118 protein-coding genes (2 of these 118 only partly in view) are annotated in these 110,758 nt (G+C 66.9%); 42 read left to right on the top strand and 76 right to left on the bottom strand.

Annotation, left to right across the window (positions count from 1 at the left end):
* Positions 1-539: the 3' end of a PAS domain-containing sensor histidine kinase gene (locus G342_RS0115950; RefSeq protein ID WP_245557288.1), read on the top strand. The gene continues 1,786 nt to the left of window position 1, outside the view; only the last 539 of its 2,325 coding nucleotides appear in the window; its start codon lies off the left edge, out of view; the stop codon is at positions 537-539.
* Between the two features lie 42 nt (positions 540-581).
* Here the strand turns inward: G342_RS0115950 and G342_RS0115945 are convergent, their stop codons facing one another.
* From G342_RS0115945 to G342_RS0115855, 19 genes are all read right to left on the bottom strand, one after another.
* Positions 582-3,572, bottom strand: coding sequence for a bifunctional [glutamine synthetase] adenylyltransferase/[glutamine synthetase]-adenylyl-L-tyrosine phosphorylase (locus G342_RS0115945; RefSeq protein ID WP_018184163.1), 2,991 nt, complete (start codon positions 3,570-3,572; stop codon positions 582-584).
* 17 nt (positions 3,573-3,589) lie between these two features.
* A complete protein-coding gene (locus tag G342_RS0115940) occupies positions 3,590-4,984 on the bottom strand; it encodes a sensor histidine kinase (protein ID WP_018184162.1) in 1,395 nt (464 codons plus the stop codon).
* On the bottom strand, positions 4,968-5,648 hold the full coding sequence (locus tag G342_RS0115935) for a response regulator transcription factor (protein WP_018184161.1): 681 nt from the start codon (positions 5,646-5,648) through the stop codon (positions 4,968-4,970). Before G342_RS0115935 ends, G342_RS0115940 begins: the two co-directional genes overlap by 17 nt.
* A 143-nt stretch (positions 5,649-5,791) precedes the next feature.
* Positions 5,792-7,318, bottom strand: a complete 1,527-nt coding sequence (locus tag G342_RS0115930) for a Do family serine endopeptidase (RefSeq protein ID WP_018184160.1) — start codon at positions 7,316-7,318, stop codon at positions 5,792-5,794.
* Positions 7,319-7,447: 129 nt separating this feature from the next.
* Complete coding sequence (locus tag G342_RS0115925; RefSeq protein ID WP_018184159.1) at positions 7,448-7,903, bottom strand: cytochrome c-type biogenesis protein; 456 nt, start codon at positions 7,901-7,903, stop codon at positions 7,448-7,450.
* A 4-nt stretch (positions 7,904-7,907) separates the two neighbouring features.
* Positions 7,908-9,887 carry a heme lyase CcmF/NrfE family subunit gene (locus G342_RS0115920; protein ID WP_018184158.1) on the bottom strand — a complete coding sequence of 660 codons (1,980 nt, stop codon included), beginning with the start codon at positions 9,885-9,887 and terminating at the stop codon, positions 7,908-7,910.
* Entirely contained in the window at positions 9,884-10,351 is a 468-nt protein-coding gene (ccmE, locus tag G342_RS0115915; protein WP_018184157.1) for a cytochrome c maturation protein CcmE, read from the bottom strand. Before ccmE ends, G342_RS0115920 begins: the two co-directional genes overlap by 4 nt.
* Positions 10,352-10,360: 9 nt before the next feature.
* Positions 10,361-11,500, bottom strand: a complete 1,140-nt coding sequence (gene ccmI / locus G342_RS0115910) for a c-type cytochrome biogenesis protein CcmI (protein WP_018184156.1) — start codon at positions 11,498-11,500, stop codon at positions 10,361-10,363.
* Between the two features lie 128 nt (positions 11,501-11,628).
* Positions 11,629-12,096: a glycine zipper 2TM domain-containing protein gene (locus G342_RS0115905; RefSeq protein WP_026304503.1), complete on the bottom strand. Its 468-nt coding sequence runs from the start codon at positions 12,094-12,096 to the stop codon at positions 11,629-11,631.
* Between the two features lie 102 nt (positions 12,097-12,198).
* The gene (locus tag G342_RS0115900) at positions 12,199-13,560 is read right to left on the bottom strand and encodes an ATP-binding protein (RefSeq protein WP_018184154.1); all 1,362 of its coding nucleotides are present in this window, start codon (positions 13,558-13,560) and stop codon (positions 12,199-12,201) included.
* Positions 13,560-14,246, bottom strand: coding sequence for a response regulator transcription factor (locus tag G342_RS0115895; protein ID WP_018184153.1), 687 nt, complete (start codon positions 14,244-14,246; stop codon positions 13,560-13,562). Before G342_RS0115895 ends, G342_RS0115900 begins: the two co-directional genes overlap by 1 nt.
* Positions 14,247-14,250: 4 nt before the next feature.
* Positions 14,251-14,568: a PepSY domain-containing protein gene (locus G342_RS0115890; RefSeq protein ID WP_018184152.1), complete on the bottom strand. Its 318-nt coding sequence runs from the start codon at positions 14,566-14,568 to the stop codon at positions 14,251-14,253.
* Between the two features lie 63 nt (positions 14,569-14,631).
* The gene (locus G342_RS0115885) at positions 14,632-15,006 is read right to left on the bottom strand and encodes a hypothetical protein (protein ID WP_040879029.1); all 375 of its coding nucleotides are present in this window, start codon (positions 15,004-15,006) and stop codon (positions 14,632-14,634) included.
* A gap of 2 nt (positions 15,007-15,008) precedes the next feature.
* Complete coding sequence (locus tag G342_RS0115880) at positions 15,009-15,869, bottom strand: glycoside hydrolase family protein (RefSeq protein ID WP_018184150.1); 861 nt, start codon at positions 15,867-15,869, stop codon at positions 15,009-15,011.
* Positions 15,870-16,053: 184 nt separating this feature from the next.
* Positions 16,054-17,412, bottom strand: a complete 1,359-nt coding sequence (locus tag G342_RS0115875; protein ID WP_018184149.1) for a hypothetical protein — start codon at positions 17,410-17,412, stop codon at positions 16,054-16,056.
* Positions 17,412-17,669 carry a spike base protein, RCAP_Rcc01079 family gene (locus G342_RS0115870; protein ID WP_018184148.1) on the bottom strand — a complete coding sequence of 86 codons (258 nt, stop codon included), beginning with the start codon at positions 17,667-17,669 and terminating at the stop codon, positions 17,412-17,414. Before G342_RS0115870 ends, G342_RS0115875 begins: the two co-directional genes overlap by 1 nt.
* A gap of 226 nt (positions 17,670-17,895) precedes the next feature.
* Complete coding sequence (locus G342_RS0115865) at positions 17,896-18,234, bottom strand: DUF2793 domain-containing protein (protein ID WP_018184147.1); 339 nt, start codon at positions 18,232-18,234, stop codon at positions 17,896-17,898.
* The gene (locus G342_RS0115860; RefSeq protein WP_018184146.1) at positions 18,227-22,096 is read right to left on the bottom strand and encodes a baseplate multidomain protein megatron; all 3,870 of its coding nucleotides are present in this window, start codon (positions 22,094-22,096) and stop codon (positions 18,227-18,229) included. Before G342_RS0115860 ends, G342_RS0115865 begins: the two co-directional genes overlap by 8 nt.
* A complete protein-coding gene (locus G342_RS0115855; RefSeq protein WP_018184145.1) occupies positions 22,096-22,539 on the bottom strand; it encodes a DUF6950 family protein in 444 nt (147 codons plus the stop codon). The genes G342_RS0115860 and G342_RS0115855 overlap by 1 nt, the downstream gene beginning before the upstream one ends.
* A 108-nt stretch (positions 22,540-22,647) precedes the next feature.
* On the opposite strand from G342_RS0115855, the gene G342_RS0115850 reads away from it, so the two are divergent.
* Entirely contained in the window at positions 22,648-22,959 is a 312-nt protein-coding gene (locus tag G342_RS0115850) for a hypothetical protein (RefSeq protein WP_018184144.1), read from the top strand.
* Between the two features lie 196 nt (positions 22,960-23,155).
* Here the strand turns inward: G342_RS0115850 and G342_RS0115845 are convergent, their stop codons facing one another.
* The 14 genes from G342_RS0115845 to G342_RS0115775 all read right to left on the bottom strand — a co-directional run bounded on the left by G342_RS0115845 (position 23,156) and on the right by G342_RS0115775 (position 32,082).
* Entirely contained in the window at positions 23,156-24,043 is an 888-nt protein-coding gene (locus G342_RS0115845; RefSeq protein WP_018184143.1) for a DUF2163 domain-containing protein, read from the bottom strand.
* The gene (locus G342_RS0115840; protein ID WP_018184142.1) at positions 24,040-24,681 is read right to left on the bottom strand and encodes a phage distal tail protein, Rcc01695 family; all 642 of its coding nucleotides are present in this window, start codon (positions 24,679-24,681) and stop codon (positions 24,040-24,042) included. The genes G342_RS0115845 and G342_RS0115840 overlap by 4 nt, the downstream gene beginning before the upstream one ends.
* The gene (locus tag G342_RS0115835; protein WP_018184141.1) at positions 24,681-25,235 is read right to left on the bottom strand and encodes a phage tail tape measure protein; all 555 of its coding nucleotides are present in this window, start codon (positions 25,233-25,235) and stop codon (positions 24,681-24,683) included. Before G342_RS0115835 ends, G342_RS0115840 begins: the two co-directional genes overlap by 1 nt.
* A gap of 50 nt (positions 25,236-25,285) precedes the next feature.
* Positions 25,286-25,507: a rcc01693 family protein gene (locus tag G342_RS0115830; RefSeq protein ID WP_018184140.1), complete on the bottom strand. Its 222-nt coding sequence runs from the start codon at positions 25,505-25,507 to the stop codon at positions 25,286-25,288.
* 5 nt (positions 25,508-25,512) lie between these two features.
* Entirely contained in the window at positions 25,513-25,830 is a 318-nt protein-coding gene (locus tag G342_RS0115825) for a gene transfer agent family protein (RefSeq protein ID WP_026304498.1), read from the bottom strand.
* Positions 25,830-26,246, bottom strand: coding sequence for a phage major tail protein, TP901-1 family (locus G342_RS0115820; RefSeq protein ID WP_018184138.1), 417 nt, complete (start codon positions 26,244-26,246; stop codon positions 25,830-25,832). Before G342_RS0115820 ends, G342_RS0115825 begins: the two co-directional genes overlap by 1 nt.
* A gap of 60 nt (positions 26,247-26,306) precedes the next feature.
* Positions 26,307-26,705: a DUF3168 domain-containing protein gene (locus G342_RS0115815; protein ID WP_018184137.1), complete on the bottom strand. Its 399-nt coding sequence runs from the start codon at positions 26,703-26,705 to the stop codon at positions 26,307-26,309.
* Complete coding sequence (locus G342_RS0115810; protein ID WP_018184136.1) at positions 26,702-27,127, bottom strand: hypothetical protein; 426 nt, start codon at positions 27,125-27,127, stop codon at positions 26,702-26,704. The genes G342_RS0115815 and G342_RS0115810 overlap by 4 nt, the downstream gene beginning before the upstream one ends.
* Entirely contained in the window at positions 27,124-27,453 is a 330-nt protein-coding gene (locus G342_RS0115805; RefSeq protein WP_018184135.1) for a phage head closure protein, read from the bottom strand. Before G342_RS0115805 ends, G342_RS0115810 begins: the two co-directional genes overlap by 4 nt.
* The gene (locus G342_RS0115800) at positions 27,450-28,019 is read right to left on the bottom strand and encodes a head-tail connector protein (protein WP_018184134.1); all 570 of its coding nucleotides are present in this window, start codon (positions 28,017-28,019) and stop codon (positions 27,450-27,452) included. The genes G342_RS0115805 and G342_RS0115800 overlap by 4 nt, the downstream gene beginning before the upstream one ends.
* A gap of 314 nt (positions 28,020-28,333) precedes the next feature.
* Positions 28,334-29,563, bottom strand: a complete 1,230-nt coding sequence (locus tag G342_RS0115795) for a phage major capsid protein (protein ID WP_018184133.1) — start codon at positions 29,561-29,563, stop codon at positions 28,334-28,336.
* Positions 29,560-30,147, bottom strand: a complete 588-nt coding sequence (locus tag G342_RS0115790; protein ID WP_018184132.1) for an HK97 family phage prohead protease — start codon at positions 30,145-30,147, stop codon at positions 29,560-29,562. Before G342_RS0115790 ends, G342_RS0115795 begins: the two co-directional genes overlap by 4 nt.
* Positions 30,148-30,697: 550 nt before the next feature.
* On the bottom strand, positions 30,698-30,886 hold the full coding sequence (locus G342_RS0115780) for a hypothetical protein (RefSeq protein WP_018184130.1): 189 nt from the start codon (positions 30,884-30,886) through the stop codon (positions 30,698-30,700).
* Positions 30,874-32,082: a phage portal protein gene (locus tag G342_RS0115775; RefSeq protein WP_040879069.1), complete on the bottom strand. Its 1,209-nt coding sequence runs from the start codon at positions 32,080-32,082 to the stop codon at positions 30,874-30,876. Before G342_RS0115775 ends, G342_RS0115780 begins: the two co-directional genes overlap by 13 nt.
* A gap of 291 nt (positions 32,083-32,373) precedes the next feature.
* Here G342_RS0115775 and G342_RS24365 point away from each other — a divergent pair, with 291 nt between their 5' ends.
* Positions 32,374-33,567, top strand: coding sequence for a GGDEF domain-containing protein (locus tag G342_RS24365; RefSeq protein WP_018184128.1), 1,194 nt, complete (start codon positions 32,374-32,376; stop codon positions 33,565-33,567).
* A gap of 27 nt (positions 33,568-33,594) precedes the next feature.
* Here the strand turns inward: G342_RS24365 and G342_RS0115765 are convergent, their stop codons facing one another.
* The 3 genes from G342_RS0115765 to G342_RS0115755 form a co-directional block, all read right to left on the bottom strand.
* On the bottom strand, positions 33,595-34,368 hold the full coding sequence (locus tag G342_RS0115765) for a bestrophin-like domain (RefSeq protein WP_156830978.1): 774 nt from the start codon (positions 34,366-34,368) through the stop codon (positions 33,595-33,597).
* A 123-nt stretch (positions 34,369-34,491) separates the two neighbouring features.
* Complete coding sequence (locus G342_RS0115760) at positions 34,492-35,772, bottom strand: DNA-packaging protein (RefSeq protein WP_018184126.1); 1,281 nt, start codon at positions 35,770-35,772, stop codon at positions 34,492-34,494.
* On the bottom strand, positions 35,732-36,211 hold the full coding sequence (locus G342_RS0115755; protein WP_018184125.1) for a hypothetical protein: 480 nt from the start codon (positions 36,209-36,211) through the stop codon (positions 35,732-35,734). Before G342_RS0115755 ends, G342_RS0115760 begins: the two co-directional genes overlap by 41 nt.
* 481 nt (positions 36,212-36,692) lie before the next feature.
* Between G342_RS0115755 and G342_RS0115750 the strand changes: the two genes are divergently transcribed.
* The gene (locus G342_RS0115750) at positions 36,693-37,463 is read left to right on the top strand and encodes an SDR family NAD(P)-dependent oxidoreductase (RefSeq protein ID WP_018184124.1); all 771 of its coding nucleotides are present in this window, start codon (positions 36,693-36,695) and stop codon (positions 37,461-37,463) included.
* 24 nt (positions 37,464-37,487) lie between these two features.
* On the opposite strand, the gene G342_RS0115745 is transcribed toward G342_RS0115750, so the two are convergent.
* Positions 37,488-38,276, bottom strand: a complete 789-nt coding sequence (locus G342_RS0115745) for a bestrophin-like domain (protein WP_018184123.1) — start codon at positions 38,274-38,276, stop codon at positions 37,488-37,490.
* Positions 38,277-38,386: 110 nt separating this feature from the next.
* Positions 38,387-38,602, bottom strand: a complete 216-nt coding sequence (locus G342_RS0115740; RefSeq protein ID WP_018184122.1) for a hypothetical protein — start codon at positions 38,600-38,602, stop codon at positions 38,387-38,389.
* Between the two features lie 264 nt (positions 38,603-38,866).
* On the opposite strand from G342_RS0115740, the gene G342_RS0115735 reads away from it, so the two are divergent.
* Positions 38,867-40,111 (top strand): alpha/beta hydrolase family protein, encoded by a 1,245-nt coding sequence (locus G342_RS0115735; RefSeq protein WP_018184121.1) that lies wholly within the window; start codon positions 38,867-38,869, stop codon positions 40,109-40,111.
* 9 nt (positions 40,112-40,120) lie between these two features.
* Here the strand turns inward: G342_RS0115735 and G342_RS0115730 are convergent, their stop codons facing one another.
* Positions 40,121-41,101, bottom strand: coding sequence for an aldo/keto reductase (locus G342_RS0115730; RefSeq protein ID WP_018184120.1), 981 nt, complete (start codon positions 41,099-41,101; stop codon positions 40,121-40,123).
* Between the two features lie 181 nt (positions 41,102-41,282).
* Between G342_RS0115730 and G342_RS0115725 the strand changes: the two genes are divergently transcribed.
* Positions 41,283-41,468 carry a hypothetical protein gene (locus G342_RS0115725; protein WP_156830977.1) on the top strand — a complete coding sequence of 62 codons (186 nt, stop codon included), beginning with the start codon at positions 41,283-41,285 and terminating at the stop codon, positions 41,466-41,468.
* A gap of 246 nt (positions 41,469-41,714) precedes the next feature.
* On the opposite strand, the gene G342_RS0115720 is transcribed toward G342_RS0115725, so the two are convergent.
* A complete protein-coding gene (locus G342_RS0115720; RefSeq protein ID WP_026304496.1) occupies positions 41,715-42,587 on the bottom strand; it encodes an aldo/keto reductase in 873 nt (290 codons plus the stop codon).
* Between the two features lie 227 nt (positions 42,588-42,814).
* A complete protein-coding gene (locus G342_RS0115715; RefSeq protein ID WP_026304495.1) occupies positions 42,815-43,549 on the bottom strand; it encodes an SDR family oxidoreductase in 735 nt (244 codons plus the stop codon).
* A gap of 127 nt (positions 43,550-43,676) precedes the next feature.
* On the opposite strand from G342_RS0115715, the gene G342_RS0115710 reads away from it, so the two are divergent.
* The gene (locus G342_RS0115710; protein WP_245557287.1) at positions 43,677-44,582 is read left to right on the top strand and encodes an AraC family transcriptional regulator; all 906 of its coding nucleotides are present in this window, start codon (positions 43,677-43,679) and stop codon (positions 44,580-44,582) included.
* Positions 44,583-44,649: 67 nt separating this feature from the next.
* Here the strand turns inward: G342_RS0115710 and G342_RS0115705 are convergent, their stop codons facing one another.
* Complete coding sequence (locus G342_RS0115705; RefSeq protein WP_018184115.1) at positions 44,650-45,606, bottom strand: phytanoyl-CoA dioxygenase family protein; 957 nt, start codon at positions 45,604-45,606, stop codon at positions 44,650-44,652.
* Positions 45,607-45,739: 133 nt separating this feature from the next.
* Here G342_RS0115705 and G342_RS0115700 point away from each other — a divergent pair, with 133 nt between their 5' ends.
* Positions 45,740-46,612: a helix-turn-helix domain-containing protein gene (locus G342_RS0115700; protein ID WP_018184114.1), complete on the top strand. Its 873-nt coding sequence runs from the start codon at positions 45,740-45,742 to the stop codon at positions 46,610-46,612.
* Between the two features lie 46 nt (positions 46,613-46,658).
* On the opposite strand, the gene G342_RS0115695 is transcribed toward G342_RS0115700, so the two are convergent.
* Positions 46,659-47,225 carry a YcgN family cysteine cluster protein gene (locus G342_RS0115695; RefSeq protein WP_018184113.1) on the bottom strand — a complete coding sequence of 189 codons (567 nt, stop codon included), beginning with the start codon at positions 47,223-47,225 and terminating at the stop codon, positions 46,659-46,661.
* 146 nt (positions 47,226-47,371) lie between these two features.
* Here G342_RS0115695 and G342_RS0115690 point away from each other — a divergent pair, with 146 nt between their 5' ends.
* From G342_RS0115690 to G342_RS0115665, 6 genes are all read left to right on the top strand, one after another.
* On the top strand, positions 47,372-49,597 hold the full coding sequence (locus tag G342_RS0115690) for a transglycosylase domain-containing protein (protein WP_018184112.1): 2,226 nt from the start codon (positions 47,372-47,374) through the stop codon (positions 49,595-49,597).
* Between the two features lie 222 nt (positions 49,598-49,819).
* Positions 49,820-50,521, top strand: coding sequence for an outer membrane protein (locus G342_RS0115685; protein ID WP_245557286.1), 702 nt, complete (start codon positions 49,820-49,822; stop codon positions 50,519-50,521).
* 216 nt (positions 50,522-50,737) lie between these two features.
* The gene (locus G342_RS0115680) at positions 50,738-51,460 is read left to right on the top strand and encodes an outer membrane protein (protein ID WP_018184110.1); all 723 of its coding nucleotides are present in this window, start codon (positions 50,738-50,740) and stop codon (positions 51,458-51,460) included.
* 178 nt (positions 51,461-51,638) lie between these two features.
* The gene (locus G342_RS0115675) at positions 51,639-52,343 is read left to right on the top strand and encodes an outer membrane protein (protein ID WP_018184109.1); all 705 of its coding nucleotides are present in this window, start codon (positions 51,639-51,641) and stop codon (positions 52,341-52,343) included.
* A gap of 166 nt (positions 52,344-52,509) precedes the next feature.
* Complete coding sequence (locus G342_RS0115670) at positions 52,510-53,265, top strand: outer membrane protein (RefSeq protein WP_018184108.1); 756 nt, start codon at positions 52,510-52,512, stop codon at positions 53,263-53,265.
* A gap of 155 nt (positions 53,266-53,420) precedes the next feature.
* The gene (locus G342_RS0115665; RefSeq protein ID WP_018184107.1) at positions 53,421-54,557 is read left to right on the top strand and encodes a serine hydrolase domain-containing protein; all 1,137 of its coding nucleotides are present in this window, start codon (positions 53,421-53,423) and stop codon (positions 54,555-54,557) included.
* A 110-nt stretch (positions 54,558-54,667) separates the two neighbouring features.
* Here the strand turns inward: G342_RS0115665 and G342_RS0115660 are convergent, their stop codons facing one another.
* Entirely contained in the window at positions 54,668-55,117 is a 450-nt protein-coding gene (locus tag G342_RS0115660; RefSeq protein ID WP_026304490.1) for a PACE efflux transporter, read from the bottom strand.
* A 111-nt stretch (positions 55,118-55,228) separates the two neighbouring features.
* On the opposite strand from G342_RS0115660, the gene G342_RS0115655 reads away from it, so the two are divergent.
* Together G342_RS0115655 and G342_RS0115650 are read left to right on the top strand one after the other, a co-directional pair.
* On the top strand, positions 55,229-56,110 hold the full coding sequence (locus G342_RS0115655; RefSeq protein ID WP_018184105.1) for a LysR family transcriptional regulator: 882 nt from the start codon (positions 55,229-55,231) through the stop codon (positions 56,108-56,110).
* Positions 56,111-56,405: 295 nt separating this feature from the next.
* Complete coding sequence (locus G342_RS0115650; protein WP_018184104.1) at positions 56,406-57,542, top strand: GGDEF domain-containing protein; 1,137 nt, start codon at positions 56,406-56,408, stop codon at positions 57,540-57,542.
* A 325-nt stretch (positions 57,543-57,867) separates the two neighbouring features.
* On the opposite strand, the gene G342_RS0115645 is transcribed toward G342_RS0115650, so the two are convergent.
* On the bottom strand, positions 57,868-58,770 hold the full coding sequence (locus G342_RS0115645; RefSeq protein ID WP_018184103.1) for a LysR substrate-binding domain-containing protein: 903 nt from the start codon (positions 58,768-58,770) through the stop codon (positions 57,868-57,870).
* A gap of 141 nt (positions 58,771-58,911) precedes the next feature.
* Here G342_RS0115645 and G342_RS0115640 point away from each other — a divergent pair, with 141 nt between their 5' ends.
* The 3 genes from G342_RS0115640 (at position 58,912) to G342_RS0115630 (ending at position 60,955) form a co-directional block, all read left to right on the top strand.
* Positions 58,912-59,244, top strand: a complete 333-nt coding sequence (locus G342_RS0115640; RefSeq protein WP_018184102.1) for a nuclear transport factor 2 family protein — start codon at positions 58,912-58,914, stop codon at positions 59,242-59,244.
* A complete protein-coding gene (locus tag G342_RS0115635) occupies positions 59,241-60,020 on the top strand; it encodes an SDR family oxidoreductase (RefSeq protein WP_018184101.1) in 780 nt (259 codons plus the stop codon). Before G342_RS0115640 ends, G342_RS0115635 begins: the two co-directional genes overlap by 4 nt.
* Before the next feature lie 491 nt (positions 60,021-60,511).
* On the top strand, positions 60,512-60,955 hold the full coding sequence (locus tag G342_RS0115630) for a lipid-binding SYLF domain-containing protein (RefSeq protein ID WP_018184100.1): 444 nt from the start codon (positions 60,512-60,514) through the stop codon (positions 60,953-60,955).
* A 166-nt stretch (positions 60,956-61,121) separates the two neighbouring features.
* Here G342_RS0115630 and G342_RS0115625 read toward each other — a convergent pair whose 3' ends face one another.
* Positions 61,122-62,060, bottom strand: coding sequence for a DMT family transporter (locus G342_RS0115625; protein ID WP_018184099.1), 939 nt, complete (start codon positions 62,058-62,060; stop codon positions 61,122-61,124).
* 181 nt (positions 62,061-62,241) lie between these two features.
* On the opposite strand from G342_RS0115625, the gene G342_RS0115620 reads away from it, so the two are divergent.
* Entirely contained in the window at positions 62,242-62,817 is a 576-nt protein-coding gene (locus G342_RS0115620) for a DUF1214 domain-containing protein (protein WP_018184098.1), read from the top strand.
* On the top strand, positions 62,814-63,404 hold the full coding sequence (locus G342_RS24360; protein WP_018184097.1) for a DUF1254 domain-containing protein: 591 nt from the start codon (positions 62,814-62,816) through the stop codon (positions 63,402-63,404). The genes G342_RS0115620 and G342_RS24360 overlap by 4 nt, the downstream gene beginning before the upstream one ends.
* A gap of 6 nt (positions 63,405-63,410) precedes the next feature.
* Here G342_RS24360 and G342_RS26070 read toward each other — a convergent pair whose 3' ends face one another.
* Positions 63,411-63,593, bottom strand: a complete 183-nt coding sequence (locus G342_RS26070; protein ID WP_156830976.1) for a hypothetical protein — start codon at positions 63,591-63,593, stop codon at positions 63,411-63,413.
* A gap of 233 nt (positions 63,594-63,826) precedes the next feature.
* Between G342_RS26070 and G342_RS0115610 the strand changes: the two genes are divergently transcribed.
* Positions 63,827-65,344: a hypothetical protein gene (locus G342_RS0115610; RefSeq protein ID WP_018184096.1), complete on the top strand. Its 1,518-nt coding sequence runs from the start codon at positions 63,827-63,829 to the stop codon at positions 65,342-65,344.
* Positions 65,345-65,348: 4 nt separating this feature from the next.
* Here the strand turns inward: G342_RS0115610 and G342_RS0115605 are convergent, their stop codons facing one another.
* From G342_RS0115605 to G342_RS24350, 4 genes are all read right to left on the bottom strand, one after another.
* The gene (locus G342_RS0115605; RefSeq protein ID WP_018184095.1) at positions 65,349-65,690 is read right to left on the bottom strand and encodes a DUF1491 family protein; all 342 of its coding nucleotides are present in this window, start codon (positions 65,688-65,690) and stop codon (positions 65,349-65,351) included.
* A 16-nt stretch (positions 65,691-65,706) separates the two neighbouring features.
* Positions 65,707-66,516 carry a peptidoglycan-binding domain-containing protein gene (locus tag G342_RS0115600; RefSeq protein ID WP_018184094.1) on the bottom strand — a complete coding sequence of 270 codons (810 nt, stop codon included), beginning with the start codon at positions 66,514-66,516 and terminating at the stop codon, positions 65,707-65,709.
* On the bottom strand, positions 66,509-68,269 hold the full coding sequence (locus tag G342_RS24355) for a PAS domain-containing sensor histidine kinase (protein ID WP_018184093.1): 1,761 nt from the start codon (positions 68,267-68,269) through the stop codon (positions 66,509-66,511). Before G342_RS24355 ends, G342_RS0115600 begins: the two co-directional genes overlap by 8 nt.
* Before the next feature lie 190 nt (positions 68,270-68,459).
* Entirely contained in the window at positions 68,460-70,748 is a 2,289-nt protein-coding gene (locus tag G342_RS24350; protein WP_018184092.1) for an alginate lyase family protein, read from the bottom strand.
* Positions 70,749-70,950: 202 nt separating this feature from the next.
* Here G342_RS24350 and G342_RS25375 point away from each other — a divergent pair, with 202 nt between their 5' ends.
* Together G342_RS25375 and G342_RS0115580 are read left to right on the top strand one after the other, a co-directional pair.
* Entirely contained in the window at positions 70,951-71,310 is a 360-nt protein-coding gene (locus tag G342_RS25375) for a DUF5330 domain-containing protein (protein ID WP_018184091.1), read from the top strand.
* Between the two features lie 82 nt (positions 71,311-71,392).
* Positions 71,393-71,836 carry a SufE family protein gene (locus G342_RS0115580; protein ID WP_026304488.1) on the top strand — a complete coding sequence of 148 codons (444 nt, stop codon included), beginning with the start codon at positions 71,393-71,395 and terminating at the stop codon, positions 71,834-71,836.
* On the opposite strand, the gene G342_RS24340 is transcribed toward G342_RS0115580, so the two are convergent.
* Together G342_RS24340 and G342_RS24335 are read right to left on the bottom strand one after the other, a co-directional pair.
* Entirely contained in the window at positions 71,837-72,637 is an 801-nt protein-coding gene (locus G342_RS24340) for a DUF6456 domain-containing protein (RefSeq protein ID WP_018184089.1), read from the bottom strand. It lies immediately after the preceding gene.
* Positions 72,637-73,017, bottom strand: coding sequence for a helix-turn-helix domain-containing protein (locus G342_RS24335; RefSeq protein ID WP_018184088.1), 381 nt, complete (start codon positions 73,015-73,017; stop codon positions 72,637-72,639). Before G342_RS24335 ends, G342_RS24340 begins: the two co-directional genes overlap by 1 nt.
* Before the next feature lie 197 nt (positions 73,018-73,214).
* Between G342_RS24335 and G342_RS26480 the strand changes: the two genes are divergently transcribed.
* Positions 73,215-73,565, top strand: coding sequence for a hypothetical protein (locus tag G342_RS26480; RefSeq protein WP_245557284.1), 351 nt, complete (start codon positions 73,215-73,217; stop codon positions 73,563-73,565).
* A gap of 62 nt (positions 73,566-73,627) precedes the next feature.
* Here the strand turns inward: G342_RS26480 and G342_RS0115560 are convergent, their stop codons facing one another.
* From G342_RS0115560 to G342_RS0115510, 11 genes are all read right to left on the bottom strand, one after another.
* Positions 73,628-74,041 (bottom strand): Ros/MucR family transcriptional regulator, encoded by a 414-nt coding sequence (locus G342_RS0115560; protein WP_018184086.1) that lies wholly within the window; start codon positions 74,039-74,041, stop codon positions 73,628-73,630.
* 269 nt (positions 74,042-74,310) lie between these two features.
* Positions 74,311-75,990 carry a proton-conducting transporter transmembrane domain-containing protein gene (locus tag G342_RS24330; protein ID WP_018184085.1) on the bottom strand — a complete coding sequence of 560 codons (1,680 nt, stop codon included), beginning with the start codon at positions 75,988-75,990 and terminating at the stop codon, positions 74,311-74,313.
* A complete protein-coding gene (locus G342_RS0115550; RefSeq protein WP_018184084.1) occupies positions 75,983-76,201 on the bottom strand; it encodes a hypothetical protein in 219 nt (72 codons plus the stop codon). The genes G342_RS24330 and G342_RS0115550 overlap by 8 nt, the downstream gene beginning before the upstream one ends.
* A gap of 1 nt (position 76,202) precedes the next feature.
* A complete protein-coding gene (locus G342_RS0115545) occupies positions 76,203-77,666 on the bottom strand; it encodes a proton-conducting transporter transmembrane domain-containing protein (RefSeq protein WP_026304486.1) in 1,464 nt (487 codons plus the stop codon).
* The gene (locus tag G342_RS0115540; RefSeq protein ID WP_018184082.1) at positions 77,663-79,144 is read right to left on the bottom strand and encodes a monovalent cation/H+ antiporter subunit D family protein; all 1,482 of its coding nucleotides are present in this window, start codon (positions 79,142-79,144) and stop codon (positions 77,663-77,665) included. The genes G342_RS0115545 and G342_RS0115540 overlap by 4 nt, the downstream gene beginning before the upstream one ends.
* Positions 79,141-79,524 (bottom strand): cation:proton antiporter subunit C, encoded by a 384-nt coding sequence (locus tag G342_RS24325; RefSeq protein ID WP_018184081.1) that lies wholly within the window; start codon positions 79,522-79,524, stop codon positions 79,141-79,143. Before G342_RS24325 ends, G342_RS0115540 begins: the two co-directional genes overlap by 4 nt.
* Complete coding sequence (locus G342_RS0115530; protein WP_018184080.1) at positions 79,521-79,940, bottom strand: Na(+)/H(+) antiporter subunit B; 420 nt, start codon at positions 79,938-79,940, stop codon at positions 79,521-79,523. The genes G342_RS24325 and G342_RS0115530 overlap by 4 nt, the downstream gene beginning before the upstream one ends.
* Positions 79,940-80,476, bottom strand: coding sequence for a DUF4040 domain-containing protein (locus G342_RS0115525; RefSeq protein WP_018184079.1), 537 nt, complete (start codon positions 80,474-80,476; stop codon positions 79,940-79,942). Before G342_RS0115525 ends, G342_RS0115530 begins: the two co-directional genes overlap by 1 nt.
* Entirely contained in the window at positions 80,473-80,898 is a 426-nt protein-coding gene (mnhG, locus tag G342_RS24320) for a monovalent cation/H(+) antiporter subunit G (protein ID WP_018184078.1), read from the bottom strand. Before mnhG ends, G342_RS0115525 begins: the two co-directional genes overlap by 4 nt.
* Positions 80,895-81,170 (bottom strand): MrpF/PhaF family protein, encoded by a 276-nt coding sequence (locus tag G342_RS0115515; RefSeq protein WP_018184077.1) that lies wholly within the window; start codon positions 81,168-81,170, stop codon positions 80,895-80,897. The genes mnhG and G342_RS0115515 overlap by 4 nt, the downstream gene beginning before the upstream one ends.
* Complete coding sequence (locus tag G342_RS0115510; RefSeq protein ID WP_018184076.1) at positions 81,167-81,652, bottom strand: Na+/H+ antiporter subunit E; 486 nt, start codon at positions 81,650-81,652, stop codon at positions 81,167-81,169. The genes G342_RS0115515 and G342_RS0115510 overlap by 4 nt, the downstream gene beginning before the upstream one ends.
* Before the next feature lie 244 nt (positions 81,653-81,896).
* On the opposite strand from G342_RS0115510, the gene msrB reads away from it, so the two are divergent.
* The 3 genes from msrB (at position 81,897) to G342_RS0115495 (ending at position 85,023) form a co-directional block, all read left to right on the top strand.
* Positions 81,897-82,331 (top strand): peptide-methionine (R)-S-oxide reductase MsrB, encoded by a 435-nt coding sequence (gene msrB / locus G342_RS0115505; protein ID WP_018184075.1) that lies wholly within the window; start codon positions 81,897-81,899, stop codon positions 82,329-82,331.
* 125 nt (positions 82,332-82,456) lie between these two features.
* Complete coding sequence (locus G342_RS0115500) at positions 82,457-84,592, top strand: S9 family peptidase (RefSeq protein ID WP_051094268.1); 2,136 nt, start codon at positions 82,457-82,459, stop codon at positions 84,590-84,592.
* A gap of 83 nt (positions 84,593-84,675) precedes the next feature.
* A complete protein-coding gene (locus G342_RS0115495) occupies positions 84,676-85,023 on the top strand; it encodes a hypothetical protein (protein ID WP_156830975.1) in 348 nt (115 codons plus the stop codon).
* Between the two features lie 67 nt (positions 85,024-85,090).
* On the opposite strand, the gene G342_RS0115490 is transcribed toward G342_RS0115495, so the two are convergent.
* Entirely contained in the window at positions 85,091-85,693 is a 603-nt protein-coding gene (locus tag G342_RS0115490) for a superoxide dismutase (protein ID WP_018184072.1), read from the bottom strand.
* Between the two features lie 296 nt (positions 85,694-85,989).
* Between G342_RS0115490 and G342_RS0115485 the strand changes: the two genes are divergently transcribed.
* The 4 genes from G342_RS0115485 (at position 85,990) to G342_RS0115470 (ending at position 89,067) form a co-directional block, all read left to right on the top strand.
* Entirely contained in the window at positions 85,990-86,430 is a 441-nt protein-coding gene (locus tag G342_RS0115485; RefSeq protein ID WP_018184071.1) for a c-type cytochrome, read from the top strand.
* A 3-nt stretch (positions 86,431-86,433) separates the two neighbouring features.
* A complete protein-coding gene (locus G342_RS0115480; protein WP_018184070.1) occupies positions 86,434-87,357 on the top strand; it encodes a cytochrome c in 924 nt (307 codons plus the stop codon).
* A 95-nt stretch (positions 87,358-87,452) separates the two neighbouring features.
* On the top strand, positions 87,453-87,806 hold the full coding sequence (locus G342_RS0115475) for a YciI family protein (protein WP_018184069.1): 354 nt from the start codon (positions 87,453-87,455) through the stop codon (positions 87,804-87,806).
* Between the two features lie 28 nt (positions 87,807-87,834).
* Positions 87,835-89,067, top strand: a complete 1,233-nt coding sequence (locus G342_RS0115470; RefSeq protein WP_018184068.1) for an RNA polymerase sigma factor — start codon at positions 87,835-87,837, stop codon at positions 89,065-89,067.
* A gap of 5 nt (positions 89,068-89,072) precedes the next feature.
* On the opposite strand, the gene G342_RS0115465 is transcribed toward G342_RS0115470, so the two are convergent.
* Both G342_RS0115465 and G342_RS0115460 read right to left on the bottom strand, forming a co-directional pair.
* A complete protein-coding gene (locus G342_RS0115465; protein ID WP_018184067.1) occupies positions 89,073-89,651 on the bottom strand; it encodes an LOG family protein in 579 nt (192 codons plus the stop codon).
* Complete coding sequence (locus G342_RS0115460) at positions 89,648-91,045, bottom strand: M20/M25/M40 family metallo-hydrolase (RefSeq protein ID WP_018184066.1); 1,398 nt, start codon at positions 91,043-91,045, stop codon at positions 89,648-89,650. The genes G342_RS0115465 and G342_RS0115460 overlap by 4 nt, the downstream gene beginning before the upstream one ends.
* 194 nt (positions 91,046-91,239) lie before the next feature.
* Here G342_RS0115460 and gstA point away from each other — a divergent pair, with 194 nt between their 5' ends.
* Positions 91,240-91,848, top strand: coding sequence for a glutathione transferase GstA (gene gstA / locus G342_RS0115455; RefSeq protein ID WP_018184065.1), 609 nt, complete (start codon positions 91,240-91,242; stop codon positions 91,846-91,848).
* An 84-nt stretch (positions 91,849-91,932) separates the two neighbouring features.
* Here the strand turns inward: gstA and G342_RS0115450 are convergent, their stop codons facing one another.
* A complete protein-coding gene (locus G342_RS0115450; RefSeq protein WP_018184064.1) occupies positions 91,933-93,501 on the bottom strand; it encodes a helicase HerA-like C-terminal domain-containing protein in 1,569 nt (522 codons plus the stop codon).
* Positions 93,502-93,690: 189 nt separating this feature from the next.
* Between G342_RS0115450 and G342_RS0115445 the strand changes: the two genes are divergently transcribed.
* Complete coding sequence (locus G342_RS0115445; RefSeq protein ID WP_018184063.1) at positions 93,691-94,098, top strand: DUF4332 domain-containing protein; 408 nt, start codon at positions 93,691-93,693, stop codon at positions 94,096-94,098.
* A gap of 355 nt (positions 94,099-94,453) precedes the next feature.
* Here G342_RS0115445 and G342_RS0115440 read toward each other — a convergent pair whose 3' ends face one another.
* Positions 94,454-95,023, bottom strand: coding sequence for a fasciclin domain-containing protein (locus tag G342_RS0115440; protein WP_018184062.1), 570 nt, complete (start codon positions 95,021-95,023; stop codon positions 94,454-94,456).
* Between the two features lie 375 nt (positions 95,024-95,398).
* Here G342_RS0115440 and G342_RS0115435 point away from each other — a divergent pair, with 375 nt between their 5' ends.
* On the top strand, positions 95,399-96,577 hold the full coding sequence (locus tag G342_RS0115435) for an aminotransferase (RefSeq protein ID WP_018184061.1): 1,179 nt from the start codon (positions 95,399-95,401) through the stop codon (positions 96,575-96,577).
* Positions 96,578-96,614: 37 nt separating this feature from the next.
* Here the strand turns inward: G342_RS0115435 and G342_RS0115430 are convergent, their stop codons facing one another.
* Both G342_RS0115430 and G342_RS0115425 read right to left on the bottom strand, forming a co-directional pair.
* Entirely contained in the window at positions 96,615-97,307 is a 693-nt protein-coding gene (locus tag G342_RS0115430) for an anti-sigma factor (protein ID WP_026304483.1), read from the bottom strand.
* Entirely contained in the window at positions 97,297-97,863 is a 567-nt protein-coding gene (locus G342_RS0115425) for a sigma-70 family RNA polymerase sigma factor (protein ID WP_245557294.1), read from the bottom strand. Before G342_RS0115425 ends, G342_RS0115430 begins: the two co-directional genes overlap by 11 nt.
* A 120-nt stretch (positions 97,864-97,983) precedes the next feature.
* On the opposite strand from G342_RS0115425, the gene G342_RS0115420 reads away from it, so the two are divergent.
* Entirely contained in the window at positions 97,984-99,789 is a 1,806-nt protein-coding gene (locus tag G342_RS0115420; protein WP_026304482.1) for an ATP-binding cassette domain-containing protein, read from the top strand.
* A 22-nt stretch (positions 99,790-99,811) separates the two neighbouring features.
* Here the strand turns inward: G342_RS0115420 and G342_RS0115415 are convergent, their stop codons facing one another.
* Positions 99,812-100,873 (bottom strand): LacI family DNA-binding transcriptional regulator, encoded by a 1,062-nt coding sequence (locus tag G342_RS0115415; RefSeq protein WP_018184057.1) that lies wholly within the window; start codon positions 100,871-100,873, stop codon positions 99,812-99,814.
* 188 nt (positions 100,874-101,061) lie between these two features.
* Here G342_RS0115415 and G342_RS0115410 point away from each other — a divergent pair, with 188 nt between their 5' ends.
* The 6 genes from G342_RS0115410 to G342_RS0115385 all read left to right on the top strand — a co-directional run bounded on the left by G342_RS0115410 (position 101,062) and on the right by G342_RS0115385 (position 107,277).
* The gene (locus G342_RS0115410) at positions 101,062-102,306 is read left to right on the top strand and encodes an ABC transporter substrate-binding protein (RefSeq protein WP_026304480.1); all 1,245 of its coding nucleotides are present in this window, start codon (positions 101,062-101,064) and stop codon (positions 102,304-102,306) included.
* Between the two features lie 93 nt (positions 102,307-102,399).
* Positions 102,400-103,290 (top strand): carbohydrate ABC transporter permease, encoded by an 891-nt coding sequence (locus tag G342_RS0115405; protein ID WP_018184055.1) that lies wholly within the window; start codon positions 102,400-102,402, stop codon positions 103,288-103,290.
* Positions 103,290-104,204 carry a carbohydrate ABC transporter permease gene (locus tag G342_RS0115400; protein WP_018184054.1) on the top strand — a complete coding sequence of 305 codons (915 nt, stop codon included), beginning with the start codon at positions 103,290-103,292 and terminating at the stop codon, positions 104,202-104,204. Before G342_RS0115405 ends, G342_RS0115400 begins: the two co-directional genes overlap by 1 nt.
* A gap of 3 nt (positions 104,205-104,207) precedes the next feature.
* Entirely contained in the window at positions 104,208-105,296 is a 1,089-nt protein-coding gene (locus G342_RS0115395) for an ABC transporter ATP-binding protein (protein WP_018184053.1), read from the top strand.
* Positions 105,297-105,367: 71 nt separating this feature from the next.
* On the top strand, positions 105,368-106,123 hold the full coding sequence (locus G342_RS0115390; RefSeq protein ID WP_018184052.1) for a sugar phosphate isomerase/epimerase family protein: 756 nt from the start codon (positions 105,368-105,370) through the stop codon (positions 106,121-106,123).
* A 14-nt stretch (positions 106,124-106,137) separates the two neighbouring features.
* Positions 106,138-107,277, top strand: coding sequence for a Gfo/Idh/MocA family protein (locus G342_RS0115385; protein ID WP_018184051.1), 1,140 nt, complete (start codon positions 106,138-106,140; stop codon positions 107,275-107,277).
* Between the two features lie 48 nt (positions 107,278-107,325).
* Here the strand turns inward: G342_RS0115385 and G342_RS0115380 are convergent, their stop codons facing one another.
* The 4 genes in view from G342_RS0115380 to G342_RS24315 are tightly spaced (at most 12 nt apart) and all read right to left on the bottom strand, a layout consistent with a single transcriptional unit that may run on beyond the window.
* The gene (locus tag G342_RS0115380; protein ID WP_018184050.1) at positions 107,326-107,784 is read right to left on the bottom strand and encodes a periplasmic heavy metal sensor; all 459 of its coding nucleotides are present in this window, start codon (positions 107,782-107,784) and stop codon (positions 107,326-107,328) included.
* Positions 107,784-108,242, bottom strand: coding sequence for a hypothetical protein (locus G342_RS0115375; RefSeq protein ID WP_018184049.1), 459 nt, complete (start codon positions 108,240-108,242; stop codon positions 107,784-107,786). Before G342_RS0115375 ends, G342_RS0115380 begins: the two co-directional genes overlap by 1 nt.
* Complete coding sequence (locus G342_RS0115370; RefSeq protein ID WP_083931242.1) at positions 108,239-108,994, bottom strand: RNA polymerase sigma factor; 756 nt, start codon at positions 108,992-108,994, stop codon at positions 108,239-108,241. The genes G342_RS0115375 and G342_RS0115370 overlap by 4 nt, the downstream gene beginning before the upstream one ends.
* 12 nt (positions 108,995-109,006) lie before the next feature.
* Positions 109,007-110,758, bottom strand: partial view of an efflux RND transporter permease subunit gene (locus tag G342_RS24315; protein WP_156831000.1) — the 3' portion only. The gene runs 1,437 nt beyond the window's last position; 1,752 of the gene's 3,189 nt are visible here — the last part of the coding sequence; its start codon lies beyond the right edge, outside the window; its stop codon occupies positions 109,007-109,009.

Genomic DNA, 110,758 nt, shown 5'->3' with positions numbered 1-110,758 from the left:
ACATGGAGCCGCTCATGCTGGACCAGATCGTCGACGAGGCCGCCCGCGTGATGACGCCGGAAGCGGCGGCGCGCAAGGTGACGATCGAAGCCGATCTCGAGGATACGCTGTCGCTCCACGCCGACCGCCGCGCGGTCAAGCAGATGGTGCTCAACCTTCTGTCGAATGCCGTCAAGTTCACGCCGGAGAACGGCCATATCAGCGTCCGCGCGCGCAAGATCGGCAGCGCCGTGACCCTGACCATCGAGGACAATGGCATCGGCATTCCGAAGGAAGCGCTGAAGAAGCTCGGCAAGCCTTTCGAGCAGGTGCAGAACCAGTTCACCAAGAGCCACAAGGGCTCGGGCCTCGGCCTCGCCATCACCCGCTCGCTGGCGGAGCTGCATGGCGGCGCGATGCGCATCCGCAGCCAGGAGGGCAAGGGCACGATCGTCTCGATCCGCTTGCCGCTGATGCAGACGGCGCAGCAGGAGCCGCCGACCGGCGCCTCGGCCGGCGTGGCCCTGCGGCTCGGCGCCTCCGCCGAACCGTCCCGCTAGCCAACGGCCCGGGACGGAAAGCCGCCTGCCTGGGACGTGTGGCTAGGCCTTCTTGCTCTTTCGCACCTTGCCGATGATGCGCTCGAAGGCGGCGCGGACATCCTTCTGCGTCGCCTGGACATGGGCGTCGAGGGTAGCGAAGTCGGGCAGTTCGCCGGCCCGCGACAACAGGCCGAGCAGGCCGCGCGGCGCTTCCGCCGGATTGAACGGGCCGTCGACGCTGAGGCGCAGGATCAGCACCAGCTTCTGGTAGAGCCGGAGCGCCGGCAGCAGGATCTCCGCCTCGGTCGCCGGCAACAGGCCGGCCCTGGACGCCGCCGCCAGCGATACTTCGGTCTCGACGTCGAGGATGTCTGGATGCTCGGCGCCATGCACGAGCTGCAGATATTGGGTGATGAATTCGATGTCGATCTGCCCGCCGGGCACCTGCTTCAGATCCCACGGCCCTTCGGCCGACTTCTCGACCTCGAGCAGCGCCCGCATCTCCAGCACGTCGCGCAGCACCTTCTTCGGGTCATGCGGCGTCGACAGGATGGCGCGGATGTTGTCGACCGATTCCGCGATCAGGGATGCATCGCCGCCGATCGGCCGCGCGCGCGTCAGCGCCATGTGCTCCCACGTCCAGGCCTCCTTGGTCTGGTACTCGACAAAGGAGCGGATGTGGGTGGCGAGTGGCCCAGAATTGCCGGAGGGGCGCAGGCGGAAATCGACCTCGTACAGCGAACCTTCCGCCGTCGGAGCGGAGATCGCCGCGATCAGGCGCTGCGTCAGCCGCGCGAAGTACTGGCTGCCGGAGAGCGGCCGCGCACCGTTCGAGCCCGTCTCGCTATCGGGGAAATCGTAGAGCAGGATGAGGTCGAGATCCGACGACGCCGTCATCTCGCGGCCGCCGAACTTGCCCATCGCCAGCAGCGCGATCCGGCTCTGCGGGATCGTGCCGTGCTGCGCCTCCAGCGCCTTGCGGACATGCTCCAGCAGGGTCGAGACGAGCAGGTCGGCGAGATCCGCATAGGCGAAGCCGGCCGCGCGGGTGCCGACCGAACCGGCGACCACGCGCACGCCGATCAGGAAGCCCTGTTCCTTGCCGAAGATGCGCGCGCGATCGAGCACGTCCTCCAGCGACTCGGCCTCGGCCAGCGAGGTGTCGAGCCGCGCGGCGAGCGTCTCCTTGTCGGGCAGGCGCCCGAAGAAGGCGGGATCGAGCACCGCGTCGAGCACATGCGGGCGCGCCGTGACGATCTCCGCCAGGCGCGGCGCCGTGCCCATGATGGTGGTGAGCAGGTTCAGCAGGCCGGGATTGGAGCCGAGCAACGCGAAGAGCTGCACTCCGGCCGGCAGGCGGGCGAGGAACCGGTCGAAGGCATTGAAGGCGGCGTCGGCATTGTCGGTCGACGACAGCGCCTCGAGCAGGGCCGGCGTGATTTCCGTCAACCGTTCGCGCGCGGCGGCCGAACGCATCGCCGCGTAGCGTCCGAAATGCCAGCCGCGGATGGTCCGGCTCACCTCGCGCGGATTGCGGTAGCCGAGGCTTGCCAGCGTCGCCACCGTCTCCGGATCCTCGTCGTCGCCGGTGAAAACGAGGCTGCCGAGCGAGGAGGAAAGCGGCGGGGCCGCCTCAAACAGCTGGATATAGTGATCACGCACCTTCTCCAGCGTCGCGACCAGGTCCTTGGAGAAGGCCTTCACCGTCCGGTAGCCCATCAGCCGGGCGATGACCTCCAGCCCATCCTCCGTCTCGGGAAGCGTATGGGTCTGCTCGTCGGCGATCATCTGCAGGCGGTGCTCGATGGCGCGCAGGAAGCGGTAGCAGCGCGCCAGTTCCTCCGCCGTCTCCGGCGCGATCCAGCCCTTGGCGGCGAGGATATCCAGCATGTCGAGCGTGCGCCGCCCCCGCAATTCGCGGTCGCGGCCGCCTGCAATCAGCTGCTGCGTCTGGACGAAGAACTCGATCTCGCGGATGCCGCCGCGGCCGAGCTTGATGTTGTGCCCGGCGACGGCGACCTGTTCATGGCCGCGATGATCATGGATCTGGCGCTTGATCGAGTGGATGTCGGCAATCGCCGCGAAATCGAGATATTTGCGCCAGATGAATGGCGCCAGCTCGGCCAGGAAGGACACGCCCGCCTCGATGTCGCCGGCGAAAGGGCGCGCCTTGATCATGGCCGCGCGTTCCCAGTTCTGGCCGCTCGCCTCGTAATAGAGGAAGGCCGCGGGCGTCGAGATGGCGACCTGGGTCGAGCCCGGATCGGGCCGCAGCCGCAAATCCGTGCGGAAGACGTAGCCGTCGCTGGTCCGCTCCTGCAGGATCTTGACCAGTCGGCGGGTCATCCGCACGAACAGCGCGCCGATCTCGTCGCGATCGGTCGGGCGGGCGCGTTCCGGATCGAACAGCACGATCAGGTCGATGTCGCTCGAATAGTTCAGCTCGCGGGCGCCGCACTTGCCCATGCCGAGCAGGATCCATCCGGAATCGCGCGACGGCGTTTCCGGATGCGGCAGGACGAGCTTGCCGGCCGCATGCGCATCGGCGAGCAGGAAATCGACCGTGGCGGCGACGGCCGTCTCGGCAAAGGTCGTCAGCGCGCCGGTGACGCGGTCGACGGTCCAGATGCCGCCGAGATCGGCGAGCCCGACCAGCAGCGCCGCCTCGGCCCGAGCCTGACGCAGTCTCGTCATCAGGCTCGCTTCGTCCGTGTCACGCCAGGCCCCTGATACGTCCGCCATCAGGCGGGCGAAACGGGTCTCCGGGTCCTCCCGGAGGATGCCGATGAATCGGGAGGGATCGTCGAGCGCAATCTGGCGCAGGAAGGGCGAGGCATCGAAGACGGCGGCCAGGAACGGGCCCAGCCCTGCCTGCCCCTGCAGCAGTTCGGCCAGCGCCGGTCCGGCATCCGCTTCCTTCGCCGCCGACTGCAGATCGCCGAGGATGGCGCGGACGCGCGCCGCCTTGGGCGGCCGGAGCTCAGCGCTGATGGCGGCGGCAAGCGGTCGACCGGCCGGCTCCGCCGTCGATCGTGATATGCGTGCAGCCATCGCCCGGTCCTTCCGCGTCAGGTCTGGACGGGGAAGCGCAGTGTCACGACAAGCCCCGGTCCGGCATCGCTCATGGCGACCGTACCATGGTGAAGCCTCGCAACCGCGTCGACAAGGCTGAGGCCGAGGCCGCTGCCCGGCTGTGAACGACTCTTTTCCAGCCGGACGAAGCGCTGCAGGACGCGCGTTCGCTCCTGGGCGGGGATGCCGGGACCATTGTCGGCGACCGATACGACGATCTCCTCGCCAACGCGGCGCGCCTCGACAGCGACGGTCGGGGCGGCCGGCGGGTGATCGCCGCTCTTCACATATTTGATCGCGTTGTCGAGCAGGTTGGCGAGCGCCTGGCTGATCAGTTCGCGGCTGCCTTCCATCGGCAGGGCCGCGTCCTGGGTCAGGGTCAGCGCGACACCGGCCTCCTCGGCGACCGGCTCGTAGAACTCGACCACCTCGGCCGTGATGTCGGAAATGTCGATCGGCCCGATGGCGCCGTCCGGCGAGCCGGCCTCGACGCGGGCGATCATCAGTAGCGCATTGAAGGTACGGATGAGCTGGTCGGATTCCTCGATCGTCGCCTCAAGCGCGGCGCGGTAGGTCTCGGTACGCTCCGGCCCCGCCAGCGTGGTCTCGACCCGCGTCCGAAGCCGCGTCAGCGGTGTCTTCAGATCATGGGCGATGTTGTCGGAGACGTCCTTGAGGCCGTGCATCAGATGCTCGATGCGATCGAGCATGGTGTTCAGGTTTTCCGCCAGCCGGTCGAATTCGTCGCCGGCCGGCGTCACCTCGAGCCGACCCGACAGATCGCCGGCCATGATCCGCCGGCTCGTCGCCGTGACGGAATCAATCCGCTTCAGGACGCGGCGGCTGACGAAGAACCACGAGATCAGGGCCAAGAGGATCAGCAGTCCGACGGCGCCGATCGTCGCCCTGCCGACGACATCGCGGATGCGCTCGATCTCGCTGATGTCGCGACCGACCAGCATGCGGAAATTGTTCGGCAGCGGCAGCACCTGCACCATGGCGATGTGGTGCGCCGCCTCGCCTTCGAGCCGTTTGTAGGGAACCGTGACCGGATCGAGGCCGCTCATCTTCAGAAGCGCCGGCGGCACCTCGGTGACGTTGCCGGCGACGACGCGGCCCTTGGAATCGGTGACGACATAGAGGCTGGCGCCGGGAATGCGGCTGCGCTGCTCGATGGCGGCGACGATGCCGGTCAGGCCGCTGCGTAGCCCCTCATCGGCCAGAACGCCGATCTCCGCCTCGATCGTGTCGCGCACCTGCTGCGTCAGGAAGCTGTCGGTCTCGCGCGTGATCCAGCCGACGAAAACGACGGCGAACATCGTGAAGACGAAAAAATAGACGGCCGACAGCTTGAAGGCGGTGGTGCGGACGACTTTACCGAACGCCGTCACGGACCATGTATCCCGCGCCGCGAACCGTATGCAGGAGCGGTTCGGCAAATCCCTTGTCGATCTTCGAGCGCAGCCGCGAGATGTGGACGTCGATGACGTTGGTCTGCGGGTCGAAGTGATAGTCCCAGACATTCTCGAGCAGCATGGTGCGGGTCACGACCTGGCCGGCATGCTTCATGAGATATTCGAGCAGGCGGAACTCGCGCGGCTGCAGGGGAATGTTGACGTCGCCGCGGCGAACCAGATGGCTCAGGCGATCGAGCTCCAGATCGCCGACCTTGAGCACGGTCTCTGCCTCGCCGGGCTTGCGGCGGCGGGCGAGCACTTCGATGCGGGCGAGCAGTTCGGAGAAGGCGTAGGGCTTGGCGAGATAGTCGTCGCCGCCGGCACGCAGTCCGGTGACGCGATCATCGACCTGGCCGAGCGCCGAGAGAATGAGGACGGGCGTATCGTTGCCCTTGCGCCGGGTTTCCTCGACCAGGGTCAGGCCGTCCTTCTTGGGCAGCATGCGGTCGACGACGATGACGTCGTATTTGTTGGAATCGACCAGAAAGCCGCCCTCCTCGCCGTCGGCGGCATGGTCAGGCACATGGCCGGCCTCGCGCAATGCCTTGATGAGGTAGCTGGCCGTCTCACGATCATCTTCTACGAGCAGGATTCGCATGGCGGCACGTTAGACGCTTTTGGGAATGGGTGCAGGAGCCTATCGCTACGAAAAGAGGCAGGCGGGATCGATGATCCCGCCTGCCAGGCCGAAACGAGGGTACTGGGGGCTCGCTCAGAACCCTCGCCGGCCATTGGCCGTTTTTAGGCCTTGCCGAACGGCAGGGCCACGAAGCGGGTCTGCTCCCCAGACTTGACCCGCATCAGCACGGCCTTCATGCCCTGCTTCTTGGCATCGACGACTTCACGCTCGACATCGCCGGGACGCGTAACCTCACTGCCGCCGACGGCGAGAATGATGTCGCCAGCCTGGATGCCCTGCTCCGCGGCCGAACCGCTCGCCTCGACGTCGGAGACGACCACGCCCTTGCCGTCCGGCGAAGCCGTCAGCGAGAGACCGAGATCCGCGACGGAAGCCGTCTTGGACTCGCCAGACTGGAGGCTCGCCAGCTTCTCCGAACCCGGCAGCTTGCCGAGCTTGACGTTGACGTCCTCGGCCTTGCCGCCGCGCCAGATGCCGAGCTTGACCGTCGTGTCCGGCGAGTAGCCGGCGATGATCTGGGCCAGGTTGCGGGCGTCCTCGACGGGCTTGCCGTCGACGGTCAGGATGGCGTCACCGGACTTGATGCCGGCCGTCTCGGCCGGGCTCTCGTCCTGCGGCTCGCTGACCAGCGCGCCCTTGGCTTCCTTCAGGTTCAGACTGTCGGCAATGTCCTTGGTGATCGGCTGGATCTGGACGCCGAGCCAGCCGCGGACGACCTCGCCGTGATCCTTAAGGTCCTTGATGACGCGTTCGGCGGTCGCCGCCGGAATATCGAAGGCGATGCCGACGCTGCCGCCCGACGGCGAGTAGATGGCGGTGTTGATGCCGATCACTTCACCCGAGAGGTTGAAGGTCGGGCCACCGGAATTGCCCTTGTTGACCGAGGCGTCGATCTGGATGAAGTCGTCATACGGGCCGGCGCCGATCTCGCGGCCGAGTGCCGAGACGATACCCGCCGTCACCGTGCCGCCGAGGCCGAACGGATTGCCGACCGCCACGACCCAGTCGCCAACGCGGGCCTGGCCCTTGGCGAACTCGACATAGGTGAACTTCTCCTTGTCGTCGACCTTCAGCAGTGCCAGGTCCGTCTTCTCGTCGGCGCCGATCAGGCGGGCGCTGTATTCCTTGCCGTCGGCATTGCTGACGGTGAATTCGGTGGCGCCATCAATGACGTGGTTGTTGGTGACGACATAGCCGTCCTCGGAGATGAAGAAGCCCGAGCCGAGCGCGACAGCCTGACGGGCCTTCGGACGCTGCATGCGGTTCTGGCCCTGCTGGCCCTGCTGGTCCTGGAACTGGCGGAAGAAGCGCTCCATCGGCGAGCCGGGCGGGAACTGGTCGGCATTCGGGAAGCCGAAGCTGTCGGGACCGCCTGAGACGGTCTCGGGAGCCGTCGACTTGACGCGGACGCTGACGACGGCCGGCTTCACATTGTCGACCAGGTCGGCAAAGCTCGGCAGGGTCTGCGGCTGGACGCGAACGGCCTCGGCATAGGCCGGGGTGTGGGAGCTGACCACGGCCTGACCCGCGAGCCCGCCAACGATGACGGCGGCAAGCGCCGTCCCGAGCAGGGCGCGGCTGCGGAACCGGGTCTGGGTGGACTTCGGAGCGGGATTCTGTTCGGTCATGATTGTCTCCGTCGATAAACTGTAAGGCGAACAGCGCGGGAGGCCGCTGCTCAATACCGACGAAGATGGAGCAGGCAACCTTACAGCCGCCTGACGCCATCATGAAAGTTTCGTAATGTCTGGAAGAACTTAGTCGTCGCGCGCCAGAAGCGCCTCGACACGCGCCTCTTCATCCCGCGTCAGGCCGGTCGCCGGCGCCGAACGACGGCGGCGGAACAGGCCGAAAGCGAGGCCGCCGCCCAGGATCAGCAGCGCCGGCGGTGCGCCCCACAGAAGCGCCGTATGCCAGGTGAAGCGCGGCTTCAGCAGCACATACTCGCCATAGCGATCGACGAGGAAGGCCTTGACCTGCTCGTCGGTATCGCCAGCCTCGAGCCGCTCGCGCACCAGGATGCGCAGATCGCGCGCGATCGTGGCGTCCGAATCGTCGATCGACTGGCTCTGGCAGACCAGGCAGCGCAGCTCGATCGACAGCGCGCGGGCGCGCGCCTCCAGGGCGGGGTCCTTGAGGATTTCGTCCGGCTGCACGGCAAAAGCCGGCAAGGCGGAGACGATCAGCGCGCAGGCGAGCAGAAGGCGGCGCATCGCCCTACTCCGCCGGTACGGCGACGGAGCGCCGGGACGGCTTCGGCGCGCCGACGCGCAGCCGTCGATCGGATAGCGACAGCACGCCGCCGGCCGTCATGACCAGCGTCCCGAGCCAGATCAGCGTGACGAGCGTCTTCCAGTAGACCCGGACCACCGTCGCGCCATCGGCGGAGACGTCGCCGAGCGAGACATAGAGCTGCGAGAAGCCGAAGGTCTTGATCGCGGCTTCGGTCGTCGGCGTGTTCGGCACTGTGTAGAGCCGCTTCTCCGGCTCCATGGTGGCAACGACATTGCCGCCCTCGCGCACGGTGAAGCGGACGCCGGTGCCGGTATAGTTCGAGGCGCTCAGCGGCACGAAGCCGTCCATCGTCAGCGTGCGGTCGCCGATCGACATCACCTCGCCCGGCTTCAGCGTGACGATGGTCTCGCTGTTCCAGGCGGTCGCGGCGACCACGCCGAGCACGGTGACGCCGAGGCCGAAATGCGCCACGGCGGTGCCCCAGGCCGAACGCGGCAGGCCGGCGCCACGCCGCCAGCTCTCGCCGAGGCTGGCGCGCCCGAGCTTGATGCGGAAGGCGATCTCCGACAGCGAGCCGACCATCAGCCAGATTGCCAGCGCGACGCCGAACAAGGCGAGCGCCGCCGGCGTTCCCATCAAGGCGAGGCCTATGATGACGGCCGCCATCGCGGCGCCGAAGGCAAACAGCAGGCGTTGCCCGGCGGCGACGATGTCGCCCCGCTTCCAGGCGAGGAACGGCCCGAACGGCACGGCAATGATCAGCGGCACCATCATCGGGCCGAAGGTCATGTCGAAGAACGGCGCGCCGACCGAGATCTTCTCGCCGGTCAGCGCTTCGAGCGCCAGCGGATAGAGCGTGCCGACGAGGACGGTCGCGCAGGCGGCCGTCAGCAGCAGATTGTTGAGGACCAGCGCGCCCTCTCGACTGATCGGCGCGAACAGTCCGCCCTGGCTGAGCGTGCCGGCGCGGGTTGCGAACAGCGCGAACGCCCCGCCGACGAAGACGCACAGGATGATGAGGATGAAGATGCCCCGCGTCGGATCGGTCGCGAAGGCGTGCACCGAGGTCAGGACGCCGGAGCGCACGAGGAAGGTACCGAGCAGCGACAGCGAGAAGGTCAGGATGGCAAGCAGGATCGTCCAGATCTTCAGCGCCTCGCGCTTCTCCATGACGATCGCCGAATGCAGCAGCGCGGTGGCGGCGAGCCACGGCATGAAGCTCGAATTCTCGACCGGGTCCCAGAACCACCAGCCGCCCCAGCCGAGCTCGTAATAGGCCCAGTACGAGCCCATCGAGATGCCGAGCGTCAGGAAGCACCAGGCCGTCAGCGTCCACGGCCGCACCCAGCGCGCCCAGGCCGCGTCGATGCGACCGTCGATCAGGGCGGCGATGGCGAAGGCGAAGGAGATCGAGCAGCCGACATAGCCGAGATAGAGTAGCGGCGGATGGATGGCGAGGCCGATATCCTGCAGCAGCGGATTGAGATCGCGCCCCTCGAACGGCGCCGGATCGAGCCGCAGGAACGGATTGGACGAAACCAGGATGAATAGCAGGAAGGCAACGCCGATCCAGGCCTGGACCGAGAGCACCAGCGCCTTCAGCTTCAGCGGCAGGTTCTCGCTGAACAGCGCCACCAGAGCGCCAAAAAGCGCCAGGATCAGCACCCAGAGCAGCATCGAGCCTTCATGGTTTCCCCAGACGCCGGTCACCTTGTAGAGCAGCGGTTTCAGGGAATGCGAGTTCTCGGCGACGTTCTGGACCGAGAAATCGGAGGCGACATAGGCGTAGGTCAGCGCGGCGAAGCTCAGCGCCAGGAACACGAATTGCGCGACGGCCGTGGTGGACGCCACCGACATCAGCCGTTCGTCGCCGCGCAGCGCGCCGAAGAATGGAACCGTGCCGCCCACCAGCGCCAAGACCAGGGCCAGAACGAGGGCGTAGTGGCCAAGCTCGACGATCATTGCGTCACCGCCTGCGAGGCCTGACCGGCGTCTTCCGGCCGCCATTCACCGCTCTGCTTCAGGGCCTCGACGACTTCCTTCGGCATATAGGTCTCGTCGTGCTTGGCCAGCACCGTATCGGCTTCGAACAGGCCGCTCGCATCGACCTTGCCTTCGGCGACGACGCCCTGCCCCTCGCGGAACAGATCCGGCAGGATGCCGACGAAGCGGGCCGGCACGGTTGCCTTGCCATCGGTGACGGCGAAGCGGACGACGCCGTCCGCCTCCTTGACGATCGACCCCTGCTCGACGAGGCCGCCAAGGCGAACGCGCTGCTCCGGCGCTGGCGGCTTGGCCAGCACGTCGGAAGGCGAGGTGAAGAAGGTGATCCCGTCCGAGAGCGCGAAGAGCACTAGCCCGACGGCGCTGGCCAGCACGACACCGGCAAGGCTGATGAGGGTCAGGCGGCGCTGCTTACGCGTCATGTCGAACGATCAATCCTTGCCAATACCGATGTCTTTCGCGGCCTTCTCGACCACGGCGAGGCGCTCGGGCTGCTCGACGAGCTTAGCCCGGGCGCGCTCGAGCGCCGCTTCTGCATCGGCGGGCCGGCCGAGAACCGTATAGGCGCGCAACAGGCGCTCCCAACCCTCGACGTCGGTCGGCTCTGTCTCGAGCCTCGCCGCCAGGCCGGCCACCATGCCTTCGATCATTTCCTGACGCTCGGCCGGGGTCTGGCCGACAGCGGCGGCGACATCCGCAGCCGTCGGACCTGGGGCGACGGTCGCCGGCGTTTCGGGAACGGTCGCCGTCGGCTTGAGCTGTGCCAGTTCGGCCTCCGCGGCCGACAGCCATTGCGCATCCGCCGGAGCCGAGGCGATCAGGGCGGTCCAGGCGGCAATGGCCTCGTCCTTGCGACCGGACTGGCCGAGCGAGAGGGCCAGATAGAAGCGGGCGCGAGCTTCCTGCGGATCGAATTTCAGAGCTTTCTCGAAGGCAGAGCGCGCGTCCTCGGTCACAACATTGCCGCTCGCCCGGGTGAGAGCCTCGCCATAGAGCGATTCCCGCTCGGCGGTGGAGCCGAGCAGCCGCTTGGTATTGCCCATTGCCCGGACGGCATCGTCGAAGCGTCCAAGCCGCATGTAGATCGGCGAGAGGATCTCCCAGCCGCGCCCGTCTTCCGGGTTGGCGGCGAGATGCGCCTCGACCCTGGCGATGAGTTCATCGATATCGCCCATGGCCGTCGGCTCGGTCTGGCGGGCCGCGGTGGCCGCGCGATCGGCGAATTGAGGCGATCCGACATAGAGATAGGCGGCGATGGCGATCAGCGGGATGGCGATGACGGCTGCGAGTCGCTCAAGGCGATAGGCCGGCTGCGGCCGGGCCCTCGTGTCGCCGTCGGGAGCTTCGCTGTTGAGCAACCGTCGGGAGATCTCGATGCGTGCGGCCTCGGCCTCGCCCTCGCCGATCAGACCGCGCTCCTTGTCGCGCGCCAGCTCGGACAACTGATCCCGATAGATCGACCGGGCGGCGCCGGCATGAGCGGGCTGGACACGGGCCGGCCTGCCCAGCGGAATGAGCACGGTCAGCGAGGCGGCGGCCGTCAGCACGGCCATGGCGATCCAAAGAAGCATGGTCTGTTCCTGGACCCGTTCTAGCCTTTCGCCCGCGACGGCGCACGTCGCATTCTGTCGCGGGCGGCAGGTTCCACCCGCAACCCATGGCCGCAGGGTCAGCCAAAGGCTGACGAGGGCCTTCCGGCTCAGTTAATCGGACGCCAGGTGCCGTCTTCCTGGCGGCAGGCCGTGCCGCGCGCCACCTCGGGCTCGCCATTGATCCAGATGCGGTGCGTATAGTCGCGGCAATCATAGGCGTTGACGCGATAACGCGGTCCGGGAGTGACCTCGCCGCGATAGCCGGCACGATCGCCGCGCCAGTCGATCGGCGAGCCGGGGCGGCCATATTCGAGAGCCTGGAACTCGGCCTCCCGCGCGCGCTGCTGCTCCCGGTCGTCGAGGCTGCGGCCGACGGACTGGCCGACGAGACCGCCGATCAAGGCGCCCGCCGCTGTCGCGGCGACACGGCCGGAACCACTGCCGAACTGATTGCCGATGACGCCGCCGACCAGAGCGCCGCCGACGGTGCCGAGGCCTTCATTCGGGCCGGCGCTGGCACAGCCAGCCAACGTCGCTGCGACCACACCCACGACACACCAGGAACCCAACCGCATGACATCCCACCTCTTTTTGCCCGCGCGCCAAACCGGATTCGCGCGCTGCCCGGCAGAACCGCATTCCGATAACAGCATGGCGGAATTGCGAACCGATGCCAATCAAGCTGCCGGCAAGCGCACTTCGGCGCGAAGTCCGCCGAGCGGCGACCGATCCAGCTCGAAGGCGCCGTCGTAAAGCGCGACGAGATCCGTCACGATAGAGAGGCCGAGGCCGGAGCCGGGCTTGCTCTCGTCCAGGCGCTTGCCGCGCCGCGTCGCCTCAAGCCTTTCGGCCTCCGTCAGGCCGGGCCCGTCATCGTCGACGCGGATGATCAGCGATCCGTCCATGTCCTCGGCCGCGGGAATCACGCTGACCTCGATTGCCACCCTGGCAGCGGCCCATTTGCAGGCATTGTCGACGAGGTTGCCGACCATCTCCTCGAGGTCCTGCTGCTCGCCGCGAAAGCGCGCCTCCGGCGTGGCATGCAGGCTGACCTCGAGCCCGCGATCCTCATGGATCCGCCGCATGGCCCGGACCAGGCGCAGCAGGACCGGCTCGACCTCCGTCACCGCGCCAATCACCTGCGAACGGGCTGCGATGCGGGCGCGGTCCAGGTGATGATTGATCTGCATGCGCATCAGCTCGGCCTGCTCGCCGACCTTCGCCGCCAGCTTGCCGTCGTCGGAACGCGCCTCGTTGGTGATGACGCTGAGCGGCGTCTTCAGCGCATGCGCCAGATTGCCGACATGGGTGCGGGCGCGCTCGATGATCTGCTGGTTCGAGTGCATCAACGCGTTGAGTTCCTTGGCGAGCGGCTCGATTTCGGCCGGGAACGGTCCCTCGAAACTCTGCTCCTTGCCACTTCGGAGCGCGGCAAGCGCGCGCCGGACCTGGTCGAGCGGGCGCAATCCCCACCGGATCTGGAACGCCGTCGAGGCGACGAGGCCGATGCCGAACACGGCCAGCGTCAGGGCAACGCTGGTGCGAAAATCGGCGATATCCTCCTGCAGTTCGGAGGCATTGCCAGCGACCAGAACGTCGTAGCGGTGATCGACATCGAAAGTGATCGTGCGTTGCAGGACGCGGAGCTGCTGCTTGTCCGGCCCGACCATCGTCGCCTGCTCGACGCCGTCGATCGAGCTGCGCGAGGTCGCGTTGGCCAGATCGAGCGTATCGGTGGAAAGCGAGCGCGAGGCGAGCAGGACGGGTCCGTTCACCTGCCGGATCTGCCAGTACCAGCCGGAATAGATCAGCTCGAAACGTTGTTCGCCGAGATTGCCGGGATCGCCCAGCTGGCCTGGCGACTGGGTGGCAAGATTGCCGACCAGCGTCTTCAGATAGACCGACAGCCGTTCGTCGAAGGCACGCTCCACCGTATCGCGATAGAGCGACGTCAGGATCAGCCCGGCGACGACGAGCGCGATGGCGCTCCAGATCGACGCGCCGGCGATCAGCCGAAACGCGAGCGAGTTGACGCGCATCAGTCGGCGCCGCTGGGCGTGGCCGTCCCCGGCGTCACGATACGGTAGCCGAGGCCGCGCACCGTCTCGATGAGATCGGCGGAGACCTTCTTGCGCAGGCGTCCAACGAACACCTCGATCGTATTGGAATCACGATCGAAATCCTGGTCGTAGAGATGCTCGATCAGCTCGGTGCGCGACACGACGCGGTTGCGATGGTGCATCAGATATTCGAGCACCTTGTATTCGTGCGCCGTCAGCTTGACCGGATTGCCGTCGACCGTGACGCGGCCGGATTTGGTGTCGATGCGGACAGGGCCGCATTCGATCTCGTTGGTCGCATGGCCGGCGGCACGACGCACCAGCGCACGGATGCGGGCCAGCACTTCCTCGATGTGGAAGGGCTTGGCGACGTAGTCGTCGGCGCCAGCATCGATGCCCTGCACCTTGTCGCTCCAGCGGTCGCGGGCGGTGAGGATAAGAACCGGCATGTTGCGGCCGGCGCGGCGCCAAGCCTCGAGCACGCTGATGCCGTCCATGCGCGGCAGGCCGATATCGAGCACGACCGCGTCATAGGGCTCGGTATCACCGAGAAAATGGCCGTCCTCGCCATCCCGTGCGGAATCGACGACATAGCCTGCCGTTTTCAGCGCGTCGGAGAGCTGGCGGTTGAGATCGGGATCATCCTCGACGACGAGAATCCGCATGGTTCTAGCGTCCCACGATAGAGCCGTCGCGCGCATCGAGGCGCACGCGCTTCACCTGGCCGCCATCGCCCAGCACATTGACGATATAGACGAGGCGATTGCCGGCCTTGCAGAGCTGTGCCGAAACCACCTCGCCGCCGTCGCCGGCCAGCGAGCCGCGAATCGCGCTGAGCGAAATCGCGTCGCCGCGCTGGACGGCCTGGCGGGCTTCTCCCTGCGACAGGCAGGACTCGCCATAGGCCGCTTTCGGCCCGGAAGCATCGGAACCGAACCAGACAAACAGGGCAGCCAGCAGGATGATGGTGATGAGGTGCTTCGACATGCCCCCCTCGTAGCCGGCCTCATATGAACATGATCTGAATGCCGACAACTTTTGCGCGAAGGCTCACCTGAGGCGAAGTGGCGTCCGGGCACGCCAACGACCGTAGAGCGCCAGTCCCGCCCCCGTCAATGAGCCAACCGCAACCGCGATCTCGACCAGCGACGCCTGGTCCCCCGGCGACGGAGCATGGCCGAGACCGAGGCCGAGAACCGGCGCCGTCGCCCCGATGATCGCGCCCCAGGTGACGCGCGACTGGTACCAGGGCTCGGCATTCGCGGCGTGGCGCACGGCGGGGTCTGCGGCGATCTCCTCGACGATCGCGCGCGTGATCGTCGGCGCCATCTCCGCCGTCAGCGGATTGTCGGGCCGGCCGACCATCCGTGCGACGGCGCCACCGACGGCGCCGAGCAGAATGTCGAAGGGATTGAGGGTCGGCATGATCAATGTCTCCTCTTCAGCGTGAGAATGGCGCGGATCTCGTCGCGGTAGCGCCAGGCGAGAACCCCCAGCGCGACGAAAAGGAGCCCGGCGACGAACAGGACCGCCGGCGCGGTGTGACCGGCCGTTGCGACGCCACCGGTCACCAGCGTACCGCTCGCCGCCGTGGCAGCGAGCCCGTCACGGGCGGCGAGCGACCGGGTGATCTGCGCCTGCGTCGCCGGGCCGACCCTGCCGTCCACGGTGAGCTGTGGATGCGCCGACTGGAACGCGCGCACGGCCGCCTCTGTCGCGGCGCCGAAGCTTCCGTCAACCTCGGTCGCGAGCACGCCCAGCCGGATCAGCTCGCCCTGCAAGGCGCCGACACGTTCGCCGCTGTCGCCACGGCTAAGCGTTGCGAAGGAAGCGACGCCGGTGTCGCGGCGGCCGTCGAGGATCAGATCCGCCTCGCGGGCGCGTCGCCGGCTGAGCCCTTCCACCACGCGGCCGCCGGCCTTGTTCCAGGTGGCGAGCCCCGCGCGCAGGGCGGCCCTGTCGGAGTTGTGCCAGGCGCGCACCCAGGAGGCGCGAGCGATGGCACCGGTGTTGAAATGAAACGAGACGCCGCCGTCGAATTCATGCCCCAGCGCGCCCGGCATGGCGGCCGCGACCGCCGGCTCATAGCGCGACGTCAGGGCTTCGGCGAGCAAGGCGCGGCTCTGCGCCCGGGTGATTGTCATGCCGGCCTTCGGCACGATCACACCGGAGGCCGCCGTCAATCCGACGCCGATCGTCCAGACCCCGGCGACATCGCGATAGGCGCGCAGCACCTCGCCCTCCTCGGCGACGAGCTGTTCGAGCCCCGCAGGACTGGTTCGGGTCATGCGAGGACCTCCGTTCGGCATCTTCGAAAAAAAATCGTCAGGGGATGCGAATTGCAGGGAACCGGCGGCACACGGCGGTGTTGTCTTGGCGAGATGCCCAGCGTCTCAATCCCCGGTCCCCAAACCGGAAAGCCCGCCGCTCCCCCCCCCAGCGGCGGGCTCCTTTGTTTCCGGAGCTCTTGTCTCAATAGGCTGTGATGCTGGCGCCGCCGGGCGCGAGTTCGGCTTGCCCTGTCCCCTTGGCATGCTGGCGCAGGCGGATCGCCGCCGTATCGGCCGCGGCGAACGCATAGGTCGAGACGGCCGAACGCGCCCGTTCCAGCCAGAGCTGGGCGGTTCCCGTCGCCTGGAAATCGATCGACGGGACCGTGCCGCCACGCGCCGCATCACCAAGGCTCGCCTGCGCGACGGTGCCGAGGCACCAGAGCCTGGCGGCTCCGGCGACACGAAGATTGGCGCCGCAATTGTCATGAAAGTCGCCACCGACCACGATGCCGGACAGGCTGTCATGGCAGGCGAACCCGTTATTCGAGACATGCGCATGACGACCGTTGCCATAGCCCTGGCAATCGATCGCCAGCGGTCGCAGCGAGGGCGTTCCGCCGAGCGACCAGCGGATGTCGAACCCGTCGCTGGCATTCGCCGCGGCGACGCATCCCACCAGCGCCGCGATGCCGCCGCTGTCCTCGATGCGAAAGCCGTCGCCGGCATGGCTAGGCCCGCCGGCGTAGCGGGCCGAGCAGTCGACCAGGATCACATTGCGGGCCGCCGTGCCGTGCACGAACACTCCGCCATTGGCGCCGCCCTGGAAATCGAATCCTTCAAGAAAGACGGACCTTCCTGTCGCATCCAGTGCGAAAGCGTCGACGACGATCAGAACCCGCGTGTTGGCACTACTGGGCACCGCGCCATCGGCGCGTCGCACATAGAGCGTACCGCTCTCCTGCGCCCAGGAGCCCGGTGTCGCATTGCAGGTGGCGGCATCCGCGACGCGGATGAGTTCGAGCGGATCGCCAAAGGCGTTCTGCGCGACGAGATCAAGCACGACCGTGACGGTAGACCGGGCCACCGCGTAGCAATTGCCATAGGTGGCGTGCGGCGTCGCCGGCCAGGCGAGATCATGGCCGGCCCAGCAGGTGACGCGGCCGCCGACGGCGCGATAGGCCACCGGCTGGGTCGGAACCACCATCGGACCGTTGTTGGTGAAGTTGTTGGCGCGCGGATAGACGCCTGCCTTGACCCGAACGTTGAAGGGCACGCCGCCGGTGTTGCCGAGCTGGGTGGCGACGAAGATCGACTTCAGCGCCGTGCCCCAGCTGGTGCCGGCATTGGTATCGTTCCCCGTCGCGATGTCGACATGATAGGTCGGGCCGGCGAGCGCGGCGCTTGCATAGGCTTCGGGCCCGAAATCGGCCAGGAAGCGGTCGCCACGCTGGCGGAGCGCCAGCGGATAGTCGACGAGCGGAAAGCCGAGGCCGGCGGGGGGAACACGCTGCCGGACCGGGCTGCCGGGCCACGCCAGGCCGAGATCGGGCAACCGCATCAGATCCACCCGACCAGCGTGGCCGTCGTGCCCGTCAACAGCACGCGGACGGCGCGGATCGGCAGAATGTCGCCGGCATAGCGGGCATAGGTCAGATCCGTACCCGCCTCGTCGCGGATGACCGCGGCGCCGTCCGTCTGGAAGACCAGCGCGCGCGGACGAATGGCGAGATCGACCGTGTCGGACGGTGTGACCGCGAAATGGCGTGTCGCCGGGCCGGAAAGGCCCGACGCCACCCCGGCAAAGGGGTCGCTCATGATGGTTCTCCAAGGTTTTGGGTTTGGTTATTCAGGGCACGCGGGACACCTCACGCTCTCCGTCCTCCTCGCGGAGGCGAGGATCCATTCAGCGGGGTTCGTGGAGGTCAGGTGCCAGATACCTCCGAAGCTCCCGAGGCTTCGGTTACATGGATCCTCGCCTCCGCGAGGATGACGGTGGACCCTGGGGCGACGGTGGAGGGCCGGCTGCGAAGGCGGAAAGGCCTCACACACCCGTCCAGCCGGCCGCCTTCAGGACCAGCACGGTCTCCGTCGCCTTGTCATAGGCGAGCCAGCCGACCTCCGGCGTCGCGAACCACCAGCTGCCGTCCGCGAACACGGCAAGCGCCCCGGCCTGCCCGGCCCAGGCGCCGGTCGGGCTGGCGCCGAGCAGATAGCGGGCGCCTTCCGCCGGCGCGCCCGGCGGCGTGGTCGCCGACGCCGCCTCGACGGCCAACTGCACCAGCCCGTCGAGCCGGCGCAGCGCCTCGTTGTAAGTGACGTGCTTCTGCGCCTGCGACGGCGCCAGATAGGGAAGCGCGAGATGGACGGTCTGGTCAGCCATGGACGACGATCTCCGTTGCAATTCCCGGCCCCGCCGTCGCGCTCAGCTGGCGGACGCGGGCGGTGAAATCGACGCCCGGCGCGCTTAGCAAGCCGGCGAGCGTGGCGGCGGAAAGGCTCAGCTGCGGCACGGCCGTATCGAAGCTGCCCCGAAGCGTCGCGCCCTCCCGGATCTCGACGCGATAGGCCTCGACGGCCTCGCCGAGCGGCACTTCCGGCTGATCCCAACCATCGCCGTCGACGCGGGTCTGGCGGATCCAGGCAAGATGCACATTGCCGGCCGAGTCGCGATCGCCGCGCAGATGAACCGGCGCGAACGGTAGCCACCAGCGGCCCTGGACCGCGAAGTCGAGGGTGGTGAACCGCTCGGGGTCATAGGTGATCGCCAGCGGCCCGGCGCGGAGCGTTCGCACCAGCCCGATCTCGGACGGGTCGAGATCGAGCAGCGGCGTCGCGCTGTTGATCCGGATGAAGCGGGCACCAGACGCATGTCCGAGCGCCGCGAGATCCGAGGTTCCGCCCTGCCCGCGCAACAAGCCGGACACGCGCCAGAGCCCGTCGCCGACGAGCTCGGCCGAGCGGAACTGGATGACCTCGAAGCCAGTCGCCTCGTGGCCGACCGCCGCAATGTTGCGGCCATTCAGCACCGCCTCATCCGGTAGCGAAGCGAGCGCGCCAACCGGCAATGCCACCTCCATCATCGTCGTGCGGTCCCACCGTCCCACCGGACCGCGCGGCACGGTCGCCGCGATCGTCCCCATTACGGCGCGTTGCGGCACGATCTGGCGCAGCGGGAAACCGACGGCCGGCGAGCCGATCGAGATGCCGAACGGTCCCGGCCAGGGATCGGCGAACAGCGCGATGCGTGCGGCGATTGGCTCGTTTCCGGTCAAGGAAGGCAGGTCGAGCACGACGACGTCCGGCGGGCCGGGATCGACAGACCATTCCGGCGGCGCGCCCGAGCCGTTGCCGGCCGCTGCCGGCGATCCAAAGGGATCGACCGTCCGCCCCTCGATCCGCCGCGCCAGGCCGTCCTCGACCTTGGTGACGCGAAAGCTCACGCGCCCCTCGGGCCGGAGCAGGCTGACGACATCGGCCGGCTCGATGCCGAGGCGGCGATCCGTTAGCGCCAGCGACACCGTCTCGCGGCCGTCCCAGATTTCCTGCAGGCGCTGATCGGCGAGCGCCACTGCCAGGCCGTCATCGGTGACGATGCCGGTCGAGAGCGCGGCTTGCCTCTCACCCGCCGCCTCCAGCCGGCGCGAAGCGACGACGCGGTCGCGGTAATCGCTAGCGCCATCGATGAAGCCGAAGGCGAGCTCGGCCGGAAGCTCCGTCTCCTGCGCCCGGCGGATGGCAATGAGCGGCTGCTCGCCCTCCTCGACCAGATCGGCGGGATGAAGCGTCAGGCGCGGCAGGCCGCGACGGACGAAGCGCACGACCGCTCCGGATTCGGCCGCCTCGAAGCCGAGCGCCTCGGAAAGCCCCTGCAACGCCTGCCGCGCCGAGCCGATGCGGGCGATGACGAACCCGTCTACCGCGCCTTCGAGATCGCCGATGCGGAAATCGAGGAAGCGATAGTCGCGCAGGATGCGCTCGACCAGGCGGATGGTGGAGAGGTTGCCGAGCCGGCCGTTCAGCCAATGGCCGGTCTCCCAATTGCCGCCATCGGACCAGATTTCGGTGAGCCGTGGGAAGGCCGGATAAGGCCGCGCGTCCCAGGACCAGACATAGGTGCGGCGGGGATCGACCATCCGCCCGCCATAGACGGGGGAGAGCGGGTTCGCGCTCGCCAAGAAATCCGGCGCGGCCGGATCCCAGTAACCGAGCACGGCGGTTAGGAAGCGCTCCTGCATCAGAGCGTCGCGGCCGCCATTGGAAAAATGCGGCAGGCGCGAGCCGCCGACCTTCGGATCCGGAAAGACGTTCGGCTCGTTGGCGCCCTTGTCGATCGCCGGGCAGCCGATCTCGGTGAACCAGATCGGCTTCGACTGCGGCACCCAACTGGTCGGCGTCCCGCCCTCGACGCCGCCCGGCCGGTCGAAATGCGGGTTCGACCACCAGCCGACGAGGTCCTTGTAGCGGAACACCCAGGGCTTGCCCGCCCCGCCATCGGTGATCGGCGAGCGGATCTGCGCCCGCCGGTCGGCGTCGCTCGCATAGTACCAGTCGAAGCCCTCGCCGCCGGCGATGTTGGCGCGGAGATAGTCGACGTCGCGGCCGCTCTCGGCCGTCTGGGCGTCGAGATGGTCGTAGCCGTCGCGCCAGTCCGACAGCGGCACGTAGCTGTCGATGCCGATCGCGTCGATCGCGGCATCCGCCCAGAGCGGATCGAGATGGAAGTGAGCGTCGCCCGAGCCGTCGCCCGGCTGATGGCCGAAATATTCGCTCCAGTCGGCCGCATAGGTGATCTTCGCCGAGGGCAGGATGGCGCGGACATCGGCCGCGAGCGCCTTGAGCGCCGCGACGAAGGGATAGGTCGACGGGCCGGAACGCAGGGTCGTCAGGCCGCGCAGCTCCGAGCCGATGAGAAAGGCGTCGACGCCGCCGGCCGCCTTGCAGAGATGGGCGGCGTGCAGGACCATGCGCCGGTAGGTCCATTCGGCCGGGCCGGAGTAATGCACCGCCCCGCCCGAGACGGAAAAATCCGTCCGCGCCGTCGTGCCGACGAATTGGGCGATCTCGCTGGCTGCCGCCGCCGTCTTGTCCGGTGTGCCGGGCCGCCCCGGCGCGATCGCGCCGGTGATCTCGCCACGCCAGGGATAGGCCGGCTGGTTGGCGTCCCAATAGGGATGCGGCAGCGCGTTACCGGCGGGAATGTCCATCATCAGGAACGGATAGAAGGTAACGGCGAGCCCACGCGCCTTCAGGTCGCGGATGGCGCGGATGACGCTGTCGTCGGAGGGTGTGCCGCCGAAGGCCGGCCGGTCGTCGATCCGGCTCACGGCGCGTGCCGCGCTGCGGTTCAAGCCGGCGACACGCCAGCTCGTCGGGCTGGTGACGGTCGAAAAGTCCTCGACGCGTGGCGCGACGGTGCAATGGCCGGCGCGGAGATCGTCGCCGAACCACGACACGGCGAGCGCCGCCCGCTCGAGATTCGGGCAGAGCGCCTGCAGATCGTCGATCGAGGCTTCCCAGTCGGTGCGCGCGCCATCGACATGACGGTTGACGGTGACGCGGCGGCCCGGCCCCTTGGAAGTGTAGACCGGCAGCGGGTCATAGGCGAACTCCGACGCGCCGGGGATGATGACGACGGCGCGGATCTCGTCCTCGACGCCGCCCACGGGGCGAAACACCTCGAAGGCTAGCTGCGGCAGGCGGTTGCCGTAGTCGCCGACCGGCAGGCGCTCGAACACCACCGTCGCGGTGCCGCGATAGGCGGGCGTGCCGGTTGCGCCCTGCTTCGCCTCGATCAGGCTGTCGGCGCCCTGGTCCTCACGGCCGAGATGGATCCTGTGATGCACGTCGGCGAGGTTGATCAGATTGCCGTCGGCCCAGACGCGACCGATGCGGGCGATCGGCCCCTCGCAGATCCCGACGGCGAAATTGGCGAAATAGGAATAGGTGGTAACGGTCGGGCCGCCCTTGCCGCCCTCCTCCTCCTTCACCTCCTGGAAATGCGTCGCCCAGATGACCTGGCCGGCGAGGCGGGAGCGACCATAGACGCGCGGGATCGGCGTGCCCTCCTCCGAACGCTGGACGGAGAGATCGCCGAGGCGCGGCCCCTCGATATCCCGGCCGAATAGGGTTTGGTCGACGGCATAGCCGGCCATGGCGCCGACCGCGCCGCCGACGATCGCACCAATCGGACCGAACAGGCCGCCAATGGCGGCGCCGGCCGCCTGCAGGACGAGGGTCGCCATCAGTCGGTCACTCCGGGAAAGCGGAAGGCAAAGGCGGCGCGCCGCCGCCACCAGGGCGAGAAGGCGGCGGTTGCGACGGAAGCCCCGTCATGGGCATGCAGGAAGCGATCCGGCGCGACGAGGATCGCCGCGTGCTTGGCGGGTAGGCCAACGCGCCAGCGGAAGAGCAACAGGTCGCCTGTCGTAGCGGCGTCGACCGGGATGGCAGGCATGTGGCGGGCGGCGGCCTCGGCCAGCGTCTCGACGCCGCGCGCCTCGGCCCAGTCGGCCGTATAGGCCGGCATTTCTTCGGGCTCTTCGCCATAGACCGCGCGCCAGACGCCGCGCACCAGCCCGAGACAATCGGCTCCGACGCCCTGGAGCGAGGCCTGATGCCGATAGGGCGTGCCGAGCCAGGCCACCGCCACCTCGACGATCGCCTCACGGGAAAGCGGTTCTGCCATTTCGATCCATGTCCGAATCTGCGACGGTCCGCCGGCTGCGCAGGCAGCGACGGTCGTGGCGTTGAACGAGGGGACGCGACGGCCCCGGACGGCTCTCAGGAACTAGAAATGCCCCAGCACACCGAGAACATGGCTTCGCTGCGCGAGCTCCTGAGCGGGCTGACCCGCGAGACCGCGTGGCCAGCCAAGAACGAGATCAGCCGGGAGATCGACGTCGCGCTATCTCATGTGACGTGGACGCCCGCCGTCGGCGCGGCGGCGACGGATACGGCGGCGCGCTGCTTCGAGGCGCTGCAGATCATCAGCCGCGCGTCCTCGGACGACGCCAAGCGGGCCGCCGCCCTCCGCGACAGCCTCGCCGCGATCGACGAACTGGAACGCGAGCTCGACGCCGCCGAGTCGGCTGCGTCATCCTCCTGAAGCCTTGCCTTGAGGGAGGGTCAAAACCGCAAAGCGGTTTTGGGGAGGGGTTCTTCGTCCGATCTGCCGCAAACTCCGCGGATTACCCCCTCCCGAAAACGCGAAGGGCGTTTTCGACCTCCCCTCAAGGGGGAGGTTCAAGGAAGAAGGCCGGGCCTCCACCTCCCTGCCATACGACAGGCCATTCGCCACGAAACTAAGTCAGCCGCCCGCCATTGTTGCGGCCGCTGTTGCGCGCGTAGCCGAGGGCGAAATCATTGCCCGGCATGTGCGGAAAGCCACGAAAATTCAGCGCGTTGGCGAATTTCTCTCGACAAGTGCCGAAGCGCTTGTCGCAGCCGGCGGTGATGATGAAGCCGTCGCCCGGCCCGATCGGCGCCGTCATCGCGCTCCAGAGTTCAATCTGTCGCCCGTCCGCCCCCGAGCGGTCCGCCTTGACCACCGCCCGGCGGCCGGCATTGGCGCCATTCGCCCACTGCAGAACGCCACGCTCGAACCAACCGGCGGCGAAGCCGTCGAGGCCAGCGATGCTGAAGCGTCGCCCGTCTGAAGCGGCGACAACCGTGCCACCGCCGCGGTAGGCCGGGTCGTCGAGATCAACCTTGCAGCGGATATCGCCGAGGTCGGCGTCGCAGACGGCGCGGAACACCCGGCCCTGCGGCTCGTCGAGCGCGGCCGCGATGCCCCGGATCTCGACCCGGAACGCGCCATCCTCCCGCAGCACCTCGCCGATATGGCCGACGCGCAGCAGCAGCCGTTCTTCGGGCACGGCCCAGTTGACCAGGAAGGTCTCGATCCGGGCGTGATCGAAGGCGCCGGCCGCGAGCTCCGCCTCCGACAGCCGGTCGGAGGTGAGCGCGCCGGCGACCTCCATGCCGCCCGTCACCATACCGGTCTCGGCGCTCGCCTCGCTCGCCGCAAGCCCCGTCGCCGCCTCGAAGGTGACGCCGTCGAAGACGAGGTCGCGGTCGTGGTCGGTGAACCCCAGCACGACGCCATCCTTCCGCGTCAGTCGCCAGGCATGGCATGTCGTCGAGGCGTCGCCGGAGAGATGCGCCGCGAGCGCCGGCGGGATCGCCTTCATGGCCGGATCTCCACGATCGGGATCGACGGGATCTCGCCCGCCTCGAAGGCGGCGAGGTTGATCACCAGTTGGTCGGTATCGAAGCGCACCGGCACGTCGAAGCGGAAGCCGGCGGTGACGACGGCGCTTTCCGCCGGCGCCTCGGCGAGCGTCACGAGCCCGGTCGAAGGGTCGACGGCGAAATCCCCAGTCGCCAGCCCGACCCCGTCGACCGCGACCAGAACCGTGCCGTCGACCGGCTTGGCGATCGGCCTTTCATAGGGCGCATGCAGGCCGCCATAGGTCTTCTTCAATGCAAACACCGTTGTCGCGCCGTCGCCGATGCCGAGGCGCTGGTCGGTCGCGCCCGGCTCGGTGCCCGGCGGGGCGGAGGCGTCGTCGGCGCGGTCGCGCCAGCGGAAGCCGAACAGCTTGCCGCGCCGCTCCTCGAAGAACGCGATCACCTCGTGCAGGTCGGCGAGCGAGCGGACGCCATAGCCGGCGTCGTAGCGGCGGCGCGATTCCGCCCAGCGGGCATTGCGCCGCTCGCCGCCCGAGCCGAGCGTCACCACCTCGGTGCGCCGCTCCGGCCCGCCGGAGGAACCGAAGGCGATGTTGGTGGGGAAGCGGACCTCGTGAAAAGCGGGGATCAGCGGCATCAAAGCCCCCTTCTGCCGCGCCCGACGGCGCGGGCGAGCGTCGCGGCAACATGCGCCTCGGATTTGCGGAACGAGGCGGCATCCGGCGTCTGGATGGCGATGTTGACGGTAACCGGCGCGCCGCCAGCGCCCGAAACGCCGAGCCTGCCGTCGGGTCCGCGCGCAAGCGGCATGACGGCTTCCGCTCCCGCCTCGCCCATCAAGCCGAGCCCGCCGGACAAGGGAAAATAGGTCGGGCTGGCGACGACGCCGCCCTTGGCGAACGGCTTGACGCCGCCCAGCCCGCCGAGCGAACCGACGAGCCCCGACAGCAGGCCGCCGATCCCGCTTTCGATCGGCTTCAGCGCCGCGTTCAGCGCCATGGTCGAGAAGCGCAGCGCCAGGCCCTTCAGGATGTCGTCGAATTCCTTGCCGCCGACGACGGCGTCGCGAAACGCCCGGCTGATCGTGCCGGAAAGGCCGTCCGCCTGCTTGGCCAGGCCATCCAGCGAGGCGGTGAAGGCGGAGGTGTCGGCGGTGATGCGGACGGACAGTTCGTCGATCGGTGCGGTCATGCAAATGGCTCCTTATTCCCTGGGCCCACCCGCTCCGTTCGAACCCTCCCTCAAGGGGAGGATTCAAGGTCCGGATAGCGCCGCGCAAGATCCTCGAAAGCGGCGCGGTCCATCGGCGCTGAAGTCCTGCCGGTCAGGCCCACGATCGCGGCGGCGAGCTCGCGCGGCGTCAGCGCCCAGAATTCGCGGCTCGAGAGCTTCAGCACCCCAAAGCCGATCGCCATCGCCTCGCGCCAGGGAAAGGGCGGCACCTCGCCGCCTGAGGGAAGCAAGGCTCTCACCCCCCACCCCCGCCGAAGGTCGCGCCGAGAAGCTCGGAGACGATTCCCGCGAAGCCGGCCGCGCCGTGCTCGGCGCGCATGGCGGCGACCTGATGGTCGTCGATCACAGCCCCCGCACCGCGCAGGCCCGCGCCGAGGATGCGGATCGCATCGCGCGCCGAAAGCCTGCCCTCGCCGAAGCGGGCGGCGAGCGCAGAAAGGTCCTCCGCTCCGAACGCCGTCTCCAGCTCCGCCAGCGCGCCGAGCGTCAGGCAGAGCACATGCGGCTTTCCGTCGAGCACGGCCTCGATCTCGCCGCGATGCCGGTTCGCCATCACGAAGCCGCCGTGAAGCTGACGAGGCCGGCCGATTCCAGCGCGATCTCGTAGGTGACGGCGCCGTCATGCTCGCCGGCATAGTCGAGCGCGGTCAGCTGGAACGGTCCGGCGAGCGTGCCGAAATCCGGCACGATCAGCTGGAAATCCCGGATCGCGCCGTCGAAGAACAGCGTGCGGATCGCGGCGTCGGTCGCGGCATCGCGAAAGATGCCGGAGCCGGAGACGCTGGCGCGGCGCACACCGGCGCCGGCCAAAAGCTCGCGCCAGCGGCCGGCCGAGTCCGTGTCGGTGATGTCGACCGTCTCGGCGTTGAGCGCGAATCGCCGCGTCCGCATGCCGGCCACCGTCGCGAAAGCGCCGGATCCGGTGGTGTCGATCTTCAGGAGCAGATCCTTGCCCTTCTGCGCGGTCATGGTGGTTCCTTTCGATCTGGATTGTCCCGGATGCTGAAGCGGAGGTCGCTGCTGGCGCCCCTAGTTCTCGACCAGCGCGGCGACCCGCACGACGCCGTGCTCGGTAATGCCGTCTGGATCCAGGCGAACTTCCGCGAAAGTGATGCGGACGAGCACCAGCGCGCCCGCCTCAAGGACCAGCGGCGCGTCGTGCAGCAGGCGCATCAGATGGCCGATTATGGTCCAGGCCTTGCGCTTGCCGACACCGCGCGACCAGACGTGCAGGGTGAGACGAACCTCGCCGCCCGCCTCGTTGTCGCTCGACCAGTCGGCCTGTCCCGTCTCGCCAATGGTGATGGACGGAAACGCCGTGGCGCGAGGCGCGCCGTCATGGATGCGACCGTCGACAAGGGCCGCGAGATCGCCATCGGTCAGAACTCGGGCGACGAGCGCCGCCTGAAGCTCGAGGGCTGCGATCATCGCGATCTCCTCTTCAGGCGGTGAATCGCCGGGCCGATAACGGGATCGGCGGCAGCGTCGAGCGCGCCGAACTCCCGGGCGAACAGGTTTTCGCCGGTGAGCGTGATGTCGAGGGAGAGGTTGCCCGCCGCGCGCGGCGCGGCGAGGATGAGTTCCGTTTCCCTCTCCCCTTGTGGGAGAGGGTCAGGGTGAGGGGTACCGGCGCCGATGTCGGGAGGTCCAACTCGCAGCGCGGAGCTGGTACCCCCCTCTCCAACGCTCCCCCACAAGGGGGAAGAGGGCAGATCGCGCTCCGCCCGGGCATCCGCGAGCACTTGCCTCAGCCTTTCAGCATTGCGCTGCAACGCCTCGGAAACGGCCGGCGCTACCGCCTTCCGCAAGGCGGCGGCGAGCGCCGATCCGGTCAGCGCCCGCGCGTTCATGCCCGCTCCTCCGCCGCATCGAGAACAAGGAAGCGTCGCTGATCGTCCGGGTCGCGCCAGGCGGCGATGCGCAGGATACGACCGCGATAGACGATCCGCAGGCCGCCCTCGATATCGGCGCGGAAGCGGATCCGGATCCGGTGCGTGACCCGGGTCGAAAGCCGGTCGGCGGCCAAGCTCTCACCGGCCGCGACCGACTCGATCGCGGCCCAGAGCGTGGCGACGGCCTCCCAGGTGACGGTCGCACCGCCGGCGCCGTCCGCCGTGCGGACGGGCCGCTCGAGGACGATGCGGCTCGACAGCTGGCCGGGGTCGAAGCCAGTCACAGCAAACGCACCCGATAGGGCGCGACCAGCGCCTCGAAGCCAAGCGGCGCGACGTCGCCGGCCTGGTCGAAGCCGACGGCGCCGCGATGCTCGTACCAATGCGCGACGAGCATCAGGATCGCCTGTCGGAGTGGCGCCGGCACCGCGAGGCTGGTCACGCCATAGCCGGCGGTGATGTCGATCTCGATGCCATTGTCGTAGAGCGCGACGGCCGGCTTCAGCTTGGCCACGATGCGCGGCGGCAGGCGAGCGGCGTCGACGCGATAGTCCGCCGGGTCGAGGACATGCGCCGCGCCGACGACGTCGTAGAGCGTGACGCTTTCGACCGAGATCAGCGGCGCGAGGGGCAACTCGATGGCGCGGCCGGACGGCCATTCGTCGAGATAGATACGCCAGGATTGCGCGATCAGCTGACGCCTCGTCTCGCTCTCGACGTGGGTGCGCGCCGCCACGATCGCGGCGGCGATCAGATCGTCCTCCGCCGTGCCGTCGACGCGCAGATGCGCCTTGACGTCGGCGAGCGACACCGGCTCGGTCGCCGGCCCGGAAACGAGCGCTGCGGTCATGATGGCTCCTGGATGAGGATGAGAATTGGGATGGAGCGGCGCCGGCGGGGAGCCAGACGCCGCTCCCGGCCAGCCCCGGCGGGAGGGAACCGGGGCCGGCCGAAGGAATGGGTTCCCTCCCCCTTGTGGGGAGGGGTCGGGAGAGGCCAACGCTCGGCGTCGTCCCGGGCGAAGACCCGGGATCCATGCAGCCGAGGCGTCGGGAGGTGCGAGCCGTCCGACAACCCAGCTGCATGGATCCTTGCTTTCGCGAGGATGACGGCGGAGGGGCGGAGGATGTGAAAGCGCTCTATGGGAGCGGTCGGGTCTTGCCCCTAGCTCGTGCCGAACTTCAGCAGCTTGATCGCGTCAAAGTCCTGGACGCCGCCGCCGACACGCTTCGTGGTGTAGAAGAGGACGTAGGGTTTCGCCGAATAGGGATCGCGCAACACGCGGACGCCGAGGCGGTCGACGACCAAGTAACCGCGGCGAAAATCGCCGAAGGCGAGCGACAGCGAATTGGCGCCGATGTCGGGCATGTCCTCGGCCTCGGTGACCGGGAAGCCCAGCAGCGACGCCTCGCCGCCCGCCACCGCCGCCGGCTGCCAGAGATAATGGCCGTCGGCGTCCTTCAGCTTGCGGATCGAGGCCTGGGTGCGGCGGTTCAGGACGAAGCGGGCATTGGCGCGATAGCCGGCCTTCAGCGTGTAGATCAGGTCGACCAGCACGTCGGACGGATTGCTGGAGGGAAGCCCGCCGGAGGCGCCCGTCACGACATAACCGAGCTTGCCCCAGACCCAGCTCGCCTCGGCGGCGGTCGTATAGGCGAGGAAGCCCTTCGGCTTGTTGCTGCCGTCGCCGGAGACGAAGGCGGTACCCTCCTGCGCCGCGAAGGCGCCCTCCACCTCGGCGGCGATCCAGTCATCGATGTTGACGGCCGAGTCGTCGAGCAGCCCCGCCGTCGCCGCCGGCATGGCGTAGAGCTCCATCGCCGGGAAATCGAGCGCAGCGATGGTGGGCGAGGCGGTCTGCGGGCGCGCATCGGTCTCGCCGGCCCAGCCGACCGCCGGACCGGCGGTCATGAACGGCTTGCGATAGGTGCCCGACGAGACCTGGCGAACATCGGCGATGGCGCGGATCGGCGAGATGGCGGCGAGGCGCTTGCCGATCTCCGTCTCCGTTTCGATCGGCACAAGATAGCCGCCATCGGCGTTCGAACCAGCCGAGAGCGCCTTTTGCTCCAGCCGGCGGAAGCCGTCCTCGTCGCCGCCGCGCACATAGCTTTCGAAAGCCTGCTTGTGCTCGGAAGGTCGCGCCGGCCCGCGCTCGGCCGAGAGCGGCGGCCGGCGGCCCTTCAGCGTCAGCTCGTCCAGCGCCTTGTTGATGCGGTCGAGCTTGTCGGTGGTGACAACATCGGCCGTGAGCTTGGTCTCGATCTCGGTCAGCCGCTCGTCATTCGTGTCCTTGAACGCCTCGAAGGCGCGCATGAAATCGTCGAAGGCGGCGGAAACGTCGCCGCTCTCGGCGGATTTCGCCTCGGGGGCGGCGGAGAGGGTCTCTGTCATCGCGTTGTCCTTGTCGGGTGAAGAGGAAGGCCGGTCGGGTGGAGAGGAAGGCGGGTCGGGTGGAGGGATCGGGCGGCCCGGCGCATCCGCGCCGCCAGGCCGGTGGTCTTCACGGTCGAGACGCGGGCGTCGGGCTGCATCGGAAAGGTGACGACCGAGATCTCCCAGAGGTCGATCTCCACCAGCCGGCGGATACCAGCCGTGCGGTCGGCACGGGCCTTGACGGTCTTGAAGCCGATCGAGAGCCCGTCGAGCGCGCCGGCCCGCATAAGGCTCGCCACTTCGCGGCCCCGCGCCACGTCGGGCATGAGACGCCCCCTGACGAACAGGCCGCGCGGGTCCTCGCGGATCTCCATCCAGACACCGATCGGTTCGGCCGGATCGTGCTGGTAGAGCATGCGGATTCCGCCGGCGCTTCGGGTCGCCAGCGAGCGGCGAAAGGCGCCCGGCATGACGAGATCGCCAGAGAGATCGGCCGAGCCGAACAGGCTGGCATAGCCGGAAAAGACCCCTTCGCCGTCGATGCCGGAAAGGTCCGCGGCGGCGAACTTGGTCTCGAGGGCGGGCGTCTGCGGGATGGCCATGCGGTCTCCTTCGCGGCGAGCGCCGCGGAAAAGGGAGGAGTCGGATCAAGGGGTTGGGGCGGGCGGCTGACAGGGTGATTCAGGCGGCCGGCGACATCGCCTTCGTGCCGGGCGCCGGTGGTGCATCGCGCAGCCAGTCGCCTTGCCTCCTTCGCGACGGCCGATCCGGGCCTCCTGAGAAGGATGAGAGCGGCATGTCGTCAAACCGTTACGGCTGGCGCGCTCACAGTTTCACGGCCGGCCGATCAGCCGCTCCAGCGCGCCGACGAAATCGCGAAACACCTGGCGGTGGTCCGGCGCGAGGCGCCGCAGCATGCGGTTGAGGAGGACTGTCATGTCGGCATGTTCTCCGTTGATGTTGCCCCGAGCCCACCCTCGCCGTCATCCCGGACGCAGCGAAGCGGAGATCCGGGATCCATTCAGCCGAAGCGCGGGAAGTGCGAGCTTCCCTGTAACCCGGCTGGATGGATCCTCGCCTTCGCGAGGATGACGGTGGACAGTCTCCCGACTTGCGGCGTGAAGACCCGAAAACATCTGTCGCCAGAATCCCTTACCGCCGGTCGTTGAAGAACCGATTCAGCCGGGCGATCTCGGCGACGAAGTCGTTGAAGCGGCGGTTGGAGCTGGCGAGTTCCCGGAGCGCCCAGACCAGCAGCGCGCTGGCGCCGGAAGCCCAGAGGAACAGTGCAAGATGCGCGAGGTCGCCGCGGCTGGCGAAGATGCGGGTCAAGTCGTCCACCCCTCTTCTCCTTCTTCCAGAGCCCGCCCCTCCACCCCATACCCAACCGCCTGCCGCTTCTCGTCGCGCGTCAGGAAATCCGCGGCGCCGACCCGGCTCCAGAGCGCGGCGCGCTCGACCGAAAGCGCTTCCACAGCATCGGTGTCAAAGCCGAGCCGCAGCCCGCCGCCCGGATAGTGCGGCGCCAGCCACGCCGCCAGCGCCTCGGCCGTGCGGCCGACCAGCGGCAGGACGGTCTGGCGCCAGAAGACGCGGTTGGCCTCGGCATAGTTCGCATAGGTGTTGTCGCCCGGAATGCCCAGCAGCATGGGCGGCACGCCGAAGGCGAGCGCGATCTCGCGCGCCGCGCCGTGCTTCGCCTCCATGAAATCCATGTCGCGCGGGGTGAGCGCCATCGAGGTCCAGTCCAGTCCGCCCTCGAGCAGAAGCGGCCGGCCGGCATTGACGGCGCCGGTATAGTTCGCCTCCAGTTCGCGCTTCAGGCGCTCAAACTGGTCCTGGCTGAGATTGGCGCCCCCCTCGCCGCGATAGACCAGCGCGCCGGAGGGCCGCGCCGCATTGTCGAGCAGGGCCTTGTTCCAGGCACCGGCGGCATTGTGCAGGTCGAGCGCCACCGCCGCCGCCTCCAGCGGCGCGAAGCCGTAGTGGTCGTCGAGCGGATGATAGGTTCGAAGATGCAGGATCGGCGACTGGCCGTCCTCGACCGGAAAGCGCACCGACCGGCCGGCGACGGAATACTCATAGGCTTCGGGCCAGCCATCCGGCCCCGCCACCACCTTCATCCGGTCCGGCCGCAGCGCATGCAGTTCGGCCGGCAGCCCGCCAAGCTTGACCAGCTCGGCATAGGCATTGCCGGAAACGAGCCAATTGCCGTAGAGCGCCTCGAACCAGGCGGCGCCGGACTGGCGTGCGTTCGGATGCGCCAAGAGCGCCAGCAGCGGATGATCCGGCCGCTCGGCCTCGCCTTCATAGGCGAGCAGCGGCACCGAGGCGGCGGCCTCGGCGATCATCGTCACGGCGCGATAGACGATGGCGTTTTTCATGAAGCCTTCGCGGGCGAGCGAGGCGAGGTCGCGGGACGTCCAGACCGGACGGCCGTGTCCCTGCAGGGCGATCAGCGGCCCGGCCCGGGAGGCTTTCGCCTCGGGCACGGCGGCACGCCCGCCGAACAGGCGGGCAAGAAGGTTCGGTTTCATGGCGTCTCCGATCCGAAAGCTTGTCTGCGGGCCATGGCGAAGCGGAAAAATCATTCGCTCCGGCCCGTTTCCGCATGCGGCCCGGGCAGCGAAAAGTCTTGTCTTGCAACCTCTCCGCTGCCATTTACTGCGGGGCAACCTGTTGACGCTGGCGCGCCTCTCCATGCGTTAACGGCGGACAACGGGATCATGCACGCAGGTTTTGGAAGGCGAGGCCCGAACCAGGGCTTGGTCGGGTCCGCGCCAAGGCGCTGGGGCCCATTGGGTGTTCCCGCCTGAGAGGACTATCTGGTGCTCGATTTCGCCTCGCTCCTTATCGCCATCGGCTTTTCCGCTGCCTTCCTGTCCGCCATCCTGTTCGCGGCCTGGCGGACATCCCGCAAGGACGGCTTTCTGCTGCCCAGCGGCATCGGCGCCTTGCTGATCGCCGTCAGTGTAGGCTTCTCGGCCCTCGACAGCGCCCGCCCGTCTTCGCCCCCGCTCGCCGCCGCCTTCACGCTGCTTCTGGCCGGCAATGCCCATCTCTATGGCAGCGCGGCCCAGTTCCGGCGAGGAACCTCGCCCTGGCGACAGATCGGCGTGGCGAGCCTCGCAACGATCATCCCGACGCTATTGCCGCTCCTCGCCGGCCATAATGGCATCACCTATGCGATCGGCTTCCTGACCTCGGCCGTTCTGCTGGCGATGGTGGCGTTCGAGTACTGGATGGCGCGCGAGCAGGCTCCGATGACGACGATCGCCATCGCCGCCCTCTATTTCATGGTCGGCCTGTCGTTCCTGCCGCGGGCAGCGCTGGTTCTGCTCAATGACGGCATCGTGGTACAGGGCCCGCCCAGAAACTGGGCCCAGGATCTGTCGATCATGCTGGTGATCGGAGCGATTCCGGCCATCGGCGCCCTGACGATGGCGTTGAGCCAGATCCGCACCGTCCAGGCCCATCGGCGCGAGGCGCTGACCGATTCCCTTACCGGGTTGATGAACCGACGCGCCCTGTTCGAGGCGCATGCGGGCCCGCTGCCCCCCGCCAGCATCGCCATCCTCTTCGATATCGACGAGTTCAAGTCGATCAACGACACGCATGGGCATGCCATGGGCGACCGCGTCATCGCGCTCTTCGCGCGCGCCCTGAAGCAAGACCTCCCGGACGGCGCTTCGGCCGCCCGGATCGGCGGCGAGGAATTCGCGCTCATCCTTCGCGACGCGACGACCGAAATCGCCCTGCGCCATGCCGAGGCGGTGCGCGCCCGCTTCCTGACGCTGGTGAATACCGAGGAACGGCTGACCTGCACGGTCAGCGCGGGGCTGGCCGTGTCGGATGTCTCGGCCGGCACGGCACAGGCCGGCAGCATCGATCGCATCCTCGCGGATGCCGATCGCGCGCTCTACGAGGCGAAGCGTGCCGGCCGCAACCAGGTGGTCGTCGCCCGACAGATCGCAAGCCCGCCGCCGGCCACCCCGGCCGTGGTGGTGCTTGAGGGTGCCTGAATTGAACGGATCGGGGTAGCGCGGCGGCTACGGACCGTCGAGCGCCATGTCGGCGTGCTTCTGGCTGTTGAACAGCAGCGACGGATGCAGGGCCTCGATCCCGACATAGGGATTGGCGTGGATGGCAAGGATCCACAGGCTGATCGAAGCCGTGATCGCGTAGATCGCCAAGGCCCGCCGGCCGGCGCGGATGCGGTCGGCATGGGTCGAGGCGATGGTGATCGCAGTCAGCAACGTCAGGAAGATCACCAGATACCATTTGTAATAGTCGATCGAGGTGTTGCCGACGGCGAGGCGCAGGTTCCGCGCCTCCTGCAGATCGTTGAAATCATGCACAAGCTGCGACACCAGCTGCGACGGGGCATTGGCACGCGCCAGTCGTGCGATCTCGCCGCTGATATCATGTAGCGCCGCCTCGACCTCCCGGTCCGGCCCCACATTGTTGTCCCTAAGCCATTCCTTCGTCGCCACATGCTTGCGGTAGGCACCGATCGCCGTGGCGAGGTTCGGCGCATCGAGGACATCCGCCTCGGTGCTGCGCAGCAGATGGATGATCGCCGAGCGTTCCATGCTCGTCGCCTGGTCCGCCCTTGAATTGACCGTCCAGATATCGGCGGCGATGAAGCCGAGCGAAAGCGCCCAGGCTGTCGCGATGGTGCCGAGGAATGCCGGCTGCGGGATCGAAAGCGCGTCGTATTCGGCATGCCTCGAAAGGCCGTAGAGCGCCACCCGGCCGACCAGGTAGAACACGAGGCCGAGGGCCGTGAACAAGACAAACAGCATCGGCACCGAAAGTTGCATCGACAGCCCCCATTCCATCCGCCGGACATCCCGATCGCCGGCGTCCGCTCCACTCCAGTTCGATGCATCCGGAGATTCGCCTCGCAAGACAACCGGGTTTCGACGCCGGGAGCCGCCTCCTTGTCACATTGTCCGGATTCTCGGCTCGCCCGGCGCGCGCAGCATCAGCGCCGTCAGCGCCCAGACCAGCGCGTCGAGCCGATCCGGCGAGCGGCCATTGGCGAGCCCTTCCGGGCCGAAATCCGCCATTTCGTCCTCCAGCGCCGGGAAGGTTCCCGCATGGCGCACCCGTCCCTGCGCATAGAGCGCCGCGACCGGCTCGGCGCGCAGATATTTGCCGCGAGTGGCGCGAACCGACGTTACCGGCACGGCCGGATCGACCTCGTTCAGGACGCTCGCCACCATGTCACCGCCCTGGTTGACCTCGGCGACCAGCATGTCGGCGTCGAGCGCCCGATAGAGCCCGATCGCGGCGGCGGCCCAGGCGGCCGGCTTCACCTCGGCGAGGCTCCGATCGGCCAGCACATAGGCGACGCCGTCCGCCGCCAGGCCGCAGGCGACGATGCCGCAGGCATCCGCTCCCTTGCGGCGCGAGGCGGGCGGATCGACGGCAACCGCGATGCGGACGAGTTCCGGCGCCTTGTCGACGCGCGCGCTCTCGATGTCGTCGCGGCTCCAGAGCGCATCGGCGCGATCCTCGATCCACTCGCCGTCAATCTCCTGCCGACCGAGCCGCGTACCGCGATAGCGTCCGACGACGCGCTCCAGGAAACCCGGCGCCAGATTGGCGAGGTTGGCGGACGTGCCGGCGCGGGTGATCACGCTGCGCTCGGCCGAAAGCAGCCGCTTCAAGAGCGGGATCGGGCGCGGCGTCGTCGTCACCAGCTGGCGCGGCATGTCGCCGAGCCTGAGGCCGAATTGCAGCATGTCCCAGCAGGCCTCCGGATAGCGCCACTTGCCCAGTTCGTCCGCCCAGGCCGCCTCGAATTGCGGCCCTCGCAGGCTTTCGGGATCCTCCGACGAAAAGCAGAGCGCCACAGCGCCGTTCGGCCATTCGAGCCGACGCCGCGACGGCTGCCAGTTCGGCCGCTCGCGGCGCGAATGCACGGCCAGCAGCCCCGAAACGCCCTCGATCATCACGTCGCGAACATCGGCCAGCGTCTCGCCGATCAGGGCGATATGCCCGACCGGTGATTTCGCAAAACCCGGGCGGCCGGCGGCGAGGCCACGGATCCATTCCGCGCCGGCGCGCGTCTTGCCGGCGCCGCGACCGCCAATCATCAGCCAGGTGAGCCAGTCGCCCTCGGGCGGAAACTGGTCGTCGCGGGCCCAGAAATCCCAATCCTGCTGGAACGCCTCGACCTCATCCGGCCGCAGTTCCGCCAGCAGTCGCGCCGGCCGCATCCCCCGCCGCGTCGAGCTGTTCCAGGCGTGCCTGAAGGCGCGCCCGGAGAGAATCGATGTCGACGCCGCCGCCAACGTCCTCGCCATCCGCTTCCGCGCCTCCCCTCAGCTTCGCCAGCGTCTCCAGCGTGCGGGCGAGCACGGATAGCGTCCGCGCATCCTTCTCGTCGACGCCGCCCTCGGCGCCGGCGAAGCGCAGTTCCAGCTCGCCGATCTGCCGTTCGAAGGTGCGATAGAGCCGCGCCACCAGCTTTTCCTCGGCCGCGCCGTCCGGCAGCGGCGGCGCCTCGCCCGGCCGCAGCCATCCCTGCCGCTCCGCCCGCTTGGCCACCGAGACATGGCTGACGCCATGGCTGGCGGCGAGCTCGCGCAGCGGCACCGCCGTCGTCTCATAGGCGACGCGGATCGCCGCCCATTGGTCGAGGGTGAGCTCCGGCATTCGTTTGCCTCGATGCGGGGACTGCGGCGCGCAGGGGCGCCAGGACGTTTTGAAGAGGACGCGGCGCTCACGCCACTCCCCGACATCCTCGCGCTCAGCCTGTGCCCCACGCTATCCGCCCTCCTCGCAAAGGCGAGGATCCATCCAGCCGCGCCACGGAGAGGTTCGCACGGCCGGCAACGCGGCTGCATGGGCCCCGGGTCAAGCCCGGGATGACGACAGAGGGTGGAATGAACTTGGGTGCGAAGTCGTCGGAGCGGCGAACCCGCCGCCGAACGCAACTCTTCGACGATGCCTGAACCCTACCGGAGCAGCGTCACGCTGTCAAGGATTATTTTCCTATCATCCGAACCGGTCCACCGCCATGCCGAGGGTTGCGGACGGCTTCGATCGGATGGCCATGGCGTGCAACAGCGCCAGACAAGCTTCCCGCCCTGCTCTATCCTCCCGCAAGACATCCATTCCTTGGGAGGGGAAACCGATGAGCGACCTGCCGAATTTCAGCCTCGCCGGCCGCAAGGCCCTGGTCACCGGCGCGGCGCGTGGACTGGGACGCGCCACGGCGCTGGCGCTCGCGGCGGCCGGCGCCGACGTGGCGCTCGGCCTGCGCGATGCGACCGCCGATGCCGGCCTGGTTCAGGAAATCGAGGCGATGGGCCGCCGCGCCCTGCCGCTGCAGATGGATGTCCTCGATTTGAAGCAGGCCTATGCCGCCGTGGACAGAGCGATCGCCGAATTCGGCCATCTCGACATCCTGGTCAACAATGTCGGCGGCGGCACCGAGGGCCCTGTCGAGGACTATCCGGAAGACGAGTTCGACTTCACGATCAACCTGAACGTGAAGTCGACCTTCTTCCTGAGCCAGTATGTCGGCCGCCACATGATCGCACGAAAATCCGGCGCCATCGTCAACATGGGCTCGCAGGCCGGCTCGATCGCCCTGCCCGGCGAGGCGATCTACTGCCTGAGCAAGGCGGCCGTCGGCCACATGACGAAATGCTTCGCGGTCGAATGGGGCCGACACAATGTCCGCGTCAACTGTGTCGCGCCGACCTTCATCCGCACTGACGGCACCGCCGAGGCACTTTCCGATCCCAAGTTCCACGCCGACGTGCTGGAGCGCATCGCCGCGCTGCACCGGATCGGCGAGCCGAAGGAGGTCTCCGGCGTCATCGTCTTCCTCGCCTCCGACGCCGCTTCGATGATCACCGGGCAGACGATCCTCGTCGACGGCGGCTGGACGGCAAGGTAGGGGCGGGCAAGGCACGGGCGACCGTCAACCGTTCGGCAGGCTCTTGCCGATGTCGCCGCGCAGGAGATGCTGGAAAGGCACCGGCTGCAGCTTTCCGGGCTGGGCGAAGGGATTGGCGAAGGCGTAGATGAAGAACAGGATGACGCCGGAATAGAGCGCGAAGATCGACAGCAAGATCAGATTGCTGCGGCTCGGGCGATAGACATAGAAAGGCACGGCCAGCAGCGCGAGCCCGATCAGGGCCGGCGCCCAGAACAGGCCGCTGAAGCGACCGACCGCCGTCGCCTCGCGCAGCTGGCGAAAGCCGGCGACGGCGGTAATTCGGTCGCGCATCCGCCCGGCCAGGTAGCGCTCGCGATCGCTCGTCGGCGTCAGGTCGAGCAGCTTCTGGTAGACATTGTCCCAGTCGATCCAAGCCTGCGCCGACAGACCTTCTCCCCGCGCCAGCTGGTCCCACTCCTCGTTCACAACTGTATCGAGATAGCTTGCCAGCGTCGCCTGCACCGGGGCGACGATCGGGCCGCCATAGCGGCCGACATCGTGATAGACGTCAGAGATCGCCGTCGCCTCCTGCGTCAGCACATTGCGGATGCCCTTGTAGTCGTCGAGCTCCTGCGCATAGACCAGCGCCAGGATCAGGCCGTGCAGCGCGGCGATGCGGACCGCGATCGAGGCGGCCGCCTCTGGCGTCCGATCGCCGTCCTCGCCATTGCTGAGCAGCCGACGGGCGAGAAAATAGCTGCCGAAGACGATCGCCAGCGCCGCCGCCGCAAAGGCAATCCCGATCCCTGCCGAGGTCCAGTAGTTCGTCATGCGGGCGCCCGTCCGTGCCGATGCCGTCGATCAGAGCACAGCTCTGCCTCCGGCTCCAGACGCAATGCCGACAACAGTCTCTGGCATCCTCTGGGGCCCGGCCTAATCCGTCATGCGCCGTCGCCTGATCCTGTTGCCGGCTGCCGTCGCGACAGGCACCAGCCTTCGCCGTGCAGCCGGCAGCTCGCCTCCTCGGCGTGGACATCGCGGCGCAGCGAGCGGACCGGGCCGCCACCATCGCGAGAAAGCGCCCTGGCGAGGCGGCGTCCGACTTCCTCGTCGCGCGCGCCGAGAAAGGCGATGAAGGCGGCACCGCTGCCGGTCAAACACCTGCGCCCACTGGCTCGGCTGGCCGTCGTTGATGCCACGCCCTCGGTCGAGCGCCACCAGCACGTCCTGATAGAGCGGGCGCGGATCCGGGCCTGCGACGGTTCAGAAATCGAGGATCTGCCCAGATCCTCGCGCCATTGCGGCTCGCGGTAAAGCGGGGCGTTGCCGCCCCCTGCAACGGGATCTTTACGCAATGGGACTATGCCCGAGGCGGGCGACCGGCGCCGGTGCAGGAGAAACGCCCGTCGCCGGGAGCTTTCATGTCGAAGATCATCTGTACCCTCGCGCTTCTGGGCGCTTGTCTCGCGGCGCCTCTCGCTGCCATGGCGGCGTCGTCGGGCGAAGCGCCGATCGCGCCGTCCGAGCCGGCCGGTCCGGCTGCCGCCGTGAATTCTGGCGTCCGCTACGAGCGCATCGGCCACTGGGACGCCGACAGGCTGAACCGGATCCTCACGACTAATTTTCCGAAATTTGCCGGCATCGACGTGGCCTATACGCCCGCAAGGAACGCCGTGACGCTCTATCGGTTAAGCTACGATTCCGTCGTGCCGGAACGCGGCAATAAGCCGATCCGCGCATCGGGTCTTCTGGCGATCCCGGACACGGGGGCGGAATCCTTCCCCGTTCTCTCCTACCAGCACGGCACGGTCTACGAACGGCAACAGGTTCCTTCGTTTCCAGAGCAGTCACCCGAGACCCAACTGATGCTGGCGCAGTTCGCCGGCCAGGGCTATGTCGTCATCGGAGCCGACTATTTCGGCATGGGCATTTCGTCCGAGCCCGAGGGCTACATGGTAAAGGGCAGCCACCAGCAGGCCTGCCACGACATGATCCGCGCCTCGGGCGACGTGCTCGGCGCGATGGGCATCACCACCGACAAGCTCGTCCTTGGCGGCTGGTCGCAAGGCGGCTTCGTCACCATGGCATGCCTTGAGAAGCTGGAAAGCGCCGGCGTCCGGGTCGCCGCCGCCGCCACGGCCAGCGCGCCGCTCGACGTGTTCGCGCTGATGAACGGCTTCCTGAACTTTCCGCGCCCCATCGATGCCGACTGGCTCAACAGCATCGTGATCCTGTCGTCCTTCGCCTATGAGAACTACTATGGCGTGCCGGGCCTCGCCCGCTCCGTCCTGAACGACGCCTATTACGACGTCGCGCGCAAAGCGTATGAGCGCGAGCCTTTCGACGCTGCGGACATCCCGTCCGATCTGCGCAAGCTGGTCCGGGCCGACTATTTCGATCCGCAGTTCTTCGCCGGATCGGCCTATGGCAGGCTGCTGCGTGAGGCGCAGGCCTATCGCTGGATCATAAAGTCGCCCGTCCGCAACTATTATGGCGATGCGGACGAGGCCATCACCACCGGCGTCGGCCAGATGGCGATGACCTACCAGCGCGCAATGGGCGCCGGCAACCCCGCGGTCACCGCGATCTCGACCGGCCCGACCACCCATCGCGGCACCTATGCCAAGGCGGTGCCGGAATGGAAATCCTGGTTCGACCAGCAGTGAGCCGCCGCCTCACATGAAGCCGGCCACCGCGTGCGGCACGTAGGCGGCCTCCAGCGCGGCGATCTCGAAATCGTCGAGCCGGACCGTGAGCGCCGCCGCCGCGTCGTCGAGGTGATGCGGCTTGGTGGCGCCGACGATCGGCGCGGTGATCCCCGATTTCGACAGCACCCAGGCGAGCGCGATCTGCGCGCGCGGCAGGCCGCGCTGGGCGGCGACATGGGCGACCGCCTCGACCACCTGCCGGTCGGCATCGGCGGTGCGGGCATAGAGGCCCTTGCCGAATTCGTCCGTCTCGGCGCGCGCCGTCTTCTCGTCCCAGTCGCGCGTCAGCCGGCCGCGCGCCAGCGGACTCCACGGGATCACGCCGATGCCCTCGTCCGCGCAGAGCGGCAGCATCTCGCGCTCCTCCTCGCGATAGAGCAAATTAACGTAGTTCTGCATCGAGACGAAGCGGGCAAGGCCCAGCCGCTCCTGCGCGCCCAGCATCTTGGCGAACTGCCAGGCATGCATCGACGAGGCGCCGATATAGCGCGCCTTGCCCGATTTCACGACCTCGTCGAGCGCCTCGAGCGTCTCCTCGATCGGCGTCTGATAGTCGAAGCGATGGATCTGGTAGAGATCGACATAGTCGGTGCCGAGCCGGGTCAGGCTGGCGTCGATCTCCTGCAGGATGGCCTTTCGCGACAGGCCGGCGCCGTTCGGGCCGGGGCGCATGCGGCCATGCACCTTCGTGGCGATCACCACCTCCTCGCGGCGGGCGTAATCTTTCAGCGCCCGGCCGACGATCTCCTCGCTGGTGCCATCCGAATAGACGTTCGCCGTGTCGAAGAAGTTGATGCCGAGATCGAGCGCCTTGCGGATGAAAGGCCGGCTCTCATCCTCGGGCAACGTCCAGGCATGGTTGCCACGGGCCGGATCGCCATAGCTCATGCAGCCGAGGCAAAGGCGGGAGACTTCGAGGCCAGTGCGGCCGAGACGGACATAATCCATGACGTGCTTCCTTCGACGGTCGGACGGATCGCCCGGCGCGACGGGCGATCCCATCAATGTGAACCATAAGGGGACGGCCGGCGAGCCACTTGTGGCCGAGCCTCGCATGGGGTCGAGCCACATCGAGACCGTCGACCCAACCCATGCCACCCGGAACGTCCGATCGCTCGGCGCCTGGATCATGGCGCTGACCGCCTTCGCCGGCCTGATCGTTTCGGTGGATACGGGCGTCCGCGCGATCGACCCAAAGGCGGGTGACGTGCTGTGGAAGTCGCGGGTCGAGGCGCCAGCGGTCGCGATGCCGGCGGTCTACGACAACAAGGCAGGCAAAATGTCGTCTTCACCGTCGCCGCCAATTCGATCCTGACGCCGCGGGTTTCCGACGAGATCGTGGCGCTCAGTCTGCTGGACTGAGCCCCACCCTCCGCCGTCATCCCTGCGCCGACGGGGCTTCATGCAGCCGAGGGGAGGTTCGCACGGCCGGCAAGCCGGCTGTAAGGATCCCGGGACAAGCCCGGGATGACGGCGAGGGGGAGATTGGGGCCGGCGCCATGCGATGAGAACAATCCGCCGGCCACGACAACCGCCATGGCCGGCGGGTATCCTGACAATGCTACGCCGCGCGGCGGGCTTCCGCGTCGAGATCGGCGAAATCCGTGTCGGAGAGCTGGATCGACGCGGCGGCCGTGTTCTCCTCCAGATGCCGGACACTGCCGGTGCCGGGGATCGGCAGCATCACCTTCGAGCGCTTCAGCAGCCAGGCGAGCGCCACCTGGCTCGGCGTCGCGCCGAGCTTGCCGGCGATCTTGGTCAGCGCCGAACCCGGCCGGGCGAGATCGCCCGAGGCGAGCGGCGCCCAGGGAATGAAGCCGATCTGGTTGGCCTCGGCGAAGTCGAGCACCGCCTCGCTCTTGCGATCGACGAGGTTGTACTGGTTTTGCACGGTCGTCACCGGGAAGAACTTCTGCGCCGCCTTGATCTCCTCGACGGACACCTCCGACAGGCCGACATGGCGGATCAAGCCCTCCTTCTGCATCTCGGCGATGACCTGGAACTGCTCTTCGCGGGGGACGCGGGAATCGATCCGGTGCAACTGCCAGAGATCGATGCGGTCGATCTTCAGCCGGCGCAGGCTCATCAGCACGGCCTGGCGCAGATATTCCGGCCGGCCGACGACCCGCCAGATATCCGGGCCATGCCGGGTCAGGCCACCCTTGGTGGCGATGACAAGGCCCTTGTAGGGATAGAGGGCATCGGCGATCAGGTCCTCGCTGACGAAGGGGCCGTAGCTGTCGGCCGTGTCGATCAGGTCGATGCCGAGTTCAGGCACACGCTTCAACGTGCGCCTGGCCTCGGCGATGTCCTTCGGATCGCCCCAGATGCCGGGGCCAGTGATCCGCATGGCGCCGAAGCCGAGCCGGTTGACGGCCAGGTCGCCGCCGATCAGAAACTGGCCCGAAGCGGCCGCATTGATGTCTTTTGCCATTGTCTCGTCCTTCGATGAGGAGGCCGGCGGCGTGCCCTTGGGCGGCACGCGCATCCGGCCGAAATCGAGATCCGCAGCAGGCCACCGCGCCGGGACCGGCACCGTGGCCGTCGATCGCATCAGCGATGCAACGGATACCCCTGGGAAGGGTCTTCGAGAGATGGGTGGCGGCGCGCCGATGTTAAGGGGGCGCGACGATCACGGACGCGTGAAGGCCGCGGTTTCCCTTACTGGCGGCTTTGGGCGGGGCGAACGACGATCTCGCTGGTGTCGACGTCCGCCGGCTGGGCGATCACATGCGCGATGGCAGCGGCGATCGCCTCGGGCTTGAGAGCGATGCTGCGATACGCGACCATGGCCTCGGCCGCGACCGGATCGGTGATCGTGCCGGCCAGCTCCGATTCCACGACGCCCGGATAGACGCAGGTCACGCGGATGCTGTCGTTTTCCTGACGGAGGCCGTCGGAAATCGCCCGAACCGCGTTTTTGGTGGCGCAATAGACCGCCGCCGTCGGCGAAACGGCGAGCCCGCCGATCGACGAGACATTGATGATCTGGCCTTCGCCCTGCCGGCTCATCGCCGGCAGCACGGCGGCGATGCCATGCAGCACGCCACGAATGTTGACGTCGATCATCCGGTCCCACTCGTCGATCTTGAGCGCGGCCATCGGCGACAGCGGCATCACGCCGGCATTGTTGATGATGACGTCGATCCGGCCGAAGCTGTCGAGCGCCGCCGTGGCGAAGGCGTTCATGCTGTCACGGCTCGTCACGTCCAGCGTGCGGGATTCCACCGTACCGCCCGCGTCGCGCAACTCCGCCGCCAGCGCCTCGATGCGATCCGTCCGGCGGGCGCCGATCAGAAGCCGCGCGCCCGATCCCGCCAGCTTCCGCGTCAGCGCGGCGCCGATGCCGCTGCTGGCGCCGGTGATCAGGACGACCTTGTTTTCCATTCCAGTCATGGGGAGCTCCTTGGAGTTGGGAGCCGGACAATCGCTCGCCCCGTTGCCGGAGCGGTAGAACGGAAGCCCTGCTTTCTTGCACGATCCTGCAAAGCTCTCGAGCCAGCCTTGCATTCCCGATCGGCGCATGGCTGATGGAGCCATGCGAAACCGTCAGGATTTGAGCGACAGCATTGCCCGTTGGGCGCCGGCGGACGGCATCTTCGAGACGGCCTTGCCGCGGATAGGCCTTGTCCGATCCTCATCGCCGACTGAGCCGATCCACACCCTCTATCCACCCTCGCTCTGCCTCGTCGCCCAGGGACGGAAGCAGGTGACGATCGGCGGCCGTGCCATCGTCTACGACGAGGCCAGCCTGCTGGTCGTCGGCATCGAGCTGCCGGTGATGGGGGCGGTGGTTTCGGCAAGCGAGGCGGAGCCCTTCCTTTGCCTGCGGCTGGAATTCGATCGAACCGTGCTCGGCCACGTCCTGGCCTCCTGGCCGGACGAACCACCATCCCCGCCTGCGGAAGCCTTGGGCAACAGTGCGGCGACGTCCGAGATGTTCGATGCGGCCGTGCGCCTTCTCGCCCTGCTGGAGCCCGGACAGGATACGGAACATCTGGCGCCGCTCGTCGAGCAGGAGATCCTTCACCGCCTGCTGGCCGGGGCACAGGGGCCGCTGCTGCGCCAGATCGCCGCCGGGGAAGGCCGGCTGGGCCAGATCGACCGGGCGGTCCGCTTCATCCGCGCGTCCTATCGCGAGGTCTTCTCGGTCGAGGACCTCGCCGCCATCGCCGGCATGAGCCTTTCAGCCTTCCACGCGCATTTCCGCGCCGTGACATCGATGACGCCGCTGCAGTTCCGCAATCACATCCGGCTGCAGGAAGCGCGCCGTCTGATGATCCTCGACGGCATGACGGCGGCGGAGGCCGGCTTCGCGGTCGGCTATGACAGCCCGTCGCAATTCTCGCGCGACTACGCCCGCATCCATCGCGCGCCACCGAGGCAGGATATCGCCCGGCTGCGCGCGTCCTACGCCGCCGCCGGATAGGCCCCGGCGAACCTCCGGCTGCCGAGGCGCGGCCCGGGATCCGGGCCGCTCTCGTCGCGCCGTGCCTCTACTCGCGCCAGCTCTTCAGGCCCAGCAGCCTTTCGCCGAGCTCCGTCAGCTTCGCCGTCTCGGCATTGGCCTTCTCCCACTCGCGCGGATCGCCCGGGAAGGCCTCGCGCTTCGGGTGATCGAGCTCGCGCCAGAGGCGGATGCGCTCGGTCCGCTCGGCGAGGTTCGCCTCCTCGGCCGGATGCATGGAGATGTATTGCGCCATGCGGACCCGGCCGTCGGAATGGTTCGGTCGGACGCCATGGGCGAGCAGCGAATTGAAGATCAGGAGATCGCCCGCTTCCATGTCGATATTGGTGATCTTGAGCCCGGCCGTGTCCGGATGCATCGGGTCGCGGTCGGCCGGCTGCGTCTTCACCCAGTCGTCGAAGCCAGCGAACAGCTCCGGAATGCACTGGAAGCCGCCGACGTCGCCGTCCTGCTTCTTCAGGCTCAGCACGCCCTGCACGCCGATCGGCGGCGGAACAAGCGAGGTGTCTGCATCCCAATGGATGAAGCCGTTCGCGTTGTTGCCCTTGACCTTCTTCGGCGGGTTCAGATTGGCACGGTCGATCGTCACCCAGAGATCCCTGCGGTCCCAGATATCGACGAAGGCGTCGTAAACTCGCTGCAGCTGGCGATTGTCCCAGAGATACTGGTGATTGTAGATCTCCAGCATGCCGGTGCCGTTCAGCTCCTTCATCAGGTGATCGCGGCGCTGCGGCGCGTACCAGGTCGAGGGATCGGCGGGATCCTTCTCGTCGAACTGCCAGAGAAGATCGACCAGCCGCTCGACATTCTCCTTCGGCACGGCCTGGCGGACGATGACGTAGCCGCGCGTCACCCAGTGCTGCCAGTCCGCCTCGGAGAGGACGCGCAGCGGCAGCGTCTTCACGATGTCCTTCAGCTGCGTCTCCTGATGCGTCGTCGGGTGGCTGTCGCGCTTCGCGCCGGCATTGGCGGCCATGGACATCATCGTCTCGCTCCCTCTCCTGTCGCATCCCTCGCGGATGCCGTAGGGAAAGACTAGCGACGATGCCGGAAGCCATGTTGGCCGATCCCGGCAATGATTGATACTATTCTGGCGTTGATGGTCAGGATGGATCCAGATGAGGCCGTTTCTCGAACGACTGGCGCTGCCGGACGATGCCTCCTGGGCGACGCTGAACCGCCGCCTCGACGGCGAGATCCCGTTCCAGTGGCATCACCATCCCGAATTCGAGCTGACCCTGACGCTGAACTCGCGCGGCCAGCGCTTCATCGGCGATCATATCGGCGGCTACGAGGACGGCGACCTCGTGCTGGTCGGACCGAACCTGCCGCATAGCTGGTGCTCGGCCGCGAAGATCGACGAGGCGGGCCCGCATGTCGCGCTCGTGATGTGGTTCCTGCCGCAATGGACGGCGCCGCTCGGCGGCGTCTTCACCGAGCTTCGCCCGGTCGCCCAGATGCTGTCGCGCGCCGCCAACGGTCTTCACTTCTCCGCCGACTTTGCCGCCGACGCCCGGCCGCTGATCGAGACCTTGTTCACGCTGCCGCCCGACGAGCGGCTGATCCAGCTGCTGCGCATCCTGGCGCTGCTGGCGCGCGACGGCGCGGCGAAACCGCTCGCCTCGCCGCTCGCCGTGCCGGCCTCGCCCGACAAGCCGGCGGATCGCGGCCGCATCGACCGCGTCCTCGACCATGTCCACCGGCGCTATGGCGAACGCCTGACGATCGACAGCCTCGCCGACATCGCGGCGCTCAGCCCGTCCGGCCTGCATCGGCTGTTCCTGCGCCATACCGGCCAGAGCGTCACGACTTACGTCGCGAAACTGCGCATCGGCGCCGCCTGCGCCCTGCTCTCCGGCGGCGACAGGCCGATCGCGGCGATCGCTTCCGATGTCGGCTACGACACGCTCGCCAATTTCAACCGCCAGTTCAGGGCCCAGCGCGGCGTGACGCCAAGGGAGTACAGGCAGCGGTTTCGAACGGTAGCGTAGACCCGCCGCCGGCATTCTCGCGAAGGCAGCGTGAGAGTACGGACCCCTACCCCTTCGGCGGTTCTGGCTCCACCAATTCGCCCGGCCAGGCGATGATGTAGTCCTCGTATTCCTCCACCGGGATATCGCTCTCGCTCACGGTGCGGCCCGAGGTCGAGATGCCGGCCTCATGCACGGTTTCCGGGTCGCCGGAGACGAGCGGGTGCCACCAATAGAGGTCGTGGCCCTCGGCGATCAGGCGATAGCCGCAGGTCGGCGGCAGCCAGGTCAGCGTGCGCACCGTCGCCGGATCGAGCGGGATGCAGTCGGGCACGAAATCATGCCGGTTCGGGTAATCCTTGCAGCGGCAGGTGTCGTCGTCGAGCAGCTCGCAGGCGATCGCCGTCCAGACGATCTCGCCGGTGTCCCAGTCCTCGAGCTTGTTCAGACAGCAGCGCGCGCAGCCGTCACAGAGCGATTCCCACTGCTCGGAGTTCATTTCCTCGAGCGTCAGCCGCTTCCAGAACGGCAGCGTATCGGCGTCCTGCGGGACCGGCAAAGCGCCAGTCGTCGGCGCGGCATCCTGTTGCGCGGAGGGCGCGGCCTGGCGCGCGTCCTTTCCTTGCAAGGGCATGGAGATTGCGTATCCTCTGTCGATCGGCGAGAACCGGCTATCTTCGAGGCGGTCCCTGCACCGGGCATTCCGGCCAGCGCAAAGGCTGCCGAACGCGATGTTTCAAACCGCTTTTTAGAACCATTCGACCCTCAAGGGAACAGGCCTTGCGCAAGCTACGGGATCGCATTTCGGATTGGTTCGGCGCGCTCGGCGCCGGCTTGCGCCGGAACGCGACCCCGCCCGCGCCGAATGGGGCGAAGCCGGCGGCGCCGAAAGAGCGGATCCGGCTGATCGAGATCGACGCCTTTATCGACAACGCCCTGTTCCGGATCTGGACCGCGCTCAAGGAAGGCGCCGAGGCGCTGTCGCGCTTCACCCGCCGCTTCCGCATGACCGGCTGGCGCCGCGCGCCGGTCGAGCTTCTGAGCGACGGCCTGACCATCGGCGTCGGTGGCGGCCTTGTGATGCTGACGCTGGCGCTGCCCGCCTTCGAAGCCACCAAGCAGGACTGGCTGGCGCAATCGGACTATTCCGTCACCTTCCTCGACCGCTACGGCGCCGAGATCGGCAAGCGCGGCGCCCGCCATTCCGACGCCGTGCCGCTCGAGGCGATGCCGGACAGCCTGATCAAGGCGACGCTCGCCACCGAGGACCGGCGCTTCTACAGCCATTTCGGCATCGACATCATCGGCACCGCCCGCGCGCTGGTGGAAAATTTGCGCAACGACGCCGTGCGCCAGGGCGGCTCGTCGATCACCCAGCAGCTCGCCAAGAACCTGTTCCTGACCAACGAACGCTCGCTCGACCGCAAGATCAAGGAAGCCTTCCTGGCCCTCTATCTGGAGAGCAACCTCTCCAAGCACGACATCCTGCAGCTCTATCTCGACCGCGCCTATATGGGCGGCGGCAATTCCGGCGCGGCGGCGGCGGCCGATTTCTATTTCGGCAAGAAGGTCACCGACATCAACCTGGCCGAGGCGGCGATGCTGGCCGGGCTCTACAAGGCGCCCTCGCGCTGGGCTCCCCATGTCAACCTGCCGGCGGCGCGCGCCCGCGCCAACGACGTGCTCACCAACATGGTGCAGGCCGGCTTCATGACCGAGGGTCAGGTGATGGGCGCGCGGCGCAAGCCCGCCGACGTCGTGCGCCGGGCCGCCGACACCTCGCCGGACTATTTCCTCGACTGGGCCTTCGAGGAGGTCAAGAAGCAGGTTCCCGACGGCGACCGCAGTCTGGTCGTCCGCTCCACCATCGACATGAACATCGAGAAGGCGGCCGACGACGCGGTCGAGAACGCGCTGCGCGATTCCGGCGAGCGTTACCGCGTCAGCCAGGCGGCGATGGTCGTCGCCGAGCCGGACGGCGCCGTGCGCGCCCTGGTCGGCGGTCGCGACTATGGCGAGAGCCAGTTCAACCGCGCCACCGACGCGCTGCGCCAGCCCGGCTCGTCGTTCAAGCCTTTCGTCTATACGGCGGCGATCCAGCACGGCTACACGCCGAAGAGCATCGTCCAGGACGCGCCGATCTCGATCGGCAACTGGTCGCCGAAGAACTATGGCGGCCGCTACATGGGCTCGATCCAGCTGACCACGGCGCTGACCCGCTCGCTCAACACGGTCGCCGTGCGGCTCGCCGGCGCCGTCGGACGCCCGACGATCATCGAGCTCGCCCACAAGATGGGCATCACCACCAACATCATCAATTCGAAGTCGCTGCCGCTCGGCGCCACCGATGTGCGCGTCGTCGACATGACCGGCGCCTATGCCGTCTTCGCCAATGGCGGCTTCAGGGCGACGCCCTATGCCTTCACCCAGATCGTCAACAGCCAGGGCAAGGTGATCTTCGACCGCAAGCGCGATGTCGGCCCGCCGGAGCGGATCCTCGACGAGAAGACGGTCGGCGCCATGAACTACATGCTCGGCCAGGTGCCGGAGCGCGGCACCGGCCGCGCCGCCAAGCTGCAGGGCATCAAGACCGCCGGCAAGACCGGCACCACCAACGCCTATCGCGACGCCTGGTTCATGGGCTTCACCGGCAATTATGTCGGCGGCGTCTGGTTCGGCAATGACGACTTCACCTCGACCAACAAGATGACGGGCGGCTCGCTGCCGGCGCAGACCTGGAACCGGGTCATGACCTATGCCCATAACGGCATCGACCTGAAGCCGATCCCCTATATCGACGAACCGGCCTCCGACGGCGACCGCCCGGCCCCGGCGATCGCCAGCGCCGATGGCGCCGACCAGCGACCGCTGTCGCTATCGGCCCGCACCACCGAGCGACTGATCGCGCTGGAAAAGCTGTTCGAGACGGCCCCGCCGCTGAAGCCGCAGAGCGCCGTCTCGTTCGAGGCGGTCAAGCCGCTGCGCGCCGCCGCTCTCGATCACTGATAGATCAAACTCCGGCCTATATTGCATCGATTTTCAAATCGCTTTCGACGCAATAATCTCAGTCAATTCAATATAGAATCAGATCATTCGGGCAAATCGGCAACAATACGCTGCAGTAAGACCTGATTCACAACTCGATCCACTCGCATTCATATTCCGTTATGGAAGATAATCATTATGCTGCCTGATGATATGGCCAGCATGGTGGAGATCCCTATGAAGATGTCGACGTTGGTTGTCGCGCTTTCCCTCGGGCTTGGCGGCGCGGCACAGGCGGCGGACCTGACGACGACGGCGGCGCCTCAGGCTGAGACCGTCCCGAGCTTCAGCTGGACCGGCCTGTATTTCGGCGCCCATGCCGGTCACGCCTGGAGCGACTTCACGTCCGAGCCGACCGATGTCTATGGCGGTGTCGATCTCGACGGCTTCTTCGGCGGCGGCCAGGCCGGCTTCAACTACCAGTTCGACAACCGCCTCGTGCTCGGTATCGAAGCGGACCTTTCCTTCCTCCATCGCGACGATGCCATCGACCAGGGCTTTGGCGACGAGGACGGCCGGGTCGAGTTTGGCTACCGCACGCGGATAGACAATTTCGGCACCGTCCGCGGCCGGGTCGGTTATGCCGCCGGCCGGGTGCTGCCCTATGTCACCGGCGGCCTCGCCTGGGCCGATGCGGAGATGAGCTTCCGGCAGACCTTGACCGTTGGCGGCACCGTCTTCCGCGATGCGAGCGCGACCGACAAGCAGACTTTCACCGGCTGGACGCTCGGCGCCGGCCTCGAATACGCCGTCACCAACAACCTCACCGCCAGGATCGAATATCTCCACGCCGATCTGGGGTCGCGGACCTTCGACATTGGCTCGCCGAACCGCGCCGACCTCTCGTTCGACACAGTCCGCCTCGGGCTCAACTACAAGTTCTGAGCCCGCCTTCCACAACATAGTCGCGGCGCGCCGGCGTGACTTTTCGTTCGCCGGACGCGCCTCGTCCAGCACGACCGCCGAGAACGCGAGCCCGCCGCTACGGCAGCTCAGCGACCGCGGTCCGTCCGTCTCGCCCGAGGTTCGCTTCGGCGCACGGAATGCGCATGGACGCTGCCGGCGGCAACCGCTAAGCGCTTATTTTTCAAGGGGAATCACATGAACCGACATATTCTCGGCCTCACCGTCGCGGCCACGTTCGGCATGGCCGGCCTGGCCCAGGCAGCCGATCTGACCGTGGCGCCGGTCGAGCCGATCGCGGCGCCGGCCTATAGCTGGACCGGCATCTATGCCGGCGTGCACGCCGGCTACGGCTGGGGCGATTTCAACTCGCCCCTCAACGACATGAACGTCCTCTTCGGCAACCTCAATCGGGATCCGGACGGCATCTTCGGCGGCGCCCAGGTGGGCTACAACTACCAGTTCGACAACAACCTCGTCGCCGGCTTCGAGATCGACGCGTCGATCGCCGATCTCGATGGTGTCGGCGAGATGGTTTTCACGGACGGCGTGAACCGGGCCACCCTTTCGCAGGGCTCGAAGATCGACGCGTTCGGCACCGTTCGTGGTCGCCTCGGCTACGCCGCCGACCGCTTCCTGCCCTATGTGACGGGTGGTCTCGCCTGGGCCCGCACCAGCTACGAGTTCGGCATCGAGCCGTCGGGACTCCCGGGGATCCATGTCTCCGACAAGCAGACCTTCACCGGCTGGACGCTCGGCGCTGGCCTCGAATATGCCATCACCAACAATGTGACGGCCAAGGTCGAGTATCTGTATGCCGATCTCGGCTCGAAGGATTTCCAGCTGGACGAGTTCATCCCCTCGATCCCGGCCGACGTCACCATGCAGACGGTCAAGTTCGGCCTGAACTACAAGTTCTGAGCCCTGTCCTGACGCCGACGCGATGCGGCTCCGGCCGCGCCGCGTCGGCACCGGGGCTGCCGGTCTTCAGCAGCCGAGCGACACAACCAGAAGCATCAATAAGCTGCACTGTTGCGAGCCCGCCACGGACGGCACGGTCCGGCGCAGAGTAACCTCCCCATATACTAAGGGGAACATCATGATTAGACAGGCTCTCGGAATCGCCGTTGCCACCGTGCTCGGCACAACCGCGGCTCACGCCGCCGATCTCACGGTCGTCGAGGAGACGGTCGTCGTCGCCCCGGCATTCAGCTGGACCGGCTTCTATGCCGGCGTGCATGCCGGCTATGGCTGGGCAGACCTCGACACCTTTTACTCCGAGAACTTGGGCGTCGGCGGCAGGCCGGACGGCTTCTTTGGCGGCGGCCAGGTCGGCTACAACTACCAGCTCAGCAACAATGTCGTGCTCGGCATCGAGGCCGACGCCGCGTTCGCCGATCTCAAGGACGACGGAAAGCAGGGCGATTCAGACTTCGCATTCGGCACCGACGCCAAGATCTCCGCGCTCGGCACGGTTCGCGGCCGCGCCGGCTATGCCATCGACCGCGTCCTGCCCTACGTCACGGGCGGCTTTGCCTGGGCTAATGCAAGGACCGGCGTGACCGTGGGAGGCGACGCTATTCCGAACTTCAGCTTCACCGACAGCAAAGTCTTCACCGGCTGGACTGTTGGCGCGGGCCTCGAATACGCCGTGACCAGCAACATCTCCGCTAAGCTTGAGTATCTTTATGCCGATCTCGGCTCGAAGGACCTGTACCCGCGCCCCTTCGACGTTAACGTCCCGGTCCCGGCCGACCTCTCGTCGTTGCAGACGGTGAAGTTCGGCCTGAACTACAAGTTCTAGGATCCCCTTCAAGATCCGAGCGACGAAGGCTCCGCGCTCCCGCGCGGGGCTTTTTTTTTCATTTTCACCCCCGCCTCGCCCTTCAGGACGCAGGAAGCTGTTGCGGCGATGCAACAGACAGCGAGACACGGAGTCAGTAAGTTTCCCGTATTATCTGGGGAACAAAATGATCAAGCAGACTATCGGAATCGCCTTCCTGCTCGCCAGCGGTCTCGCCTCGACCGCACAGGCCGCCGACCTCACTTTCGAGGAGCAGGTCGTCGTCGAGACTCCCGCGCCGGCCTTCAACTGGACCGGCTTCTATGCCGGCGTGCACGCCGGCTATGGATGGGCCGAACTCGACAACCAGCTGCGCTCCGGCGACGATTTCAGCGCGCTCGTCAACGATGGCGGCAACAAGCCGGACGGCTTCTTCGGCGGCCTCCAGCTCGGCTACAACCACCAGTTCTCCAACCAGATCGTGCTCGGCGTCGAGGCCGATGCGGCCATCGCCGACCTGAAGGACAGCGCCAGCGGCCTGACGGGCGACCCGGAAGACGACTACTATCGCTACAATGCAGAGACGAAGATCGACGCGCTTGGCACCGTCCGCGCCCGCCTCGGCTATGCCGCCGACCGCTTCCTGCCCTATGTCACGGGCGGCTTCGCCTGGGCGCACACCGAATACAGCTTCGCCTTCGACACCGCGTCGCCGAACCTCTACGGCAGCTACAGCCAGAGCGACGTCTTCACCGGCTGGACCGTCGGCGCCGGCCTCGAATATGCGATCACCGACAAGCTCTCGGCCAAGCTCGAATATCTCTATGCCGATCTCGGCTCGAAGGACTACAGCATCGACTTCGGCGTCAACGCGCCGGCCGGCCAGTTCAGCCGCGATCTCACGCTGCAGACGGCCAAGATCGGCCTGAACTACAGATTCTGATCGACGGCGGCCTCCGCCGCTTCGCGAGCCCCCGCGCCACCCGGCCCGGGGGCTTTTTCGTGCGCGCGACCGACCGTCGTTTTCATGCCGGCAAGGGTTGCGGGAAGCATCCTTCCTGATTCATTCTGTCGCCCGCTTCTCGCCCGGAGTTCCCGATGACCGTCGCCGACGCCTCCCCCACCGCCAGCCGCGACAAGCGGGCCGCCCGGCTCGACGCCGTCATCGACGAGGCGATCCGCAACGAGGTGATCGTTGGCGCTGTCGTGCTGGTGGCGGAAGAAGGCGAGACCGTCTATCGGCGCGCCGCCGGCTATGCCGACCGCGAGGCCGGACGCCGCATCGCGGAAAACACGATCTTCCGGCTCGCCTCCGTCACCAAGCCGCTCGTCGCCGTGGCAGCACTCTCGCTGGCGGAAGCCGGCGTCATCAGCCTCGATGATCCGGTCACCCGCTTCCTGCCGGAGTTCCGGCCGAAGCTCGCCGATGGCAGCGAGCCGGTCATCACCCTCCGCCACCTGCTGACCCATACCAGCGGCCTGATCTACGGCTATGACAAGTCGGCCGGCATCTCGGAGGGGCTCGACCAGCCCGGGCGCGGCATGGCGGAAAATCTGGCGAAGATCGCGGCCCAGCCGCTCGCCTTCGCGCCCGGCACGTCCTGGGCCTATTCCGTCGGCATCGACGTGCTCGGCGCCGTGCTCGAAAAGGCCACCGGCCTGAGCCTGCCGGAAATCGTCGCCCGCCGGGTGACCGTGCCGCTCGGCCTCGCCGATACCGCCTTCCTGCCGACCGACCGCGACCGCCTCGCCACCGCCTATGCCGATGGCGATCCGCGCCCGACGCCGATGGCGGCGCACCAGCCGGTACAGGGCAAGGCCGGATTGCTGACCTTCGCGCCGGATCGCAACTTCGATCCCGGCTCGTTCCCGTCGGGCGGCGCCGGCATGTTCGGCACGGCCGGCGACATCCTGGCCTTCCTGGAAGCGATGCGCCGCGGCGGCGCGCCGGTGCTCTCGGCCGCGAGCCTCGAGCTGCTCGCCAGGAACGCCATCGGCAACTTCGATACGACCGTGCCCGGGCGCGGCTTCAGCCTCGGCTGGTCAATCACCTATGATCCTGGCGCCGGCGCCTCGCCCTTCTCGCCGGGAACCTGGCAATGGGGCGGCGTCTACGGCCATTCCTGGTTCGTCGATCCCGTCCGCAAGCTGTCGGTGGTGTCGTTCTCGAACACCGCCGTGGCCGGCGTCAACGGCCCCTACCCGGACGCGATCCGCGCCGCCGTCTACGGCTGAGGCGCCTCGCCTGCCGGCGGATCCGCCATGCGGAGATGCCGGGTGACTTGCGGTTCGGTCGCAGGAAACCCGCGCAAGAAACCCGCGACCGTACCGAGCAACTTCCGCCCTCAGGCGGCCGCCTCTTCCTCGAAGCTGCCCTTGGTCACCGAATCCGGCAGGCCGAAGATCCCGTCGAACGCCCAGTTGAAGACGAACATGTAGATCGGGAAGAAGACGATCAGCACGGCGTCGAGCAGCAGCGCCTGGATCAGCGAGATCTCCATCCACCACGCGATCAGCGGGATCAGGAACAGCACCAGCGTCGCCTGGAAGCCGACGGCATGCAGGATCCGCCGCGCGAGCGAACGCGAGCGGGCGGACTGCTTCGCCTCCCAGCGCTCGAACAGCCAGTTGTAGATCAGGTTCACCGTCACCGCGGTCGTCGAGATCATGATCGCCAGCGGACCCGTATGCGACGCCTCGGAACCGGAAAGATAGGCCAGCATATAGGCCGAGATGAGGGTTCCCGTAATCTCGAAAACGGATACGTAAACCACTCTGCGAAGAACGCCTTGCACCAAACACCTCTTTGGAAAGGGCCGGTCGGCCCATGTCTGGCGCTGCTCTAGCAGCAAGGGCGGAGACAGGAAAAGTTGATATCTGTCAATTTCACTGATAGCTCATAGAGCATGATCTTTTCCAGCGACAGCATCGAGCTCTTCCTGGCCGTGATCGACCACGGCTCGTTTTCCGCCGCGGCGCGCGCCCTGCATCGGGTGCCCTCGGCGATCAGCATGGCGATCAGCAATCTCGAGGCCGAGCTCGGCTATGCGCTGTTCGTGCGGGAATCGCGCCAGGTTCGGCCGACCGCGGCGGCCCTGGCGCTGCTGCCGCATGCGCGCGTGATATCCGAGCAGCTCCAGCAACTGACGGCGCATGCGGCGGAGCTCTCCGAAGGGCTCGAGACCCGCCTGTCGATCGGCGTCGCCGCCGACATCGACAACGCGCGGCTGATGCACGCCATCTCCGCCGTCTCCGCCCGCCATCCGCTGCTGGCGATCGAGGTGACGACGCAGCCGCAGGACGACATCCTCCGCCTGTTGCGCACCGGCCGGGTCGATCTCTGCGTCGCCTATGGCGGGCTGGAGACCAGTCTGCAGGAGGATTTCCACTTCGTCGGCACCGAGACCCTGGTCGCCGTCATCTCCGCCCATCACGGCTCGGAGCTGCTGCTGGCGAGCGAACTGAAGCTGGACGATCTCTTTCACCACCGGCAGATCGTCATCGCCAGCGCCGACCTGCCGATCTCCGACTTCCGCCAGCTGATCGCCGGTTCCTACTGGCGCACCAACAGCCTCGCCACCGCCGTCAACATGGTGAAGGCGGGTCTTGGCTGGGGCAACCTGCCGATCTCCGTCGCGACGCCGCTGGCGCGCGAGGGCAGCGTCCGCATCCTGCCCTTTTCCAATGTCGCCAACGGCTTGAAGCTGCCGCTCTACTTCCGCTGGCTGAAGCAGAACCCGCTCGGCAAGGCGGGCCAGGAATTGCTGGCGCTGCTGAAGGAAGGATGAGGCGGGACGGGACCATTTCCCGAAAGCCGCCTTTCTAAAGGCCTCCGCCTTTATATCCGGGATGGGGTGGATTCCTGCCAGACGGATTCTGGACCCTGAAGTTGAGCAAGCGGCCATTCAACGAGCCGCCCCACGTCGACCGCAACGCGTCCCCAGATCGGTCGTTCGGTGCTGCACTCGATCAGTTCCGAAGCGGTCGCTCGATCTGCAATTATCTTCAATGCACCTTTACCGCGAATAAGACAACCTATACGCTCATGCGAGCCGGTCCCGATTTTCACAGCTAATTGGATATATGAACTATTACAATGTCATAGGTTTGCTGAACACCAGCATGGCCGCGATATTCTGTATCGCGCTGCTAACGATATGGCGAAACAACCCTACCCGAAATTATATAGGGGTACTCGGCCTATCCTATGCCGGTCGGTCGCTGTGCTTCGCTATTTTCTACTTTGCCTTCTCCCTTGACAATCCGGTTCTTCGATATTCGGCGAACATCTTCCTCCTGCTCGCGATAATGATGTTCTCTGTTGGCTTGTCCAATCGGCGCTTACAACAGCCTCGCTACGGCGCTCTCCTTGCTATCGCTGCGATCACGCTTGGACCGCTCTACTATTATCAATTCATCGAACCGAACCTGCTCGCCCGCGTCATCATTTTCAATTCTGGGCTGGCCCTGCTCAGCCTCCTGATGGTGTTGGATGTCGCCAAGGCGCCACGCCGCTCGCCGGTCGAGCAGGTGCTACTCGGGTTGTTGCTCGTATCTTGCGCAGGCTATCTTCTTCGCCCGCTCTTCCTGATCGCATCGGGAGCCTCAGGCGAGCGGTTCGAAAGTTCCTACTGGCTTGTCGTGTCGATTTCTGACGCTCTTATCTGCGCGATGACTGCGGTTGGTGCGTTTGCGGTAATTGCAGGCGATGTGATGGATGAAATCAAGACTGATGCGCTGATCGACACCCTATCCGGATTGTTCAATCGCCGCGGCTTCGAACCGCGCGCACTAGGGGCATTGGCGAAGCGAACGGCCGGCAATCCGCCTGCCATGATCCTCGCGGATCTTGACCACTTCAAATCGATCAATGATCTGTTCGGCCATAGCGGTGGCGACATGATCATCCAGAGGTTTTCTGAGGTTCTCAAGCAGAGGGCGCCCGGCGATGCGATCATGGCGCGTCTTGGTGGTGAAGAATTCGCGGTCATGTTGCCTTCAAACGCGCGCGCCTCTGCCTACCAATTGGCGGAAGAGGTAAGAACCGCTTTTAAACAAATCGCATTCGACACCGTAGCGGGGGAGGCCCGCCCGACCGCCAGTTTTGGCGTCGCGATTGCGCGGGAGGATGAAGGCCTCCCGTCTTTGATCGAGCGTGCCGATCATGCCCTCTATAGGGCAAAGGCCAACGGTCGAGATCGCGTTAATCTCGCCGAGTAAGCCCTCTCGCAGGGCTATTGAAAATGCCGGCCCGACTGTCCGCTATCTATGTTGGACGCCCCTAGATCGGACAGTTTGCAATCGGCCCCTGCGCAGCCGTCCGTGGGAACCGAACGAATGGCAAGCTTCGGGCGAGCGGGACGGGACCATTTCCCGAAAGCCGCCTTTCTAGAGGCCTCCGCCTTTATATCCGGGATCGGGTTGGAAGCGGCTCTCCGCTTTGTTGCAGACCACTAGAAGAAGCGTCGCCGCGAATGCACCCAAGCCCGCGATCGACACAGATTTCGTTCGGCAAACGTCAGACGAACATTTCCGGCGCTGTTGCCTAATTCGGGGCGTTGGCAAACTCACGAGCGGTTTGGATGAACGCCGTAAAAGCGGCAGACGGGTTCTTTCGGCCCGGGTAGTAGAGCGCCAGCGGCGCCAGGTTCGGGGTCCAATCTTCGAGAACTCGAACAAGCCGCCCAGCAGCAATGTCATCGCGCACGTCTGCTTCCATGACATACCCGATTCCGATGCCATTCTGCGCAGCGATCCGGACAAGGCTCGGTTCATCGAGGGTGATGGCGCCCTGAACATCAATCTGCAGCGGGGTCCCAGCCTTCTCAAATCGCCATCGGAACAGAGCGTTGTTGGGAAGGCGCGAACGGATACACCGAAACCGGTAGAGGTCGTCCGGTATGGTCGGTTTGCCGTGGATACGCAGGAACTCTGGTGAAGCGACGACCGCATTTTCACGCCGAAGTCCGAGCGAGACCGCGATCATGTCGGTGGGTACGAGGTCGGCTGGCCTGAGACCCATGTCAAAACCGCCGGCGATGACGTCAACCAGCCTTCCCTCCGTAACCAGGTCGATATGCACCTGAGGATAGCGTCGCAGAAATGGGAGGATGAGCGGCGTCATCACCTCCCGGGCCGCTGATGCGAAGGCATTGATGCGCAAGGTCCCGGCGGGCGTCTCTTGAAGCGACTGCGCGGCCAGCACTGCGTCGTGGATTTCCGTCATTGCCGGCCCGACCCGCTCGACAAATGCCTTTCCCGCGTCGGTCAGCGAAACGCTTCGCGTCGTTCGGTTGAACAGGCGGACGCCCAAGCGCTGCTCAAGCTTGGCGATGGCGTTGCTCAGGGCTGTCGTGGACAGGCCGAGATCAAGGGCCGCGGCACGGAAAGAACCGTGACGGGCGATACTCAGGACGGCATCCAGGTCAGAAAGGAGGTCCCTCGTCATTATCCCTCTTTTCGAAATTCCTCGTTCCTGTTTGTCCCCGTTATCGCAGCATTCGTCCAGTCATAGATTAGCACCTGTCGGGACCACAAGGGGTCGCGCCTGTAGCCAGCTAGGCTACACAGACGATCTGGAGAGCTGAAAATGACTGTGAAACTACCCAAAAGCATCGAGGCGTATTTCGCCGCCGAGCATGACGGCGGCCCCGACGAGCTCGCTGCCGCCTTTACCGAGCAAGCCATCGTCAAGGATGCAGGCGAGAGCCTTGTGGGCCACGAAGCCATCCGCCAGTGGAAGGTCGAATACACCCAGAAATACGGCCCCGTCAAAACGGAGCCTTTCTCCATCACCACAGAAGCCGGCAAGACCCAGGTAACGGCACATGTCACCGGCGACTTCCCCGGCAGCCCGGTCGATCTGCGGTACTTCTTCGTCCTCGCCGGCGACAAGATCGCCGAGCTGGAGATCACGGTATGACGCCTTTCCTCACATTGCAGGGCCGGCGGGCCCTGATCACCGGCGGTACCCTGGGTGCCGGCGCCGCCACCGTGGCGCTCTTCCGGGAGCTGGGCGCACGCGTGCTGACGACCGCGCGCACCAAGCCGGCGGACTTTGCCGGCGATGCCTTCGTTGCAGCAGATCTGACCACCAGAGACGGGGTACAGGCTGTCGTGCATGCGGTACATCGGGAACTTGGCGGGCTCGACATCCTCGTCAATGTCCTGGGCGGCTCTTCCGCCCCTTCGGGCGGCTTCGCAGCACTTGACGATGCGGAATGGGACAAGGAATTCGGTCTGAACTTCTTTCCGGCGGTAAGGCTCGATCGTGCCTTGATTCCCGGCATGATTGCTCAGGGAAGCGGCGTCGTCATCCACGTGACCTCGATCCAGAATCGCCTGCCGCTGCCGGAGGCGACCACTGGCTACGCATCGGCCAAGGCAGCGCTGAACACCTACAGCAAGAGCCTTTCCAAGGAGGTTTCTCCGAAGGGGGTGCGAGTGGTGCGCGTGTCTCCTGGCTGGATTGCCGATCCGGGAGCCAATGGTCTGGCGCTCCGCATCGCCGAACAAGCCGGCATTGGCTACGAAGACGCAATTCAGGTGATCATGAACTCACTTGGCGGCATTCCACTGGGGCGGCCCGCCGAACCGAGAGAGGTCGCCGACCTGATCGCTTTCCTAGCCTCGGATCGAGCATCATCCATCACCGGGACTGAGCATGTAATCGACGGGGGCACCATTCCAACTGCCTAGTGGCGGTGCCCACTGGCCGACCGCAGCATAACCAAAAGCCTTTGGCTGGCTGCACCCGAGCAGTAAAGCAGAAGCACCTCTTGGCGGCAGCTTTTGGCTCTGTCTATCTCGCCTGCGAATGACTGCAATGGGGTCGGAAGCGGCCATTTGGGTCGCTGACGACCGCAGGCAGCTCTTCAAGATCCTTGCTCAAAAGGCCGACCGCCCCCTCACCGCCCTACCCCCGCGACACCAATCCGAAGCCGGATGGCCTCCCGGCTCTTGCCAGCCATGCGGGTGGTGGGGGCACGCCCCGAACCGCATCTCCGAATGCCAGGCACAACCACAACGACGGCCTGAAGAGCGGCAAGCCCTCCGGACGATCGCGGTGACGGTTCGGCGCCGGTTTCAAACCGCGTGCCTGGAACCAAGTACACGCTAAAGTGTTCAAGCTTGATACGACGCTGACCAGTCCCGCCGCTCGGCAAGGTTTTACCAGAGGAACGCTCATCATGATGATTTCGCCCAGGATTCGGACCATCGCGGCGGCTGCCGTCGTCGCCGCCACGGCCGTTTCCCTTTCCGGCGCCGCCTATGCCGACAGCGGTACGATCCGCTTCTCCGTCTACAAGGCTGCTTTCTTCGTGGGGGGCTCCGGCGGCGAGGGAACGCTCACCTTCAAGGGGCGTCGCTATCCCGTCTCGATCGCCGGCGTCTCGGGCGGCCTGGCGTTCGGCGCCTCCAAGACCAACTTCCAGGGCAAGGTCAGCAACATCCGCCGCGCCCAGGATGTCACCGGGGTCTACGCCGCGGTCGGCGGCGGCGGTGCCGCGATCAAAGGAGGCCAGGTGATCGTCATGACCAACGAGAAGGGCGCCCGGCTCGAACTCACCGGCAAGCAGGTGGGTTTGCAGGTCAACGTCGATATCAGCGGCCTGGCGATCACGGTGAAGTAAGGGCGCCGCACAAGCTGCGACGACAAGGGCAAACCAGGCGCTCCGTCGGCAGGCTGCTCCCCGGGCAGCCGGCCGACGGTGAGCTGTTGGTCGAAGGCAGGGATCGGAGCGTACGGCCCATCCAGCGCCCGTCGCTGTGTGAAAGAGCCGGGTCCATCAGCCGCCTTCACCCAGCCTCCGCCGCCCGTCTCGCCCTCACCCACCGCCACGCCCGCCCGTCGATCGCCACCAACCCGGCCGCGATCAGCGCCATGCCGGCGATGTGCTGCAGTTCCAGGCGCTCGCCCAGCACCAGCGTGCCGAGCAGGATCGCCGAGACCGGCACCAGGAAGGTGACCAGCGAGGTGTTGGTGGCGCCGGCGCGGGCGAGCAGCCGGTAGAAGATCAGGAAGGCGAGCACGGTCGACAGCGCGGCGATGGCGAGGATGGACGCCCAGGCCTGCCATCCCGGCATGGCCAGTTGCCAGGGCTGGTCGACCAGGAGCGCGAGCGGGATCATCAGGATCGTCGCCATCACCATCTGGCCCGTCGCCGCGACAATCGGCTCGACGCGGAGACGGGCGATGTTGCGGCCGAGCGCGCCGGCGAAGCCGTTGCTGAGCGCGCCGAGCAGGATGGCGAGGGCGCCCCAGCCATGCGCGCCGAAATCGAGGAAGGCGCCCGGGCCGATCAGCACGCCGACACCGGCGACGCCAAGCACAATGCCGGCGATCTTGCCGGCCGAGAGCTTTTCGTCGGCGGTGAGGAACTGCACGGCCAGCGCCGTCCAGAACGGCGTCGTGGCGTTGAAGACGGCGGCGAGGCCGCTCGGCACCTGCGTCTGGCCCCAGGCGATCAGCGAGAAGGGCAGCACGCTGTTGATGACGCCCATGCCGAGCAGCACCCGCCAGACCCGCCAACTTTTTGGCAGCGACTTGCCGCCGATGGCGACGAGCCCCAGCAGGATCAGCGCCGCGATGCCGACCCGGAGCGCCACGATGGTGAGCGGCGGCAGCTCCCTGCCGGCGATCGCGATGAAGAAGAACGAGCCGCCCCAAAGGGTCGAGAGGATCAGCAGCAGGGCCCAGTCGGGCCGGGACATCGTCTGGCGTATCGGAAGGGTCATCGCGGCGGGCGGCCTCAAGCGGATTGCCGGCCTGCTTTGCCTGCCGGCGCGCGCGCTGACAACCGAATAGTGCCGCGCCGGCACGACGCCCGACCGGCTTCGGGGCCCGGCTTGCATGACCGAGCTATCGCGGACGATCCTGCCGCGTTATCTTCGCCGCGCTCCGTTTCGAGGCCTTCGCTTGCGACTCCTGATCCATCTCGCCATCGCCATTGCGATCGCCATCGTCGTCGGCCTGGGCTCGGCCGCCCTGGTGCTCGACCGCGACCGGCTATTCGGCGCCGTGACGCGCGGCGCCTGGACGGCCTGGCCGGATTCCGGCAGCGCCGACGCCGATCCCTATACGGCGGCGATCCTGGCGCGCTCCGGCGAGGTGCCGCTCGGCGCCGGCGAAGGGCTGGCCTTCGCGGCGGAGGAGGACAGCGCCGGCCAGCGGCTGACCGGCAATTGTCGCTACCGCGTCACCGGCCAGACCCCGCCGGCCCGGCTCTGGACGCTGACCGCCTATGACGGCGACGGCCATCTGATGGAAAATCCGGCCCGGCGCACCGCCTTCCATTCGCGCGAGGTGCTGCGGCACGAGGATGGCGGCTTCGAGATCGCGGTCGCGCGCACGCCAGAACCCGGCAATTGGCTGCCGGTGACGACGACCGATCGCATCCGGCTGATCCTCCGCCTGTACGACACGCCGCTCGCCGGCGGCGCCAGCATCGGCGACATCGCCATGCCGTCGATCGAGAAGGTCGACTGCTCATGATCCGCCTCCTCCTCTACGGGCTGGGCGGCTTGCTGCTGGGCGGCATCATCCACATCGCGGTCATCCTGCTGCTGCCGGATTTCGCCAATCGCGATGCCTGGACCTCGCTCGGCCGGTTCGGGCCGGATGGCACGTTCCACCTGCTGCCGATGTCGGAACCCGGCACCGAGCCGCTGCCCTATCTCGATCCGGAAATGGCCTATGCCGCCTGCCGCTTTTCGCTCGAGAACGGACCGATCCGCATCAAGGCGGCGATGCCGGAGGATTTCTGGTCGATCGCGGTATTCAACCGGCGCGGCAACAATGTCTACAGCCTGAACGACCGTTCGGCCGAACGCTCCGACATCGACCTGGTGATCGCCACGCCGGTGCAGATGGCGCAATTGCGCGAGAGCCCGATCGCCGCCCTCGACCAGTCGATCGTCATCGAGGTGCCGATCACGCGCGGCTTCGCACTGATCCGCAGCTTCGTGGCGGATCCGACGCTAGTCTCCAGGGCCGAGGCGATGCTGCGCGCGGCGAACTGCTCCGCCGGGCTGCCCTCGGCCGATACCCCTCCCCCCGCCGATCCCGACGAGAAGAACTAGATCGTCTCAGGCGCCACGGCCGGGCTTCGGCTGCTGCGCCACCGTGGCCGGCGGCGGTGGCGGACGCTCCGACCGGGAACGATCAATCCGCACGCCGGAGAAGATGATGATCTGGCAGACCCCTTCGCGAGGGAGCCCTGACCGCGCGCGTCGGCGCCGGTCCGTCGTGTAGGTCAGTATGGTGCCCATGTGACCTCCTTCGAGGTCCGTCAGGCCTGGATCGACGCCCCGACTGCCTGACGGATGCTCGCAACCACAATAGCATCATTTACGGACCGGCAAGGTTAACGGAACGCTAACGACTTCGCGGCACAATCGGCACGAGCTCGGCGATCGGGGCTTCAAGACGGAATATGCGATCGCGTCGACGGCTCTTCGGGTAACGCGTCATCATGCATCCCTCGTATTTTTCGGATGGTCTCATGGCCATGGCCGTGTCGAGCCAGCAAAGCCGCGATGCCGCGTTGCTCCGCGCAACGACCGAGCTGTTCGTGCTCGACCAGACGCACGACCAGGTCGAAATTCGCCGCTTCGAGGAACTGACCGCGCATTTCCTGACCAAGGTGACGCCGGCCGACCGGGCCTTCGTGGCCGAGCGCTTGGCCCGTCACCCGGATACGCCGGGAGCGATTTTGCGCATGCTCGGCAAGGACTTGGCCGAGATCGCCTCGCCGGTCCTGCGCCATGCCGAGCTGTCGTCCTTCGATCTTCTGGCAATCATGGCGGCGACCGGCCCGACGCATTACCGGATGATCGCGGCGCGCGACGACCTTTCTCCGGACGTCGTGCAGGCCTTGCGGCTGACCGGCGATGCCGAGACAATCGCCCTCCTGCCGGCCGAGGCGGACGATGCGCCGCCGGCCCATGTCGTTCCGCCGGCGCCGGCTGCGAAGCCCCTCGCCGCGACGATCCCGGCGGGTGCGACCGAGGCGTCCGCTCCCCTGCCCGAGGCACCCGCCGCCGCCGTCCCGACACAGCCGGACGTCATCGCGACGACCGACACCACTGCGAATCACCCCGTCACGGAAAAGCCGGCCGATGCCCTGTCGGCGCTCGCCGCCGCGCGCGTGCTGACGGCGAGCCTCAGCGCCGAGATGACGGCGCTGGCAACCGAAGTTCCAGTACCGGAAGGCCTGTCGCGGCGAACGTTCGAATCCCTGTCGCTTGGCACCCGGCCCGTCGTCGAGCCGAAGGCGGCTCCCGCGACCGGCGAGGCTCCGGCGCCCCGCCCCGCGCCCGCCAAGCCGGCGGAACCCGTCGCGGCCGAGCCGATTGCGGAGCCCCGCGCGATCGATGTCCCGGCAGCTGCACCGGCGCCGAAAACCGCCGAGCCGGTGGTCACGAAGGCAGAGAAGCCCGCCGAGGCGCCATCGCCGCGTTCCGCCGAAGCCTTCTTGCGCCTCGACCGTGACGCCCGCCTCGCGCTGCTCGCCTCGATTTCCGCGTCGCCAATCGTGCCGCCGAGATTGTCGCCGGCCGAGATCGACAATGCCTTCCGCGCCGCCATGAGCCGGGCGCGTCTGGGCATGCTCGCCCGCCAGCGTCAGCGCGACGCCCTGATCAACACCCTGGCAGACGGCCTTCGGCTCGACGTCGCGCGCGTCACCGCCTTGCTGGACGATCCTTCCGGCGAGGCGCTGGTCGTGCTGCTGAAGGCGATCGGTCTGGCAGATGCCGAGGCTCAGCAGGTTCTGTTGCTGGCCAACCCGGTCATCAGCGCCGCCATCGAGACATTCGCCCGCCTCACGGGACTGCTTGGCGGCATCGAGGAACCGGCAGCGACCCGGCTCGTCGCGCAGTGGCGCAACGATGGCGCCGCCGAATCTCGCCCGGCCCATCAGCCGCACTTCGCCGACGTGGCGCGCAAGGATGCGCGCCATGTCGCTGCCGAGCGCGCGACGGATCACGCCAAGCCGGCGCTGACGGGCACGACAGGCTGAGCCGCTAGTCTGCGGCGATTTCGAGGAAGGCCCGGCCGGCTCGGTCCTCGATCTCGACCACCCACACGTCGGGGTCGAAGCGCATCTCGGATGCGAGCCGCTCCTGCAGCGCCAGCCGGTCGATCCGGTCGCCGATACGCGAGAACAGCCGGTCGGACGGCCTGCTGTCGTCGAACGCCGTCTGCGGGGCGGGACCATAGAGATCGACCGTTCCGTCGAGCCAGTCGACGACCACGAAAATGGCGCCGGCCTCTTCCGCTCCCCGTCGAACGACCGCGGCGAACGCGCCTTCGACGAAGGCGCGCCGCACATAGGCTGCGACCCAGAGGCCGGACGTCAGACGCATCGCTGTCTCCGGATGGTCAAAGCGTGTTCATCGCGCCGATCAGGACAAGCTTGGCAATCACGGCGTCGCCCGCAGCGCCCGTCATCGGCAAGCCGTTGTCGAGCTCGAAGCGGCGAATGGCATTGGCCGTCTTGCCGCCGCCGCGACCGTCAACGTCGACCGGCCCGTAGCCGATCTCGTTCAACGCGGCCTGCACCCGCTTGATCCGCTCGCGCATCGCCGGATCCTCGATCGAGCCGGTCGAAATCGGATCGTCGAGATGGGCGCGCGGACCGCCCTTGCGGATCTGGCTGAGCAGACGCGCGCTCGGCTGCCCGGTCGGGATCAAGCCGATCTTCTTTTCAAAGGCCGAGATCGCCGCCTTGGTCTGCGGTCCCATGACGCCGTCGACGGCGCCGGTATAGAGCTTGGCCGCGGCGAGCGCCTGCTGCGTGTCGGCGATCAGATTGCCTTGCGACGACGCCGGAACGGTGCTGGTCGAGACGGAGACCGGCAGCGGTTGCTGGGTATGCGGCAGCGCGACGTTCGTCCGGCTCTTCGGCAGCGGAACCGAGGCGGGGGCGGGATCCGACGACAGGTCCGCCTGCTCGATGGCGCGCTCCCGCGTCGCGAACAACGGATCGGGATGGCGCTTCGTCTGCAGGAAGGCGGCGTTGGAGACGATCACGGTGGCGACGGCGACGATCAGCAGCAGCCCGCCGGACTGGCCGGGATTCTCGATTACCTTGTCGGCCAGGCGGCTGAGCAGCCCCTCGCTCTCTTCTACGGGCGGCTTTCTGGAACGATTGTTGGGCGGACGCTTCCGCCGCGCCGGAGCCTCACGCACGCCTGCGCTCCCTCTCCTGGAGGACGGGCTCGACCGCGCCGGCCGGTTCGAAGCGACGGCTGCGGATTGGCAGGCGAACCGTGGCCGTGGTGCCGCGCCCCGGCTCGCTTTCGAGGGTGAACGAACCACCCTGCAATTCGGCCAGGCCCTTCACGACCGAGACGCCAAGACCCGTGCCTTCGGCGCGACGCTCACGGCTGGCGTCCGCCTGCACATAGGGCGTGCCGATGCGCGGCAGATCGTTGGCAGCGATGCCGATGCCGGTATCGCGGATTTCCAGCAGCAGATCACCCTGCTCCAGCAGCGCTGAGACCGTCACCGTGCCGCCCGGCTCGGTGAACTTGGCCGCATTCGCCAAAAGGTTGAGCAGGATCTGGCGGCAAGCGCGCCGATCGGCGACGAGATCCGGCAGATCGCGATCGATATGGCGGACCAGCTTCAGTCCGCGGCTGGCGATCTGCTGCGACATGATATCGAGCGCGCTGTCGATCAGCGGCGCGACCGGGAAAGGCGCCGCCACGACCTCGAACTTGCCGGCCTCGAGCTTCGACATGTCGAGGACGCTGTTGACGACCTGCAGCAGATGCTCGCCGGAGGAATGGATCAGCCGGATGTAGTCGCGATGCCGCGCCATCTCGAACTTGCCGAACAATTCGCGCTCGAGCATCTCCGAAAAACCGATGATCGCATTGAGCGGCGTGCGCAGCTCGTGGCTCATATGGGCGAGAAACTGGACCTGCGACCGGTTCGCTTCGGCGGCCGAGGAGCGCGCCGCAACGATCTCCGTCTTCTGCGACCGCGCCTCGGTGATGTCGCGCGTCACGGCGACGAGCGAGCGGACGCCGGTGGCCGGGTCGATCACCGAGCGGCACCGCATGTCGACCCAGAGAAAGCCGTTGGCCATGTCCGGCCGGCGCAGGCGGAACTCGATCGTGCGCGGCTCGCCGGTACGGTCCGTCTCCGAAAGCGCATGCAGATAGGCCGGCCGGTCGGCGACATGGACGCGGTCAAACAGGCCATGACCGGCAAGCTCGGACGGCGAGCAGCCGAGCATCGTGCGCCCGGCTGGCGAGGCATATTCGACGGCGCCGACGCTGTTGTGGCGGGTGATCAGATCGGTGCCGTTCTCGGCCAGCATGCGGTAGCGCGCCTCTCCGTCCCGCGCGGCAAGGTCCGCCTCGCGATAGACCTGCTCGATCCGAAGCGCCAACCCGCCGCCATAGAGCAGGGCTGCGGCGATCAGGATCGGGGCGAAGCTGGCAGAACTGCCGCCCTGAGCCGGCAGCCAGCCGGCGAGCGACACCGTCGCCAAGGCGACGAAGGCGCAGGCCGCCACCCCGATCGAAGCGAGCGTGATCCGGCGCGCGCCGGAGAGGGCTGCTTCGGCCGGGACGATCGCCAGCAGGATCAGCGCCGGGGAACTCAGCCCGCCGGTCAGCGCGCCGCCCCAGACGACGAGGCCGGCCAAGGCCAGCGCGGAAAGGAGATGGGCCGCCTCATAGCGGCCGGTGCGCGACAGGAAGGCCGCGATCGGCAGCGGCGCAGCCAGCCAGGCAAAGGCGATCGCCGAGCCGAAGGACGGCGCGCCGGAAAGCGCGAGCCAGATCGGAAACAGCAGAAGCACGCCGAGCCCGACGGCAAGATGGGCGGCGATGAAGGCGCGGTGCCGGGCAGCGGCCAGCGAATCCTCGCTGACGGAGCCATGCACAAGGCCATCGATAACGCGCCGCAAGGGCTCGAAGGAAACCGTCATACGCAACACACCGGTGACGCTCGTTCCGGCCTTTCGGCCCCGCGGCGGAACCCCCGCGCCTGACCATCCGGCAATGAAGCCATCTTGGCAGGCGCCGCTTAAGGGAACCCTAAGGGGACGAAGCGAACCGGCCCGGCGGCGGGCGGAAACGCCCCCGCCAGGACGACCGGTTGGCGCAAAATGGCGCGATCTAGCGCAACAACTGCCAGTAGGGAGGCACCCCGCTCAGCGGGTCGAGGCGGAACGGCGCAACCTCGTCGGCAGCCGTCGGCTCGATGCCCGAATCGGCGTAGCGGGAGCGAAAGGCGAACCAGTGCGGCGCCGGCGACGCCACCTCGGGCTCGGTCTGGAGGTCCGGGCCGCCGCTGGCGGCGGACTGCCCGAGCAACCACGCGAGACCGCGTTCGATGCCGCGACCATCCGCTGTCCTGTAGCTCCACAGATCGTCGCCGACGCTCTCCGCAAGCCGCGCCAGCGTCGTCCAGGCGACGAGGTTGTAGTGCGAATAGTGCCGGGGTCGGGTACGCGCCAGTTCACGCGGCTGCGAGCCGTCGACGGCGAACTGGTGCGGGATGCGCTCGCGGGCGCGCCGCAGCGTCGCCGCCAGCTCGGCGCCGTCGCCGAGAAAGGCGGCAATGGCGAGGCACTGCACATCGAAGAAGGTGCCGTGGTTGTTTTGCGCCCGGCATTCGGCGCGGCCCTGCGGGCTCGCGTGCAGCCAATCGAGATAGGCGCGCAGCCAGTTCCGGAAGGAGGTTCGTTCGCCCGCGTCCAGAGCGCCGAAGCCTTCGATCAGGCGGACCGCGTCGAGCAGCGGCGCGATGCAGGCGAGATCGAGCACGCCGGAACCCTGGTTCTCGTCGCCATTGTGCCCGCGCGCGATCTGGGCAAAACGCAGATGCGGCGTCATCCGGGTGCGCGGATCGAGGAACCAGGTCCGCACCAGCTGCGCCGCATGATCCAGATAGCGCGCATCGCGGCATGCCGTGCCGGCGAGCGACAGCAGGACGGTGTCATCAGCGAATCTCTGCAGCCGGTCGCGATCGAAACTATCCGCCCGGAACTCCGGCAGCGACGCGGCGAAGATGTCCTTGCCGTCCAACCGGACATAGGGTCGCCCGTCCGGCGAGGCGGGGTCCGGCCACCAGTAGCGCGCAAGGCTCAGATAATCGTGGCGATTGCCGCTCGGAGGGACGTCCGGCTTGTCGGTGACCGAATAGGGTCCGCGAAGCAGCGCGGCTTCGGCATCGGCCTTCAGGGCGCGGAGAAGATCGTCCGGTCCGTCCTCCCGAAGCTGGCCGATCCTCGCCAGATCATAAAGTGCGAGGTCTTCCGGTCGAAAACGGCTGACGATCGCCTTGGCATCGAGCGCATCGAGCGCGATGACGATGGCGTCCGAGCGCGAAAGGCCGCGCAGGACGGCGCCGTTGCCACCTTGCTCCAGATCCGGTCGGCCCGATTCGAGCCGACCGACCCAGCCGGCCTCGGCGAACTGGCCTGCTTCTACCGACAGCGTTGGCGCTGGCAAGTCCCATGGATCCGAGGACCAGCCGCTCCAGGGACCCGGCACGCCGAGACGCTGCAGCATCTCGACCTTCGGCCGCCTTCCATAGGGAAATGCCTCGTCAAAAATCTCGGCTGCGTCGCGCCGGAAGATCAGCTGCGGCTCATCGGCCGGGGGATGCTTCACCCGATCGCGCAGCAGGTCCTCGTTGTTAGCGACGCGCAGCATCGGCACCGTAAAGTATTTCAGATAGGGCTGCGCCGCCACGGCGGCACGGATTTCGGCCCAGGCGCTCTGCGTCAGGAAGCAGTTGCCGTCCCAGGGGAGGATCCACTTGGCAACGGACCGGCCGTCCTGCAGCGCGGCGTTGCGGCCCCCATTGTTGTTCATGACGTAGAGATTCTTGGCGGTCCGCGCATGTACTTCGGCACGCCCCCTCGCCTCGCCGGAGAGCTGCCGGAACGCCTCGCTCAGAAAAAAACCTTCCTCCGAAAATCCCCGCCCTTCCCAGCCGATCCTGCCATAGGTCTCAAGATCGAACGGGATCCGCTTATAGGCTTGGCCGCTGTGTTCGAGCAGATCGAGGATCCGCCCTTCCTCCTCCGGATCGACGATCCGGTTGACGATCCAGCGCTTTTCGCAGCCCTCCAGCGGCGGCTCATGGGCGAGGATGAGGCCCAGATTGCTTCGCGTCTGACCCTTGCGATGGCGCGGTTCGAGGTCGTTGCCGAGAATCCGGTAGAGGACGAAATTGTCCGGCTCGGCGGCGAGCGGTGACGCGAAATAGCCAGCCTTGAGCTGCTCGAAGTCGGCGCGGACCCGTTCAGCGCGCCCCCCCTGTGGGGCCACCTTGCCTTGCCGCCGCCGGCGCTGCCAACGCTGGATCTCACGCTCGATCTTGTAGAGGGGCTTGATGATCCGCCATGCCCAACTCGCTCGCAGACTCTCAATGTCCGCCGCCGTCCACTTCTTCATCCATTCCCCCGCACTCCGCACAAGGTAGCGGTCGCGTCTTCGCACACAAGCAGCTTTGTGGTTATCGAAAACTTAGCCGCTTTGATCAAATTCGGCTGCGCATCTCAACTCCGCCTATAGCCGCAGCCGCTAAGGTCGCGGCCAGGATCACGGAAAGGCCGTGACCCTGCAGCGTTCAGGCACAGGCGGAAGGGCTGGTTTCATGTTTCTCATCCGGGCAGCATTCTGGTTCTCCGTCGTCGTTCTCCTGATCCCCGGAGATCCGAACAGCGGCACCGAAGCGCCGCGCGTCAGCGCGATCGACGCCATCGTCGCGGCCCAGGGCGCGGTCGCCGATCTCGCCGGTATGTGCGAGCGCCAGCCGGATGTCTGCACCAGCGGCGGCGCCGCCCTGGCCGCCTTCGGCGCCAAGGCCCGCTATGGCGTCGGCCTGCTCTACAGCGCCGTCGACGGAACCTTCGCCGCGCCGATCCTGCCGGGCGCTGCCACCGACGGCACGCTGACACCGACGGATCTGGAGCCGCAATGGCATGCTCCGAAGGGCCACGAGCGGAACGCCTGAGCCGGGCATGGGGCCCTCCGCCCGGTAATCTTTTGTCCCGGCAGTTTCATCCAGGCCCGCGAAACGCTATATGCGGGACACCATGAATATCACCGCCACCTTCGCGCCCATCGACCGGATTCTCGACGATTTCGCCTTTCTCGACGATTGGGACGATCGCTATCGCTATCTGATCGAGCTTGGTCGCGCGCTCGAGCCGTTGGCTCCGGAAGCGCATAGCGACGCAAACAAGGTGCAGGGCTGCGCCAGCCAGGTCTGGCTCGAGAAGAGCGTCCGCCAGGAAGCCGACGGCGCGCATCTCGATTTCAAGGGCGACAGCGACGCGCTGATCGTGCGCGGCCTGGTCGCCATCGTCATCGCGCTGTTCTCCGGCCGTCCGGCGGCTGAGATCGTCGATACCGACGCCGAGGCCGTCTTCGAGAAGATCGGCCTGCGCGAGCATCTGACGGCGCAGCGCTCGAACGGGCTACGCTCCATGGTGACGCGGATCAAGACCGAGGCGGCAGCCGCGGCAGCCGCCGCCTGATCAGCCGACCGTCGGCCGGAAATCGTCGCTTCCCCAATGCCGCATGTCGCCGGGGCCATTGCGTCCCTGCGCGCTCGGGGAAAGCCCGTAGTGCCGCGCGAGAGCAGAGAGCGCCAGCAACAGCACCAGCTTGGCCGAGCGCTTCGGCCAGCCGCGCGCCGTCTCGATATCCTCGATCCCCTTGAGGAAGCAGCAGAAGTCCACGAGGACGCCGGAAAACTCCGGTCCGACCGCGGCGAGCGCCCGCTCCAGGCGCAAGCGCGCCGAAAGCGCCGCCTCCGTCACTTCCGCCATGCCGCCCGCGCCGCCGCGCCGGCCACTGGCCACCGCGGCAGACCAGTTCGAGGTTACACGCGGCATGAGTTGCCCCCGCGTGAAATCGGCCCGCAGCCTTTCTCCGGCCTGAAACGCCGCATCATCGATCAGCGGCTTGCCGTCGCGCCCCTTGTGGCTGCGCAGCCAGGCGAGCGGGCTCTCGCGAAGATCGACCGTCACGGCAATCCGGCCGCCATCCTGCTCGACCGTCTGCGCCGCGCGCGCCTGATGCTGACTGGAGAAATCCTCCCCGTCGGTCAGAAGCCGCCGCACCATGGCACGGCCCGCGACGGAAAGGACGAGCCCGTTCGATCCGTCCCCGACGATGGCGCCATCCGCCTGCAGCTTCCTGACTTCGGCGGCATCCACCGGCGCCCGGCGCGGCGACAGCGGTGACACGAGGACATAGCCATCCGCGCCGCGCTCGAGGCGAGCTCCGCTGGCCGCGAGCCGCCTCGCCAGTCGGGGCGCTCCACGCGCGACCATCACGACCGCCCCCCGCACCGACCGAGCCGGCCGATGGAGCGGGATGCCGCCCGTTCAAGGCAATCGACGAGTTGGTCGATCCGCGCCTGCTCGCGACGATCCTCGATCCGGCGACAGGCATGGGCGGCGGTGGTCCGGTCGCGACCAAACAGCCGCCCGGCCTCGGTATAGGTGAGACCGAGCGTCGTGTGGGCGAGATAGAGGGCGATCTGACGGGCATAGGCAGCCTGCGCCGTGCCGCGCCCGGGCCCGCAAAGCTCGCTCGCCTCGACATCGAGCGCCGAACCAACCAGCGATACCAGCACATGACGGACGCCCTCGCGCCGCAGGCGCTGCCGCCGGGCGTCCCGATACAGGGAGTGTTCTGATTGAGCGTCCATCCCGTCGCCTCCTCGCGTTCTCTGCGAATAGGAATTAAAACCTAGGACACCTTAGATCAGTTCCGAAGGGACGGGGATAGATTCTTTTCCTCTCCCCGAAGCGCCTCGTCGACCGTCGCGACGCGGGGACAAAGCGCTCCCTTATCCCCGCCGTCCGGAGCGGCGCGAAAATGGCCTCCGCAACAACGGAGCCCATCATGATCGAAGTCCCGAGACGCAGCCCCGGCCTGTCCTCGTCCCCCGCCGCGACAATGGGGAACCGAGCGACCCGCGCGGTGGGAGCGGTGGTTTCCGCCGGCGTCGCCGCGTATCGGCGCCAGACCTGCCTGCCCCCTCTCCTGCCTTTGATGCCGGCGGAGATGGCGGATACGAGCGAGGCGATGCGCCGGCGGATCGTCGCGCGGCTGGCACGGGCGCTGCGGGCCGAGCGCATGCGCGGACGGGCCGGACACTGGACCTATGACATGAACCGCCACATCGCCCTTCGCCAGGCCTATGAGGCCGAGCGGCTGCAGCTTCGCGGCGTCGGCATCGCCTGCCGACCCTGACCGCGTAAACAAAAGGGCCCGGCGAATGCCGGGCCCTTCGAAAAATCTCGCGATGAAAGGGATCAGCGGCGCTTGCGCTGCTGGCCCAGGCCCATCTTCTTGGCAAGCTCGGAACGAGCCGCGGCGTAGCTCGGCGCGACCATCGGATAGTCAGCCGGCAGGCCCCACTTCTCGCGGTATTCTTCCGGCGACAGGTCATAGTGCGTGCGCAGATGGCGCTTCAGCGACTTGAACTTCTTGCCGTCCTCGAGGCAGACGATGAAATCCGGGAACACCGACTTCTTCGGGTTCACAGCGGGCTTCAAGGGCTCGGGCTCGGGCTCGACCACGCCGCCATGCGTACGGTTCAGCGCCTGATAGACTTCAGTGATCAGGCCCGGAAGGTCATTCGCCGACACTGAATTGTTGCTGACATAAGCGGAGACGATATCAGCCGTCAGATCTATAAGGTCGCTTCCTGCCGTTTTTTCAATCATGGTCTACCCTAACTTCGGTTGTGTCATAGCAATTCTGTAACGAAGAAATTGAAAGCTTGCGGCTGCGAAAGCGCCAGCGCCGGACAAATCCAGTCGGCAACCGTGCCTATCGGCGCGCTAATTCCGTTACTTCGTCGCACCTATATAAGTCGTATTCCGCAAAGACAAGCACTAAGTCGCTGCATTGATCCGCCACGGCACATCTTTGTGCTCGCGACGATTCGTCTCGGCCAATCTTCTCGTGTTCACATTGGGTGCGGAAAACCCATTCACAATGCCGCGATCAACACATAGGTCGCGAGCAGCGCCGTCGCCCAAAACGCAATTTTCCCCGTCCGCCAATTGGATGCGCCGCTCAGATTGTCAACCGCGCGCCGCGAAAACCCTGTCCAATAGACGCGCAAAGGCTCGCACCCAGCAGCGATCGCGCCACCGATCGGCGCGGACAGTGGCGCCCACATGGCGACCACCTTCCGTGGCAGTTCGCGCCAGAGCCAGTCGACATCCAGCGTAGTTCCGGCTCGCGGACGAAGTAACGGCAGCAATACGACAAATATGCAACTTGCCGCGATTAAGAGTTGTAGCTGGAACAGGACATGGTCCGGCGTCAGGATCGCCACATCGGCGATTTCCGGCACCAGGGCTTCCAGCGCCGACGGCACGCAGCCGATGGCGAGGATGGTGCCGCAGAGAAGCACCATGGCCGCTTTCATCGACCAGACCGGTTCAGCGATCTCGCGCCGCTCGCCGGGGCGGAACATGGCGAACCACGGCAGCTTCAACCCGACATAGAGGAACGAGCCGGCGGAGATCGATGTCAGCGCGAACCAGAAGAATGCCGCCCGCCCTTCGGCCAGCGCGGCCATGATCGCGGACTTGCTGACGAAGCCGGCCGTGAGCGGTACGGCGGACAGCGAGAAGGCGCCGATCACCAGCGCCACGGTGGTGAGCGGCATGGCGCGGGCGAGCCCGCCAAGCGCGCTCAGGCGCGTCTCGCCGGTCGAGCGCAGGATGGCGCCCGCCGCCATCATCAGCAGCGATTTGTAGAGGATATGCGCGAAGGCATGCAGCGCGGCGGCGGCCAGCGCCAGCGGCGATCCGATGCCGATCGCCACCAGCATGAAGCCGACCTGCCCGACGATAGAATAGGAGAGCAGCTTGCGGATGTCGTTTTCGAGCAGGGCGTAGGCGAGGCCGTAGACGGCCATGGCCAGGCCGAACCAGAGCAGCGCCGGCTCGCCCGGAAACAGCCGGATCAGCACCAGGACGGCCGCCTTGGTGGTGAAGGCCGACAGGAAGACCGTGCCCGACCATGACGCCTTCGGATAGGCGTCGGCGACCCAGGCTGCCAGCGGCGGCGCGCCCGCATTGACCAGGATGCCGGCCAGCATCAGCCAGCGACCGAAATTGTCGGCGCGGATCGCCTGCAGGCCGACGCTGCCGGTCGCCGAGATCTCGGCGGCGATGCCGGCGAAGAGCAGCACGCCACCGAGGACATGGATCAGCGCATAGCGCAGGCCGGCGCGCCAATGGCCGTTCGACCAGATCACCAGCGTCGAGCCGATCGCCAGGATTTCCCAGAAGATGAAGAGCGTGACCAGATCGCCGGCGAAGGCGATGCCCTGCGCGGCGCCGGCATAGACCAGGGCCGCGGCCTTCTCGGTGACTTGCGACTGGGACACGCCATAGAGCGCGCCGGTGATGGCGGCGAGGCCGAAGGCGGTGCCGAAGATGCGGGCCATGCGGTCCGGCGCCAGCGGCACGAGTTGCAGTCCGAGCCAGTCGACGACGAGGCCGGGGCCCAGCGGCAGTGCCCAGACGAGGACCAGCGCCAAGACCGGGGCGATCAGGAACAGCCCGTCGCGCAGCCATCCGCGCAGGAGCGGCAGGACGAGTCCGGCCAGGATCAGGACGAGCGCCGGCGACAGCGGGCCGAAAGTCTCAGTCATCCGCCCGCTCCCCCCGCCGCCGCATCAGCAGTCCCCAGCCATAGGCAACAAGTACAGCCAATGCTGCGCTGGCGAGAGAGAACCAGGCGGCGAAGCCCGGCGTGCCGTCGATCCAGAAGCTGGCGTGATGCTCGACGAAGAAATCGGCGGCGACCAGCAGCGCCAGCACGGCCAGCAGGACGATCAGAACCAGGCGACGGGTATGATCCATCTCATCCTCCCACGATCATCGAAGCGAGGCGGTAGGGTACGCCCGGAAACAGGAAGAGCAGCACGGTTCCCGCCGCCGTCGCCGAGAGCGCGATCACCATCGGCAGCGGCGCCTCCCGGCGCGGCCCCTTCGCCGGCCGCAGGAAGGCGCGCGTCAGGATCGGCAGGAAATAGGCGGCGTTCAGCACCGTCGAGACGACGATCACGCCGACCGCGAACCAGTTGGTCGCGCCCGTCGCCGCGTCGAGGATGAACCATTTGCCGAGGAACCCGGCCGTCGGCGGCAGGCCGATCATAGACAGAGCACCGATGGCAAAGGCGCCCATCGTCCAGGGCATGCGCCGGCCGATGCCATCCATCTGGCTGACCTTGGTCACGTGCTCGGCCGTGTAGACCGAGCCGGCGGCGAAGAAGAGCGTGATCTTGGATACCGCGTGGGCGGCGATATGCAGCGCCGCGCCGAGCACGGCGACGGGCGATGCCAGGGCCGCCGCCAGCACGATGTAGGAGAGCTGGCCAATGGTCGAATAGGCGAGCCGGCGCTTCAGATCATCGGCCCGCAGCGCGACGACGGATGCCGCCACGATGGTGAAGCCGGCGACATAGACCAGCCATTCGCTGGCGCCGCTCGTCTGCAGGGTCTCGATCCCGAAGACCGAAACGGTGACCTTCAGGACGGTGAACACGCCCGCCTTGACGACCGCGACGGCGTGCAGCAGCGCCGAGACCGGCGTCGGCGCCACCATCGCGGCCGGCAGCCAGCGATGCAGCGGCATCACCGCCGCCTTGGCCGCGCCGAACACGAACATGGCGAAGAGCAGCGCGAGCGCGCCGGCGCCGAGCTTGCCGTCGAGAATACCGCCGACGCGGAAATCGAGCGTGCCGGCGACCAGCCCGGTCCAGACGATGGCCGGCAGCAGCAGCACCATCGACGCGCCGACCAGCGTCAGCAGATAGACGCGCCCTGCCCGCATCGCCGTCGGGCTCTGCTTGTGGGTGACGAGCGGATAGGTCGAGAGCGACAGGATCTCGTAGAAGACGAACAGCGTGAACAGATTGCCGGCGAAGGCCAGTCCCATCGTCGCTGTGATGGCGATGGCGAAGCAGGCATAGAAGATCGTCTGGCGCGGCTCGTCATTGCCGCGCATGTAGCCGATCGAATAGAGCGAGTTCACGATCCAGAGCGTCGAGGCGACGCCCGCGAACAGCATGCCGAGCGGATCGACCTTGAGCGCGAGCGTCAGGCCGGGCGCGACGGCGACGAGTTTGAGTTCCGGCCGCGCGCCCTGCAGCACATGCGCGAGCAGCATCATCACGACGGCGAACAGCAGCACCGCGCCGACCAGCGTGGCGGCCTCGCGGAGGTTCGGCCAGCGCCCGAGCCAGGCGATCGCCAGCGTGGCGAGCGCGGGCAGAGCGAGCGACAGCGCCAGCAGCGCCGGATCGTTGAGGGGCAGAATGGTCATGGCGCGCCCCCGAGAAGCTGGCGGGCGGCCGCCGCTGCAAGGCCCGCCGGCCATTCGGCGTCGATGCCGAACCAGATCGTGGCGCCGGCGAGCACCCACATCGGCAGCAGCAGTTCCAATGGCGCCTCACGGCTGGCTCGCGCCGCCTCGGCCGGCTCGCGGAACCAGACGACCTCGACGATGCGGCCGACATAGAGGACGGCAATCACCGAGCTTGCGACGATCAGGATCGCCAGCCAGCCGAAGCCGGCTTCGAGCGCGCCCAGGATGAGATAGTATTTCGAGACGAAGCCGCTGGTGCCCGGCACGCCGATCAGGCCGAGGCCGGCGACGGTCAGCGCTGCGGATGTCCACGGCATGGTGCGGCCGATGCCGGACAATTCATCGAGCTTGGCGGTGCCGGCACGCAGGACGATCGCGCCGATCGCCATGAAGGCGGCGCCCTTCATCAGGGCGTGGTTGACCAGATGCAGCAGGCCGCCGGCGAGACCGGTCGGATTGGCGAGCGCCAGACCCAGCGTGATGTAGCCGACCTGCCCGACCGACGAGAAGGCGAGGATGCGCTTGACGTCGTTCTGGAACACGGCGGCGGCCGAGGCGATGAACATCGCCGCCACCGACAGCACGATCAGGATGGCGCCGATCGGCAGCGCGCCGACATCGACATGGCCACCGAAGACAGTGAATAGGAAGCGCGCCAGCAGATAGATCGCCACCTTGGTGGCGGTCGAGGCGAGCAGGACCGCGGCGCTCGACGGCGCATAGGCATAGGCGTTGGGCAGCCAGGCATGCAGCGGGAACAGCGCCAGCTTCAGGCAGATGCCGACGGCGATGAACGCCTCGGCGACGATCAGCGCCCGCGACCCTTCGATCCCCGCCAGGCGCTCGGCGATCAGGCCGAGATTGAGCGTGCCGGTCGAGAGATAGATCAGCCCGACGCCGATCACGTAGAGGGTGGCGCCGATGGTGCCGACGATCAGGTACTGGTAGGCCGCCACCAGCGCCCGCCGGTCACGTCCGAGCGCGATCAGCGTATAGGTGGCGAGCGAGGAGATCTCCAGAAACACGAAGGCGTTGAAGGCGTCGCCCGTCACCGCGATGCCGAGCAGTCCGGCGACGCAGAGCAGCATCATCGTGTAGAACCAGGCGATGCGCTCCGGGATGATCTCGGCCAGAACGCTGCGCCGGGCATAGATCATCGTCAGCAGCGCGACGACGCTGACCAGGACGACGATGAGCACGTTGAAGGCGTCAATGCGGTATTCGATGCCGAGCTCCGGCGCCCAGCCGCCGATGCGGTAGGAAATCATGCCTTCCGCTTGCACGCGAAACAGCAGCGCCAGCGACGCCGCAGCCATCGCGGCCGAGGCAAGCAGCGCGATCAACCAGGCCGCGAAGCCATGCCGCGACAAGGCCGCCAGCACGGCGCCGAGCAGCGGGATCAGGATGACGAGAACCGGCAGGTGGGACGCGATCATGCCGCATCCCCGCCACGACCGGGCCCGTTCCGGGTCTTCGGTGTCTCCTTGGCGATGATCTCATCTTCCTCGATCGTGCCGTAGGCTTCCTTGATCCGCACGACCAGCGTCAGCCCAAGCGCCAGGGTGGCGATGCCGACGACGATCGCGGTGAGGATCAGCACATGGGGGAGCGGATTGGCGTAGACGGTGAAGCCGGCTCCGATGATCGGGGCCGTGCCGCCGATCACCTTTCCGGGCAGCAGGTACAGGAGGTAGACCGAGGACTGGAACAGCGACAGACCGATCAGCTTTTTGACCATATTGCCGCGCGCCATCACGACATAGAGCCCGGCCACCATCAGGAAGATCGTGGCGATCTGGCTGAAATGCGCGATCATGAACGCCTCCGGCCGGCAAAGGCGTAGAAGATGGCGATCATGGTCGAGGACACGGTCATGAAGACGCCGATCTCGACCAGGAACACGCCCCACTCCTGGCCATGCACGGCGTCCTGGGCGAGGCGGTTGTAGTCGAGGAAATTGCCACCTTGCAGCATGCCAACGACACCAACGCCGGCATAGATCAGCACGCCGCCGGGGATCAGCACTTCGAGCAGAGCCGACGGCACGATCTTCTGCACCGGCCCGAGGCCGACCATCAGGCCGTAGAGGATGATGGCGGCGGCGGCGATGACGCCCGCCTGGAAGCCGCCGCCCGGACCGTAGTCGCCATGCAACTGCACGTAGAGGGCGAACAGCAGCAACGGCGCCAGCATGAACTTGGTGGCGACGCGCAGGACGATGTCGAACCGCATCAGTTTCTCCCCTCGCCGCGTCGGCGCCGAAGCAGCGCCAGAATGCCGATGCCAGCGGTGAAGACGACCGTCGTCTCGCCCAGCGTATCGAAGCTTCGATAGCTGGCCAGCACCGAGGTGACGACATTCGGAATGCCGGTCTCGGGTATGGAGCGCGCCAGATAGTCGGCGCCCTGCTTGTGGATCGGCTGCTCGGGAGAACCGAATTCCGGCAGGTCGCTCAGCCCCCAGACCAGCGCGCCAGCCGTCACCAGCGCGAGCAGAAGCGGCAGGAATCGGCCACGACTGGAGGGCGCCTCCACCGTATCGGTCAGGTACAGCGCGCCGAGAAAGAATACCGTCGATACGCCGGCCCCTACGGCGGCTTCCGTCATCGCCACGTCGACGGCGTCGAGCACGATGAACAGCGTCGCCATCAGCAGGCTGTAGACGCCGAGCAGCACCACGGCGGCGAACAGGCCGCGGACGCGGACGATGCCGACGGTGACGGCGGCCAGCATCAGCAGCAGGGCGATCGTGATCGTGGTCTCGATCATGGTTTGCGTCCCTTCCGTGCCGGGCTCTTCGACGCAGGCCCCTTCGGCGCGAGGGCCTTGGGCTTGCCGGCCGGCTTCTTCGGCGCAACAGCGGGCGCATGCCGCTTGCCGTCGCTGGCCAGAACCGGCTTGACACCGGCCTGCAGCGCCGCGGCGGCGAGCGCGTGCGAGGCGACCGGCCCCATGAACAACAGGAAGGCCATCAGCAGCATCAGCTTGACCGCGACGAGCGTGAAACCCGCCAGAATGACCATGCCGATCAGCATCAGGATGACGCCGAGCGTATCGGCGACGGAGGCGGAGTGCATGCGGGTGAACAGATCCGGCATGCGGTTCATGCCAATGGCGCCGACGATCAGGAAGAAGGCGCCGGCGAACAGGAACAGGCCGGCGGCGACATCGCGAAGCAGCTCCAGCGTCACCGCTCCACCTCCGCCTCGGCGCCGAGCGAGCCGTGCCGGAAGAACTTCAGCACGGCGAAGATGCCGACATAGTTGAGCAGCGCATAGGTCAGGCCGAGATCGAGGAATTCCGGCCTTCCGGTCAGGAAGCCGAACAGCGCCAGCACGAGGATCGCGCCATTGCCGATCGAATTGGCGGCGAGCAGGCGATCGAAGGTCGTCGGCCCGCGCAGCGCCCGCACGACGACGAGCGCCATGGCGACGAGCACGGCGAACAGTGCGGCGGCAATCATGCCTCCCCCCCCTCGAAACGGGCGACGCGGCGATCCATCTCGCCGGCCTTGACATCGGCGGCACCGTCCCTGGTCAGGGCGTGGACCAGGAAGCGGTCATGCTCGCGGTCGATCGCCACCGTGATCGTGCCGGGTGTCAGCGTGATCGAGTTGGCATAGGTCGCGACGCCGACCGGCGAGCGCGCCGATACCTTGGTGTGGAAGAGCTGTGGCGAGATCGGCAGCTTCGGATCGAGAATGATCCGGGTCACACTGATCGCCGACTTGACGATCTCGCGCGCCAGCCAGGGCCAGTAGACCAGGCCGGACAGCAGCCGGTCGACGGGATGACCTTCTTCGTCGGCAAATCCGAACCGACGCCCGAACAACGCCAGCAACGCCGACACAACCGCGCCGCTGGCGACCAGCCAGACCGTATAGTGGCCGGATAGAAGGAGCCAGAAGGCGAACAGGAAGAGAGCAAGGCTGGCGGTGCGCAGCATGTAATCGGCTCCTTCTGCTCAGGACATCTTCGGAAAGGGCTCATGATTCGTTGGATGGGTCGAGATAAAGCACGTTAAGCCGCTCAACCCAAGACAAGGCGGACCGCAAAAGCGACGGGTGCGACAAGGTGATCAGGGAGCGATTGTGAATTCTCCCCGATAGCCTATCTAGAACAGGGAACGGAAGTTTCACCCGATTGCCATCTGCAGGCCGCTCAGTCCGACCGCAGACCCAGGAGCGCGCATGAGCACGACCGATCGACCGGAAGACACCCGCACCAAGATCGAGAAGACCGACGCCGAGTGGCGGGCGGAGCTGACGCCGGAGCAATATGCCGTTACCCGCCAGCACGCGACCGAGCGTCCGGGAACCGGCCCCTACCTGCACGAGAAGCGCGCCGGCCTCTACACCTGCGTCGCCTGCGGCGCGCCGCTGTTCCGCTCCGAGACCAAATATGAATCCGGCAGCGGCTGGCCGAGCTTCTTCGACGCGGTCGACGACGGTGCCATCGGCGAGGTGACGGACCGCTCGCACGGCATGGTGCGAACGGAAATTCGCTGTGCCAGCTGCGAGGCGCATATCGGCCACCTCTTCCCGGACGGCCCGGCGCCGACCGGCCTGCGCTATTGCACCAACGGTACCGCCCTGAAGCTGAAGCCGGACGACAGCCAGGACTGATCGGCAGCCGGGTTCGCGGCGCCCGCCAATGCGGGCGTCTCACCTCGAAGCCGCGCTTGTGCCATACTCGCTCTCCCCCATGCTGAGCCGGCCCGCAGGGCCGCCTCGAACGGGCTGGCACGCCGATGCGAGCCCGATCCTCGCTACCCACTCCCTCAGGAGCTTTCCTTCTCGTGAACCCGCCCATCGCCGCCAAGCGCCCCGTATCCGCCACCCATCATGGCGTCACGACCACTGACGACTACGCCTGGCTTCGTGCCGACAACTGGCAGGAGGTGATGCGGGACCCGAGCGTGCTGGCGCCTGACATCCGCGCCCATCTCGAGGCGGAGAACGCCTATACGGCCAGTGAAATGGCCGACACCGAGGCGCTGCAGGCGACGCTGTTCGCCGAGATGCGCGGCCGCATCAAGGAGGACGATTCCTCCGTCCCCTCGCCCGATGGGCCGTTTGCCTACGCGATGCGCTTCACCGAGGGCGCCGAGCAGCCGCTGGTCGTCCGCACGCCGCGCGACGGCGGCGCCGAGACGATCCTGCTCGACGGCAACAAGCTGGCCGAGGGGCGCGCCTATCTACGGCTCGGCAGCGCCGATCACAGCCCCGACCACAAGCGCCTCGCCTTCGCCTATGACGACAAGGGCTCGGAATATTACACGCTGCATATCCGCGACATCGAGAGCGGCGCTGATCTCAGCGACGCGATCGAGGCGACGACGGGCGGCGGTGTCTGGGCGGCCGACAGCAACACGATTTTCTACACCGTCCTCGACGACAACCATCGCCCCTGCCGTGTCTACCGCCACGTTGTCGGAACCCCGCAGGCGAACGATGTCCTCGTCTTCGAGGAGAAGGATCCGGGCTTCTTCCTCGGTGTCGGCCAGACGCAATCGGCGCGCTACATCCTGATCGACAGCCATGATCACGAGACCTCGGAAGTCCATCTCCTCGACGCCGAGGACCCGACCGGCGCGCCGCGCCTGATCGCTGCGCGCCAGACGGCGGAGGAATATTCCGTCGATCACAATGGCGACACGCTCTACATCCTGACCAATGCCGGCGGCGCCGAGGACTACAAGATCGTCACCGCGCCGGTCGCCACGCCCGGTCGCGAGAACTGGGGCGACCTGGTGCCGCACAATCCCGGCACGCTGATCCTCGGCATGACGGTCTACCAGGACTACCTGGTGCGGCTCGAGCGCTTCGCCGGCCTGCCGCGCATCGTCGTGCGTGCACTTGCCACCGGCGAGGAACACGCGATCGCCTTCGACGAGGAAGCCTATTCGCTCGGCATGGGCGACGGCTACGAGTTCGATACCAAGACGCTACGCTTCACCTATTCGTCGATGACGACGCCGTCGCGCGTCTATGACTACGACATGGCGACGCGCGAACGGACGCTGCGCAAGGAGGAGGAGATCCCCTCCGGCCACAACCCGGCCGACTATGTCACCCGCCGGGTGTTCGCGGAGGCCGCCGACGGCGAGACGGTGCCGGTGTCGCTGCTCTACCACAAGGACACCCAGCTCGACGGCAGCGCGCCGTGCCTGCTCTACGGCTACGGCGCCTATGGCATCACCATTCCCGCCTCGTTCTCGATCTCGCGCCTGTCGCTGGTCGATCGCGGCTTCGTCTATGCCATCGCGCATATCCGCGGCGGCAAGGACAAGGGCTTCCGCTGGTACGCCGACGGCCGACGCGAGAAGAAGACCAACACCTTCAAGGACTTCATCGCGGCCGGCGAATACCTTGCGCAGGAGAACTTCACGTCGCGCGGAAAAATCGTCGCCTGGGGCGGCTCGGCCGGCGGCATGCTGATGGGCGCCGTCGCCAACATGCAGCCGGACCTGTTCGGCGGCATCATCGCCGAGGTTCCCTTCGTCGACGTGCTCAACACCATGCTCGACGACACGCTGCCGCTGACGCCGCCGGAATGGCCGGAATGGGGCAATCCGATCGAAAGCGCCGAGGACTTTGCCGTAATCGCGTCCTACTCGCCCTACGACAATGTCGGCGCGCACGCCTATCCGCCGATCCTGGCCATCGGCGGCCTGACCGACCCCCGCGTGACCTATTGGGAACCGGCGAAATGGGTCGCCAAGCTGCGCGAGACGAAGCGCGGCGATGCCGTGCTGATGCTGAAGACCAACATGGATGCCGGCCATGGCGGCGCTTCCGGCCGCTTCGACCGGCTGAAGGAGACGGCCTTCTCGACCGCCTTCGCGATCAAGATCGTCGCCTCCAAGATCATCGGCAACGGCTGATCCCGGCCACCCCGGATGCGGCAGCGCTTGACTTCGTCCGGCGCTGTCGCACCTTAAGGACAGGGGTAATCGAGGGCATCGCAATGAGACGACTGGCTGCCATGGCACTGGTTGCATCGGGTCTGGCCGGGGCGGCCGTCGCGCCGCCGCCGGCCAGCGCGCAGGTCTTCTTCGGCCTGAGCTACGGACAGAATGTCTCGCAGGGCGACTGCAAGGCGCTGGCCGCGAAGCTCGGCCCGCGAAAAGTCTGGTTCTCGCGCTTTTCCGGCTCCAGGCCGGATGTCTGGGACCGCGGCCTTGAATCCGCCTGGGGCGTCGGCTGCTTCAGGACCCAGCAGGAATGCAAGCGCTGGCTCTACAACACCCAGTCCGACTGGCCGCGCCTGATGAACTTCATCCGCTGCAAGCAGGGCCTGCCGGACCGATACTGAACGTTCTCCCAAAAACAAAAACCCCGGCGCAAGGCCGGGGTTTCCGCAAGATATTCCGAACGCCGGATCAGACGGCCTTCTCGTAGAGCTCCAGGACGTAGTCCCAGTTGATCAGGCTGTCGACGAACGCCTCGAGGTACTTCGGGCGGGCGTTGCGGTAGTCGATGTAGTAGGAGTGCTCCCAGACGTCGACGCCGAGGATCGGGGTCGCGCCGCCATGGACCAGCGGGCTCTCGCCGTTCGCGGTCTTGGAGATGGCGAGCTTGCCGTCCTTGACGGCGACCCAGGCCCAGCCGGAGCCGAACTGCGTCGTGCCGGCGGCGATGAAATCGGTGCGGAACTTGTCATAGCCGCCGAGGTCGGAATCGATCGCCGCCTGCAGCTTGGCCGGCAGCTTCTTGCCGCCGCCGTCCTTCTTCATCCAGTTCCAGAAATGCAGGTGGTTGTAGTGCTGGCCGGCATTGTTGAAGAGGCCGGCATTCTTGCCGAAGCTCTCCTTGACGATGTCTTCCAGGCTCTTGCCCTCGAGGCCCGAGTCCTTCAGCAGGTTGTTGCCGTTGGTGACATAGGCCTGGTGGTGCTTGTCGTGGTGATACTCCAGCGTTTCCTTCGACATGAAGGGGCCGAGGGCGTCATACGCATAGGGCAGCGGCGGAAGTTCGAAAGCCATGGGAAGACTCCTATCGACCATGTCGGTGGGTTTGGGGCTCACGAGAAAACGGGGCCCCGGCGGGAAGGTTCCGAACGCAACATAGGCACCGGCAGGGCGTCCGGCAACTCGCCTCGGCCCCGATGCACAATCAAAGGTATGTGCGTTTCCAATACGGACGGGACACCGGCAAGCGATGCCCGGCGACGGTATGGCTGACGCATCATTTTTGCGTGACGGCATGGGACCGACTTGCCAGCGTCATCGTTCCTAGTGAGAGTTAGAACGATTCCGGACACCACAACGGAGGATAGTCGATGCGATTCAAGATCATTCTGGCCGGGCTGGCTTTGACGCTCGGGGCCGCGGGCCTGGCCCATGGCGCCGATGTCATCGCCGAACGGCAGGCGCTGATGAAGGCCAACGGGGCCGCCGCCAAGACCATCTTCGAAATGGTCCAGGGCAAGGCGCCGTATGACGCGGCTGCCGCGCAGGCCGCCTTCGAAAAGATCGCAGCCGACATGAAGGCCTTCCCGACGCTGTTCCCGGAAGGCTCGGACCAGGGCAAGACGACGGCATCGCCGGCGATCTGGCAGGACAAGGCCGGCTTCGAGGCACTGGCCGCGAAGCTCGGCGCCGATGCGACAGCGGGCGCCGCTGCCGCGGCGGGCGGCCTCGACGCCATCAAGGCCTCGGCCACGGCGGTCGGCCAGAGCTGCCAGAGCTGCCACGAGAAATTCCGCATCAAGAAAACCTGAGCCGTGCGAATCCGCTCAGCAGCCATCACCCTCCTCGCCGTCGCGGCCCTCGCCGCGGCGGCGTTCTGGTTGCTGTCGGCGCCGCAGCCCCTCGACGCCGCCGTACTGCCGGACAAGCCGGGCGACCCGGTGAAGGGCGAACGGCTGTTCTGGGCCGGCGGCTGTGCCTCCTGCCATGCGGCGCCCGGCGCCAAGGACGATGACCTGCTGAAGCTTTCAGGCGGTGTGGCGATCGCCTCGCCGTTCGGCACCTTCCATGCGCCGAACCTCTCGCCCGACAAGACGCACGGCATCGGCAACTGGAGCACGCTCGACTTCATCAACGCGATGAAGCGCGGCATCGCGCCCGACGGATCGCACCTCTATCCGGCCTTCCCCTATACGTCGTACCAGCGCATGACCGTTCCGGACCTGGTCGACCTCAAGGCCTATCTGGATACGCTGCCGGCCGACGCGACCGCCAACAAGCCGCACGAACTGCCCTTCCCCTTTTCGATCCGGCGCGGCATCGGGCTCTGGAAGAAGCTCTATCTCGACGGCCAGACCTTCGTCCCCGATCCGGCCAAGAGCGAAGCCGTCAATCACGGCGCCTATCTCGTCGAGGGCCCCGGTCACTGCAACGAATGCCATACGCCGCGGACCGCGCTCGGCGGGCTCGACAGGAGCCAGGCGCTGGGCGGCGCGCCCGATCCGAGCGGCAAGGGCCGCGTGCCCGACATCACGCCCGGCCCCGGCGGCATCGGCGACTGGACGGCGGACGACATCGCCAGCGCGCTCGAGACCGGCTTCACGCCGGAATTCGATTCCATGGGTGGCACCATGGCCGAGGTCCAGCGCAACATGGCGAAACTGCCGGCGGAAGACCGCGAGGCGATCGCCGCCTATCTGAAGCAGGTCGCGCCGGTGGCGGCGACGCCGAAGCCCTGAGATTCTTTTCGCTCGATTGTCCGAATCGGAACCGGTCCGGCGACATTGTCGTGAAGGACGGGAATGGTCCCGCTTCGAACCATACAGAGACGGCCATGCAATACGCTCTGCTCTTCTATGAAACCGATACGTCGTTCGCAGCCTGGGATCACAACCCGGAATCCGACGCCTATTGGGGCGCCTGGAAGGTCTATGTCGAAGACATGCTCGCCTCCGGCATCGTGCGCGGCGGCGAAGGCCTGCTCGGGCCGCAGACGGCGACGACCCTGCGCGTCCGCGGCGGCCAGAACGAGGTCCAGGACGGGCCGTTCGCCGACACCAAGGAGCAACTCGGCGGTTTCTTCGTGATCGAGGTCGACGACATCGACACGGCACTCGCCTGGGCCGCCAAGGCGCCCTGCGCGCCCTATGGCGGCGTGGAGATCCGGCCGACCCTGCCGCAGATGTAGGGATCCCGACAGAGCGGGGAGAGCATCGATGGCGACGGGACGCGTCGAGCAGGCGGTTCGCGAGAGCTACGGCCGCCTCGTCGCCATTCTTTCTTCCCGCGACCGCGACATCGGCACGGCCGAGGACGCGCTGGCCGACGCCATCGTCGCGGCTCTCGAGCAATGGCCCGAACAAGGCATTCCGGAACGGCCGGAGGCATGGTTGCTGGCTGTCGCCCGCCGCCGCCTCGTCGACCGGTCGCGGCGCGCGGCAACCGATGCGGCGCTGTCGCGCTCGCTCGCACTCCTCACCGAGTTTGTCGGCGAGGTCGATCTCGCCGCGCCGCGCTTCCCGGACGAACGGCTGAAGCTGCTGTTCGTCTGCGCCCATCCGGCGATTGATCCGACCGTGCATGCGGCGCTGATGCTGCAGAGCGTGCTCGGCCTCAGCGCGGCGCGCATCGCCGCCGCCTTCGTCGTCTCGCCGGACGCCATGGGCCGGCGGCTGACCCGCGCCAAGGTGAAGATCCGCGACGCCGGCATCGGTTTCGAACTACCCGACCCGCGAGAACTCGCCGGCCGGCTCGGGCCGGTGCTCGACGCCATCTACACGGCCTATGGCAGCGGCTGGGACGGGCTCGCCGACGACAGCCAGCGGCACGATCTGACCACCGAGGCGATCTGGCTCGCGCGGACGCTGAACGAACTGATGCCGGCGCAGCCGGAGGCGCTGGGCCTGCTCGCGCTGATGCTGCATCTGGAAGCCCGCAAGGCGGCGCGCCGCGCACCCGATGGCGCCTATGTGCCGCTCTCCGAACAGGACACCGGCCTATGGTCCCCCGCCCTGCTGGCCGAGGCGGAGGCGACGCTCCGGCGCGCCGCCACCTTTCGAAAGGCCGGGCGATATCAGTTGGAGGCGGCGATCCAGTCCGCCCATGTCGGCCGCCGGCTGACGGGCCAGCCCGACCGCGCGACCATCGCCGCGCTCTATGACGGGTTGTTTCACCACGCGCCCGGGCTCGGCGTCGCCGTCGGCAGAGCGGCGGCGAAGGCGGAGGCCGATGGCGCCGAAGCCGGGCTCCGGCTGCTGGCCGCGATCGACGCCGAACGCGTCGCCGACTATCAACCCTACTGGGCTGTGCGGGCCGAACTTCTCGCCCGCAGCGAGGTCGCCGATGGCCAGGGCGACGCGATCCTCGCCTATGACCGCGCCATCGCGCTCGCCGAAGACCCAGCCGTCCGCCGGCACCTGGCGGAGAGACGGGCCCGGCTCCTGTCCTAGATCGGTCAGCGCTCGGCCGGGCCGATCCATTTCGCCAGCGCGACCGGCTGGTAGTTCTCATAGCGATCGAGCAGCGTGACCGGATTGTCGTCGACGATCAGCATGTCGCGATGCTCGGCGCGCACGAAGCCGGCCTCGACGGTGTCGTCGAGGAAGGCATCGAGCTTCTCGTAGAAGCCGGCGACGTCGAGCAGGCCGACCGGCTTCCGGTGATAGCCGAGCTGGGCCCAGGTCCAGATCTCGAACAGTTCCTCCAGCGTGCCGAGGCCACCGGGCAGCGCGACGAAGCCGGTCGAGAGATCGGCCATCATCTGCTTGCGCTCATGCATCGAGCCGACGACGTGCAACTGCGTCAGATGGGGATGGGCGATCTCCTTGTCGCGCAGCGCCGCCGGGATGACGCCAATCGCCTCGCCGCCGGCGGCGAGCGCCGCATCGGCGACCGCGCCCATCAGGCCGACCTTGGAGCCGCCATAGACGAGCGTCGCCCCGCGCAACGCGATGGCGCGGCCGAGCGCGACCGCCGCGTCGCGATAGTCCGGCCGGAATCCGGCGCTCGAACCGCAGAAGACGCAGATCTTCACGAAGCGCTCTCCTCGGACAGTGCCGCGAGGATGCGCGCCCAGGAGCGGATGCCGCCATGGAAGCTGGTGAGATTGTACTTCTCGTTCGGCGAATGGATGCGATCGTTTTCCTGCGCGAAGCCGACCATCAGCGCGTCGAGACCGAGCACGGTCTTGAAGTCGCCGGCGACGGGGATCGAGCCGCCGGAGCCGACGGTGACGCATTCATGGCCCCATTCGTCGGTCAGCGCCGCACGGGTCTTCACCAGCGCCGGATTGTCGGCCGGCAGGCGGATGCCCGGCGAGCCGCCATGCTGCGTGAACTCGACCGTGCAATCGGCCGGCAGCTTCGACTGCACATAGGCGCGGAAGGCGGCGCGGATCTTGTCCGGATCCTGCTTGTCGACGAGGCGGAACGACACCTTGGCGAACGCCTGCGAGGCGATCACCGTCTTGAAGCCCTTGCCGGTGTAACCGCCGGAGATGCCGTTGACCTCGCAGGTCGGCCGCGCCCAGATCTTCTCCAGCACGCTGCGGTCGACCTCGCCGGCCGGCACGCTGAGGCCGACCTCGCCGAGGAACTTGTCGGGATCGAAGCCGAGCGACTGCCACTGCTGGCGCGTGCTGTCGGGAACCTCGCCGACGCCGTCATAGAAGCCCGGCAGCGTGACGCGGCCGTTCTCGTCGCGCAGGCCGTCGAGGATCGAGACCAGGACGTGGATCGGATTGCGCGCGGCGCCGCCATACATGCCGGAATGCAAATCGCGCGAGGCGGCGGTGATGGTGATCTCCTCGCCGACGAGGCCGCGCAGCATGGTGGTCACCGCAGGGGTCTCGGCGTCCCACATGTTGGTGTCGCAGACGAAGGCGAAATCGGCCTTCAGCTCGTCCTTGTTGGCCTGCATGAACGGCACGAGGTTGGTACCGCCCGATTCCTCCTCGCCCTCCAGGATGACCGAGACGGGAATCGGCAGCTTGCCGGTGACGGCCTTCCAGGCGCGGAACGCCTCGATGAAGGTCATCAGCTGGCCCTTGTCGTCCGAGGTGCCGCGGGCGACGATCTGCTTGGTGCCGTCGGCCGCCGTGACGATCTTCGGCTCGAACGGCGCGCTTTCCCACAGATCGAGCGGGTCGACCGGCTGCACGTCGTAGTGGCCGTAGAACAGCGCGCGCGGTCCCTTGCCGCCGTCCTGGTGGCCGACGACCATCGGGTGGCCGGCGGTCGGCCGGGCGCTGGCGTCGAAGCCGATCGAGGCGAGATCGGCGGCGATCATGTCGGCGGCCTCGCGACAGGCTCCCGCATAGGCCGGATCGGTCGAGATGCTCTCGACGCGGATCAGCTTGAACAGGCGGTCGAGGCTGTTTTCGATATCGGCGTCGATATGGGCGAGAACGTCGGCGAGGCGATCGGACACGAGCGGGCTCCAGCAGTGAGCGCGCGCAGGCACGCGCGGAAACGCCTCTGATACGCCCGACCTCTGGAAAAGAAAAGGCAAGGACCGGTTGACGCTGCAGTCACAAGACGTCGCATTGAACGGCAGCGCTACAAAGCCCACCTTAGGAAGTGATCCCCGCCGTCCGAGACGGCCTCTCCCCTAGGAAGTGATGCATGAAGCTGTTCTACGCTCCGGGCGCCTGCTCGCTGTCGCCCCATATTGCGCTGCGCGAAGCAGGCCTGCCTTTCACCATGGAAAAGGTCGACCTGCGCGCCAAGGCGACCGAGAGCGGCGATGACTATAAGGCGATCAACCCGCGCGGCTACGTGCCGGCGCTGCAGCTCGAGGACGGCCGCGTCGTCACCGAGGGCCCGGTGATCGTGCAGATGATCGCCGACCTCGCACCGGAGAAGGAGCTCGGCGCCGCCTTCGGTTCGGTCGAGCGCTATCAGTTGATGGACTGGCTCGCCTTCATCTCGACCGAGCTGCACAAGGGCTTCAGCCCGTTCTTCAACCCGGCCGTCAACGATGAAGCCAAGAAGAGCTTCAAGGAGCGCCTGATGCTGCGCTTCGCCTATCTGACGGACGCGCTCGGCGACAAGCCCTACCTGATGGGTGACAAGTTCAGCGTCGCCGACGGCTATCTGTTCACCGTGCTGCGCTGGGCCAAGGGCTTCAAGTTCGACGTCGGCCCGAAGCTCGACGCCTATTTCGACCGCGTCGCCGCTCGCCCGGCGGTCAAGGCCGCGCTGGAGGCCGAAGGCCTGCTCGCCGCCGCCTGATCGGCCGAGAAATATCCGCTCAAATAAGAAGATCCCCGGCGTTTCGGCGCCGGGGATTTTTTGTGTCTGGCGTCGAATGGGCGCTCAGCGGACGCGGAGAATGCTGCCGAGCACACCGCGCACGATGGAGCGTCCAACCGAGCCGCCGATCGAGCCGGCGACGCTTTTGCCGATATTGGCGGCGACGTCGCCTGCCACCTTGTTGGTGACGGTCCGGGTCACGTCGCGCGCCACACGCTGGGTCGCCGTGAACCGTTCGCCGCGCTTCTTGTTGGTGCCGAGCAGCGAGCCGAGGATCGAGCCGACGTCGAAGCCACCCGACTCCCGCGCGGCGCCGGCCTCGCCTTCCGCCGCCGCGGCCTGCGCCTGCTGCTGGCCGAGGATCTCGTAGGCCGACTCGCGGTCAACCGTCTTGTCATAGGTCATGCCGACCGGGCTGGTGGCGATGATCTGCGCCCGCTCGGCCGGGGTGACAGGCCCGATGCGCGAGGATGGCGGCCGGATGAAGGTGCGGGCGACGATGCTGGGCACGCCCTTCGGCTCCAGCGTCGAGACCAGCGCCTCGCCGACGGCGAGCTGGGTGATGACGTCCATCGTCTTGAAGGCCGGGTTGGGCCGGAACGTATCGGCGGCGACCTTGACCGCCTTCTGGTCGCGCGGGGTATAGGCGCGCAATGCGTGCTGGACGCGGTTGCCCAGCTGCGACAGCACGCTGTCCGGCACATCGAGAGGGTTCTGGGTGACGAAATAGACGCCGACGCCCTTCGAGCGGATCAGCTTGACCACCTGCTCGACCTTTTCCAGCAGCGCCTTGGGCGCCTCATCGAACAGCAGATGCGCCTCGTCGAAGAAGAAGACCAGGCGCGGCTTGGCCGGGTCGCCGACCTCGGGCAGCACCTCGAAAAGTTCCGACAGCAGCCAGAGCAGGAAGGTGGCGTAGAGCCGGGGCGAGCTCATCAGCTTGTCGGCGGCGAGCACATTGACCATGCCGCGCCCGTCGAACGTGGTACGCATCAGGTCCGCGATGTTGAGCGCCGGCTCGCCGAAGAAGGCGTCGCCGCCCTGATTCTCCAGCACCAGCAACTGGCGCTGGATGGCGCCGACCGACGCCTTGGTGACGTTGCCGTACTTGGCCTGGATGGTATCGGCATTCTCGGCCATGAAGCCGAGCATGGCGCGCAGATCCTTGAGATCGAGCAGGAGCAGCCCCTGCTCGTCGGCGACGCGGAAGGCGATGGTCAGCACGCCTTCCTGCGTGTCGTTCAAATTCATCAGCCGCGCCAGCAGCAGCGGCCCCATCTCGCTCACCGTCGTGCGGATCGGATGGCCCTGCTGGCCGAACAGGTCCCAGAAGATCGTCGGGCAGGCGCTGAACTTGTATTCGTCCTGGAAGCCGAGCTCCTCCGCCCGCTTCATCAGGAAATCCTTCGGCTCGCCCCGCTCGGCGATGCCGGAGAGGTCGCCCTTCACGTCGGCGCAGAAGACCGGCACGCCGGCGTCGGAAAAGCCCTGAGCCATCACCTGCAACGTCACGGTCTTGCCGGTGCCGGTGGCGCCGGTGACCAGTCCATGCCGGTTGGCGAGGCCGAGTAGCAGGTATTCCGGCTTGTCGCTCGTCCCGAGATAGATCTTGTCCGCTTCCAGCATCGGCATCGACACATTCCTCTGGCATCGCCCCTCCTGAGATCGAAGGGCATTGGCGACCTTATAGAACCGAAATCCGGCAGCGCAATCTACCGGTAACGACCCCGTCCGACGAGATGACTTGCCTTAGCGGGACACACAAGCGAACATCCCCGCCTAGACTTCAAACACTTGGGATTCGCTCAGGAGAGTTCGAGAATGTCTTACCCCATCAAGGATATCGAAGGCATCGGCGCTGTCTTCGCAGAGAAGCTGGTTGCCGCGGGCGTCCGAACGACAGGCGCTCTTCTTGAGCAGGCGAAGGATCCGAAGGGGCGCAAGGCGCTGGCCGAAGCTTCCGGTCTCGACGAACAGAAGATCCTGAAATGGGCCAACATGGCCGATCTGATGCGCATCAAGGGCGTGGCGGAAGAGTATTCCGAGCTGCTGGAAGCGGCCGGGGTCGACACCGTCAAGGAACTGAAGACCCGCCGGGCCGACAACCTCACCGCCAAGATGGTCGAGATCAACACGGCGAAGAAGCTGGTCCGCCAGCTGCCGTCGGAAAAGCTGGTCGAGAGCTGGATCGAGCAGGCGAAGAACCTGCCGCCGATGCTGACTTACTGAGCTGGCTGGGCAGCACCCTGCCCTTTCCGCCAACGAAATCGCCGGGCGCCGGAGCTTCTGCCCGGGGCATTGGACTTAAGCCTCCGACAAGGGGACGCCGCCCCGGCGGGCGGGGCTTCCGCCGGGACGGCGTCCTGCGCCGGCAGCAATGCGTATTCCGGCGCACGGGCGGTTCGCGACCTGTGGGAGGCAGAGAGGTCGCCCACCTGTCTCCAAGCTACGAAGCGGCGACCGAGAAGGTTTCATGGCGGCCAAACTTTTCTTTCGGGCCAGCCCGGGGGCGCCGACGGGGGCGCTTCCGACAAAAGGAACCCGGCCTGACGGCCGGGTCCATAGGTTCTCGTCCCCCGGGAGATCAGGGGATGAGCACCGTGTCGATCACATGGATGACACCGTTCGACTGGTTGACGTCGGCGATGGTGACTTCGCCCTTGCCGCCCTTCGCGCCCATCAGCCAGACCTTGTTGCCGTCGACCTTGAATTTGATGCTCTCGCCCTCGACGGTCTTGTATTCGGCCATGCCGTTCATCTTCTTGGCAGCGGCGACGATATCGGCGGCGGACAGCTTGCCGGGCACGACATGGTAGGTCAGCACGGCGGTCAACTTGTCCTTGTTGGCGGGCTCGAGCAGCGTCTCGACCGTACCCTTGGGCAGCGCGGCGAAGGCCTCGTTGGTGGGGGCGAACACCGTGAACGGGCCCTTGCCCGACAGGGTGTCGACCAGGCCGGCAGCTTTCACCGCCGCGACAAGCGTCGTGTGGTCCTTCGAATTGACGGCGTTCTCGACGATGTTCTTGGTGGGATACATCGCCGCGCCGCCGACCATCGTGGTCTTGGCGAAACCGGGCGTGGCCAGGGTGGCGACTCCGCCCAGGGCAATGCTTGCAACGGCTGCGGCGCGAACGATATTGGTGAAACGAGACATTAGACTTCCTCCTGCGACGGCGAGCATGACCGCGTCGATCCAGATCCAACACTCGAAGTCCCGTTCAGATTTCCTCAAACAAATGCTACGGACGAGCACAGATATATCCTTCACAGAAATCGCATGCGGCGCAGGCGACACTGATAGACAACAAGGTCCGAACATTTTTATTGAAGCCGTCTGAAGCGTACTTCCACTAGCTTATACGAACCTTGGCGAGAACGGTTTCACGACGGGATCAAAAAACTTGCCACTGAGGCGAAACCGCGATCGGAGGGAAGGAAAATGCACCCTGCCGGATCAGGACGCGGTGGCACGGGATTGCTTGCACCGGCTGGGAGCGCGCCATAATCTCCGCGCCGAGTGGAGTTCCTGATGAAACCGACCAATCCCGTCTATACCGGCCTTCCGACCACCATCTTCGAAGTGATGTCGCGGCTCGCCATCGAGCATGGCTCGATCAATCTCGGCCAGGGCTTTCCCGATGTCGACGGCCCGGAGGACGTCCGCCGGATGGCGGCCGAGGCGCTGATCGCCGGGCCGAACCAGTATCCGCCGATGATGGGCGTGCCGGCGTTGCGCCAGGCCGTGGCGAGCGCCAACAAGCGCTTCTACGATCTCGATGTCGACTGGAAGACCGAGGTGCTGATCACCTCCGGCGCGACCGAGGCGCTCGCCGACATCTTCACGGCGCTGATAGAACCCGGCGACGAGATCGTCGTCATCGAGCCGCTCTATGACTGCTATCTGCCGCTGATCCGCCGCGCCGGCGGCATTGCCAAGCTCGTGCGCGTGACACCGCCGCATTGGGAGCTCGATCGGGACGCGCTGAGCGCCGCCTTCTCTGCCAAGACGAAGGCGATCCTGATCAACAACCCGATGAACCCGGCCGCCAAGGTGTTCACCCGCGACGAGCTCGCCTTCATCGCCGAACTCTGCGTGCGGCACGACAGCTATGCCATCTGCGACGAGGTCTACGAGCACATCGTGTTCGACGGGCTCGAGCACATCCCGCTGATGACGCTGCCCGGCATGCGCGAGCGCGCCATCCGCATCGGCTCGGCCGGCAAGACCTTTTCGCTGACCGGCTGGAAGGTCGGCTACGTCACGGCGACGCCGCGCCTGCTCGATCCGATCGCCAAGGCGCACCAGTTCACCACCTTCACGACGCCGGCGGCGTTGCAGGCGGCGGTGGCCTATGGTCTCGGCAAGGATGACGGTTATTACGCCGGCCTCGCCGGCGATCTGGCCAGCAAGCGGGATCGCCTCGCTTCGGGCCTCGAACGACTCGGCTTCGGCGTCGCGCCCTGCGCCGGCACCTATTTCGTCACCGCCGACTTCTCCCCGCTCGGGCTTTCCGACAGCGACGCGGAGCTCTGCCAGCGCATGACGGTCGAAGCGGGCGTCACCGCCGTTCCGGTCTCCGCCTTCTATGACGGCGACGCCCCGGAAAGTTTCGTCCGCTTCTGCTTTTCGAAGCGCGACGAGACCCTCGACGGCGCGCTGGAGCGTCTGGGTACCTGGATAGACCAGCGCGTCAAGGCGGTCGCCTAGGACATTTTCGAGCGATCCAACGAATGCTGGCGGCCGATCACTCGGCCGGCAACAATTCGCCGATATAGACGACCGGGCCGGTGGCCTGCCCGGTCGGCGAGCCGCCCTTCGGCTCCAGCGAAATGGCGAGCTTCTCGCCGGGCTTCAGCGACACGTTCATCGCCATAAGGTCGCTGAGATTGTCGGCGACGCCCATCGACACCGTCGGGCCCTCGGCCGGCACCTGCCAGAGCTCGAAGCTCTTGTCCGGCGGCGGCGCCTCGCCGACGCGGCGCAGGCGGATCATGCCGGAATTCGTATCGACCGAGGCGACGAAGGCCGGCTTGCCGCCCTCCCCGTTCAGCACAGCGACATAGTTCATGCCCGCCATGGGTGGCGGCGGCACCTCGCGGTCGCTCACGATGAAGATCGCCAGTGCCGCAGCCATCGCGCCAAAGCCGATCGTCGCCATGCGCAGGCGACGAACGGTTCGCTCCAGTAGCAGCACGCGCGCGGAACTTCCGCCCCCCGAACGGATGCGAGCCAGAATGCCGGCCCAGACACCCTGCGGCGGCGTCTGCTCGCCGGCCAGATCGGCGAGCGGCTGCAGCCGCCCGGCCCAGCCGCCAATCGCCGCGCGAAGGGCCGGATCGCCGGCGCTCCGCGCCTCGACGCTTTCCCGTTCGGTCTTGTCGAGCGTGCCCAGCACATATTCGCCGGCCAGCCCGTCCATGTCGTCCCTATCGGCCACCGAGGCACTCCTTCAACGCGATCAGGCTGCGCCGCAGAATCGTCTTCACGGTCGCGACCGGCTTGTCGAAACGACGCGACAGTTCCTCCCGGCTGTAGCCGTAGCTATAGGCCAGCAGCACCATGCCGCGCCGATCGGCATCCAGCCCCTCGAGGCAGCGCCGCAATTGCGGCCCGGTCAGCCCGTCCGTCGTCGTGCCCGGCGCCGGCAGCTTTTCCGCCAGTTCCTCGTCGATGACGATCGTCGTCGCCGAAACCCGTTCCGAGCCCTTGCGCACGGCATCGATCGCCGTATGACGGGCGATCGTCGTCATCCATGTGATCGGGGACGCCAGGGACGGATCGAACCTGTCGGCATGGTTCCAGATCCGGACCCATGCCTCCTGCAGCGCTTCTTCGGCGGCTGCCTCACTGATTGCAATACGCCGGACGATCGCGAAAAGTTTCGCCGAGGTGCGGTCATAGAGCGTTTTGAACGCCGCCTCGTCCCGCGAGGCGACGGCGCGCATGAGGTCGACCAACTCCGCCTGCGGCGACGTACCGGAAACCCGATCCACCAAGTTCGTCCTCCCCGAGCCCTGATGCCGGTAGCCCGAGCATAGGCGAAACACGGTTCGGCCACCATGGCCCGCGCGATCCGCCTTGCTCCCGGCAGCGCCGACCGCTACATCCCGCGCATGGCTCCTCCTCTTCTTCTCCTCCAGGATATCCGCCTCACCTTCGGCGGACGCCCGCTCATCGAAAACGCGACGCTATCGGTCTCGGCCGGCGAGCGGCTGTGCTTCGTCGGCCGCAATGGTTCCGGCAAGTCGACGCTCCTGAAGATCGCAGCCGGCACCGTCGAGGCGGATGCTGGAACGCGATTCGTGCAGCCGGGCGCGACGCTGCGCTACCTGCCGCAGGAGCCGGATCTCTCGGCCTTCCCGACCGTGCGCGCCTATGTCGAGGCGGGCCTCGGACCGGGCGACGACCCGTATCGCGCCACCATGCTGATGGAAGCGCTCGGCCTGACCGGCGACGAGGCGCCGAACACGCTTTCGGGCGGCGAGGCGCGCCGCGCCGCGCTGGCACGCGCCATCGCGCCCGAGCCGGACGTGCTGCTGCTCGACGAGCCGACCAACCATCTCGACCTGCCGGCGATCGAATGGCTGGAAGAGACGCTGAAATCGATGCGTTCGGCGCTGGTGCTGATCAGCCATGACCGCCGCTTCCTGGAGCGCCTGTCCAAGGCAACGCTGTGGCTCGATCGCGGCACGACGCGACGGCTCGAACAGGGCTTCGCCGCCTTCGAGGAATGGCGCGACAACGTCCTGCATGAGGAAGAGAAGGAACGCGAGCGGCTCGATCGCAAGATCAGCCAGGAAATCGACTGGGTCCGCTATGGCGTCACCGCGCGACGCAAGCGCAACATGGGACGCCTGCGCAAGCTGGAAGGCCTGCGCCAGGAGCGCCGCGACCAGCGCCGCGCCGTCGGCAGCGTCAAGCTACAGGCGAGCGAGGGCGACGTCTCCGGAAAGGCCGTGATCGAGGCGATCGATGTCTCGAAGTCGTTCGGCGAGCGGCCGATCGTCCAGGATTTCTCCACCCGCATCCAGCGTGGCGACCGCATCGGCCTGGTCGGCGCCAATGGCGCCGGCAAGACGACGCTCCTGAATCTCCTGACCGGCGTGCTGCCGCCCGACAGCGGCATCATCAAGCTTGGCACCAATCTGCAGATGGTGACGCTCGATCAGCGCCGCGAAAGCCTCGATCCGAGCCTGCGTCTCGCCGATGCGCTGACCGAGGGACGCGGCGACAGCGTCATGGTCAATGGTGAGTCGCGCCATGTCATCGGCTATATGCGCGACTTCCTGTTCACGCCCGAGCAGGCGCGCGCGCCGATCACCGCGCTTTCCGGCGGCGAGCGCGGCCGGCTGATGCTGGCGCGGGCGCTTGCCCGCCCGTCCAACCTGCTGGTGCTCGACGAACCTACCAACGATCTCGACCTCGAGACGCTCGACCTGCTCGAAGAGCTGCTCGACGACTATCCGGGCACGATCCTCCTCGTCAGCCATGATCGCGACTTCCTTGACCGGGTGGCGACATCCGTCATCGTCGCCGAGGGCGACGGACGCTGGACCGACTATGCCGGTGGCTATTCCGACATGCTGATCCAGCGCGGCACGGCAGCACCCGCCCGCGCCGTCGCCAAGACGGAACGCAAGGACGAGAAGAAGCCGGCTGCCGAACGCGTGCCGCCGGCAAAGAGCAAGCTCTCCTTCAAGCAGAAGCATGCACTCGAAACCCTGCCGGCCAGGATCGAGGCGCTGACCGCCGAGATCGCCAAGCTTGAAACGACGCTCGCCAAGCCGAACCTGTTCGCGACCGACCGCAAGGCGTTCGACACCGCGAACACCCGCCTCGCCGCCGCGCAGAACGAGCGCGACGTCGCCGAGGAGGAATGGCTGACGCTGGAAATGCTGCGCGAGGAACTGGCGGGCTAGGGTTTGCCTTAAGGCAAGACCCTCACCCCAGCCGCCGTACGCTCTCGCGCACCACCAACTCGCAAGGCAACCGGACCTTCGAGGTCGGCACCGCGCCATCGCGCGCCGCCATGCGGCGCAGCAGGTCGCTCGCCGCGAGGCGGCCCATCTCGGTACGCGGCTGGCGCATCGTCGTCAGCGCGGGATCGTAGTGGATGGCGTATTCGGTGTCGTCGAAGCCGATCACCGACACATCGGCAGGAATGCCAACGCCCTTGTTCTTCAGGGCGCGCATGAAACCGAGCGCGATTTCGTCGGCCGCCGCGAACACCGCCGTCGGCTTGTCGGCGAGATCGAAATAGCGCGCCGCCGCGCGGTCGCCCGAGGCGAAGTCGAAATTGCTGGCGCCGCGCCAGATCAGCGCCTCGTCGACCGGCAGGCCCGCATCGCGCAGCGCGTCGCAATAGCCGCCGAGACGCTCCTGCGCCTCCAGTCCGCCCTCGGCGCCGGGAATATGCGCAATACGCCGGTGACCCTGGCTGATCAGATAGCGCACGGCCGCCGCCGAGGCGTTGCGGTTGTCGACGTCGAAGACGGAGATATGCTCCGTGCCGGGAACCTCCGAGAACATCAGCGATTTAGGCACCGTGTCCGGCACGGAGGCGAATTCCTCGTCGCGCGGCACGTTGCCGGTGACGACCAGCACGCCGTCGACCTGGCCGGCCCGAATGACCCGCGCATAGTGCGTCTCGCGTCGCCGGCTCTGGCGCGTATAGCCGATCAGCACGCCGTAGCCCGCCTCTGTGAACACCTCTTCGAGGGCGTTGAGCACGGGCGTGAAGAAGGAATTGCCAATCCCCGGCAGAAGCACCAGCACCATCTTGGTCGATTTGGCGCGCAACGATCGGGCCGCCGCGTTCGGCGTGTAGCCCGTCTCCCGGATGGCGGAAAACACGGCTTCACGGGTAGCCACGGCGACACGGTCCGGCAAGGCCAGCGCCCGGCTCACCGTCGCCGTCGACACCCCTGCCCTGCGCGCCACGTCCTGGATCGTGACCGCGCGCGGCGGGCTATCGAGTTCCGGTAGTTCCGATGATTGCGACATAAGCCCCTTCGACGCCGACTCTGTTTCTTTCGCACTGCAAAATAAGTTTGCGTTGACAGCCGGTGCAAGGAGTATACGGTAGATGTAATCGATTACAAGAATACGGACATCGCAAGTCCGACGGATCGGTGACGAAACGTTCTTCGAGCAGACGCCTCGATGGGGCGTCTCATACAGGGAGGATAAGCATGAAGCGCGTAACGCGAGTGCTCTTGGGCGCCGTTGCGATGGTGGGTTTGGTCGTGGGCGTTGCCCAGGCCGATCCGCAGAAGGCCGAGGTATTCCACTGGTGGACCTCGGGCGGTGAAGCCGCCGCCGTGCAGGAATTCGCCAAGGCGTTCAACGCCGCCGGCGGCGAATGGGTCGATACCGCCATCGGCGGCTCGGGCAGCACCGCGCGCCCGATCGGCATCAACCGCATCATCGGTGGCGACCCACCGGCCGCGATGCAGTTCAACACCGGCAAGCAGATCGACGAGCTGGTCGCCCAGGGTCTGATCCGCAACCTCGACGATATCGCCGAGAAGGAAGGCTGGAAGGCTGCCCTGCCGCCGGCATTCTATGAAGCCGTGACCCGCGATGGCCATGTCATCGCCGTGCCGGTCAACAATCACGGCCAGAACTGGGTCTGGTACAACAAGGCCGTCCTCGAAAAGGCCGGCATCGCCGAGCCGACGACCTGGGACGAGTTCTTCGCCGCGGGCGACAAGCTGAAGGCAGCCGGCATCATCCCGGTCGCCGTCGGTGGCCAGCCCTGGCAGCTCAACCTGATGCTGAACGCCATCCTGCTCAGCGAAGGCGGCAAGGATCTCTACCTCAAGGTCTACAAGGACCTCGATCCGGAAGCGGTGAAGTCGCCGGAATTCAAGAAGGTCGCCGAGATCTTCGGCAAGCTGCGCGACTATTCCGACCCGGGCAATCCGAACCGCGACTGGAACGTCGCGACCGGCATGGTCATCTCGGGCAAGGCCGGCTTCCAGTTCATGGGTGACTGGGCCAAGGGCGAGTTCGTGCTGGCCAATCAGGTCGCCGGCAAGGACTTCGGCTGTATCCTCGGGCCGGGCCAGAAGAACTTCATCATGGGCGGCGACGTCTTCATCTTCCCGAAGCTGAAGGATGAAGCCGGCACCAAGGCGCAGGACCTCCTCGCCACGGTCATGATGTCGAAGGACGCCCAGGTCGCCTTCAACGCCAAGAAGGGCTCGGTTCCGGTCCGTCTCGACGTCGACAACTCGGCGCTCGACGCCTGCGCCAAGATCGGCGTCGAAGTCCTGCAGGACCCGGACAAGCAGATCCCGGCCGCCGACATCCTGGCTTCGGCCGACGTCGTGCAGAGCCTGACCGACGTGGTGGCCGAATACTGGGCCAATCCGTCGATGACGGCCGACGCCTTCATCGAGAAGTGGAACACGGCCGTCGACCAGGCGAAGTAACGCCTCGGAAACGACATTCCGGCGGCGCCGCTCTTGCCGCGCCGCCGGAAATGTCCATCCATACTCCAGTCTGAGCCAGAGAGGTCGGGAAGCGTGAAGCCTCGCCGCCGGAAGAATGTCGCCAGCTATGTGGCGCTGATACCTGCCTTCATCATCGTCGTCTTCGCCTATCTGGGGACGATGCTGTGGACCGTGCAGATCTCCTTCACCGACTCCAAGCTGCTGCCGTCGATGAACTTCATCGGCATCCGCCAGTACGAGCGGCTGTTCGCGACCTCGCGCTGGATCATCTCGCTGGAGAACATGGTCATCTTCGGCATCGGGCTGATCCTCGTTTGCCTGGTGCTCGGCTTCCTGATGGCGGCAGCGCTCGACCAGAAGATCCGCTTCGAGAACACGTTCCGGACGATCTTCCTCTACCCCTACGCCATGTCGTTCATTGTCACCGGCCTTGCCTGGCAGTGGATCCTCAATCCGACGCTCGGCGTGCAGCAATATGTGCGCAATCTGGGCTGGACCAACTTCCAGTTCGACTGGATCGTCCAGAATGACCGCGCCATCTATGTCGTCATCATTGCTGGTGTGTGGCAGGCCTCCGGTCTCGTCATGGCGCTGATGCTGTCGGGCCTCAGAGGCATCGACCAGGAACTCTGGAAGGCGGCGCAGATCGACGGCATTCCGGCCTGGCGCGTCTATCTCAACATCGTCGTGCCGATGATGCGGCCGACCATCATCACCTCGGTGGTGCTGCTCTCGCTCGCCGTGGTGCGCGTCTACGACCTCGTCATCGCCCTGACCGGCGGCGGCCCCGGCATCTCGTCGGAAGTGCCGGCCAAGTTCATCCTCGACTATCTGTTCGGCCGCTCGAACATCGGTCTCGCCACCGCCGCCTCGTCGGTGCTGCTGGTCATCGTCCTCGTGATCATCACGCCGTGGCTCTACTACGAGTATTTCCGGCCCGAACGCGCCAAGGGAGGCAAGTGATGTTGCAGGCAACGTCCAGGGCTACCGCGGCCAACGCCGTCGAGCCGTCCGGCCCTCGCCCCAGATCGGTCACCGCCGGTCGCGTCGGTCTCTATGTCTTCCTTGCCTTCGCAGCTCTGTTCTTCCTGCTGCCGATGTATGTGATGATCGTCACCTCGCTGAAGACGATGGGTGAGATCCGCATCGGCAACATCTTCTCGTTGCCCACCGAGGCAACGATCGAGCCCTGGATCCAGGCCTGGAATTCCGCCTGCACCGGGTTGAACTGCGGCGGCATCAAGGTCGGCTTCTGGAACTCGGTCCGTATCCTGATCCCGAGCGTCATCCTCTCGATCTTCATCGGCGCGCTGACGGGCTATGCGCTGTCGCTCTGGCGCGTGCGGGGCGCGAACCTGCTGTTCGCCGTGCTGCTGCTCGGTGCCTTCCTGCCCTATCAGGTGTTCATCTATCCGCTGGTGCGCATCTATTCGACCATCGGCATCTACGGCACGATGACGGGCATCGTCGTCACCCACATCATCTTCGGCCTGCCGCTGATGACGCTGCTGTTCCGCAACTACTATGCGAGCCTGCCGATCGAGCTGTTCAAGGCGGCCCGCGTCGATGGCGGCGGCTTCTTCCAGATCTTCTTTCGGCTGATGCTGCCGATGTCGACGCCGATCGTCATCGTCGCCTGCATCCTTCAGGTCACGGGCATCTGGAACGATTTCCTGTTCGGCGTGATCTTTGCCGGCCGCGAGAACCTGCCGATGACGGTGCAGCTCAACAACATCGTCAATTCGACCCAAGGCGAGAAGCTCTACAACGTGAACATGGCGGCGACGATCCTGACCGCCCTCGTTCCGCTCGTCGTCTATTTCATATCGGGACGCTGGTTCGTGCGCGGTATCGCCGCCGGCGCCGTGAAGGGATAAGCCATGGCCACCGTCTCCATCCGTGACCTCGAAATCGAATTCGGCAACCTCAAGGTCCTCAGGAATCTCGATCTCGAAATCGAACAGGGCGAGTTCATCGTCCTGCTCGGCCCCTCCGGCTGCGGCAAGTCCACTTTGCTCAACGCCGTCGCCGGTCTGCTCGACGTCTCGGCCGGCCAGATCTGGATCGGCGGCAAGAACGTCACCTGGGAAGAGCCCAAGGACCGCGGCATCGGCATGGTGTTCCAGTCCTACGCGCTCTACCCGCGCATGACGGTGACCGGCAATCTCTCCTTCGGCCTGCAGATGGCCAAGACGCCGAAGGCGGAGATCGAGAAGCGCGTCGCCCGCGCCGCCGAGATCCTGCAGATCCAGCCGCTGCTGAACCGCCGTCCGGCCGAGCTTTCCGGCGGCCAGCGCCAGCGCGTCGCCATCGGCCGCGCGCTGGTGCGCGACGTCGACGTCTTCCTGTTCGACGAGCCGCTCTCCAATCTCGACGCCAAGCTGCGCACGGAGCTGCGCGTCGAGCTGAAGCGCCTGCACCAGGGCCTCGGCTCGACCATGATCTATGTCACGCACGACCAGATCGAAGCGCTGACACTGGCCGACCGCATCGCCGTGATGAACGGCGGCGTCATCCAGCAGCTCGCCTCGCCGAAGGAGATCTACCGCCGGCCGCTCAACCGCTTCGTCGCCGGCTTCGTCGGCTCGCCCTCGATGAACTTCATCGACGGGACGCTGGCAATCGAGGAAGGCCGCGCCGCCTTCGCGCTCAAGGACGGGACGCGGATCGATCTCACCGGCTACGAATTCGACGCGCGGCCCGAGCACGGCCGACCGGCGACGCTCGGCATCCGGCCCGAGCAGATCGATCTCGAGAAGCGCGAGGCCGAATCGTCGACCCTTCCCGTCAACCTGACCCTGATGGAGCCGATGGGCGCCGACAGCCTCGTCTGGGGCGATGTCGCCGGAACGCAGTTCTCGGTGCGCATCGACGGCGACGCCCATGTCGACACACCGTCCTCGGTTGACGCGTGGTTCCAGCCCGCGCAGGCTTCGGTCTTCGATCTCGCCACCGGCGCACGCCTCTGAAGAAGTCCTCCCTCTCCCTCTGGTCCACGGTTTCGGGCCGCTCCTTCATACCGACGCAAGAAAGACTTCCCATGTCGCAGCACAAGATCTCGTTCCAGCTCTACTCCGCCCGCAATTTCCCGCCGCTGGAGACGATCCTCGAAGGTCTCGCCAAGATCGGCTACGACGCGGTCGAACCCTATTATCCGCTCTATGGCGACGATCCGGCCGGCTACCGCAGACAGGTCGACGCCGTCGGTCTGGTGACGCCGACCTTCCATGCGCCGATCGACGGCGTCACCGGCGAGACGGAGCGCTTCATCGACATCGCCCAGACCATCGGCGCGCAAACGATCGTCATCCCCTATCTGGTCGCCGAGCAGCGCCCGACCGACGTCGACGGCTGGAAGAAGCTGCACGAGGCGATGGCGGTCGCCGCCGAAAAAGCGAAGGCGGCGGGCCTCGGCCTCGGCTACCACAACCATGACTTCGAATATGCGACGCTCGCCGACGGCTCGCGCCCGATCGACTACCTGATCGGCAACGGTGTTTCGTCGGAGCTCGACCTCGGCTGGGTCGCCCGCGCCGGCAAGGACGTGGCGGCGGAGATCGACAAGCTCGCCGGCGAAACCATCGCCTTCCACATCAAGGATCTCGCTCCGGCCGGCACGGCCGAGGAAGACGGCTGGGCCGATGTCGGCCATGGCGTCGTCGACTGGAAGTCGCTCTGGCCGCACATCGCCAAGGCGCCGAAGGCCCAGATCCTGGTCGCCGAGCACGACAATCCGGCCGACTGGAAGCGGTTCGCCGAGCGTTCCTTCGTTTCCATCAAGGCCCTGGTTTCCTGAAAGGCAGCCGTTCCATGTCCAAGATCCACCAGATCGGCCTGATCGGCGCCGGCAACATCTCGGAAGCCTATCTGAAGCTCGCGCCGCTGTTCCCCGGCACCAAGATCGTCGCCGTGGCCGACCTATCGGCCGAGGCGGCGAAGGCGCGTGCCGGCCAGTTCGGCGTCCGCGCGCTCACCGTCGATGAGCTGCTTCGGGATTCCGAGATCGACACGGTCATCAACCTGACCATCCCCTCGGCCCATTACGAGGTGTCGAACGCCATCCTTTCGGCCGGCAAGCACGCCTATTCGGAGAAGCCGTTCGCGCTCTCCGTCGAGGACGGCAAGAAGCTGGTCGCCGAGGCCGATGCGCGCGGGCTGAAGCTCGGCAGCGCGCCGGACACCTTCCTCGGCGGCGGTGGCCAGACGGCGCGCAAGCTGATCGACGAGGGCAAGATCGGGCGCGTCATCGCCGGCACCATGCACGTCATGAGCCGCGGCATGGAGATGTGGCATCCCAATCCCGGCTTCTTCTTCCAGCCGGGCGGCGGCCCCATCCTTGACCTCGGCCCCTACTACATCGCGGCCCTGGTCAACCTGCTCGGCCCGATCAAGACGGTTACCGCCGTCGCCAGCAAGGGCTTCGAAGATCGTCTGGTCACGGCCGACGGCCCGCTCAAGGGCAAGACCGTGCCGGTCGGCACGCCGACGACGATCAATGCGATCCTGAACTTCGCCTCCGGCGCGCAGGTGACGCTGTCGGCGAGCTGGGACGTCTGGAAGCACGGCCACGCCAACCCGATCGAGCTCTACGGCTCGGACGGCACGATGCTGGTCCCCGATCCGAACTTCTTCGGCGGCACGATCCGCTATTCGAAGGAAGGTGGCGACTATATCGAAGTCGACACTTCGGACGCGCCGTTCGGCAAGTCCAACTGGCAGGACGGCAAGCACGCCAACTACCGCATGCTCGGCGTCGCCGATCTGCTCGATGCCGCCGACAGCAACCGCGAGCCGCGCTGCTCGGGCCGCGTCGCCCTGCATGCGCTCGATGCCATGGTGTCGATCCTGCAGGCGGCGGCCGAGAGCCGCGTGATCACGCTCTCGACCACGACGGAGCGTCCGGCCCCGCTGACGGCGGCCGATGCCGCGAGACTGACCGCGGCGCGCTGAACCACGCGCGCCCCATCGAGCCGGGATCGTTCCGCGATCCCGGCTTTTCTATTTGGAGGGAGCCGTCGCCAGCGCCGCGCGCTGTTCGGCAGGCAGGCTCTGCACCGCCTCGAAGGTGCGGGACTGGATCTGTTCCTGCATGGCGCCAACCTCGAGCCGGATATCGCGCAGATGCGCGTCGATCGCCGCCTTGTCCGGCACCGGCGCCGCCACCAGCACGTTGAGCTCGGAGCGGAGCTTCTTCAACTGGTCGAGCCGCGCGACGATATCCGGCTTCAGCGGCGCCAGCTGCGCCTCAATCGTCTCGATCGCGTCCGGCGACAACCGATCCTTGAGCCAGCGCAGTTCCGTCCGGATGATGCGGGGCCCCTTTTCGTCGCCACCATGACGGAAGCGAATGAGATCGGTGACCGTCGCGCCGACAAAGAAGGCGTTGAGGCCGAGCGAGGCGACGAGAAGGCACCAGAGCAGCGTACGCCTGGCCTTTGGCGAAACGGTCAGCGCCATCAGAAATCCGCCTCCGACGGGCCGAATACCAAAGTGTCCAGCTGCACCACCTCGATGCTGGGCTGGTTGCGAAGATCCGGTATCCGGTCAGCGAAGGCGCTGCCGAGGCCGGCCGAGACGAGCATGACGGCAGCGAGCGCGGCAATCCGCCGACGCCAGTGCACCACCTTCGCCCCCGTTGCCTCGAGCAATTTCCGGGTGATGCGCTCGACGGACCCGTTCTCGGCGATGCGGCGGTCGAGTTGGGCGGCAGCCCGCTTCAACCGCTCGGCATTCGCCGCCGTCTGGTCCCGATAGGCCCGGAAATCGCGATCTGCCAGCAGCGCCTCGCGGGCGCGGCGCACCAGCATCAGATCGGGCCACTGGCCGAGATCGGGGCCCCAGCGATCAATGGCGTCGTGCAGATTGGCCGGGCCGCTGATCAGTTCGGAGCTATTCCCGCCGGATGTCTTGATCATGACCCTCTTCCTTCCTGCCGACCTTCGCCGTCCTTGCCGACGAGCAGGCTGCGAAGCCTGCGCCGGGCCCGGGCGAGAAGCGATTCATAGGCGTGCTCGCCTATCCCCATGACGTCGGCCGCCTCGGCCTGTCCCAGTTCCTGGAAATGCGCGAGGACGATGACCGTGCGCTGGCGCTCCGATAGTTTGTCGAGCGCCGCCTGGACGATGCGGCCGTCGTCCTGGCGCACCAGATGGCGCTCGGGCGTCGGGCTCTCGTCCTCGAGAATGTCGTCGAAGCCGTCGATATCGACATGCGGCCGCCGCCGGCGCAGCCGGTCGATCGCGATTCGGTAGGCGACCTGGTGCAGGAAGGTGCCGATACGGGCCTGCGGCTCCCAGGTTCCGGCCTGCTTCCAGAGACGCAGCAGCGCCTCCTGCACGACCTCTTCCGCCTCCGCCAGATCGGAGAGCACGGACGCGACGAAGCGCGTCAGCTTGGGCGCCTCGGCGGCGATCAGGCGCGCGAAGGCGCCATCCTCGCCGTCGGCCACCGCCTGCATCAGCGCGTGGTCGGCGCGGATCGCCGCATCGTCACCCGGATCGTCCATTCCCGCCAATGCCTGCGCCCGATCTTTCCAATCCTCGAAACCGGCCGCGTCGCCCGCTCGTCCGCCCGGAAGCAGACGATAGCGCATCGGCGCTGCCGTGGCAGCCGTGGCGGCCGCGACAACTCGCTCGTCCGGTTTCTCGTCGGGTCGAAGCAGAGCCACGCTACCCTTCTCCTATTCCGCCGCGATCGCCAGAGGCGGCGTCTGGCGTTCCTCGACAGGCTGGTCCTTGCGACGGGCGGCTTCCATCGCCTCGACTTCGGCGAGTTCACGCACCAGGCGCTGTTCCTCGGCGACGCGCGGCTTGGAGAAGCCTGCGAGCAGGAGGAAGGAGACCGGCGTCAGGAACAGGGTGGCGAGCGCCGAGACGCCGAGGCCGCCGACCATGATCCAGCCGAGCGCGGCGCGCGCTTCCGAACCGGCGCCGCCGGTCAGGATCAGCGGCAGGCCGCCCAGCACCGTCGCGATCATCGTCATCAGGACGGGGCGCAGGCGGATCAGGCAGGCGTCACGGATCGCCTCGCGCACCGACAGGCCCTCGTCGCGCAGCTGGTTGGCGAACTCGACGATCAGAATGCCGTTCTTCGCCATCAGGCCGACCAGCATCACCAGACCGATCTGGGTGTAGATGTTGATCGAGCCGCCGGAGAGCAGGATGGCGTAGATGCCGGCGGCGACGCCGAACGGCACCGTCGTGAACAGGATGGCGGCCGAGACGAAGCTCTCGAACTGCGCCGCCATCACCAGCAAGATGATGATCACCGCGAACAGGAACGTCTGCAGAATGCCGCTCGACGTTTCCGACAGCGTCCTCGCTTCGCCCGTCAGCACGATGTTCATGCCGGCCGGCAGGTCTTTGGCCGCCGCCTCGTCCAGGATAGTCATGGCCGAGCCAAGGTCGACGCCGGGGGCGAGCGTCGCCGTGATCGGCACGGCGCGGCGCAGCGACTGGCGCGCCAGCGTCGGCGAGGTCGCGCCCTCGCTGACCGAGATCACCGAGGAGAGCGGTACCATGGCGCCGCTGCCCGTCCGCACCTGCACGTTCATCAGATCGCTCGGCGTGACGATCATGCCGTCCGGCGCCAGCGCCGTGATGTCGATCTGGTCGTCGCCGATGTAGAAATTGCCCATGTCGGCGCCTGCCAGCAGCGTCGAGACGATCGTGCCGATGTCCTCGACCGAGACGCCGAGATCGGCGGCGCGGTCGCGGTCGATGTCGACCGAAAGCTGCGGCTGGTTCAGATCGTAGTTGAGCTGGACGTTGGAGAAGGCCGGATCGGCGCCGAGCGTGTCGATCAGCGTCTGGGCCGCCTTGGTGATGCCGTCATATTCGACCCCGGTGACCGCGAAGGTCAGGCCCTGGCCACCACCGCGGATGCCGAGGCTGTTGCCCTGGCGCAGATTGATGACGGCGCCGGGGATGGAGCGAAGCTTCTGGCCGATCTCGGCGCTGATCTCGGCCTGGCTGCGGCGGCGCTCGCCCCAGGGCGCCAGGGTGACGAACATGAAGCCATTGCTGGGGCTGCCCCAGTTGCCGGCGACGGAAAAGATGTTGGTCGCCTCGCCGGACTTCAGCAGCGGCTCGACGACGCTGGTCACCAGCTGCATCTGCCCCTGCGTGTAGTCGACGGTTGCGCCCTGCGGCGCGTTCATGGCGATCATCACCGCGCCGCGGTCTTCCTGCGGCGTCAACTGCTGCGGCAGCATCTCGAAGGCGAAAAAGGCGCCACCGGCGAAAATCGTGCTGATCATGACGATGACGAGCGGCGCCTTCAGCGAGAAATCGAGCACGCGTTCATAGAGCCGCTGGCCGACGCCGCCGATCGCTTCCGTGACCCGCACCAGCGGATTGGGTCCCTTGCCGGGCTTGCGTGCCTTGGTGTCGAGGATGCGCGAGGCCATCATCGGCGCCAGAGTCAGCGCGAC

The organism is Kaistia granuli DSM 23481 (assembly GCF_000380505.1).
Lineage (GTDB): Bacteria > Pseudomonadota > Alphaproteobacteria > Rhizobiales > Kaistiaceae > Kaistia > Kaistia granuli.
This window is presented reverse-complemented; position numbering and strand designations above follow the sequence as displayed.

Bases quoted from the DNA above. Each gene is read 5' to 3' on its own strand.
- G342_RS0115510 (WP_018184076.1), bottom strand. From the start codon at position 81,652: ATGCTGCGCACCGCCAGCCTTGCTCTCTTCCTGTTCGCCTTCTGGCTC.
- G342_RS0115655 (WP_018184105.1), top strand. From the start codon at position 55,229: ATGATCTTTTCCAGCGACAGCATCGAGCTCTTCCTGGCCGTGATCGAC.
- G342_RS0115705 (WP_018184115.1), bottom strand. From the start codon at position 45,606: ATGATGTCCATGGCCGCCAATGCCGGCGCGAAGCGCGACAGCCACCCG.
- G342_RS0115470 (WP_018184068.1), top strand. From the start codon at position 87,835: ATGGCGACGGGACGCGTCGAGCAGGCGGTTCGCGAGAGCTACGGCCGC.
- G342_RS0115890 (WP_018184152.1), bottom strand. From the start codon at position 14,568: ATGTCGAAGCACCTCATCACCATCATCCTGCTGGCTGCCCTGTTTGTC.
- G342_RS0115670 (WP_018184108.1), top strand. From the start codon at position 52,510: ATGATCAAGCAGACTATCGGAATCGCCTTCCTGCTCGCCAGCGGTCTC.
- G342_RS0115645 (WP_018184103.1), bottom strand. From the start codon at position 58,770: ATGACGAGGGACCTCCTTTCTGACCTGGATGCCGTCCTGAGTATCGCC.
- G342_RS0115450 (WP_018184064.1), bottom strand. From the start codon at position 93,501: ATGCCGATGCTGGAAGCGGACAAGATCTATCTCGGGACGAGCGACAAG.
- G342_RS0115440 (WP_018184062.1), bottom strand. From the start codon at position 95,023: ATGTCTCGTTTCACCAATATCGTTCGCGCCGCAGCCGTTGCAAGCATT.
- G342_RS0115860 (WP_018184146.1), bottom strand. From the start codon at position 22,096: ATGGCGACCCTCGTCCTGCAGGCGGCCGGCGCCGCCATTGGCGGCCTG.
- G342_RS0115485 (WP_018184071.1), top strand. From the start codon at position 85,990: ATGCGATTCAAGATCATTCTGGCCGGGCTGGCTTTGACGCTCGGGGCC.
- G342_RS0115885 (WP_040879029.1), bottom strand. From the start codon at position 15,006: ATGCCGACCCTCAATCCCTTCGACATTCTGCTCGGCGCCGTCGGTGGC.
- G342_RS0115880 (WP_018184150.1), bottom strand. From the start codon at position 15,869: ATGACCCGAACCAGTCCTGCGGGGCTCGAACAGCTCGTCGCCGAGGAG.
- G342_RS0115930 (WP_018184160.1), bottom strand. From the start codon at position 7,318: ATGACCGAACAGAATCCCGCTCCGAAGTCCACCCAGACCCGGTTCCGC.
- G342_RS0115515 (WP_018184077.1), bottom strand. From the start codon at position 81,170: ATGATTGCCGCCGCACTGTTCGCCGTGCTCGTCGCCATGGCGCTCGTC.
- G342_RS0115395 (WP_018184053.1), top strand. From the start codon at position 104,208: ATGGCCACCGTCTCCATCCGTGACCTCGAAATCGAATTCGGCAACCTC.
- G342_RS0115800 (WP_018184134.1), bottom strand. From the start codon at position 28,019: ATGACCGCAGCGCTCGTTTCCGGGCCGGCGACCGAGCCGGTGTCGCTC.
- G342_RS0115790 (WP_018184132.1), bottom strand. From the start codon at position 30,147: ATGGCCATCCCGCAGACGCCCGCCCTCGAGACCAAGTTCGCCGCCGCG.
- G342_RS24360 (WP_018184097.1), top strand. From the start codon at position 62,814: ATGATCCGCCTCCTCCTCTACGGGCTGGGCGGCTTGCTGCTGGGCGGC.
- G342_RS0115865 (WP_018184147.1), bottom strand. From the start codon at position 18,234: ATGGCTGACCAGACCGTCCATCTCGCGCTTCCCTATCTGGCGCCGTCG.
- G342_RS0115765 (WP_156830978.1), bottom strand. From the start codon at position 34,368: ATGCAACTTTCGGTGCCGATGCTGTTTGTCTTGTTCACGGCCCTCGGC.
- G342_RS0115550 (WP_018184084.1), bottom strand. From the start codon at position 76,201: ATGGATCATACCCGTCGCCTGGTTCTGATCGTCCTGCTGGCCGTGCTG.
- G342_RS0115925 (WP_018184159.1), bottom strand. From the start codon at position 7,903: ATGCGCCGCCTTCTGCTCGCCTGCGCGCTGATCGTCTCCGCCTTGCCG.
- G342_RS26480 (WP_245557284.1), top strand. From the start codon at position 73,215: ATGATCGAAGTCCCGAGACGCAGCCCCGGCCTGTCCTCGTCCCCCGCC.
- G342_RS0115695 (WP_018184113.1), bottom strand. From the start codon at position 47,225: ATGCCCTTGCAAGGAAAGGACGCGCGCCAGGCCGCGCCCTCCGCGCAA.
- G342_RS0115920 (WP_018184158.1), bottom strand. From the start codon at position 9,887: ATGATCGTCGAGCTTGGCCACTACGCCCTCGTTCTGGCCCTGGTCTTG.
- G342_RS0115650 (WP_018184104.1), top strand. From the start codon at position 56,406: ATGAACTATTACAATGTCATAGGTTTGCTGAACACCAGCATGGCCGCG.
- G342_RS0115850 (WP_018184144.1), top strand. From the start codon at position 22,648: ATGCCCCAGCACACCGAGAACATGGCTTCGCTGCGCGAGCTCCTGAGC.
- G342_RS0115605 (WP_018184095.1), bottom strand. From the start codon at position 65,690: ATGCGTCTGACGTCCGGCCTCTGGGTCGCAGCCTATGTGCGGCGCGCC.
- G342_RS0115760 (WP_018184126.1), bottom strand. From the start codon at position 35,772: ATGCGGCCGGCGCGACTGCTGGCGGAACTGCGGCCGGATGAGGTCGAG.
- G342_RS0115525 (WP_018184079.1), bottom strand. From the start codon at position 80,476: ATGATCGAGACCACGATCACGATCGCCCTGCTGCTGATGCTGGCCGCC.
- G342_RS0115720 (WP_026304496.1), bottom strand. From the start codon at position 42,587: ATGGCAAAAGACATCAATGCGGCCGCTTCGGGCCAGTTTCTGATCGGC.
- G342_RS0115415 (WP_018184057.1), bottom strand. From the start codon at position 100,873: ATGTCGCAATCATCGGAACTACCGGAACTCGATAGCCCGCCGCGCGCG.
- G342_RS24330 (WP_018184085.1), bottom strand. From the start codon at position 75,990: ATGACTGAGACTTTCGGCCCGCTGTCGCCGGCGCTCGTCCTGATCCTG.
- G342_RS0115665 (WP_018184107.1), top strand. From the start codon at position 53,421: ATGACCGTCGCCGACGCCTCCCCCACCGCCAGCCGCGACAAGCGGGCC.
- G342_RS0115420 (WP_026304482.1), top strand. From the start codon at position 97,984: ATGGCTCCTCCTCTTCTTCTCCTCCAGGATATCCGCCTCACCTTCGGC.
- G342_RS24350 (WP_018184092.1), bottom strand. From the start codon at position 70,748: ATGAAGAAGTGGACGGCGGCGGACATTGAGAGTCTGCGAGCGAGTTGG.
- G342_RS0115610 (WP_018184096.1), top strand. From the start codon at position 63,827: ATGGCCATGGCCGTGTCGAGCCAGCAAAGCCGCGATGCCGCGTTGCTC.
- G342_RS0115875 (WP_018184149.1), bottom strand. From the start codon at position 17,412: ATGCGGTTGCCCGATCTCGGCCTGGCGTGGCCCGGCAGCCCGGTCCGG.
- G342_RS0115685 (WP_245557286.1), top strand. From the start codon at position 49,820: ATGTCGACGTTGGTTGTCGCGCTTTCCCTCGGGCTTGGCGGCGCGGCA.
- G342_RS0115635 (WP_018184101.1), top strand. From the start codon at position 59,241: ATGACGCCTTTCCTCACATTGCAGGGCCGGCGGGCCCTGATCACCGGC.
- G342_RS0115935 (WP_018184161.1), bottom strand. From the start codon at position 5,648: ATGCGAATCCTGCTCGTAGAAGATGATCGTGAGACGGCCAGCTACCTC.
- gstA (WP_018184065.1), top strand. From the start codon at position 91,240: ATGAAGCTGTTCTACGCTCCGGGCGCCTGCTCGCTGTCGCCCCATATT.
- G342_RS25375 (WP_018184091.1), top strand. From the start codon at position 70,951: ATGTTTCTCATCCGGGCAGCATTCTGGTTCTCCGTCGTCGTTCTCCTG.
- G342_RS0115710 (WP_245557287.1), top strand. From the start codon at position 43,677: ATGGCTGATGGAGCCATGCGAAACCGTCAGGATTTGAGCGACAGCATT.
- G342_RS0115870 (WP_018184148.1), bottom strand. From the start codon at position 17,669: ATGAGCGACCCCTTTGCCGGGGTGGCGTCGGGCCTTTCCGGCCCGGCG.
- G342_RS0115630 (WP_018184100.1), top strand. From the start codon at position 60,512: ATGATGATTTCGCCCAGGATTCGGACCATCGCGGCGGCTGCCGTCGTC.
- G342_RS0115905 (WP_026304503.1), bottom strand. From the start codon at position 12,096: ATGCGGTTGGGTTCCTGGTGTGTCGTGGGTGTGGTCGCAGCGACGTTG.
- ccmI (WP_018184156.1), bottom strand. From the start codon at position 11,500: ATGCTTCTTTGGATCGCCATGGCCGTGCTGACGGCCGCCGCCTCGCTG.
- G342_RS0115435 (WP_018184061.1), top strand. From the start codon at position 95,399: ATGAAACCGACCAATCCCGTCTATACCGGCCTTCCGACCACCATCTTC.
- G342_RS0115825 (WP_026304498.1), bottom strand. From the start codon at position 25,830: ATGGCGAACCGGCATCGCGGCGAGATCGAGGCCGTGCTCGACGGAAAG.
- G342_RS0115745 (WP_018184123.1), bottom strand. From the start codon at position 38,276: ATGACGAACTACTGGACCTCGGCAGGGATCGGGATTGCCTTTGCGGCG.
- G342_RS0115625 (WP_018184099.1), bottom strand. From the start codon at position 62,060: ATGACCCTTCCGATACGCCAGACGATGTCCCGGCCCGACTGGGCCCTG.
- G342_RS0115810 (WP_018184136.1), bottom strand. From the start codon at position 27,127: ATGAACGCGCGGGCGCTGACCGGATCGGCGCTCGCCGCCGCCTTGCGG.
- G342_RS0115530 (WP_018184080.1), bottom strand. From the start codon at position 79,940: ATGCGGTTCGACATCGTCCTGCGCGTCGCCACCAAGTTCATGCTGGCG.
- G342_RS24355 (WP_018184093.1), bottom strand. From the start codon at position 68,269: ATGACGGTTTCCTTCGAGCCCTTGCGGCGCGTTATCGATGGCCTTGTG.
- G342_RS0115540 (WP_018184082.1), bottom strand. From the start codon at position 79,144: ATGATCGCGTCCCACCTGCCGGTTCTCGTCATCCTGATCCCGCTGCTC.
- G342_RS0115385 (WP_018184051.1), top strand. From the start codon at position 106,138: ATGTCCAAGATCCACCAGATCGGCCTGATCGGCGCCGGCAACATCTCG.
- G342_RS0115560 (WP_018184086.1), bottom strand. From the start codon at position 74,041: ATGATTGAAAAAACGGCAGGAAGCGACCTTATAGATCTGACGGCTGAT.
- G342_RS26070 (WP_156830976.1), bottom strand. From the start codon at position 63,593: ATGGGCACCATACTGACCTACACGACGGACCGGCGCCGACGCGCGCGG.
- G342_RS0115895 (WP_018184153.1), bottom strand. From the start codon at position 14,246: ATGCGGATTCTCGTCGTCGAGGATGATCCCGATCTCAACCGCCAGCTC.
- G342_RS0115730 (WP_018184120.1), bottom strand. From the start codon at position 41,101: ATGGATTATGTCCGTCTCGGCCGCACTGGCCTCGAAGTCTCCCGCCTT.
- G342_RS0115445 (WP_018184063.1), top strand. From the start codon at position 93,691: ATGTCTTACCCCATCAAGGATATCGAAGGCATCGGCGCTGTCTTCGCA.
- G342_RS0115495 (WP_156830975.1), top strand. From the start codon at position 84,676: ATGAGACGACTGGCTGCCATGGCACTGGTTGCATCGGGTCTGGCCGGG.
- G342_RS0115390 (WP_018184052.1), top strand. From the start codon at position 105,368: ATGTCGCAGCACAAGATCTCGTTCCAGCTCTACTCCGCCCGCAATTTC.
- G342_RS0115545 (WP_026304486.1), bottom strand. From the start codon at position 77,666: ATGACCATTCTGCCCCTCAACGATCCGGCGCTGCTGGCGCTGTCGCTC.
- G342_RS0115380 (WP_018184050.1), bottom strand. From the start codon at position 107,784: ATGGCGCTGACCGTTTCGCCAAAGGCCAGGCGTACGCTGCTCTGGTGC.
- G342_RS0115815 (WP_018184137.1), bottom strand. From the start codon at position 26,705: ATGATCGCAGCCCTCGAGCTTCAGGCGGCGCTCGTCGCCCGAGTTCTG.
- G342_RS0115900 (WP_018184154.1), bottom strand. From the start codon at position 13,560: ATGCGCGTCAACTCGCTCGCGTTTCGGCTGATCGCCGGCGCGTCGATC.
- G342_RS0115490 (WP_018184072.1), bottom strand. From the start codon at position 85,693: ATGGCTTTCGAACTTCCGCCGCTGCCCTATGCGTATGACGCCCTCGGC.
- G342_RS0115795 (WP_018184133.1), bottom strand. From the start codon at position 29,563: ATGACAGAGACCCTCTCCGCCGCCCCCGAGGCGAAATCCGCCGAGAGC.
- G342_RS24325 (WP_018184081.1), bottom strand. From the start codon at position 79,524: ATGATCGCGCATTTCAGCCAGATCGCCACGATCTTCCTGATGGTGGCC.
- G342_RS0115725 (WP_156830977.1), top strand. From the start codon at position 41,283: ATGGCGCTGACCGCCTTCGCCGGCCTGATCGTTTCGGTGGATACGGGC.
- G342_RS0115475 (WP_018184069.1), top strand. From the start codon at position 87,453: ATGCAATACGCTCTGCTCTTCTATGAAACCGATACGTCGTTCGCAGCC.
- ccmE (WP_018184157.1), bottom strand. From the start codon at position 10,351: ATGACGCGTAAGCAGCGCCGCCTGACCCTCATCAGCCTTGCCGGTGTC.
- G342_RS0115675 (WP_018184109.1), top strand. From the start codon at position 51,639: ATGATTAGACAGGCTCTCGGAATCGCCGTTGCCACCGTGCTCGGCACA.
- G342_RS0115775 (WP_040879069.1), bottom strand. From the start codon at position 32,082: ATGAAACCGAACCTTCTTGCCCGCCTGTTCGGCGGGCGTGCCGCCGTG.
- G342_RS0115735 (WP_018184121.1), top strand. From the start codon at position 38,867: ATGTCGAAGATCATCTGTACCCTCGCGCTTCTGGGCGCTTGTCTCGCG.
- G342_RS0115680 (WP_018184110.1), top strand. From the start codon at position 50,738: ATGAACCGACATATTCTCGGCCTCACCGTCGCGGCCACGTTCGGCATG.
- G342_RS0115500 (WP_051094268.1), top strand. From the start codon at position 82,457: ATGCGAGCCCGATCCTCGCTACCCACTCCCTCAGGAGCTTTCCTTCTC.
- G342_RS0115845 (WP_018184143.1), bottom strand. From the start codon at position 24,043: ATGAAGGCGATCCCGCCGGCGCTCGCGGCGCATCTCTCCGGCGACGCC.
- G342_RS0115945 (WP_018184163.1), bottom strand. From the start codon at position 3,572: ATGGCTGCACGCATATCACGATCGACGGCGGAGCCGGCCGGTCGACCG.
- G342_RS0115640 (WP_018184102.1), top strand. From the start codon at position 58,912: ATGACTGTGAAACTACCCAAAAGCATCGAGGCGTATTTCGCCGCCGAG.
- G342_RS0115755 (WP_018184125.1), bottom strand. From the start codon at position 36,211: ATGCCGGAGCTCACCCTCGACCAATGGGCGGCGATCCGCGTCGCCTAT.
- G342_RS0115855 (WP_018184145.1), bottom strand. From the start codon at position 22,539: ATGGCAGAACCGCTTTCCCGTGAGGCGATCGTCGAGGTGGCGGTGGCC.
- G342_RS0115750 (WP_018184124.1), top strand. From the start codon at position 36,693: ATGAGCGACCTGCCGAATTTCAGCCTCGCCGGCCGCAAGGCCCTGGTC.
- G342_RS0115700 (WP_018184114.1), top strand. From the start codon at position 45,740: ATGAGGCCGTTTCTCGAACGACTGGCGCTGCCGGACGATGCCTCCTGG.
- G342_RS0115375 (WP_018184049.1), bottom strand. From the start codon at position 108,242: ATGATCAAGACATCCGGCGGGAATAGCTCCGAACTGATCAGCGGCCCG.
- G342_RS0115400 (WP_018184054.1), top strand. From the start codon at position 103,290: ATGTTGCAGGCAACGTCCAGGGCTACCGCGGCCAACGCCGTCGAGCCG.
- msrB (WP_018184075.1), top strand. From the start codon at position 81,897: ATGAGCACGACCGATCGACCGGAAGACACCCGCACCAAGATCGAGAAG.
- G342_RS0115580 (WP_026304488.1), top strand. From the start codon at position 71,393: ATGAATATCACCGCCACCTTCGCGCCCATCGACCGGATTCTCGACGAT.
- G342_RS0115835 (WP_018184141.1), bottom strand. From the start codon at position 25,235: ATGACCGCACCGATCGACGAACTGTCCGTCCGCATCACCGCCGACACC.
- G342_RS0115820 (WP_018184138.1), bottom strand. From the start codon at position 26,246: ATGACCGCGCAGAAGGGCAAGGATCTGCTCCTGAAGATCGACACCACC.
- G342_RS24335 (WP_018184088.1), bottom strand. From the start codon at position 73,017: ATGGACGCTCAATCAGAACACTCCCTGTATCGGGACGCCCGGCGGCAG.
- G342_RS24340 (WP_018184089.1), bottom strand. From the start codon at position 72,637: ATGGTCGCGCGTGGAGCGCCCCGACTGGCGAGGCGGCTCGCGGCCAGC.
- G342_RS0115715 (WP_026304495.1), bottom strand. From the start codon at position 43,549: ATGACTGGAATGGAAAACAAGGTCGTCCTGATCACCGGCGCCAGCAGC.
- G342_RS0115840 (WP_018184142.1), bottom strand. From the start codon at position 24,681: ATGCCGCTGATCCCCGCTTTTCACGAGGTCCGCTTCCCCACCAACATC.
- G342_RS0115410 (WP_026304480.1), top strand. From the start codon at position 101,062: ATGAAGCGCGTAACGCGAGTGCTCTTGGGCGCCGTTGCGATGGTGGGT.